A 115343-nucleotide genomic window follows, 5' to 3' on the forward strand; every position below is an offset into this window, starting at 1 on the left:
GCTGCTGGCATCCAGCACGCCGATGTCGGCCATGTACTCTTCCTTGGTCGGGATGCGACCCAGACGCGAGCAGATCGCGGCCAGTTCGGCCGAACCCAGGTACACGTTGGAATTGCGGCCCAGACGGTTCGGGAAGTTGCGGGTCGAGGTCGAGAACACCGTCGCGCCCTCACGCACCTGCGCCTGGTTGCCCATGCACAGCGAGCAGCCCGGCATTTCCATGCGTGCGCCGGCGGTGCCGAAGGTGCCGTAATGGCCTTCCTTGGTCAGCTCCGAAGCATCCATCTTGGTCGGCGGGGCCACCCACAGCTTGGTCGGGATGTCGCGCTTGCCTTCCAGCAGCTTGGCGGCCGCACGGAAGTGACCGATGTTGGTCATGCACGAACCGATGAACACTTCGTCGATCGCCGCACCGGCCACGTCGGACAGCGTCTTGACGTCATCCGGATCGTTCGGGCAGGCCACGATCGGCTCGTGGATGTCGGCCAGATCGATCTCGATGACGGCGGCATATTCGGCGTCGGCATCCGGGGCCAGCAGCTCCGGGTTGGCCAGCCAGGCTTCCATCTTCTCGATGCGGCGCGCCAGCGAACGGGCGTCCTGGTAACCCTCGGCGATCATCCACTTCAGCAGCGTGATGTTGCTGGTGAGGTACTCGATGATCGGCTCCTTGTTCAGGTGCACCGAGCAACCGGCGGCCGAACGTTCGGCCGAGGCATCGGACAGTTCGAACGCCTGCTCGACCTTCAGCTCCGGCAGACCTTCGATTTCCAGGATGCGGCCGGAGAAGATGTTCTTCTTGCCGGCCTTGGCCACGGTCAGCAGACCGGACTTGATCGCGTACAGCGGGATCGCGTTGACCAGGTCACGCAGGGTCACGCCCGGCTGCATCTTGCCCTTGAAGCGGACCAGCACCGATTCGGGCATGTCCAGCGGCATCACGCCGGTGGCCGCAGCGAAGGCCACCAGGCCCGAGCCGGCCGGGAACGAAATGCCCACCGGGAAACGGGTGTGCGAGTCGCCGCCGGTGCCGACGGTGTCGGGCAGCAGCATGCGGTTGAGCCAGCTGTGGATGACGCCGTCGCCCGGGCGCAGCGAGATGCCGCCACGGGTGGAGATGAACTCCGGCAGCGTGTGGTGGGTCTTGACGTCCACCGGCTTCGGGTACGCCGCGGTGTGGCAGAACGACTGCATCACCAGGTCAGCCGAGAAGCCCAGGCAGGCCAGATCCTTCAGCTCGTCACGGGTCATCGGGCCGGTGGTGTCCTGCGAGCCCACCGAGGTCATCTTCGGTTCGCAGTAGGTGCCCGGGCGCATGCCCTGGCCTTCCGGCAGGCCACAGGCGCGGCCGACCATCTTCTGCGCCAGCGAGAAGCCCTTGCCGGTATCCGGCGGGTCCATCGGCAGGCGGAACAGATCGGTCGGGGCCAGGCCCAGCGCTTCACGCGCCTTGGCGGTCAGGCCGCGGCCGATGATCAGCGGAATGCGGCCACCGGCGCGCACTTCGTCGAACAGTACGTCGGACTTGACCTTGAACTCGGCGATGACGGCGCCGTCCTTCAGGGCCTTGCCGTCGTACGGGCGCAGCTCGATCACATCACCCATGTTCATCTGCGACACGTCGAGTTCGATCGGCAGCGCGCCGGCGTCTTCCATCGTGTTGTAGAAGATCGGGGCGATCTTCGAACCCAGGCACACGCCGCCGAAGCGCTTGTTCGGGATGAAGGGAATATCTTCGCCGGTGAACCACAGCACCGAGTTGGTGGCCGACTTGCGGCTGGAACCGGTACCGACCACGTCACCCACATAGGCAACCAGGTGGCCCTTGTCCTTCAGCGATTCCAGGAACTTGACCGGGCCGCGCTTGCCATCTTCTTCCGGCTCGATGCCATCACGCTTGTTCTTCAGCATCGCCAGGGCGTGCAGCGGGATGTCCGGGCGGGTGGTGGCATCCGGGGCCGGCGACAGGTCGTCGGTGTTGGTTTCGCCGGTCACCTTGAGCACGGTGATGGTCAGGCTTTCCGGAACCTGCGGACGGCTCGTGAACCACTCGGCATCGGCCCAGCTCTGCAGCACGCCCTGGGCGTTGGCATTGCCGGCCTTGGCCTTTTCCTGCACGTCGTGGAAGGCATCGAACACCAGCAGGGTGTTCTTCAGCGCATTGGCGGCGATGGCACCCACGGCGCTGTCGTCCAGCAGCTGGACCAGCGGCGCGACGTTGTAACCGCCGAGCATGGTGCCCAGCAGTTCGGTGGCGCGCTCGCGCGTGATCAGCGGATTGACCTCGCTGCCCAGGGCGATCGCGGCCAGGTACGAGGCCTTGACCTTGGCAGCGTCATCGACGCCGGCCGGCACGCGGTGGGTCAGCAGTTCCAGCAGGAACTCGGCTTCGCCGGCGGGCGGATTCTTCAGCAGTTCGATGACGTCGGCCGTCTGCTGGGCGCTCAGCGGCAGCGGCGGGATGCCAAGCGCGGCGCGCTCGGCTACGTGGTGGCGGTAGGCTTCCAACATGACAACTCCCGGGTGATTCTTTGAAAGAATGCGGTTTAAAAGTATGGGCTCAGGCGTGCGGCACGATCAGCTTCAGGCCCTTGAAGTAGTCGCGGTAAAATTTGTCGTTCCAGGTGATCAGGCCGTCGCACTGCAGCAGTGCGTGCGAACCGACCATGAAGTCGCCCAGGCTGCGGCGGCCTTCGCCGCGCTGCCGGTGACGGCGCTGCATCTCGCCTGCACGCAGGGCCGATTTGGCTTCCAGCGCGTTGAAATGGACGCCCATTTCCTCCAGTGCCTCGAGCACTTCGGCACCGCCGCGCAGCGAGGCGCACAGTTCGGCCAGGGTCGCCCCGCAGACCACCACGCGGCCGCCGACCAGGTTCTGGCGCAGGCAGGCCTCCACGGCGTCAGCCTGCGGGCCGTTGCTGAGCAGTTCGATCAGCACCGGCGAATCGACGGCGATCATCGCAGGCTCAGTCTTCGTCACGGACGGCCTTCACCGCGGCCTCGGACGACTCGAAGCCGTCCAGCGCGAATTTGCCGCGGGCGCGTGAGATCGCATCGTCCACGCTCTTGCGCAGGATGATGCGGCCGCCTTCCAGTTCGACGGTGAGCTGGGTGCCCTTGGTCAGCCCCAACGCATCACGCACGGCCTTGGGCAGGGTGATCTGTCCGCGCTCTGCAACGGTGGCTTCCATGGGGTACGCCTCAAAAAGTATGTATGAATTGTACGTACTTTGGCATTCAGGGGCAAATCCAGGCGCCGCCTGCCTTGCGGGCCTCCCGGGACGCGCAACAAGGCTAGACTGATCGGGTAGCCACCGCTGCCGCCGGGACCTGGACGCTTCCCGCCACCCTGGCGACCCACACACCCATCGATAGACAAGGACATCCCACGATGCGCGCCACCACCCTCGCCTTTGCCCTGCTGATTGCTGCCCCGCTGGCCCTCGTGGCCCCGCCGGCGCATGCCAACCCGTTTGGCGCCTACACCACCGGCACCGAGATCACCCAACAGCAGCTGGATGCCGCCGAAGTGGGCAAAACCACCCAGGACGATGTCCGCGGCGCCTTCGGTGCCCCCAGCCGCCGCGAACAGCTCGGCGACACGCAGGTCTGGTACTACGACTTCGTCAAGATCAAGTCGTTCGGCAAGAACGTCCAGGAAGCCACCGTGTTCGAGTTCGGCAAGACCGGCGTGTTGTCGGCCAAGTCCAAGACCAATGCCGTGGGCAAGACCGGCAATCCGCTGATCGACGCCGCCAACGGCAAGTAAGCGGCCGCGCACCAGCCACTTCCCGACGGGGCGCTCATGGCGCCCCGTCTGCATTGGGGCGCCGGGCAATGACATCGGCACTACACATGCCTGTGTAACCTTCCGTACTGAGCCCAAGGGCTGGCACGCCCCTGCCGCTGTCGCATACTGCGACGCATCGGCGGGCGCAGCGAGCCCGACGGCAGCCGCAAGCAGGCGCGTTCCGGCGCAGCCCTTGCAAGCCATCCGCAAGAGGAGTTTCTGCAATGAGCGATTCGTTCTCCACCCGCAGCCAGCTGGACGTCGGCGGCACCACCTACGACTACTTCAGCCTGCCCAAGCTCGGACAGACGTTCGACATTTCCCATCTGCCCTACTCGATGAAGATCCTGCTGGAGAATCTGCTCCGGCACGAGGATGGCGGCGTGACCGTCGGCAAGGACCACATCCAGGCCGTAGCCCAGTGGGACCCCAAGGCCGAGCCGGACATCGAGATTGCCTTCATGCCCGCCCGCGTGGTGCTGCAGGATTTCACCGGCGTGCCGTGCGTGGTCGATCTGGCCGCGATGCGCGATGCGGTGGTCAAGCTCGGCGGACGCCCGGAGCAGATCAATCCGCAGATCCCCTCCGAGCTGGTGATCGATCACTCGGTGCAGGTCGATGTATTCGGCACGCCCGACGCGCTGGACCTCAACGGCAAGATCGAATTCCAGCGCAACCAGGAACGCTATGGCTTCCTGCGCTGGGGCCAGAAGGCCTTCGACAACTTCAAGGTAGTGCCGCCCAACACCGGCATCGTCCACCAGGTGAATCTGGAAAACCTGGCCCGCGTCGTCATGACTGCGGACAAGGACGGCAAGGCGGTGGCGTACCCGGACACCGTGTTCGGGACCGACAGCCACACCACCATGATCAATGGCATCGGCGTGCTGGGCTGGGGCGTCGGCGGTATCGAAGCTGAAGCGGCCATGCTCGGCCAGCCGTCGTCGATGCTGATCCCGCAGGTGGTCGGCTTCAAGCTGACCGGCCGCATGCCCGAAGGCGCCACCGCCACCGATCTGGTGCTGACCGTCACCCAGATGCTGCGCAAGCACGGCGTGGTCGGCAAGTTCGTGGAGTTCTTCGGCGAAGGGCTGCAGCATCTGCCGCTGGCCGACCGTGCCACGATCGGCAACATGGCACCGGAGTACGGCGCGACCTGCGGCATCTTCCCGATCGATGAGGAATCGCTGACCTACCTGCGCCTGTCCGGCCGCAGCGAGGAACAGATCGCGCTGGTGGAAGCCTATGCCAAGGCCCAGGGCCTGTGGCACGACGCCAACACCGCGCACGCCAGCTACAGCGCCACTCTGGAACTGGACATGGGCGAGGTCAAGCCGTCGCTGGCGGGTCCCAAGCGCCCGCAGGACCGCGTGCTGCTGGAAGACGTCAAGCAGAACTACCGCGAGAACCTGGTCGGCCTGACCACCAATCGCGACAAGCGCAACGATGACGTCTCCACGTTCGTCAACGAAGGTGGCGGCGCGGCGGTCGGCAACGAACAGCTGGCCAAGGGCTACAGCGATGTCGAGCTGGATGGCCAGAAATTCCGTCTGAAGGATGGCGCGGTGGTGATCGCCGCGATCACCTCGTGCACCAACACCTCCAATCCGGCGGTGATGATCGGTGCCGGCCTGCTCGCCCGCAACGCCGCAGCCAAGGGCCTGGACCGCAAGCCGTGGGTCAAGACCTCGCTCGGCCCGGGCTCGCGCGTCGTCACCGATTACCTGGAAAAAGCCGGTGTGCTCACCGAGCTGGAGAAGGTCGGGTTCTATGTGGTCGGCTATGGCTGCACCACCTGCATCGGCAACTCCGGCCCCCTGCCCACCGAAGTCAGTGCCGGCATCGCCGCCGGTGACCTGGTGGTGGCCTCGGTGTTGTCGGGCAACCGCAACTTCGAAGGCCGTGTGCACCCGGAAGTCAAAATGAACTACCTGGCCAGCCCGCCGCTGGTCGTCGCCTACGCCATCGCCGGCACCACCGACATTGACCTGACCACCGAGCCGCTGGGCACGGGCAGCGATGGCCAACCGGTGTACCTGCGCGATATCTGGCCGAGCAACAAGGAAATCGGCGACGTGATCGCCGCGACCATCGGGCCGGAGATGTTCAAGAAGAACTATGCCGACGTGTTCAAGGGCGACACCCGCTGGAACACCATCAAGTCGCCCGATGGCGATCTGTACGAGTGGGATGGCAGCTCGACCTACATCAAGAACCCGCCCTACTTCGAGGGCATGACGATGGACGTCGGCCACATCGACGACGTGCACGGCGCACGGGTGATGGGCCTGTTCGGCGACTCGATCACCACCGATCACATCTCCCCGGCCGGCAACATCAAGAAGGATTCCCCGGCAGGCCGCTTCCTGCAGGAGCGTGGCGTGCAACCGGCCGACTTCAACAGCTACGGCAGCCGCCGCGGCAACGATGACGTCATGGTGCGCGGCACCTTCGCCAACATCCGGATCAAGAACCTGATGTTCGGCGGCGAAGAAGGCGGCAACACGCTGTACTTCCCGAAGGACGGCGGCGAGCCGCAGAAGCTGGCGATCTATGATGCGGCCGTCAAGTACAAGGCCGAGGGCGTCCCGCTGGTGGTGTTCGCCGGCAAGGAATACGGCACGGGCTCCTCGCGCGACTGGGCGGCCAAGGGCACCAACCTGCTGGGCGTCAAGGCGGTGATCGCCGAGAGCTTCGAGCGTATCCATCGCTCCAACCTGGTCGGCATGGGCGTGCTGCCGCTGCAGTTCAAGAACGGCGAGAACGCGCAGAGCCTGGGCCTGGACGGCTCGGAAGTGGTGGACATCACCGGCCTGGAGGATGGCGCCAGCAAGTCGGCCACCCTCACCGCCACCAAGGCCGATGGTACCAAGAAGACCTTCGAGGCGCATGTGATGCTGCTGACCCCGAAGGAAGTGGAGTACTTCAAGCACGGCGGCCTGCTGCAGTACGTGCTGCGCCAGCTGGCGGGGAAGCGATAAAAAGCTGAGCAACGCAATCATGGCGTGGAAGCCCCCCTGAAACCTCAGGGGGGGATAGCAACTCGGCCGGATCCGCGACACGCTCAGTTTCACTTCCGACTAGCGCTACCGCGCCGACAGTGCAACTACGGCAGCCATGTCGAGGGCTGCCGTATTAGTTTTGGCCGTGTAACCAAAACAATCAGGGGTACAGGCGTTCACGGAGCACCGTAGTACAGCGCAAAGTCACCTGTCCGAAATGGAAAGTCGCCACGGCCAACCACACCAGCAGCGTTGTGAGCAGCCAGGCACTTACGCCCCAGTCAACAAAATGCACCGTATCCACTGCGCTCTTGTACGCCGGCCACGCTTGCTTTAGCACGTCGCCGTAGAAGAGCGCGCAGGGCGCAGATGCAGTCAACAGGAGGATGAGCAGCCACGTGGGCTTCTCACCATACGACTTATAAACCTTGCGCCCGCGCCACTTTTCGATCAGTCGCCTCAACATTTTCGCGCTCCGCTTGGATTGTGTTCTCAAACAGTGCCGAACCGAGCACCGCCTCTCAACACCTACTGACGAACTCCTAGACGGCCATCACATTCATAATTTGTATCGCTTTCATAAATCTCATATTTAGTACAATTTATCCAAGCTGAGGTATGCTTGACCCATCCGCCACGGAGCCACCGCCATGCTGCACGCGCTCAAGTTCGACCCGATCACCGAGCTGACCCGTACCACCGCTTCGACGGTGAAGGAGCACTGGCGAAAGGTCATGCAGGACGTCCGCGAACAACAGGCCGTGCTGGTGACCAATCACAACGAGCCCCAGGCCGTCATCCTCTCCGCCGAGCAGTACCAGGCCATGCAGGCCGAGATGGTATCGCTGCAGCGCGATCTGGCCTCTCTGCGCGAACGGACCCCAGCCCTTCAGGACCTGCGCCAGCGCTTCGATGATCGCCTTGCCGTGCTGGACATTGCCGCGGCGGGCAACAAGGCGCGCGCGCTGCTGCGCAAGCCGGCAAGGCTCAAGGGCAAGGTAGCCGCAGGCAGCGGGTACTGATGGCGGCGCGACCCTTCCTGTTCGTCCTGGCAGGGGTCAACGGCGCAGGCAAGAGTTCCATCGGGGGTCACCTGCTCCGCCAGGCCGGGCTGGACTGGTTCAATCCGGACGATTGGGCCCGGCAGCTGTGCCACGAACTGGGTATGAGCCAGCGCGAGGCCAATGGTCAGGCGTGGCAGGAAGGCTTCTCCCGATTGCAGGCCGCGATCGCCCAACGGCGAAACCACGCTTTCGAAACAACCCTGGGCGGGCAATCGATCGCCGCCACCCTGGCCGAGGCCTGCGCCACGCACGATGTGCTGATCTGGTACTGCGGCTTGGGCTCCCCCGAGCAGCACATCGCACGGGTGCGCGCACGCGTCGCGGCCGGTGGCCACGCCATCAGCGACGATGACATTCGCCGCCGTTACCCGGTGGCCCTGCAGAACCTGATCGGCCTGCTGCCGTCGCTGGCGCAGCTGCAGGTGTACGACAACAGTGCAGAGACCGGGCATGGAGAACCGGTTGCGGATCCGCTGCTTGTGCTGCAGATGGACGGAGGGCGGCTGACATGGCCGGCCGCCGATGACGCCGCACACCTTCGGCAGACGCCGGATTGGGCCGTCCCTGTGCTGGAAGCGGCGCTTCAATGCCACGACGCCCGCACCGGTGAGCCACCTCAATGAGCCATCCCGTGCAGTTGCAAACGTCATTTGCCGTCGGCTGGCACACTGCCCCGACCCGCATGGCGGCCTTTCTTCACGGGCTCTTCGCGTTTTCCATTCGGGACGGTATGCTGCCGAGGCATGAAACGACGGATACTCTCCGTCATCGCGTTACATCATCCACGTTTCCTGGAGGGGGAATATGAGTCTGGAACGACCCTGGCTGCAGAGTTATCCCAAAGGCGTACCCGCCGAGATCGACGTCAACGAGTTCCATTCGGTCTCGGCCGTCTTCGACACCTCGGTGGCCAAGTTCCGCGACCGCCCCGCCTACTCCAGTTTCGGCAAGGTTCTGACCTACGGGGAAACGGACGCACTGGTCGAACAGTTCGCCGCCTACCTGCTCGGTGAGCTGCAGCTCAAGAAGGGCGACCGCGTCGCCCTGATGATGCCCAACTGCCTGCAGTACCCGATCGCGACCTTCGGCGTGCTGCGTGCCGGCCTGACCGTAGTCAACGTCAACCCGCTGTACACCGCCCGCGAGCTCAAGCACCAGCTGGTGGATTCCGGCGCGGCCGTGCTGGTGGTGGTCGACAACTTCTGCGACACCGTGCAGCAGGTCATCGCCGATACCCCGATCAAGCAGGTGGTGACCACCGGCCTGGGCGACATGCTCGGCGCCAAGGGCATCGTGGTGAACTTCGTGCTGAAGTACATCAAGAAGATGGTGCCCAACTACAGCCTGCGCGGCGCGATCCGCTTCAACCAGGCACTCAAGCTGGGCAGCCGCCACACCCTGCCCAAGGTCGAGATCGATCACGACGATGTCGCCTTCCTGCAGTACACCGGCGGCACTACCGGCGTGGCCAAGGGCGCGATGCTGACCAACCGCAACCTGGTCGCCAACATGCAGCAGGCTTCGGCCTGGATCTCCGCCTCGGGGATCGAGATGGGCAAGGAGGTGATCATCACCGCCCTGCCGCTTTACCACATCTTCGCGTTGACGGCGAACGGCCTGGTCTTCATGAAGTTCGGTGGCTGCAACTATCTGATCACCAATCCGCGCGACATGAAGGGCTTCGTCAAGGAGCTCAAGGCGACCCGCTTCACCGCGATCACCGGCGTCAACACGCTGTTCAACGGCCTGCTCAACACCCCCGGCTTCGACGAGATCGACTTCTCCTCGCTGAAGGTCACCCTGGGTGGCGGCATGGCGGTGCAGCGCGCCGTCGCCGAGCGCTGGAAGAAGGTCACCGGCGTGACCCTGGTCGAGGCTTATGGCCTGACCGAGACCTCGCCCGCGGCCTGCATCAATCCGCTCAGCCTGGCCGAGTACAACGGCGCGATCGGCCTGCCGATTCCGTCCACCGACGCCTGCGTCAAGGATGACAACGGTCAGACCCTGCCCGCCGGCGACGTCGGCGAGCTGTGCATCAAGGGCCCGCAGGTGATGAAGGGCTACTGGCAGCGCCCGGAAGACACCGCCGCGGCGGTCGATGCCGAAGGCTGGCTGCACACCGGCGACATGGCGCGGATGGATGAGCAGGGCTTCTTCTACATCGTGGACCGCAAGAAGGACATGATCCTGGTGTCCGGCTTCAACGTGTATCCCAACGAGGTTGAAGACGTCATCGCGATGATGCCCGGCGTGCTCGAAGTCGCTGCGGTCGGCGTGCCCGACGAGAAGTCCGGCGAAGTGGTCAAGGTGGTCATCGTCAAGAAGGACCCCAACCTCACCGCCGAGATGGTCAAGGAACACGCGCGTGCCAACCTGACCGGCTACAAGCACCCGCGCATCGTGGAGTTCCGCAAGGAGCTGCCGAAGACCAACGTCGGCAAGATCCTGCGCCGCGAACTGCGCGATACGCCCGCGCCGTAACGGTTCCCCAACGGCTGCATCTTCACAGGGCCCCTGCCGGCAACGGCGGGGGCCTTTTGCATTGCGTGAGATGCCGGGGGTGTAGGATCGCGGCGTGTGGACCCGTCAGGCCCGCCGCCCACCGTCCTCCCAGCGGGCCAGCCTCCGAGGAAATCGCCATGAGCACCATTGAAAAGCTGCCCGTCAATCATCGCTACGCCACCATCCGCACCGCGACCACCGGCAACGACGATGCCCATTGGCTGTACATGCATGCCGATGCCGCCAGCGGCATCCGCCCGTGCTGCCGGAAGGACATGCTCGATGAGATGTGGAATTTCATGAGCGCCATCACCCGCACCCCGGCCGAACGCAACAGCGGCAAGCTGCGCCACTTCGTGCTGGCCTCCGATGCGACCGCCTACAACCTCGGCGGCGATCTGGACCTGTTCACCCGGCTGATCCGCGAGGGCAACCGCGACCGGCTGCTGACCTACGCGCAGCGCTGCGTGGAAGGTGTGCATCACCTGCACACCGGCTTCGGTGGTGACGTGCGCTCGATCGCGCTGATCCAGGGTGACGCGCTCGGCGGTGGCCTGGAAATGGCGCTGGCCTGCCACACCATCGTGGCCGAGGAAGGCTGCGGCATGGGCCTGCCGGAAGTACTGTTCGGCCTGTTCCCGGGCATGGGCGCCTACTCGTTCCTGTGCAAGCGTGTGGCCCCACAGCTGGCCGAGAAGATCATCCTGGACGGCCGCGTGTATTCCTCCGAAGAGATGTATGCGATGGGCGTGGTCGACGTGCTGGTGCCCAAGGGCCACGGCGTCAAGGCGGTCGAGGATCTGATCCGCCAGCATCAGCGCATTCCGCACTCGTACCTGGCGATGAATGCCGCGCGCAACCTGGCCCAGGCCGTGCGCTATGACGAACTGCTGGAGATCACCAAGGTCTGGGTGGACTCCGCCCTCGCGCTGGGCGACAAGTCGCTGCGCACCATGGACCGCCTGATCAAGGCCCAGACCCGCCGCGCCACCCTCGACGTCGCCTGAGTCCTCCCCTCCCCTGTGTTGTTCAAGCCCGGCTGCCGCCGGGCTTTTTTTATGCCCCCCCTCAGCGCATGTCGCCGCCGTCGTCGGCCTGCCCCTGCGCCTTGCGCTGGGCACGTGCATCCAGTGCCTGGCGACCTTCCTTGATGCCGGTCTGGAGCAGGGTCATGCGCTGACGCCACTCGCTCTTGAGCTGCCAGTCAGCCATGCGCATCAGATCGCCCGCACGGTTCGCCACGCGGACCAGGCCCAGGTTGCTGGCCACGCCCTTGATCGCATGTGCCTGTTCTCGGAAGTGCACCCAGTCGCCGCGCTCGCCATCGGCCAGCGCGACACCGATGCACTGCTCGGCATCGGCCAGACATTGGCGGATGAACTCGCGCTCGAAACCATCGCCCATGCCCAGCGAGGCGAGCTCGTCCAGCACGCCCGGATCGAGCACGCCATCCAGGGCGGTGGCGGTACGGACGATCGGTGCGCTGGCTTTGAGCTGGCCATTGGAGGCGATGTCGGCCAGCACGTCCAGCAGCCGCACCGCGACCACCGGCTTGGCCAGGAAGGTGTGCGCACCGGCCTGGGTGCAGCGCTGGATCGCTTCGGGCGTCACGTCGGCGCTGAGGACCAGCACCGGCGTGCGTGGCCCACCGCCAGCCTGCATCACCCGCAGTTCCTTGAGCATGTCCAGGCCGCTCATGCCGGGCATGTGCAGGTCGACAATGGCTGCATCGAAGTCGCTCTCGGCCATCGCATCGAGCACCGCTTCGCCGCCATTGACGCACAACACCTTGTGGCCGGCCTTCTGCAGCAGCCGCTGCAGCACCATGCGGTTGGCCTCATGATCGTCGGCCACCAGAATGTGCATGCTGCGCACGCGGGCACGATGACGCAGGAACGGATCGGCAAAGGCGATCACGTTGCCATTGCTGTCCGGCAGCCCATCGCCCACCAGCGCCGGGGTGACCGTGCCCAGCGGCACACGTGGCGGCGCGAACGGCACCTCGAACCAGAAATGGCTGCCCTGCGGTGGATGGTCCTCGTAGCCGATCTCTCCACCCATGGCCTCGACCAGTCCCTTGGCGATGGTCGTGCCTAGGCCGGTGCCTTCGTGGCGACGGGCCATGCTGACATCGGCCTGCTCGAACGCCTCGAACAGACGCGGGCGCATTTCAGGGGCGACGCCGATGCCGGTGTCCAGGATATCGAAGCGCAGCCGCACGCCGCCGTTGGATTCGGCGTTGAGCACGCTCACCCGGATTTCGACCCGACCATGGTCGGTGAACTTGACCGCGTTGCCGGCCAGGTTGAGCAGGACCTGGCGCAGGTGCCCGACGTCACCGCGCAGCAGCGGCGGTACGGTCTCGGCTACCTTGACCCGGTAGTCCAGCCGCTTGCCCTTCGCCTGTGGCAGCAGGATCAGGCCGATGGCCTGGATCACATCGGCCAGCGCGAAATCCTCGGCGTTGACGCGCAGCTTGCCGGCTTCGATGGCCGAGATGTCCAGCACCTCCTCCACCAGCGCCAACAGGCTGCGTGACGAGGCCTGGATGGTGTTGACGCACTCGCGCTGCTCTTCATCCAGCTTGGTGGTGGCCAACACTTCGGTCATGCCGGACAGGCCGTTGAGCGGCGTGCGGAACTCGTGGCTCATGTTGGCCAGGAAGCGGCTCTTGGCTTCGTTGGCGCGGCGTGCCTCGGCCATGGTCCGGGTCAGCTGGCGCAGCAGCGTGGAGAAATACAGTGGCACCGCGGCCAGGCCCAGCCACAGACCGAACGCCAGGCGTGCGTTCTGCCCCCAGTACGGCGTCAGTAGCGCGGTACTGCCGAAACTCACCATGGCCATCGCCACGGCCACGTAGAGATAGTTGTTGCCGAACCGCATGCCGTTGCCGACGGTCACCCACATCACCACGATGTAGACCCAGGCCAGCGGCTCGCCCATCTGCACCATGCCGGCCGCGATCAAACCGTAGTCGGCGAGCATGCCGGCCACGCGCCGCGGGTCCGAGCGCCCCGGCCGCCACAGCAGCCAACCAAACAGACCCAGCGACAGGGTCAGCCCGGTCAATACGATCGCCAGCACGCCGTGGTACTGCGCCGGCGGCAGGTCATGGCGCGGGCCGGGCATGAGGACGTACAGCAGGATCACCGTGATCAGCGCGATCCGGACGATCGCCTGGCCATGTTCGGAATCCGGACGTTGCGCCAGACGTTGCTTCAGGCGCGGGTACAGACGGCGCATATCACATCCCCGGGCGGGATGACGCAGTGGAGTGCTGTGCGCAGATGTCCTCAAGCTGGAGACGGCCGCGCATCAGGGCATCGACGCAGCGCGGATCGAACAACCGTCCACGCTGGGCGTACAGATAAGCCAGCGTGGCTTCCATGGTCCATGCTTCCTTGTACGGACGCGGTGAGATCAGGGCATCGAACACGTCGGCCACAGCGACGATACGCGCCTCCAGCGGAATGGCGTCACCGATCAGCCCATCCGGGTAGCCGCTGCCGTCGTAGCGCTCGTGGTGGCGCAGCGCGATCAGCGCGCCGACCTGGATGAAACGGTTCTGGCTGCCGCTCAGCAGTTCATAGCCGATGCGCGGGTGCCGGCGCATGATCGCCTGCTCCTCATCGCTCAACTTGCCCTGCTTGAGCAGCACGGCATCGGGAATGGCGATCTTGCCCATGTCGTGCAGGGGCGCGGCCATCTCGATCAGCTTGACCTCTTCCTCCGGCAGCCCGAGCTGCTCGGCGATCAGCCCCGCCACGTGCGCCATGCGCTCCAGGTAGGCGCTGGTGCCGGCATCACGGAACTCGATCGCACGCGCCAGGCGCGAAAGCGTCTCGCGCTCGCGCTCTTCCACCTCGTGCATGCTGGCCAGCAGCCGCTGCTCCAGCGACAGCGCGCGTTGCTTGACGTTCTCCGACTGCTGGCGCAGCTGCAACAGGTTGTAGCAGCGCGCGCGCAGTTCGCGCGGGCGGATCGGCTTGACCAGGAAATCGATCACGCCGGCTTCCAGCGCGGCCTGGCGGATCGGCTCGTCGCCGACCACGGTAATCAGGATCACCGGGATGTCACGGTGCTTGGGCAGGCGACGGAAACGGCGGGCGAACTCCAGCCCATCCATCTCCGGCATGCGGTAATCGAGCAACAGCAGATCCACGGCATGCGACTCGCACCACGCGAGCGCCGTCAGTGGATCGCCGAAGTCGTGCACGGACAATTCCGGCGCGATGTCCTCGATGACATGGCGCAGCATGGTACGCGCGGACGTCTGATCGTCAACGATGACAATATTCAAGGCTGCTTCTGCCTTCTTCCTTGACCACACTGGAACATGCTGCGGAGAGGATACTCCGCCGCTCTGGACACTGGCACCTTGCATGGGTCCGCCTCCCGTCATGAACACCCCAGTTCATGATCGTCGTCACAGTGTGATGCCGGTGTAGGCACCTCCTGCAACCCGTCATGGTCCGTGGCCATCACGCCATAGCAACACTAGCTAAGGCCACGCAGAAACCATACTCGCGCGGCCACGGGAGCGGAACCCCCATCCGGACGTGCCCCAAGCACGCCCGGACGTACGTCTCAGTTTTCGGGACGCATATACGGGAACAGCAACACGTCACGGATCGAGCTGCTGCCGGTGAGCAGCATCACCAGCCGGTCGATACCGATACCCAGGCCGCCGGTCGGCGCCATGCCGTACTCCAGCGCGCGGATGTAGTCGGCGTCGTAATGCATGGCCTCGTCATCACCGCCCTCCTTCGCCGTGACCTGGGCCTGGAAACGGGCCGCCTGGTCTTCCGGGTCATTCAGCTCGGAGAAGCCGTTGGCCAGCTCCTTGCCGTTGATGAACAGCTCGAAGCGGTCGGTATAGCCCGGCTGGTCATCGTTGGCACGGGCCAGCGGCGAGACTTCCACCGGGTGGTCGGTAATGAAGGTCGGCTGGATCAAGGTGTGTTCGACCGTGGCTTCAAAGATCTCCAGCAGCAGCTTGCCCCAGCCGTAGGACGGCTTGAGGCGGATCTTCAGGCGCTCGCAGTGGGCCACCAGCGCATCGCGATCGGTGCAGTCGGCCGCACTGATCTCCGGGTTGTGGTGACGCACCGCCTCGTCCATGCGCCAACGGCGGAAGGCCGGGGCCAGATCGATCGTGGCGCCGTCCCATTCCACCGTGGTGGTGCCCAGCACCTTGCTGGCCACGTCACGGATCACGCCTTCGGTCAGGTCCATCACTTCGGTGTACGTGGCATAGGCCTCGTACAGCTCCATCATGGTGAATTCCGGGTTGTGGCGGGTGCTGACGCCTTCATTGCGGAAGTTGCGGTTGATCTCGTACACGCGCTCCAGCCCACCCACGACCAGGCGCTTGAGGTACAGCTCCGGGGCCACGCGCAGGTACAGGTCCAGGTCCAGCGCGTTGTGGTGGGTGGTGAACGGCTTGGCCGTGGCGCCGCCGGGGATGTAATGCATCATCGGCGTTTCGACTTCCAGGAAGTCGCGGTTGTCCAGCCAGGCGCGCATGGCGCGGATGATCCGCGAGCGCTTGATGAACACCTCACGCGACTCCGGGGTCACGATCAGGTCGACATAGCGCTGGCGGTAGCGCTGCTCCACGTCGGCCAGGCCGTGCCACTTGTCCGGCAACGGGCGCAGCGACTTGGTCAGCAGGCGGATGCTGGTGGCCTTGACCGACAGCTCACCGGTCTTGGTACGGGCCAGCCCACCCTCCACGGCGATGATGTCACCCACGTCCCAGCCCTTGAAGGCGGTGTAGGCGTCACCCAGGGTGCTGCCCTGCAGGAACAGCTGGATGCGGCCGGACTCGTCCTGGATCTGGGCGAAGCTGGCCTTGCCCATCACGCGCTTGGCCATCAGGCGGCCGGCCATCTTGACCTGGCGGTCACTGGCTTCCAGCGCTTCGGCGGTCCACTGTTCGGCGTCGGCGAACTCGGCCTGCAGGGTGCCGGCGAAGTGCTCCCGGCGGAAATCGTTCGGGTAGGCGATGCCCTGCCCGCGCAGGGCGGTCAGTTTCGCGCGGCGCTCGGCGATGAGGCTGTTCTCGTCGACGGGGGGCTGCGGCGCGGCGGTCTGATCGTTCATGGCGTGGGTCTATGTATGTCGGGGGGAGGTACGGTCCCCGCCATCATGCCGATGGTCGGGGCGGAATGCGAAACCGGGCGTGGCCCGGGCACAACGGATCGGGGCCGCGCGTGGCGGCCCCGACGGTCAGGCGTCGGTGCGTTTGGCACCCACGGCCAGGCCGGACTTCAGGCTGGCTTCGACGAACTCGTCGAGGTCGCCATCCAGCACCTTCTGCGTATCGGAGCGTTCGATGCCGGTGCGCAGGTCCTTGATACGGCTCTGGTCGAGCACGTAGTTGCGGATCTGGCTGCCCCAGCCGATGTCGGACTTGGTGGCTTCCACCGCGTCGCGCTCGGCGTTGCGCTTCTGGATTTCCAGCTCGTAGAGCTTGGCGGCCAGCATCTTCATCGCGTTGTCGCGGTTCTGGTGCTGGCTGCGGCCGGTCTGGCAGGCCACGACCGTGTTGGTCGGGATGTGCGTGATACGCACCGCCGATTCGGTCTTGTTGACGTGCTGACCACCCGCGCCGGAGGAGCGGTACACATCGGTACGCAGGTCGGCCGGATTGATGTCGATCTCGATGTTGTCGTCGACTTCCGGCGACACGAACACCGAGGTGAAGCTGGTGTGGCGGCGGTTGTCCGAATCGAACGGCGACTTGCGCACCAAGCGGTGCACGCCGGTTTCGGTCTTCAGCCAGCCATAGGCGTAATCGCCTTCCACACGCAGCGTGGCCGACTTGATGCCTGCGACATCGCCGCCGGAGACTTCCATCAGCTCGGTCTTCCAGCCACGCGATTCGCACCAGCGCAGGTACATGCGCAGCAGGATTTCGGCCCAGTCCTGGGCTTCAGTACCGCCGGCACCGGCCTGGATGTCGACGAAGGCCGCCGCGGTATCCATCTGCCCGGAGAACATGCGCTGGAATTCCAGCTGTTCGACGTGCTTCTGGTACTTGTCCAGATCGCTGACCACGGCCAGGGCGGTTTCTTCGTCCTGTTCGCTTTCGGCCAGTTCCAGCAGTTCGCCCGACTCGGTCAGGCCGTCGAGGATCGTGGCGATGCCGCCGACGGTCTTCTCCAGATTGGCGCGTTCGCGGCCAAGGTTCTGGGCGTACTCGGCGTTGTTCCAGATATCAGGATTTTCCAGTTCCCGGGTTACTTCTTCCAGACGCTCTTTCTTGGCGTCGTAGTCAAAGATACCCCCTGAGCGAGAGCACGCGATCGGTGAGATCGGTGATGCGCTGGCGGACAGGATTGAGCTCGATCATGTCGGCGATTAATGCGTGCGAAAAGACTGTCCATCATAGCCTATCCGGGGCTTTCCGGCGGCGGCCGGGACGGGAGGCGCCTTCTCCCGGCCGGGAAAACGACATCACTGAACACGGGCGGCCGGCCAGGCGGTAGACTTCGGCCCCGCCGCGCGGCCCCCAGCCCGCGGCGTCCCCCAACGCACGATATGGAGCACCACCCCGATGAGGACGTCATCCTCCGCCCTGTTGCTGGCTCTGGCCTGCCTGACCGCTTCCACCACCGCTTCGGCGCTCGACCTCAAGCAGCTGACCAGCACCGGCCTGAAGGCCGGCCAGGCGCTCACCCTGTCCGACCAGGACGTGGCCAAGGCCGCCGACGAAGCCTGCGTCTACATGGACCAGCAGAACAAGGTCGCCCCCGCCAACAATCCGTATGCCCAGCGTCTGGCCAAGATCACCCAGGGCCTGGCCAATGAAGACGGGATGAGCCTGAGCTTCAAGGTCTACCTGACCGAAGACGTCAACGCCTGGGCCATGGCCAACGGCTGCGTGCGCGTGTACTCCGGACTGATGGACATGGCCTCGGACGATGAGGTGCGCGGCGTGATCGGCCACGAGATCGGCCACGTCAAACTTGGCCATTCCAAGACCAAGATGCGCACCGCCCTGCTGGCCTCGGCCGGTCGCGACACGCTGGCCGCCTCGGGCAATGCCAATGTCGCCGCCCTGACCCAGGGCCAACTGGGCGAACTGGCTGAAGGCTTCGTCAACGCGCAGTTCTCGCAGAAGGAAGAAAGCGCGGCCGACGAATACGGCTACCGCTTCATGAAGCGCCACCAGTACAACCCGGCCGCATTGGCCAGCATGTTCCGCAAGCTGTCCAGCGATGGCGGCCTGATGTCCTCGCACCCGGGCTCGGAAGCCCGCGCCGGGCGCATCGACGCGATGATCAAGAAAGACAGCAAGCGCTGAGTTCCCTGCCGGCACTCTGGTCCGCCAGGGTGCCGGTCAGCCCGGCAGGGTCAGGCCGGTGCCTGCACGGCCAGCGCCTGCCGGAACGAGGGCAGCTGCCGGCGGCTGCACGGCACGCGCCCACCATCGTCCATGTGCAGCAGGGCCTCGCCCCCGTCCAGCGGCTCGATCGAGACCAGGTGCCGCACGTTCACCAGCCAGCTGCGGTGGGCACGCACGAACAGCGCCGGATCCAATCGTTCTTCCAGCGCCGCCATGGTGCTGCGCAGCGGGTAATCGTGCCCGCGCACCCGGAGATTGACGTAGTTGCCGGCCGCCTGGGCATATTCGATATCACCGGTAGCGACCAGGAAGTCGCGGCCCAGCTTGCGCACCAGGAACCGCTCCGGGCGCTCCACCGCGTCCACCGGCGGAGCATCGTCCGGCGCGGCCAGCAGATGCGCCTCGCCCTGCCGGCGCCGCCCGAACCAGCTGAAGAAGTGCTCGATCGCCACGAAGGTGAAGAACGCACGCACATCCTTGAGGTACTCGTACATCAGGCGTACCGGCCAGGTGGCATCGTCCTGGTAGTGGTAGCCGAGCGCGGCATACGCGAGATGGCGCAGCCCCATCATCCCGGTGACATGCACCAGCGACCACGCCACGCTGGCCAGCAGATACAGCGGCAGCCGCCGCTTCCAGGTATCGGCGTGCAGCGGCCAACGCTGGCAGCCCCACCAAAGCACCGGCAAGGTCAGCAGGATCATCGCGACGCTGCTCAGCTCCCAGATCATCGGCTGCCACAGGCCCAGGTCTTCGCCACGGCGGGCCGCATCCATCACTTCCACCACCGCATTGGTCACCGCGGTGGTCAGCAGGATCACCGACCACACCAGCATCCGCGCACCCGGCCGCCACCGCGCGGCACGTCCGTTCACCATTGAATCGTCCATTTGCAAAGGGTCGTCAGCCTGACTCATCACGCCATGGTAGTGCGCCCCGCCCGTCCCTTGGCGACCGCCATTCGTCACTTGGCGCGGCGTCGCCTGGTTGCGCCCTCTTTTCGGACTGCGCCGGCAGACGCTATCGTTGCCGGTGACGCGGGCGGTGGCCCGGCACTGAGTAATACGGATGTTCCAGACCCATTGGCATGTGTGGCTGCAGTCGTTCTTCGATGCAGCATGGATGTTGCCGCTCATGCGCTTTGTCAGCACGCTGGGCTACGAGTGGGCCTACGTCCTGCTGATCGTGGTGTGCGGCTTCGGGATACGCCTGCGTGCCGGGCTGGGCGTGATGCTCGCGGTGCTGCTGATGTCGATAGCCACGCACGCGATCAAGCAGGGTGCTGCCCTGCCCCGCCCCAGCGATGTCGACATCCACGTGCTGGACAAGGGCCGCCCTGGCCATGCGCTGGTGGCCGATGGCGCTGCCGGATCGTTCTGGTCGCTGCCGACCGATGAAGCAATTGCAGCGTTGCGTGCGCAGCCGGATCCGGACTACGGGTTCATCAGTGGTCATGTGGGCGTGGCCACGGCGGCGATGACGGCGCTGGTGCTGTGCTTCGGCATCCGCAGCCGCGGCTGGCGGCTCGCACTGCTGATCGGCTGGCCGCTGTTGATGGCGCTGTCACGCATGTATCTGGGCCGGCACTTCCTGTCCGATGTGCTGGGCGGCTGGCTGGTCGGGATGGCCTTGGGCTGGTTTGCCTGGCAGTGCCTGCCCACCCCCGCACATCACAATAGAACGCGTTACCTGCTCCTTGCCACGCTGGGCGTTGGGGTGACGGCAGCGGCGTTGACCGGCGACCTCGTCCCGGCAGACAGCGCGGGGCGTTACCTGGGTCTGATGCTGGTCTTTGCCTTCCTGCACTGGCGCGCCTGGCCGCTGGATCCGCACGCGCCGTGGCAGCGGATCGGGCGGGTGCTCGCCGTGATCGGGTTGTATCTCATCATCAGCCCGGTGCTGGAGGCGGTTGCCACTGCACTGGCACTGCCTGACACGGCGGTGGTGGAGGTAGTGTTCAACGCCATCGGCAACGCGGCGATCTTCATCGGCGGCATCGCCTTGGCGGGGTATTGGCCGCTCACTTCACCTCGAACTCCCCGACCAGCACCGTCTCCGCCTGGTCCTTCAACCGAAGCGTGACCTGCTGGTCGCGCTGGTCGCGGCTGCCCCACTTGGTGCTCAGGCGCAGCATCAAGGTGGTGGCGCCGGTGACCAGCTGCTCGCGGCTGCCGAAGTAGTTCGCTTCGATCTTGTAGGTGCCGGGCTTGGCATCACGCAACGAGAACTGCTCCGGTCCATAGCCGCCGGTGAAGTCCTGCGACATCTGCCCGCCCTGGTAGGTCAGTCGGTTGCCATAGTAGGCGCGCTCACCGTTGGGATCGGTGACCCACAGGTCCATGTCGCTGTTGTCGCTGTCCCAGCTCAGCACCACGCGCAGGTCCAGCGGCATCGCACGGCGCAGACGCGGGTCGATGGCCGAGGCGTCGACGCGCTCGCGTGCAATCAACCGGGTCAGCTCATCCAGCGCGATCAGCGAGATGCCGACGAAGCGGCCATCCCACGGCCGCACCACCACTTCATACAGCGATGCCACCGCCGCCTGGTACTCCCCGGCTGCTTCCAGCGCCAGGCCGAGATCACGGAAACTCTGCGGCTCCTCCTCGCCCATCACCAACACCTGGCGGAATACCGGCACGGCCAGCGCCGGTGCCTTGGCCTGCATCAGGCGATAGCCGAGCACGCGCAGCACGTGGCGATTTTCCAGTTCCATCTCGGCCAGGTTGGACAGCACCCGCAGTGCGAGGTCACGCTGTCCGCTGGCCAGCAGCAGATCGGCCACGTCCAGATAGAACGCGCTGCTGCCAGCGTGCTGTTCGCGCTCCTGCAGATACAGCGGATACAGCTGCGCGGGCGTGGCGTCGCGCAGGCGCCGTGCGTAGGCCGAATCCGGCGCCCACGGCGCCAGGGTCAGGGTGATCTGACCGCTGTTGGCTTTGGGGGCCGATTTGGCGAGGCGCTCAGTTGTAGCCTCTGCCTGATCAGCGGCCGCCGATCCGGTCACCTCAACCCTATCCAGCGCCATCTGCGCCGCAGGTGCCGGTGGTGGCGCGGCCATCGCCATGGCGACTGGCGCGGCGACGGATCGGGATTCCGGCTTGGGTCGCGGCGGCGCATCCTTGGGCCAGCGGGTATTCCACCACTGTTCGCGCTCGGCGAACTGGCGGGCGATGCCATCCAGGCGGCGCTTCCGCTCGCTTGCCACATCCGCCACCGTCAACGCATGGCGCTGGTCGTAGGCGGCGCGCAGCGGTGCCGGCGGCCGGATGCCGTAACGCAGGTAGTCGTCCAACGTTTCAAGAACCAGCAGCGACGTATCGGCCGTCACCATCCCGAACTGCTGCGCCAGCGCCTTGGCGGCCTGCGCCCCGGCCGGGTCAGCGGCGAGCGCGGCCAATCGGGCATTCGCCCACGCGTGGGCGACCATTCCGCCTTCCACCCCACGTGCGTTCGCGACGTTGAGGCTAATCGGCCGCGGATCGCTGCCACCCCCGCGCAGAGACAGCAGCACCGTCGCATCGGGACGCAGCACGCGGCCGGTGACACGGATCCACCCCTGTGTGGCGCTGGAGGCATCCACGTTCACGTCCTCCACGCCACGTGCCACGACATCGGCCACGTCGACCGGCTGCTGGAGCAGCAGCGACATCACGCCCGGCACCTCTGCCTCACTGCTCACCTGCAGCAGCTGCCCATGATGGGCGCCGGTCCAGGCGCGCAGGCGCGGGGTGTCGGTCTTCGCACCGGCGCTGCTCAGCGCATACAGGCGTTGATCGGGCGACAGGGTGGGCAAGGTCTGGCTGCCGTAGTTGGCCAGACCATCGCTGACCAGCAGGTACTCGCCGATGGCGGGGTTCGGCGTCCAGTCACCCAGCGCACTGGCGCCATCGTTGGGCAGTGCCCGCAGGTACTCGCGCAGTGCTGACCAGTCGCCCTGGGTCACCGGGAACTGCTGCGGCGTTTCGCTGCGGTCACGCAGCACGGTCAACTGGACCTGACCGGTGCCGAGGGCGTTGAAGTAGCGATCCAGCACCGCCAGTTCGGCCGCGCGGTCGCGTGAACCTGCCGAGCCCGACGCGTCCCAGAGCAGGCCGATGCGCCGAGGCAGGACACGCGGCGCGGTGGACGCACGCACCGGCACGCTGGCCAGCAGATAGCGCTGCCCCGCATGCTGACCGGTGACCACGTCAGTGCTGCGCGCGAGCGGAAGGCTCCACTGCAGCTGTGCAGGCAGATCCGCGCCCCGCCCCTGCCACTGCGCCGCATAAGCGCCGGTCTTCACTGTGAATCCCAGTGGATTGGCGCCCACGGCGACCGGCTTGCCCGTCCCACTGGCCTCCAGCTTCACCGTTACCTGCTCGGCTTGCCCTGCAAAGAACCCGGGCAATGACCACTGCAGGCCCTGCGGAACGGTCGGCAGGCTGTCGCGCAGCACCAGACGGACGCGACGCTCACCACGCGCCGGGATGGGATAGAGCCGCAGCCGGAACTGATTGCCGGCGGTCTGTTCCAGCAGCCCCGGATCAACCTGGCGGCGCTCGATCGCCTCGAACACCTCGCGGCCCTGCGCCTTGGGGACCGGCACCGCGTCGCGCAGCTCACCGTCGATATCCAGTGCGAACCCGGCCACCTGTTGGCCCGCGGCCAGCGGGAACGCCAGCTGCCCTTCCAGCACCCGCGCGTTGGGATTGTGGAAGGTCAACTCGATCGTGGTCTCACCCAGCCCCGCCATGACACGACTGTCGATACGGGCCTCGGTCAGCCGCACCGGCACCTCGGCGCCAGCGACCTGCAGGATCGGCGGGCGTGGCGGCGGGAAACGCCGCGCCTGTGCGTGGGCGCTGGGCAGCTGCCAGCACAGCAGCGCGAGCAGACCGATACTGCGCAGTGCGATTCCCATGTGACGCTCCTGATCCGATGACACCTCATTGAACGCACGGCGCACGAGAACGGGGTTGAGCGGCGGCAATCGCCTGTTCCGGTCATGGACGCCTCATCCGTGCTGGGCCAAGATCGCCCTCCACGGATTGATGTACCAAGGATGCCGCATGCGCCTGTTGTTGACCGCCCCGCTGTTGATGGGGCTCACCCTGCCCGGTCACGCCGCCGCCCCCATCGAGGGCGTGACGTTCACCCACCACGACTGGACGCTGGCCTGCGACAACACCCGTACCTGCCGCGCCGCCGGTTATCAGGCCGACGACAATGGCGGCGACCCGGTCTCGATCCTGCTCACCCGCGCGGGCGGGCCGGACCAGCCGGTGCAGGCTGAACTGATGCTCGGCCAATACGACGACAACACCGCCACCCAGCGGCTCAACCTGCAGATCAACGGCACCTCGCTGGGCCCGATGCAGTTCGACGCCGCCGATGGAACCGCCACTTTTTCCGCGAAGCAGCTGGCTGCCCTGCTTACCTCCCTGACACGCAACAGCCGCATCGAGCTGATCGGCGACGATGGCGCGCGCTGGACGGTCTCCGATCAGGGCGCCTCGGCCGTGCTGTTGAAGATGGATGCGTTCCAAGGTCGCCTTGGCACACCCGGCGCGTTGATGCGCAAAGGCACCCTCGCCGAATCCTCGGTGCCGCCCGCACTGCCGGTGCCGGTCGTGCAGCTGGGCACGCCGGTGGCAACCCGTCCGGCGGACACCGCGCTGGCCGCATCGCCGGCGCTGCGTGCCGCCCTCACAGCAGTGACTTCAGCCGACGATTGCGAAGCGCTGGGACCCAGCGGCAGCCTGTCGCCCGACGAGGAGCCCGAAGCGCTGACGGTGCAGCGGCTCAGCGCCGACAAGCTGCTGGTCTCGCTGAGCTGCTGGCGCGGCGCGTACAACAGCGGTGACGGCTATTGGGTGATCAACGACCGCGCGCCGTACCAGCCGCGGCTGGTCACCACGGCAGCGGTCGGTGATGAGGTTCGCACCATCCAGGAGGCGCACAAGGGCCGCGGGCTGGGCGATTGCTGGTACTCCACCACCTGGGGCTGGACCGGCACGCAGTTCGTCAGGACCGCCGACAGCAGCACCGGCTTGTGCCGCCTGGTGTCCGCCGGTGGCGCCTGGGAAATGCCGACGCTGGTGACCAAGGTGCAGGAATAAACCACTCGATCGACGCGATCACCGTTGGCCCGGCGATGCTCAGTCGTCGCCGTCTTCCCAGCCGTCGAACGGAAACAGCGCGGGCAGGATCGTCTCCATGACCGCCATGCTCTGCATCACGGCGTGGTCGGCCGAGTACGGGCGCGAGAATACGGCGTGATGTGCGTGCACAGGCCTGTCCGGTGCGCTGGACAGGTGTTCGACGTAAGCGGCAAGCAGTCGTTGCGCGGCCTGATGCCGATCCGGACCGTCCTGGGCCGCGTGCAGCGCTGCATGCACGGGACGCAACGCGGCGGGATCGGGCAGCTGGCAGGTATACGCCAGCGCCCCGGTCTGATCGTCGGCATCCCGGTAATCGTCCGGGTCGTCCGAGGGCTGGTAGGCCGTGGCCACGCAGCGGGTCCTTCTCAGCCGCGCCATCACCGCGGCAACCGCGTCGGCTACTGTGATCGGACCGGTGGACGCGCCGGCTCCGCCCTCGATCCGTGCGGCCAGTTCCTGCCGCAACAACCATGCCACGCTCTGGCGCGAGCCTTCCAGGTCCGGGAATTCGAACCCTTCGCGGGCGGAGAGTCCGGTGCGTGCGGTCTCGTCACCCTGCAGCACGATGCGGCTCTGCAGATCGAAACGTTCGGTGGGCGATAGGCGCAGGTCAGGCATCCGCGCAGTGCTCCACGATCAGCTGGATCGCGCCGCCTCCCCGATAGTCATCGCTGACCAGCCGGTAGGCGATATGCACCTGATTGGCCGGCGCATTGCCGGTCCAGCCGCTGAAGTGGATGGCGCTGACCGGTTCGGCACGGCCCGGCACGCGCAGGCTCAGCTTCAGGTGCTTCTCTTTGAGCACCTGCCAGCGCGCGACCTGGAAGTGACCATCGAACAGCGGCTCGGGGAAGCCCTGCCCCCACGGCCCGGCCAGGCGCAGCGCCTCGGCATGGGCGAAATCCAGTTCCTGCGGCAACAGCTCGCCGTCGGTGAGCAGCAGCTGCTGCAGCGACAGTGGATCCAGCGTGCGCTCCACCACGTCCACGAAGGCCTGCTCGAACGCGGCCAGCTGCGCGTGCGGCAGGCTCAGGCCGGCGGCCATGGCGTGGCCTCCGAACTTGTCGATCAGGCCCGGGTGCGCCGCGTTGACCAAGGCCAGCGCGTCACGGATATGGAAGCCGGGAATCGAGCGCGCCGAGCCACGCAGCGAATCGCCGCCGGGCTCTGAAGGCGCGAACGCGATCACCGGCCGGTGCAGGCGATCCTTCATCTTGGAGGCGACCAGACCGACCACGCCCGGGTGCCACTCGGCATCGAACAGGCAGGCCGCGACCGGGCGTACGCCCTCGGCGCTGAGTACCGCACGGGACACTGCCAGCTCCGCGTCGTCGGTCATCAACTGCTGGACCGCACGGCGCTCGGTATTGATCGACTCCAGCGTCGTGGCGATTTCACGCGCGTGGGCGCGGTCTTCGGTGAGCAGCAGCTCGATGCCCAGTGCCATGTCTTCCAGCCGGCCAGCGGCGTTCAACCGTGGGCCGAGCGCGAAACCAATGTCACTGCCGGTCAGCCGCGAGGCATCACGCCCGCTGGCCTCGATCAGCGCCTGCAGGCCAACGCAGCCCTTGCCGCTGCGCAGCCGGCGCAGGCCGGCCGAGACCAGGGCGCGGTTGTTGTCATCCAGCGCGACCAGATCGGCGACGGTGCCCACCGCGACCAGGTCCAGCAGGGTCAGCAGATCCGGCTCTGGTGCCGTGGCATACGCCCCCTGCTCGCGCAGGTGGCGGCGCAGCGCCATCAATACATAGAAGATCACCCCGACGCCGGCCAGTGCCTTGCTGGGGAACGCATCACCGCTGATGTTGGGGTCGACGATGGCATCGGCCGGCGGCAGATGCTCGCCCGGCAGATGGTGATCGGTGACCAGTACTTTCCAGCCCAGTGCCTTGGCCGCGTTGACGCCGGCATGGCAGGCGATGCCATGGTCGACCGTGACCAGCAGGCCAGGGTTGAGCGGGGCCAGCTCGGCCACCAGCGATGGCGACAGCCCATAGCCATGCAGCATGCGGTTGGGCACCGCGTGCACCACATCGCGCGCGCCGAGCATGCGCAGGCCGCGCACGCCGACCGCACAGGCGGTGGCGCCATCGCAGTCGAAATCGCCGACGATCAGGATGCGTTCGTTGGTGGCGATCGCATCGGCCAGCAGCGTTACCGCAGCCTGCATGCTGCCCAGCAGATCCGGCGCATGCAGCTGGGCCAGCTTCGGCTGGGCCTGCGCGGCATCGGTTACCCCGCGCGCGGCGTACAAACGCTGCAGCAACGGCAACATGGAGGACGGCCACTCGCTGACGGCGGCGGCAGGACGGCGCTGGATACGGGGTGCTTCAGACTGGGTCAAAACGGGCTCGATCGATGACGTGCGCGACCATGATACTGCCCGGTGAACGCATCCACGCATGGCGTGGATCTACCCTGGAATACCGGCAGGACAACGGTAGATCCACGCCATGCGTGGATGGCGCAGCCTGCCCGCTGGAGCCAGCCACTGCCGGCGGTCATTGCGACGCACTCAGAGGTCGTGCAGTTGCACCGGCTTCTTCCAGAACCGCCAGCGCTGGGTCTTGTCGATCTCCACGCGGGCGCCGTCCTCGAAATCCAGCACCAGCCGCTTCAATTCCCCGCGGGCAATCGCCGCCAGCAACGGGCGGATCGCCTCATTGCCCAACTGTTCCAGCGAACGCAGCTGACGCAGGTCCACCAGGGCATCCACGGTCTGCTCGCCATCGGCCTGCAGACCCGCGGCCTTGGCCAGCGCCTGCAGCAGCGCATCGCGGCTGCGGACCTGGGCATGCGCGGTGGTCACACGCTCCGGCAGCTCGCCGCCGCCCCAGAACCACAGCGAGTTGATCGCACGTTTGCCGTCGGCCACGCGCTGCTGGTTCCACTCGTGCTGGTGCAACACCACCTGTGCTTCGGTCAGCAGGGCGCGCCAACGGCGGCCCGCATCGCCTTCGGGCAGATGGGCAAACAGATCATCGCCGAGCACTTCATCGGGTTCGGCGAAGACGGGCAGCGTGGTGCCTGGCGGCAGGCGCAGATACCAGCGCGACGGCACCGGTGCATCCAGCACGAAGCCGTAGCCGGCAAACAACGGCTGCAACGCCGGCAGCAGATGCATCACATCGGCCAGATCGGGGCGCAGGGTATCCCCGTGCCCCATCAGGCGTGCACCATGCATGTCCGGCACCACATTGGCCGGATCCGCCCGCAGCCACACGGATTGATCGGCATCGCCGACATCCAGCTCACGGGTCAGGGCTGCCGCGGACCACGCGTCCGGCTGCGTCCGGAAATGCCGACGCAGCTGGGCGCGTTCGCCCGCCTCGGCGCTGCGGCGCTGCGCACGTCCCAGCGCCTTGGCGACGTCATCGGGCAACGGCGCCGCCGGAAACCGGCTGCGCGCCGGCAGCAACAACGTCGCCGTGGCCATCGCCGTCAGTCCAGGTACTGGACGCTGACGATTTCGTACTCGCGCTGGCCGGCCGGTGCGTCGATGGTGACCGCATCGCCTTCCAGCTTGCCGATCAAGGCACGGGCCAGCGGCGAGGAGATCGCGATCAGGCCCAGCTTGATGTCCGCTTCCAGGTCGCCAACGATCTGGTAGCGCTTCTCTTCATCATTCTCCACGTCCGACAGCTCGACCGTGGCGCCGAACACCACCTTGCTGCCGGCGTTGAGCTTGGTGATGTCGATGATCTCGGCATGCGAAAGCTCACCTTCCAGCTGCTTGATGCGGCCTTCGATGAAGCCCTGCTCTTCGCGCGCAGCGTGGTACTCGGCGTTCTCTTTCAGATCGCCGTGTTCGCGTGCCTCGGCGATCGCCGCGATGACCTTCGGGCGCTTGACCGACTTCAAGTGGTCAAGCTCTTCGCGCAGACGCTGCGCGCCCTTCAGGGTGATCGGTGCTCTCATGCGTTCAACTCCTTGTGCAGTTCCTGCAGCGACCAGACGGGGCCGGTGCCGCGGAATTCCAGTGATTGCACCAGCGCCATGGCGCCGGCGATGGTGGTCGAATAGGTCACGCGATGCTGCAGCGCTTCGCGACGGATCGAGAACGAGTCATTGATCGCCGCACGACCTTCGGTCGTGTTGACGATGTAGACGATCTCGCCGTTCTTGATCGAATCGACGATGTGCGGACGGCCTTCGACCACCTTGTTGACGATTTCGCAGGTCATGCCGTGCTCCTGCAGCCACGCGCCGGTGCCACGGGTCGCCACCAGGGTGTAGCCGCGCTCGACCAGTGCCTTGGCGACCGGCAGCACGCGCTTCTTGTCCGGGTCACGGACCGACACGAACGCCTTGCCCAGCGGCGGCGCCTTGATGCCACCGGCTTCCTGCGCACGTGCGAAGGCGGCGCTGAAGCTGCGGCCCACGCCCATCACCTCACCGGTGGAGCGCATCTCCGGCCCGAGGATCGGATCGACGCCCTGGAACTTGGCGAACGGGAAGATCGCTTCCTTGACCGAGTAGTAGCCCGGCACGATTTCCTTGGTCGCGCCCTGCTCGGCCAGCGTCTTGCCGGCCATGCAGCGCGCGGCGATCTTGGCCAGCGGCATGCCGGTGGCCTTGGAGACGAACGGCACGGTGCGCGAGGCACGCGGGTTCACTTCCAGCAGGTAGACGATGTCTTCGCCGTTCTCACCGGTCTGGATCGCGAACTGGGTGTTCATCAGGCCGACCACATTCAGGGCCTTGGCCAGCTCGACCACCTGGCGACGCAGCTCGGCCTGGGTTTCAGCCGACAGCGAGTACGGCGGCAGCGAGCAGGACGAATCGCCCGAATGCACGCCGGCTTCTTCGATGTGCTCCATCACGCCGCCGATCAGCACGTTGCCGTCCTTGTCGGCAATGATGTCCACGTCCACTTCCACGGCGTTGTCCAGGAAGCGGTCCAGCAGCACCGGCGAATCGTTGGAGACCTTCACCGCGTCGCGGACGTAGCGGGCCAGATCGGATTCACCGTAGACGATTTCCATCGCACGGCCGCCCAGCACGTAGCTCGGGCGCACCACCAGCGGGTAGCCGATCTCGCGGGCCAGCAGCAGCGCTTCCTGGTCGTTGCGGGCAATGCGGTTCGGCGGCTGCTTCAGGCCGAGCTTGTCGACCAGCTGCTGGAACCGCTCGCGGTCTTCAGCCAGATCGATGGAGTCCGGCGAGGTGCCGATCACCGGGACGCCGTTGGCTTCCAGCGCGCGCGCCAGCTTCAGCGGGGTCTGGCCACCGTACTGCACGATTACGCCCTTCGGCTGTTCCAGCTCGACGATTTCCAGCACGTCTTCCAGCGTCAGCGGCTCGAAGTACAGGCGGTCGGAGGTGTCGTAATCGGTGGAGACGGTTTCCGGGTTGCAGTTGACCATGATGGTTTCAAAGCCATCATCGCGCAGCGCCAGCGCGGCGTGCACGCAGCAGTAGTCGAACTCGATGCCCTGGCCGATGCGGTTCGGACCGCCGCCCAGGATCATGATCTTGTCGCGGTTGCTCGGCGCCGCTTCGCACTCGTCCTCGTAGGTCGAGTACAGGTACGCGGTGCTGGTGGCGAACTCGGCGGCGCAGGAATCCACGCGCTTGTACACCGGGCGCACCTTGTGGGCACGACGCAGCGCGCGCACGGCCGCTTCGTTGGTGCCGGTCAGTTCGGCCAGACGGGCGTCGGAGAAACCGGCGCGCTTGAGCTTGCGCAGGCGCACGGCGTCCAGCGCGTCGATGCCGTCGGCGGCCACTTCGGCTTCGGCCTGGATGATTTCTTCGATCTGGTCCAGGAACCACGGGTCGATGTGCGACAGCGCGAAGACGTCTTCCACGCTGAAACCGGCGCGGAACGCATCACCCACGAAGAACAGGCGCTCCGGGCCCGGGGCCTTGAGCTCGCGCTTGATGGTGGTGATGTCGTCTTCGTTGGACAGGTCCAGACCGGTCGGGTCCAGCCCGATCTTGCCGGTTTCCAGGCCACGCAGCGCCTTCTGCAGCGATTCCTGGAAGGTGCGACCCATGGCCATCACCTCGCCCACCGACTTCATCTGGGTGGTCAGGCGCGCATCGGCCGCCGGGAACTTCTCGAAGGCGAAGCGCGGGATCTTGGTGACCACGTAATCGATCGACGGCTCGAACGAGGCCGGGGTCAGGCCGCCGGTGATTTCGTTCTTCAATTCGTCCAGGGTGTAACCCACGGCCAGCTTGGCCGCGACCTTGGCGATCGGGAAGCCGGTGGCCTTGGAGGCCAGCGCCGAGGAACGCGACACGCGCGGGTTCATTTCGATCACAACCACACGGCCGGTGGTCGGGCTGATGCCGAACTGCACGTTCGAACCGCCGGTATCCACGCCGATCTTGCGCAGCACGGCGATGGAGGCATCGCGCAGGCGCTGGTATTCCTTGTCGGTCAGGGTCTGGGCCGGGGCGACGGTGATCGAGTCACCGGTGTGCACGCCCATCGGGTCCAGGTTCTCGATCGAGCAGACGATGATGCAGTTGTCGGCGGTGTCGCGCACCACCTCCATCTCGAATTCCTTCCAGCCCAGCACCGACTCTTCCACCAGTACTTCGGTGGTGGGCGACAGTTCCAGGCCGCGGGTCACGATGTCGACCAGCTCTTCGCGGTTGTAGGCGATGCCGCCACCGCTGCCGCCCAACGTGAAGCTGGGGCGGATGATGGTCGGGTAGCCGACGCGGGTCTGGATGTCGATCGCTTCTTCCAGCGTGTGCGCCACCGCAGCAGACGGGCACTCCAGGCCGATCTCACCCATGGCCACGCGGAACAGCTCGCGGTCTTCGGCCATGCGGATCGCATCGCGCTTGGCGCCGATCAGCTCGACGTTGTACTTCTCCAGCACGCCGTTGTCGGCCAGGTCCAGCGCGCAGTTCAGCGCGGTCTGGCCACCCATGGTCGGCAGCAGCGCATCGGGCTTTTCCTTGGCGATGATCTTCTCGACCGTCTGCCAGTTGATCGGCTCGATGTAGACGGCGTCGGCCATCTCCGGGTCGGTCATGATGGTGGCCGGATTGCTGTTGACCAGCACCACGCGGTAACCCTCGTCGCGCAGTGCCTTGCAGGCCTGCGCGCCAGAGTAGTCGAACTCACAGGCCTGGCCGATGACGATCGGGCCAGCACCGATGATGAGGATGGTTTTAAGGTCAGTGCGCTTGGGCATTGTCTTCTCTAAGTCTGGACAGCGAGGCAGATGGGGGTGATCGCACGCTGTCGATCAGGAAATATCGTCGGGGTTCAGCGCGATCCGGCACTGGTCCTGCAGTCCTTTCGCCAACTGCACGCCGATGTCGTCAGGCAGCTCCGACTCGATGTCGAGCGTGGCGATGAAGCGGGTGTAGGCCGGGCTGCCCAGGAACGCAGCCACCTCGGCGCGCTCCTTTTCACTCAGGTCCACGTTGGCCTTTTCGGCGATGGTCGATGGATTCGCACCGGCGAAGGCCGAGGACAGACCCTTGCCCGCCGGGGTGGCCAGGAAGCGGGACCACTCGGCCATCACCTGGTCGCCCTCATTGCCGAGACCGGCGATCACCGAACGGCGGAACTGCGCGTCGAGCAGCGTCTGGATCGGGGCATGCGCACACTGGCGATCGGCCTCGGGCAGCGCATTGAGCGCGGGCACGTTATCGACCATCAGTTTGGCCATATCCGTGCCCAGCGTGCCCAGGCTCAGCTTCTGCACGACCGCCTGCACCTGCGCATCGGTCGCCGGCGCGGCCTGGGCCACGCCGGCAAGGCACAACAGCGGGAGCAGCAGCGCGGGGCTGCGCATCACGCCTTGGCCTCGGCCATCAGGGTCACGAAACGGTCGAACAGCGGACCGACATCGTGCGGGCCCGGCGAGGCTTCCGGGTGACCCTGGAACGAGAACGCCGGCACGTCGGTGCGGGCGATGCCCTGGTTGGTGCCATCGAACAGCGAACGGTGGGTCACGCGCAGGTTGGCCGGCAGCGAGGCCTCATCGACCGCAAAACCATGGTTCTGCGAGGTGATCATCACGCGGCCACCGTCCAGGTCCTGGACCGGGTGGTTGGCGCCGTGGTGGCCATGGCCCATCTTGACCGTCTTCGCACCGGAGGCCAGCGCCAGCAGCTGGTGGCCCAGGCAGATGCCGAAGACCGGCACCTTCTTCTCAAGGAAGGTCTTGATCGCGGCGATGGCGTAGTCGCACGGTTCCGGATCGCCCGGGCCGTTGGACAGGAACACGCCATCCGGGTTCATCGCCAGCACTTCGGCGGCCGGGGTCTGCGCCGGCACCACGGTCAGCTCGCAGCCGCGCTCGGCCAGCATGCGCAGGATGTTCAGCTTCGCGCCGAAGTCATAGGCCACCACCTTGAAGCGCGGTGCGGCGTTGACGAAGGCGTTGCTGTCCAGATCCAGCTGGCCCTCGCTCCAGGTGTAACGCTTGTCGGTGCTGACCACCTTGGCCAGATCCATGCCCTTCAGGCCCGGGAATTTGCGCGCCGCTTCCAGCGCCGTCTCCACGTTCAGCCCTTCGCCGGCCATCAGCGCACCGTTCTGGGCGCCGCGCTCGCGCAGGATGCGGGTCAGCTTGCGGGTATCGATGCCGGAGATGGCCACCACGCCGCGCTGGATCAGCCAATCCTGCAGCGACACCTGGCTGCGCCAGTTGCTCGGGCGGCGCGGCACATCGCGCACGATCAGGCCGGCCGACCACACCTTGGCCGCTTCATCGTCCTGGTCGGTCATGCCGGTGTTGCCGATATGCGGGTAGGTCAGCGTGACCATCTGCCGGGCGTAGGAAGGATCGGTCAACACTTCCTGATAGCCGGTCATGGCGGTGTTGAACACCACCTCACCGACGGACAGGCCGGGCGCGCCTACGGATTCGCCCTCGAATACGGTGCCGTCTTCGAGGACGAGGATTGCGGCTTGGGTCACGGAAATCTCACTTTGGCTACCGAGGGGTCACCGAAGTCACGCCTGCGCTTCACGAAAAAGCGGCTGCAAAAAAGCGCGGACTGCGGTTCTGGACCGGTCCGGCTGTCGTGATTCGGCGAGCGGGAATTGTAAAGGGAAGCCGGGTGCGACGCCAGTATCCGCGTGCAATTGCCCTGTTCAGCCTGACAGAAGGCGCAGCGCCGGTTCAGGCGCGCGCCTTCCCGCCCATTCAGACGGCGGGCGGCGGCGTAGCCCCGTCCAGCAGATCACGGACCCGGTAGCTGCCCGGCGCGCGGCCCGGCAGCTGGCTGGCAGCGAACAGGGCGCCACGGGCGAAGATATCGCGGTTGGTGGCCCGGTGGGTCAGCTCGATGCGCTCCCCCAGCCCGGTGAACTGGACCAGATGCTCGCCGACGATGTCGCCGGCACGAAGACTGGCGTACTGCGGCTGCGCGCCCCCCTTCTCCGCCGCCGCACCCAGGGTCAGGGCCGTGCCGGAGGGCGCGTCCTTCTTCTGGGTGTGGTGGGATTCGACGATGTCGCAGTCCCAGCCGGCCAGTGCGGCGGCGGCCCGCTCGACCAGCTCATCCAGCACCGCCACGCCCAGGCTGAAGTTCGAGGCCCAGACCAATGGAATCCGGCCCGCCGCCTGGATCAGTGCCTGGCGCTGCGCCTCGCTGATGCCGGTGGTACCGGACACGAAGCCCGCGCCCCGCTCCACGCACAGCGCCAGCACCGGGTCAAAGCCCTCGGGCAGGCTGAAATCGATGGCGACATCGAACTGGGGGGCACCGGCCAGCTCGCTGCTGGCGAAATGCGGCACGCCCTCGACCACGCGCTGGGCCGGTGAGCGGCGGTTCACTGCGGCGACAACCTGCAGAGCGGGGTTGTCAGCAGCAAGGCGGAGCAGTGTCTGGCCCATGCGGCCGGAGGCACCGTGGATGAGCAAACGTAGGGGAGTGGTAGTCATGCCCGCAGGCTAGCGGGTGGCGGCGAGGATGTACAAGGGGTTTTTGGCGCGGCTCAGTGCTGCTTCGGCGGCGACGGCCCGCAGCTGTCACAACCACCGCACGCGCCACCGCTACCGGTCGCCGGTGGCGCGATCTTACGGCCCAGCGCCTGCAGCCAAGCGGCGCGCTGCGGCTTGACCAGCCCGAGCGCGATCGCCCCGCGTGCCTTGCGCACGGTGCCCGGGAACTGCTTCTTCATCACCACCCACGCGCTGACCACCACGGCCAGCGCGATCACGATGTACTGCAGCAGCAGCCCGGCCTCCATCAACCGCCACCCAGTGCCACGGTCACCTGGTAGGTGATCAGCGAGGCGATGTAGGCGGCAGCGAACAGGTAGAACGTGGCAAAGCCCATCTGCCTCCACGAGTTGGTCTCACGCTTGATCGTGGCCAACGTGGAAATGCACATCGGGGCATAGATGTACCAGACCAGCAGCGACAGCGCGGTGGCCAGCGACCAGCCATCGCTGATCAGCGGGGTCAGCGCCTGGCTGGCAGCGTCATCATCGGCGGCCGACAGCGCGTACACCGTGGCCAGCGAGGCCACCGCCACTTCACGCGCGGCCAGGCCCGGGATCAGCGCGATGCAGATCTGCCAGTTGAAGCCCAGCGGCGCGAAGAACACCGCCATCGCATGGCCGATCTGCCCGGCAAAGCTGTAGTCGATCGCCGGCATGGTCGCGTTCTCCGGCGCGCCCGGGAACGACAGCAGTACCCACAGCAGGATGGTCAGCGCCAGGATGATGCCGCCCACGCGCTTGAGGAAGATCATGCCGCGCTCGTACAGACCGACCGCCAGATCACGCAGATGCGGAATGCGGTAGGACGGCAGTTCCAGCATCAGCGGGTGCTCGCTCTTGTCGCGGCGCCACTTCTTCATGGTCCACGACATCAGCAGCGCGCTGAGGATGCCGGCGGCATACAGCCCGAACAACACCAGGCCCTGCTGGTTGAACACGCCCCAGATCTGCTTCTGCGGGATGAAGGCGCCGATCAGCAGCGCGTACACCGGCAGGCGCGCCGAACAGGTCATCAGTGGCGCGACCAGAATGGTGGCAAGCCGGTCGCGCGGATCCTGGATGCTGCGGGTGGACATGATGCCCGGCACCGCGCAGGCGAAGCTGGACAGCAACGGGATGAACGAGCGCCCGGACAGACCGGCCGCAGCCATCATGCGGTCCAGCAGGAACGCCGCGCGCGGCAGGTAGCCGGACTCCTCCAGCGCCAGGATGAAGGCGAACAGGATCAGGATCTGCGGCAGGAAGATGATCACCCCGCCCACGCCGGCGATGATGCCGTCGGTCAGCAGGCTGTTGAGCGGGCCTTCCGGCAACGCCCCACCCACCCACTCGCCGAGTGCACCGGTACCGGCCTCGATCAAATCCATCACCGGGGTCGCCCAGGCGTACACGGCCTGGAAGATCAGGAACATCACCACGGCCAGGGTCAGCAGCCCGAACACCGGGTGCAGCAGCCAGCGGTCCAGCGCGTCATCGATCTTGGCCGTGCGCGTGGGCATGCTCACCGCGCTGCCAAGAATGTCGCGCACCTGGGCGTGGTAGTCGGTCTCGGCGGCGGGCACGGCCACCGGGGCCTGCAGGTGCGGCACCATCGCATCCAGGCGCTCGACCAGCTTGGCCGCGCCGTTGCGGCGCACCGCCACGGTTTCCACCACGGGCACGCCCAGCGCCTGCTCCAGCGCGGGCACATCGATCTTGATGCCGCGGCGCTCGGCCGCATCCACCATGTTCAGCGCCACGATAATCGGCTTGCCCAGCTCGCGCAGTTCCAGCGCGAAGCGCAGGTGCAGGCGCAGGTTGGTCGCATCGATCACGCACAACAGCACGTCCGGCGCGGCCTCGCCCGGGTAGAAGCCCCGGCACAGGTCGCGGGTGATCGCCTCATCCAGGCTGGCCGGCTGCAGGCTGTAGGCGCCCGGCAGATCCAGCACGGCGAACTCGCGGCCCGACGGCGCACGCAGGCGACCCTCTTTACGCTCGACGGTCACGCCGGTGTAGTTGGCCACCTTCTGGCGGCTGCCGGTGAGCTGGTTGAACAGCGCCGTCTTGCCGCTGTTGGGATTGCCCACCAGGGCGATGCGCAGCGCGTTGGCCACAGCGCTCATGCGTGGGCCTCCCGGGCCTTCAACGCGGTCACCACGATGCGGGCCGCCTCACTACGGCGCAGCGCGAAGCGCGTGAACCCGACCTGCACCAGCAGCGGCTCGGCGCCGACGGGACCACGGGCTACCAGACGCACCTCTTCCCCTTTGACGAAGCCAAGCTCCTTCAGTCGGCGGGCGATCGCATCGTTTGCGTGTAGTTCCTGTACGGACTCCACCAGGGCGGAGTCGTACAGCGCCAGATCGGACAACGTCACGGAGCGCCTTCTCGATGATAGGAATGGTTATCAATTCTACCATCGCCGCGCCGCGTCATTGCCCGTGACCGATGGCCCGCTATGATCTGTACATGTTATGGAGCAAGCCGACCCATGAGTGATGCACTACGGATTGAACGCAGCGCCTCGGTGCTGACCCTGTGGTTGAACCGCCCCGCCCTGCACAACGCCTTCGACGCCTCGTTGATCGCCCAGCTCACCGCCGCCCTGGAGGCCGCCGGGCGCGACGACCGCGTCCGCGCGGTGGTGCTGGCCGGCGAAGGCGCCTCGTTCTCGGCGGGTGCGGACATGCAGTGGATGCGCGGCATGGCAGCCGCCAGCGAGGAGGACAACCGCCAGGACTCGCTCGCCCTGGCCCGCCTGATGCGGACCCTGGACGAGCTGCCCAAGCCGACCATCGCCCGCGTCCAGGGCGCCGCCTTCGGTGGCGGGGTCGGCCTGGTGGCCTGCTGCGATATCGCCATCGCCAGCACCAGCGCCCGCTTCGGCCTGACCGAGAGCCGCCTGGGCCTGCTCCCGGCGGTCATTTCGCCGTATGTGATCGACGCGATCGGCCCGCGCCAAGCCCGCCGCTGGTTTGCCACCGGCGAGCATTTCGACGCGGAGACCGCCCTGCGCATCGGGCTGGTCCACCAGCTGATCGAGCCCGAACGCATCGATGAGGCCGTGCAGCGCCAGCTGGGCCTGCTCGACAAGGCCGGCCCGGTGGCCTCGTCTTCGGCCAAGGATCTGGTCCGGCGCGTGGCGCTGGGCCGCGACCGCGACGCCACCGACCGTGACAATGCAGCCCTGATCGCCCGGCTGCGGGTCTCGGCCGAAGGCCAGGAGGGCCTGGGCGCCTTCCTCGACAAGCGTTCCCCCCATTGGGTCACCCAGGACTGAGGAGAGAAGTCATGCTCGATCATGTGGGCATCCGCTGCGCCGATTTTCCGCGCAGCCTGGCGTTCTTCCAGCAGGCCCTTGCCCCGCTGGGCATCTCGGTGGTGATGCAGGTATCGGCCGCCCAGACCGGCGACCATGACCATGCTGGCTTCGGCCGTACCGGCAAACCGGATTTCTGGATCGGCAGTGCCCCCGGCGCGCATGGCGGCGTGCATCTGGCCTTCAGTGCAACCAGCCGCGCCGACGTGGACGCCTTCCACCGCGCCGCCCTGGCGGCCGGCGGTACCGACAACGGCGCCCCGGGCATCCGCGAGCATTACCACCCCGACTATTACGGGGCGTTCGTGCTCGACCCGGACGGCAACAACATCGAGGCGGTCTGCCACCGCCCCGGCTGATCCCACACCACCGGGATGGCCGCTTTGCCGCCCATCCCGCGTATCCCCTTTTCGTGGCCCGCCGGGGACCGTGGGCCGCCTTTCGTCTGACAGGACTCTCCGTGATCTCTACCCCACCCCGCCCCCCGCTGGTCGTCCGCCGCTCCGTTCGTGGAGCGCTGGCACATGGATGATTTCGTCCGCATCGTCGAGGTCGGCCCGCGCGACGGGCTGCAGAACGAGGCCCAGCCGGTCGCCACCGCCGACAAGATCGAGCTGATCCGCCAGCTCTCGCTCACCGGCCTGCGTACCATCGAAGCCACCAGTTTCGTCAGCCCGCGCTGGGTGCCGCAGCTGGCCGATGCCGCCGAGGTCTACACCGGCATCACCCGTGTGCCGGGCATCGCCTACCCGGTACTGGTGCCGAACGAACAGGGTTACGACCGCGCCCTGGCGGTGGGAGTGCAGGAAGTGGCGGTGTTCACCGCTGCTTCGGAAACCTTCAACCGCACCAACACCAACGCCGGCATCGATGAGTCGCTGGCGCGCTTCGCGCCGATCCTGGAACGTGCCAAGGCCGACGGGGTCAAGGTGCGTGGCTATGTGTCCACCGTGCTCGGCTGCCCCTACCAGGGCGAGGTCGCGGTGAGCGAGGTGGTCCGCGTCGCCCGCGCGCTGCATGAGATGGGCTGTTACGAAATCTCGCTCGGCGACACCATCGGCGTCGGCACGCCGCGCAAAGCGCGCGCGATGCTCAAGGCCGTCGCCAGCGAGCTGCCGATGGACGCGTTGGCCGTGCATTTCCACGACACCTACGGCCAGGCACTGGCCAACATCGATGCCTGCCTGGAAGAAGGTGTGCGCGTGGTCGACTCGGCCGTCTCCGGTGCCGGCGGCTGCCCGTACGCCAAGGGTGCCAGCGGCAATGTCGCCAGCGAAGATGTGGTCTACATGCTGCACGGCATCGGCATGCGTACCGGCATCGACCTGCCCGCGCTCGCCAGCACCGGGCGCTGGCTGGCCGCACGCCTGGGGCGCGAGACCGGCAGCAAGACCGGCAAGGCTCTGGCGGCGACATGAAACAGGGCGGCCCGCGCAAGGACGCTGCGGTCGGTGATCACCTCACCGCCCACGTCCACGCGCTGGCCGCCCTGGATCGCGCACTGGCACGCTCGCCCGGCGAGCTGCATGGCCTGCTGGAAGAGGTCCAGCAGGCGCTGCAGGAAGCCATGGATGAGCGCCAACTGGCGCTGCGGCGGTACGCCGCCCTGTTCGACGCCGTGCCCGATCCGGTCAGCATCCTGAGCGAAGATGGCGTGGTGCTGGATCTCAACAAGGCGGGGGTGCGCGCGTATGGCCGCCCGCGCGAAGAGATCATCGGCCAACCGATCGAGCTGTTGAACCCGGACCTGCCCAGCGATCATCTGGATCCGGTCTGGGAGGCGTTGCGCCAGGGCGAAACCTACGTCATCGAAGTCACCAACATGCGCGGCGACGGCAGCCGCTTTCCGGTGGAGGTGCATTCGGCCGGGTTCGAGCATCAGGGCGACCACTGCATCGTGGCCGTGGCGCGCGACCTGAGCAGCCGCTGGCAGGCCGAGTCGCGCTATCGACTGCTGATGGAGTCCATCGACAAGGGCGTGATCCTGTTCGACCGCCAGCTGCGGGTGGTTTCCGCCAACCCGGCCGCCCACCGCATCCTCGGTATCGCCGGCAACGGCGGCAGCCTGCAGGCGATGCTGGCGCCGGAGGACTGGATCAGCGTGGACGAGCACGGCCACCCGCTCACCCGCGAACAATGGCCGGCCAGCGTCTCGCTGCAGACCGGGCGCATCGTGCGCAGCACCATCGTCGGCCTGTACCACCGCCCGCGCGGCCGGATGATCTGGATCTCCACCACCAACGTGCCGGTGTACGGCAATGGGCGCGATGCGCCGGACCACGTGTTCGGCCTGTTCAGCGACATCACCGAACTCAAGCGCAACAACACGCTGTTCGACCGCGCGCAGTCGCTGGCGCACATCGGTGGCTGGGAATGGGACCGGGGCCTGCAGCGCCTGTACCTGACCGACGAGGCGACCCGCATCCTGGGCCAGGCGTTGCCGATGCGCGACATGGCCGAGCTGCTGGAATGCCTGCGCGTGGATGACCGCGCGCAGCTGCAGCAGGCACTGCTGGATGTGATCGACAAGCAGGTCTCCTTCGAGCTGGAGCTGCAGGGCCAGCGCAGCGACGGCCACTCGTTCTGGGTGCGGATGATCGGCGAGGCCGAGGCCGGCGATGTCGATGCCGCGCGCATCGCCGGCACCGTGCAGGACATCACCGCGCGCAAACAGGCCGAAGAGACGCTGCGGATCCAGGCGCGCACCGATCCGCTCACCGGGATCATGAACCGCGACGCGGTACTCAACGATCTGGCCACGCGCATGGCCAACCCGACGCACTGCCGGGTTGCGGTGCTGTACATCGATCTGGACCGGTTCAAGATCGTCAACGACCTGCTCGGCCACAATGCCGGCGACGAACTGCTGATCGATGCCACCCGCCGCATCGCCACCGCGATCGGCACCGAAGGATTGCTGGCCCGGTTCGGCGGTGACGAGTTCCTGGTGGTCTGCGATACCCGCGACCAGGCCGACCAGCCCGAGCGGCTCGCCGAAGCGATCACCCGTGCGTTCAGCACCCCGTTCCGCTTCGGCGCCGACGAGTTTCCGGTGACCACCAGCATCGGCATCGCGCGGGCGCCACAGGACGGGTTGCGCCCGCAGCAGCTGATCCAGAACGCCGACATCGCCATGTACGACTGCAAGCGACGCACCCGCAACGGCTGGCAGGTGTTCTCGCCCGAACTGGCCCAGCGCCAGCATGACCGCCTGCAGATCGAAAGCCGCCTGCACCGCGCCCTGGACGATGACGAGTTTCATCTGGTCTACCAGCCGCAGGTCAACCTGCACAGCGGCCAGCTGGTGGCGGCCGAGGCCCTGATCCGCTGGCGCAACACCCAGCTCGGCGAGCTGCGCCCGGACATTTTCATCGCCCATGCCGAAAGCACGGGCGACATCGTCCGGATCGGCCTGTGGGTCCTGCGCGAAGCCTGCCGGCAGGTACGCCAATGGCAGGACGACGGGCTGGGTATCGTGCGGGTGGCGGTCAATGTGTCTTACCGGCAATTCGTCGGCGAAGACCTGGCCCGGCATGTGCGCGCCGTGCTGGATGAATTCCACCTGCCCGGCAGCGCACTGGAACTGGAGTTCACCGAGCGGGTGTTGATCGAGGATGCCCCGGACACCCTGCAGACCTTCGCCCGCCTGCGCGAGATGGGCGTACTGCTCACCATAGACGACTTCGGCGAAGGCTACAGCGCCCTGAACTACCTGCGTCGGCTGCCGATCCATGGGCTCAAACTGAGCCAGCTGTTCGTGGAGGGGGTACCGGGCAACCGCTCGGACGTGGCGGTCTGCGAGGCCGTCTGCGGGATCGCCCGCAGCCTCGGGCTGGGGCTGGTCGCCGAGGGCGTGGAATCGGAAGCGCAGCGCCAGTTCCTGCAGACGTTGGGGGTCTCGGTCGGCCAGGGCTTTCTGTTCGCGCCGGGGCTGGCACCGGATGAGTTCGCCCGCCGCCTGGCCCTGCGCGCAAAGGTCGCGGTGGGCAGTGCACAACGGTGATCGCGGCCGCTTCCGTTAGAATCGGCGGTTCTTGAACCAGCGGGATCGTGCAATGCAGCTGTCTTCTGTCCGCGCCGTCATCACCGGCGGTGTCTCCGGCCTCGGCCTGTCCGTGGCCCAGCACCTGGTCGCCAACGGCGCCAAGGTGGCCCTGTTCGATCTCAATGACGACAAGGGCGCGGCCGCCGTGGCCGAGCTTGGGGAGGCCAACGCGCGCTACTACAGCACCAACGTCAGCGACGAAGCCGCCGTCGCCGCGCAGATCGATGCCGCCTGCGACTTCCTCGGCGGGCTGAACACCGCGATCAACTGCGCCGGCATTCTGGGCGCCGGCCGCGTACTCGGCAAAGAAGCGCCGATGCCGCTGGCCAACTTCCAGGGCACGGTGATGGTCAACCTGGTCGGCAGCTTCAACGTCGCCAAGGCCGCCGCCAACCGCATGCAGCACAACACCCCGGGCGAGGACGGCGAGCGCGGCGTGATCATCAACACCGCCAGCGTGGCGGCCTACGAAGGCCAGATCGGCCAGGCTGCCTATGCCGCCTCCAAGGGCGGCGTGGTCAGCATGACCCTGCCGATGGCCCGCGAGCTGTCGCGCTTCGGCATCCGCGTGATGACCATCGCCCCGGGCATCTTCTGGACCCCGATGGTCGATGGCATGCCGCCGGCCGTGCAGGAATCGCTGGCCGCCTCGATCCCGTTCCCGCCCCGCCTGGGCAAGCCGGAGGATTTCGCCGGCCTGGTCGCCTATATCCTGGGCAACACCTATCTCAACGGCGAGACCATCCGCCTTGACGGCGCCGTGCGTCTGGCGCCGAAGTAAGCGAGCACGCAACCCGCTGGGTGCCCGGTTCCGGCACCCGCCACCTCCACGAACCGACCTTCATTCCCATGAAAGCCAGCGACATCAAGAAAGGCAACGTCGTCGAATTCAACAACGGCGTCTACCAGATCCGCGACATCGAACGCAGCTCCCCGCAGGGCCGCGGCGGCAATGTCCGCTTCCGTTTCATCATGTACAGCGTGCCCGGCGGCAACAAGCTCGATTCCAGCTTCGATGCCGACGACAACCTGCCCGAAGTCGAGCTGCTGCGCCGCCAGGCGACCTACTCGTACATGGACGGCGACGCCTTCGTCTTCCTCGATGACGAGGACTACACCCCGTACATGGTCGATGCGGACGTGCTCGGCGACGACGCCGGCTACATCACCGACGGCCTGACCGGCATCTATGTGCAGGTGATCGACGAGACCCCGGTGGGCGTGCAGCTGCCGACCAGCGTGGTGCTGGAAGTGGTCGAAACCCCGCCGGAACTCAAGGGCGGCACCGCCACCAAGCGCCCGAAGCCGGCCAAGCTCAGCACCGGCATCGAGATCATGGTGCCGGAGTACATCGCCAACGGCGAACGCGTGCTGGTCAACACCACCACCGGTGAATTCGCCGGCCGTGCCGACTAAGCGGTCCGTACTGATCGTCCTGCTCCTGCTGCTCGCGGCGTGCTCGCCGCGGGCAGTGGAGAGTGAGACGCTGGATGCGCCGGCTCCGGACGCGATCTCCGACAGCAGCAACGGCAATGCCCGCTGCGAAGTGCCAGCGCAGGTGTTCGTGGCCGAGGACATCCGCATGTACTGCGCGATGCCCGGCGACGTGCAGGCCTTCCTGACGCGCGAAAGCGCCTGCCAGCACTTCGCTGGCGAAGAAGCGTACGACGAGGACCGCGCCCGCGAATTGGCCTACGCGATCCACGAGAGCTGCGACGACCGTGCCCGCCTCTTCAATCAACTCCTGCAGCGCCATGCCGACAACTGCCTGGTGCACACTGAGCTGATGCTGCTGGGCACCCGCAATGAACTCGTGCTTGATGTCGACAGCCGGGCGCTGCCCAACCCCTGCCCGCGCGGCATGTAACGGTTCACCGGACGCGCACGCGCGCATCCGGTGTCTTCAACTGGATCAGGGCTTGGCCGCCAACGATGGCGCGCCGGCGAAATCACCACAGCCGTGGTACTGGCGCGCGCCGACCGTGAGCATGGCCGTGGCACCGAAGGCCTGCCCACTCATGTCGTCCTGGCACACCGTGCGCTGGAAGGTCAGTTTGACCGGCGTGCCGTCGGCAGCCGTACCGGACCAGCCGTCACGGCCCTGCGTGGGGCTGGCAATCTCGAGCTTGCGCTCGCCGTAGTCCATCTCGATGTGCAGCGCCGGCGTAGCGCCCGCCGCCACCTGGGCCAGCCAGCCCGGCTCATTGCCGGTCGCGCGGAACCCGCCCGCCGCATCGGCATCCGCTGCGTCAGCCGTGGCGTTGGCCGGCGGTGCTTGGCCGCCCTGCTCGCCGGTGCCGGTGCAGGTACGGTCCGGCTCGCCACTGAGGATCAGGCTGCCTTCGGTGGTGCCCTTGGTCCAGAATTCGTTGCCCTGCCCATCGCCATACTTGGCGCCGGACGCTGCAGGCTGCGAGGACATCGGGAAGGTGCGGTCACCCACCACCACCGTTGCCGAATCCTGACCACGATAGGTGGCATGCACTTCCAGCTCGCCACAGCGGAACGCATACGCGCGCTCTTCAGCAGTGGAAGCATCGATCGGCGGGGGGGCTTCACTGCCATCGGCGGCGGGGCTGCTCTGACTGGCCGGCTGGCAGGCGGCGAGTGCGCCGGTAATGGCCAGGCTCAACAACCAGGGAGATGCGCGCATGAGGGACTCCTTGCGATAACGTCAACAACACTTGATCGTACCTGCCGCGACGTGAGAGCAGGTGAAGCAACGCTGACCTTCCGGGCATCGCTGAACACGCGGTTCAGTGCGGTGCGACCCGTCCTTCGTCCTCTCGCGCCAGCGCACGCATGCGCGCACCCAGCCGTGCCAGGTTGCTGTCGATCAGGGCCAGTTCGCGTTGCTGTGCCTGTGGCAGGCGGTGTTTGAGCTGCTGCTGCAGCGCCTTCCAGGCCGGTACGCCCTGGGCACTGAGCCGCGCCGCCGCCGCGCGGGCCTGCACCCGCTCGTCCGCCGAAGGCAGCCCGTAGCCGTCCCCCTGCACAAGCGCGGCCGGACTGATCAGCTGGCCGGTGTCTTCCAGCAATGCGCGCAGCGCGTCGCGCGCCCTGCCATCGGCGTTGCCCGGATCGCCCAGCAGCCGTTTCAGCACGTCGCGCGCGCGCAGTTCCTCGCGACGCAGGGCAGCCTGTTCCAGCAACAGCAGGGCGGCCGTGGCGCGCAGATCCCCCTGCTCTACCCAGCGTGCACGCTCGCTGGCCGGCTGCCGCAACCAGTGGCCGACGTCTGCCGTGCCCAGCGGCAGCTGCTGGCGCGCCGCATCGAACAACTGCTGGTAGTGATCTTCGGCGGAGGCGAAGTAGTAACCCTGCCGCGTTGCCTGCTCACGATCCGCCAGCACGCTGGCGTCGGCCACGCCCTGGCGCTCCAGGCGGGTCAGCAGCCCGCGCGGCGTGATCCGGTTCAACCCGGGCGATGCCAGACGTGGCACGCCTTCCTGCAGCAGCTTGCCGGTCTCTACCGCGCAGTTGTTGCTGACGAACAGATAGCGGCCGTCATAGCTCCAGTGCACCTGCGCGACACGCTCCAGCAGGCTGGCGATGTCCTGCGCATCCAACGCCAGCGGGACCGACGAGAGCCCCCGCAGTTCCACCTGGGTGTATTCGTTGATGACCTGGTTGAGCGGCAGCACGAACAGGCGCGAAGGATAGGCGCCGGTCAGCCCGCGCCAGCTGGAGATCTGTACATCGCCGACGAAGGCGCGATAGGACAGCACGCGGTGATGGGAAAGATCCATCCGGCACGCCGGCCCACGCGGCCGGCCCGGCGCGCAGATCACCAGGCGCAGCATGCTGTGGCCCCAGCGGCTCATCAGCTGGTCATTGCCTTCGGCGAGCAGGTAGTCCACCGCGTAGATCCGGGCCGGATCCAGTTCGAGCAGGGTCGCGGCGCCCGCGTCTTCTTCAGCCTGCATCAACGGCAGACGGCTGTCGCATCTCACGGCCTGGTCGTTCGGCCCGAGGTGCGCGGCAAACCACGCGGCGACGGCCGGACGGCGGCAGGCGTAATCCGGATCGAGCAGCAGGTGCTCGGCGTTGACGGCCAGGAACTCGGCCGGACGCGTGCGTTCGTAATCGTCCGGACTGCGCCCGCTGAAGGCGTTCGCCGTGCGGCCGAGCTTCCACGGGCGTCGCTGCCAGCCGGCCAGATCGCGCAGACGCGCATCGCGCGACCAGCCACCCTGCGGCGAACGGTCCAGCACGTGGGTCAGCTCATGGATCAGCGCCGCTTCGAGCGGGCGCGGCAGCGGCTCATCATCCTGCACGGTGTCCAGCAACGCGCGCTGCAGGGTGATGCTGCCGTTGCGGGCACGGCCATGCACGTGCGCGGGCAACGTGTCCGACCAGCGCACCTGCACCGGCTGCTGGAAGCGTGCCTGCCACTGCGGCGGCATGCGCATCCGCACCTGCTGAAGCGCACGCTCGGCGGCCACGATCTGCGCGGCGCTCAATCCCTGCGGCTGCAGCTCCAGCTGCAGCGCCGCCTGTGCGAACGGCGCGGCGAGCCACGCGATCAGGACCGCCCAACGCCAGCGGCGGACCTGACCACGCGTTCGCATCAGCGGGCCAGCAGGGTCCTGGCCAGCACCATGTCGCTGGCCTGCTGCTGCGCAACGCTCTGCTCGCGCAGGTGCAGCAGCGCTGCCTCCAGGCGTGCACCGCGGATCGCACCGTCGCTGGCCACGAAGGCCGCGGCGTCATCGCGCGCATCGAGCACGATCTTGTCATCGCCCGAGCTGGACGAGCCGGCCGAGGACGCACCGGACGCGGAGCCGGCAGAGCTGCCGGCGAAACTGGAGGCCATCGCCGACAACGGCAGGGCGAGCACGGCAAGAAGCAGGATCGGACGCATCATCGGGGTGTCGTTCGCGGTGGAAAGCACAGAGCGTATAGGCTGCGTGAAATCCTGTCTTGCCTCAGAGGTCAAAGACCTTGCCGGGATTCAGCAGCGCTTGGGGATCAAACGCACGTTTGACCGCCTTCATCAGTGCGATTTCCGGCGCGCTGCGGGTGCTGCCCAGGTAGCCCTTTTTGACCAGGCCGATCCCGTGTTCGGCCGAGATGCTGCCGTCAAAGCGGGCCAGCACTCCGGCGAGCAGCTTGGTGACGTGCTCGCATTGGGTCAGGAACTCCGCATCGGCGGTCTCGTCCGGCTTGAGCACGTTGATGTGCAGGTTGCCATCGCCGATGTGCCCGAACCAGACCACCTCGAACTGCGGGTACGCCTGCCCGATCAGCGCCTGGGTTTCGGCGAGGAAGGCCGGCATCGCCGAGATCCGCACCGAGACATCGTTCTTGTAGGGCGTGTAGCGCGCCACCGCTTCGGTGATGCCCTCGCGCAGCCGCCACAGCTGCGCGGCCTGGGCATCGCTCTGGCTGACCACGCCATCGCTGACCCAGCCGTGCTCCATGCAGTGTTCGAACGCGGCCATCGCGGCGGCTTCCTGCGCCTCGTCGCCGGCAGCGAATTCAGTGACCACGTAATACGGATGGACCTCGTCGAATGGTGCCTGCGCGCCATGCGCCAGCACGTGCTCGAGCGCGCGGTCGGTGAAGAACTCGAAGGCCTGGAGCTGCAGCCGCTCACGGAAGGCCGCAAACACCTGCATCAACACCTCGAACGAGGGCAGCGCCAGCAGCATCACATTGCTGGCCGGCGGCGGATCGGTGAGCTTCAAGGTGGCTTCGACGATCACGCCGAGCGTGCCTTCCGAGCCGATCAGCAGCTGGCGGAAGTCATAGCCGCTGGAATTCTTGATCAGGCCCTTGTTGAGCTCGACCAGCTCACCGGCCATCGTGACCACCTTCAGGCCGGCGATCCACTCGCGGGTATTGCCGTACCGGATCACGCGGATGCCACCGGCATTGGTGGCGATGTTGCCGCCGATCGAGCACGAACCGCGCGCGGCGAAATCCACCGGATAGATCAGGCCGTGTTCGAGTGCAGTGTTGTGCACCGCTTCCAGCGCCATACCGGCCTGTACGGTCAGCGTGCGGTCCACCGCATCGAAGGCCAGCGGCTTGTTCATCCGCTCCAGGCTGAGCACCAGTTCGCCGTGTGCTGCCACCGCGCCACCGGACAGGCCGGTGCGGCCGCCGGAGGGCACCACGGCCACGTGCTGGGCACTGGCCCAGCACAGGATCGCCTGCACCTCCTCCACTGTGCCCGGCAGGGCGATCGCCAGCGGCGCCGGGGTCCAGCGCCGGGTCCAATCGCGGCCGTAGTGCTCCAGATCGGCCGGATCGGTCTTCAGGCGCAGGCCGGGGCAAGCGTGCAACAGCGAATCAAGGCGCGGATCGGTCATGGGACGTCTGGCGGTGCCGGGGGAGCCCGCAAGCCTGCCAGCCGCTACCGGCCGCGTCCAGTAGCAGGCGCGCCTGTGACGGCCACACGCACCCACGAAAATAGGTGCATCTGAAACCGTTCGGACGTTGATTGGCGCACCGCACCATCGCCGCCCGCTTCTGGCATAGTTGGGGGCTCCACCGCCACACGTCGCACGCCGCCCATGTCGCCGAAAAAGACCTCGTTCCCGAAGCAGGATATCCGCGTACTGTTGCTCGAGGGGGTCAGCCAGACCGCGATCGACGTGTTCACCGCAGCCGGCTATTCGCAGATCGAACTGCACAGCAAGGCGCTGCCCGAAGACGAACTGAAGGCCCGCATCGCCGAGGCCCACATCGTCGGCATCCGCTCGCGCACGCAGCTCAGCGCGGAGGTGCTGGCCAACGCCAAGCGCCTGATGGCGGTCGGCTGCTTCTGCATCGGCACCAACCAGGTCGACCTGGAGGCAGCGGAACTGGCCGGCATCCCGGTGTTCAACGCGCCCTACTCCAACACCCGCAGCGTGGCCGAGCTGGTGATCGCCGAAGCGATCATGCTGACCCGCGGCATCCCGCAGAAGAACGCCGAATGCCATCGCGGCGGCTGGTCCAAGTCGGCCGCCGGCAGCCATGAGGTGCGCGGCAAGACGCTGGGCATCATCGGTTATGGCCACATCGGCACCCAGGTCGGCGTGATGGCCGAAGCGATGGGCATGCAGGTGATCTTCCACGATGTGGAAACCAAGCTGTCACTGGGCAATGCCCGCGCGGCGATCAGCCTGGATGACCTGCTGGCGCGCGCCGACATCGTGACCGTGCATGTGCCGGAAACCCCGGCCACGCAGTGGATGATCGGTGCCGATGAACTGGCGCGGATGCGCCCCGGCGCGCACCTGATCAACGCCGCGCGCGGCACCGTGGTCGACATCGACGCACTGGATGCGGCGCTGCGCTCGGGCCACCTCGGTGGTGCGGCGCTGGATGTGTTCCCGGTCGAGCCCAAGGGCAACGGCGATGCGTTCGTGTCACCGCTGACCACGCACGACAACGTGATCCTGACCCCGCACGTGGGCGGCAGCACACTGGAAGCACAGGACAACATCGGTGTGGAAGTGGCGGCCAAACTGGTGCGCTACAGCGACAACGGCAGCACCCTGTCGGCGGTCAACTTCCCGGAAGTGACGCTGCCCGAGCACGCCGAGAGCCTGCGCCTGCTGCACATCCACCAGAACGTGCCGGGCGTACTCTCCAAGGTCAACGAGATCTTCTCGCGCCACAACGTCAACATCGACGGCCAGTTCCTGCGTACCGACGCCAAGGTCGGCTACGTGGTGATCGACATCACCGCCAGCGAAGCCCAGGCCGGCGCCGTGCGCGACGAACTGGCCGCCATCCCGGGCACGCTGCGCACCCGCGTTCTTTATTAACAGGGACGGGGGTGATTAATAACTACCCCCGTCCCTGTTAAATCAGTCCCTGTTAAATCACCGCGCCATCCAGCGCTTGGCCATGCGCGGCAGCGAATCATCCCCATCGGGGGTCTCGATCGCCGCATTGGCCACGTCACGGATATCGCGCCAGGCCAACGCCAGTGACTCTTCGCTGATCGCGAACTGCTCACTGCCCAGCGCCCGCACCACGTAGCGGGCGTCGTAGTGCCAATGGCCTGGCACGTCCGTGCGTTCGGGGATCCAGTGCTTGTCGATGTCGAACAGTTCGCCATCTTCCAGCACCAGTGCGGTCAGCCCGGATTCCTCCTCGGCCTCCTTCAGCGCCACCTGGGCCAGATCGCGCTCGCCATCAGCGTGCCCGCCCAGCTGCAGCCAGCGGTCCAGCTTGCGGTGGTGGGTCAGCAGCACGCGCTGCCCATCGGCACTGACCAGCCACGCGCTGCCGGTGAAGTGCCCGGCCAGGCGCTCGCGCAGGAACGGGTTCTCAGGATCGTCCAGCACTGTGCTGAATTCGTCAGCCAATGCCGCGTGCTCCGGATGTCGGCGGGCGTAATTGTCAAGCTGACTGCGCAGGGCGGCGTCAGGAATGGCAACGGATTCGGGGTTCAGCGACATGGCAGGTGCAGGCATCGTGCGGATTTGGCCGATTATCGCTCGGCCATGCTGCATTTGTGCTTGTACAGCGGCTTCAGCTTTGGCTAAGGTACAGCGGGCCCCGCAACGCTGGGGCGCCCAGTCGCCATCAGGGCGTGCGGCAATGTACCGCGCGCCTCACCTTTGTTCATTTTAGGGAAGCACTGCATGCTGAAGTCTCTGTTGAGGGTCAAGCCGGTCGAACCGGCCGGCCACGTCGATGCCGGCGAACCCATCGAAGGCAGCCTGGACGGCGAAGTCACGCTGAAACGGACCCTCACCGCCAAACATCTCATCCTGCTCGGCATTGGTGCGGTGATTGGTGCAGGCATCTTCGTGCTGACCGGCCAGGCGGCGGCCAACCATGCCGGTCCGGCCGTCATGCTCTCGTTCGTGTTCGCCGGCTTCGCCTGCGCACTGGCGGGCCTGTGCTACGCAGAATTCGCGGCGATGATGCCGGTCTCCGGCAGCGCCTACTCCTACTCCTACGCCACCCTCGGCGAAGGCATGGCCTGGTTCATCGGCTGGTGCCTGGTGCTGGAGTACCTGTTCGCCTCGGCCTCGGTCGCGGTCGGTTGGTCGGCGTACCTGATCAGCTTCATCACCACGACACTGAACATGCCATTCCCCGATGCGCTCAGCGCTGCGCCCATCGCCTGGACCGGCCATGAGTTCATCTCCTCCGGCAAGCTGTTCAACCTGCCGGCGGTACTGATCGTGGCGGCCGTCTCCGGCCTGCTGTACGTCGGCGTGACCCAGTCGGCCTTCGTCAACGCGATCATCGTCGCGATCAAGGTCACCGTGATCTGCCTGTTCATCGGTTTCGGCGCGGCGCACCTGGATACGGCCAACTGGACCCCCTTCATTCCGGAGAACACCGGCGTGCCGGGTGAGTTCGGCTGGAGCGGCGTGTTCCGTGCGGCAACCATCGTGTTCTTCGCCTATATCGGCTTCGATGCGGTCTCCACCGCCGCCGGCGAAACCAAGGACCCGCAGCGCAACATGCCGATCGGCCTGCTCGGCTCGCTGGCCGTGTGCACCATCGTCTACATCATCGTCTGCGCCGTGCTGACCGGCATGATGCCGTATCACCTGCTGGGCACGGACAAGCCCGTCGCGACCGCGCTGGAGCCCTACCCGACCCTGTCCTGGCTGAAGACCGCCGTGGAAATCGGTGCGATCGCCGGCCTCTCCTCGGTGGTCCTGGTGATGATGATGGGCCAGACCCGCATCGCCTACACGATCTCCCGTGACGGCCTGCTGCCGAAGATCTTCGGCAAGGTGCACAAGCGCTTCCGTACCCCGTACTGGAGCACCATCGTTGTCGGCGCCATTGCCGCCACCCTGGCCGGTACCGTGCCGCTGAACGTGCTCGGCGAGCTGGTCTCGATGGGCACCCTGCTGGCCTTCGCCACCGTCTGCATCGGCGTGCTGATCCTGCGCTACACACGGCCGGAGCTGGAACGCCCGTTCCGCGTACCGATGGTATGGGTCATCTGCCCGCTGGGCGCCCTGGCCTGCCTGTTCCTGTTCTACCAGGCGTTCGTGGTGCATTGGCACCTGTTCGTGGCCTGGACCCTGCTGGGTCTGTGCATCTACTTCGGCTACGGCATCCGCCACAGCAAGCTGAACAAGAAGAACGCCTGAGTGCTGCCGGGCCGGCCCAGTGCCGGCCCGGTCGTTTGATACGTCGCGCCTGAGAAGACATCCAAACCATGTTCAAGCAACTGTGGGCCACCAAGCATCCGCACGCCGCCCATGAAGACGCCAACGGCCTGAGCCTGCGCCGTACCCTCGGCCCCTGGGGCCTGACCGCACTGGGCATCGGCGCGGTGATCGGCGGCGGCATCTTCGTGATCACCGGCCAGGCCGCCGCCAACCACGCCGGCCCGGCGATCATGCTGTCCTTCGTGCTGGCCGCGATCTGCTGCGCGTTCTGCGCGATGGCCTACGCCGAATTCGCGGCGATGGTGCCGGTCTCCGGCAGTGCCTACACCTATACCTATGCCACCTTCGGCGAGCTCTCGGCCTGGTTCATCGGCTGGATGCTGGTGCTGGAATATGGCGTCTCCGCCTCGGCCGTGGCGGTCAGCTGGACCGGCTATTTCCTGAGCCTGCTCAGCCATTTCGACATCCATCTCCCGGCCGCGCTGGTCAGTGCGCCACTGGATGGCCAACTGCGCCCGACCGGCGCCATCGCCAACATCCCCGCCGCGGTGCTGGTGCTGCTGCTGACCTGGCTGTGCTACGTGGGCATCAGCAAGTCCTCGGCCATGAACATGGCGATGGTGGTGCTCAAGACCGCGTTGATCGTGCTGGTGATCGTGGTGGGCTGGAAGTACGTGGATCCGGCCAATTGGACCCCGTTCATTCCGGAAAACGAAGGCCCGGGCAAGTACGGCTTCGATGGCGTGCTGCGCGGCGCGGCGATGGTGTTCTTCGCCTATATCGGTTTCGAGGCGGTGTCGGTGGCCGCGCAGGAATCGCACAAACCGCAGCGCGACATGCCGATCGGCATGCTGCTCTCGCTGGTGATCTGCACCGTGCTGTACATCGCCATGGCGGCGGTGATGACCGGGCTGGTGCCGTACCAGCTGCTGGGCACGGATGAGCCGGTGGTGACCGCCGTGGCGGCGCATCCGCAGCTGGGCTGGTTGCGCGTGGTCGTGGAGATCGGCGCGCTGATCGGGCTGTCCTCGGTGGTGCTGGTGATGGTGATCGCGCAGCCGCGCATCTTCATGATCATGGGCCGCGACGGGCTGCTGCCGCCGCTGTTCACCAAGATCCATCCCAAGTACCGCACCCCGCACATCAATACCGTGATCACCGGCATCGGCATCGCGCTGCTGGCGGCGGTGTTCCCGCTCGATGTCCTCGGTGAGCTGACCTCGATGGGCACGCTGATCGCGTTTGCGGCAGTCTGCGCGGGCGTGCTGATCCTGCGCCGTACCCAACCGGACCTGCCGCGTCCATTCCGGATGCCGATGGCGTGGCTGATCTGCAGCCTGGGTGTGCTCAGCTGTATCGCGCTGCTGACGGCGATGACGGCCCACAACTGGATGCTGATGGGCTTCTGGACGCTGGGCGGTTTCGCGATCTACTTCTGTTATGGGTATCGCCATAGCCGCTTGCGCGGGAAGTAAGGTCTGCGTCTCAGATCAAGAGCAGAAGACTCGGCTCTGCTGTTGCGGTCGGTTTGGCGGGGTGATGTGGGTTCGCGGGGGGCGCCGTGAACCCCACCCCGTCCGGCCCAGTCGACAAACCTGCTTTTAGCGTTTGACCTAGCTAAAATGACCGGCATGAGCACCCCCACCTTCCCGTACGACACCGCGCGCCTGAGCGAGCTGGCCCAGCTGCTGATCGACAACGTCCGCGAGCTGGCCCACGCCGGCTGGACCCCGGCCACCAGCAGCAACTTCTCCCACCGCCTGGATGACCGCCACGCGGCGATCACCGTGTCCGGCAAGGACAAGGGCCGGCTGGTGGAGGACGACATCATGGTGGTGGATTTCGACGGCCAGGCCGTCGGCCGCCCGCTGCGCCCGTCCGCCGAGACGCTGCTGCACACCCAGCTGTACCGCCGGTTCCCGGAGATCGGCTGCGTGCTGCACACCCATTCGCCGGTGCAGACCATCGCCTCGCGCCTGTATGCGCCGCAGGGCCACATCCGCCTGGAGGGCTACGAGCTGCTCAAGGCCTTCCACGGCAACAGCACGCACGAGATGGCGGTCGACGTGCCGGTGTTCGCCAATACCCAGGACATGGACGTGCTCTCGGCACAGGTCGATGCCCTGCTCGACACCCAGCCGCTGTGGGGCTATCTGATCGACGGCCACGGCCTGTACGCCTGGGGCCGCACCATGGCCGAGGCGCGCCGCCACATGGAAGCCTTCGAGTTCCTGCTCCACTGTGAGCTGGAACTGCGCAAGCTGCGCGGTTGATCGCGCTCAGATTCCTGAAGAGAATCTGTATTCCGCGCATCGGCATCAGTGCGTCGCCCCCACCCCGACGCCGCACTGGTACCCTTTCCTTCCCCTCTTCGCCTCGATGCCGCCGCCATGAGCCGACTCCGTATCTTTGATGACACCGCCCCGGATGTCCCGCTGTTCGACAGCCGGGATGGCGAGGCAATCGCCGCCGAGCTGAAGCCGATCGGCGTCACGTTCGAGCGCTGGCAGGCGGCCCACGAGGTCGCGCCGGGCGCCAGCCAGGACGAGGTCTTCGCCGCCTACAAGGTCGATATCGACCGTCTGGTCGCCACGCACGGCTTCAAAAGCGTGGACGTCGCCTCGATCGCGCCGGACAACCCGAACCGCGCCGAGCTGCGCAGGAAGTTCCTGGACGAGCACTTCCACAAGGAAGACGAGGTCCGCTTCTTCGTCGCCGGGTCGGGCCTGTTCACCCTGCATGTGGACGGCAAGGTCTACGAGATCGAGTGCGTCAAGAACGATCTGATCGCCGTGCCCGATGGCATCACCCATTGGTTCGACATGGGCGAGGAACCGAGTTTCGTGGCGATCCGCTTCTTCACCGAGCCGGACGGCTGGGTCGGCCATTTCACCGGCAGCGACATCGCCCAGACCTTCCCGCGTTACCACCCCGCACAGCACCAGGCCGACTGATCCATGCCGCAACCGACCGTCATCCTCACCGATATCGAGGGCACCACCAGCAGCATTTCGTTCGTCAAGAACGTGCTGTTCCCGTATGCGCGCAAGGCGCTGCCGGCGTTCGTCGCCGCCCATGGCCAGGAGCCGCAGGTGCGCCGCTGGCTGGACGCGGTGGCGGTGGAGATCGGTGGCGCCTGCCAGGACAGCCTGATCGTGGAGACGCTGCAGGGCTGGATCGACCAGGACCGCAAGCACACCGCGCTCAAGGCGCTGCAGGGCATGATCTGGGAAGCCGGCTACCGCAACGGCGATTACAAGGCGCACTTCTATCCGGAAGTGGCCGCCGTACTGAAGGGCTGGCATGCCGAGGGCAAGCCGCTGTACGTGTATTCCTCCGGCTCGGTGCCGTCGCAGAAGCTGTTCTTCGGCTTCAGCGAAGCCGGTGACCTGACCGGGCTGATCTCGGGCTGGTTCGACACCGAAGTCGGCGGCAAGCGTGAGGCCGACAGCTACCGCCATATCGTTGAGGCGATCGGCGTGCCGGCCGCGCAGATTCTGTTCCTGTCGGATGTGGTCGAAGAGCTGGACGCGGCCCGCGAGGCCGGCCTGCAGACCCGTCTGCTGGATCGTCTTGAAGATTACCCGCTGCCGCGCAGCGGTGAGGCCACCCACGGCCACGACCGCGTCGAGAACTTCCAGCAGATCACGCTGTAACCGGTGGATCCACGCCACGCGTGGATCCTTTCCGCTCGTGATTCAAGGTAGATCCACACCATGCGTGGATGCCTTTCGCGCGATTCCGGTACCACGCCAGCCACGCATGGCGTGGCCCTACCTCCGGATATCTGCCAAGGACTGCAGGCGCATCGCGCTGCGCAGCGTCGCCAGATCCGCGGCCGACGTGAGCCGGATCGTCACCGTTTCACCCGGCACCAGGTCCAGCGCATTGTCTTCCAACGCGACGTCCCGCCCATCGAAGTCGATCCACAGCGCCCGCACCAGCGTCGGCGAGCGCAGCGTCAGCAGGTAGCCGTCGCCGTCGGTGCGCAGCTCACTTTCGATCTTCGCCGCTGACAGCGCCAGCGCTTTGGCCGGTACGAAGTACACCACCTGCTGCGACAACAGCGTCGCACCATCGAACAACTCCACCACCGCCACGGTCCGCGCAGGATCAGCGCCTTTTAACAGGTCGGCATCGGCAAATCGCCCTACCTCCAACGCTGACAGCGGTGGCACTGCCACGGTGTGCCGTTGCTCGCTGCGCTGGGTGCCATCGAGGTCGATCACCCGCACCCGCCACGTGGCCTGCAGGCCCTGCTGACGATCATTGAGCAGGCTCACCCGGGTCACCCCTTCATCGCGCAGTGCCGCCACCGCGTGGTCGGCGAAGAAGCGCTTGGCGTGGAAATGCAGCGCTTTCCAGCGCCCGGCGTAATCAATGCTCGACCACGACGCCCCCGGCCATACATCGTTGAGCTGCCAGTACAACGAGCCCATCGTGTACGGCCGCGAGGCCCGGTGATGCAGGGCAGCGAGCTGGATGCCATCGGCCTGCATCACCTGGCTCAGGTAGACGAACGTGGGGAAGTCACGCGGCGTGCCGTACTCCTCCTCGATGTACTTGAGCAGGCGCTGGTTGCCCTCGCCCGCCATGAACTTCTGGTGCGCGCGCACCGTCGGGCTGTCCACGTGCTGCTCGGCGGCGGGAATGATGCCGCCCAGCGTGCGCAGCACCGGCCAGGCCTGCAGGCCGTATTCGGACATGAAGCGCGGCGTCTCGCGCAGGTAGGCGGTCACCGGCAGCGCTGGATTACCCCACACCTGCCAGTAGTGCTTGTCGCCGCGGGTGGAATCGTTGGCCTTCTCATCGAGGTCATTGCTCGGCGAGCTCGACCAGTACGGCACGCCCAGCCCTTCCTCGGCCACCACCTGGCGCAGGTCGTTGCCGAACAGGTCCACATACCCCTGCCAGACCTTCGCCGCGAAGGCAGGATCGGCAGCGGTCAGGTCACGCCCGTGGCCCCAGTCCTTCCACGCGGTCTCTTCCTCGTTGTTGCCACACCACAGCACCACGCTGGGGTGATGGCGCAGGCGGCGCACATTGTCCCGCGCCTCTTCGACCACGTTCCCGCGGAATACCGGATCGTACCCGGGCTGCATGCCGCCACCGAACATGAAGTCCTGCCAGACCAGCAGCCCGAGTTCGTCGGCAATATCGAAGAACACATCGTCTTCGTAATAGCCACCGCCCCAGTTGCGCAGCATGTTCATGTTGGCATCGCGCGCTGCGGTCAGCTCGCGACGGATCCGCGCCGCGTCCACACGCGCCGGGAACATGTCGAACGGAATGACGTTGGCACCCTTGGCGAAGATCGGCACGCCGTTGATCACGAACGCGAAGCCCTGCCCGCCATTGCGGTCCACTTCGCGGCGCAGCTCGACGGTGCGCAGGCCGGTGCGTTGCTCGATCTTCGTCGCACCAGACGTATCAGGGGCCAACGTGGCGCGCACGGTATAGCGCGCCTGCTCGCCCTGCCCGGCCGGCCACCAGCGGCGCGGCTGGTGCAGCGCCACCGGCACCACGATGCGGTTGTCACCGGCCTGGAGCATCGCCTTGCGGTCGATGCGCGCCACGCGCCTGCCGTCCGGGTCCAGCACCTCGATCCGCACCGCAGCGCTGCCGACCGCCGCACTCTCGATCTCAACGGCAATCTCCAGATCCGCCCGGGTCGCATCCAGCGCACGGGTCTGCACCACCAGCGCGGTCAGCCGCTGTGCGTCCCAGCTCTCCAGCCTTACCGGCCGCCAGATGCCGGCCGTCACGTACCGCGGGCCCCAATCCCAGCCGAAGTGATAGCCCGGCTTGCGCACGAAATTGCCGACCATCGCGTCGTTGGGCTCATCGCCATAGGGCGAGGGGTAGTTGCCGGCGATCTTGTGCGGCATCGCCTGCACGTCCGGCAGCAGGGTGCGGATCGGCGAACGCAGCACGATCCGGAGTTCATTGCCGTGGGGCCGCAACCGGCCGTCCACCCGCGCACGCCAGGTGCGGTGGCTGTTGTCGGCCTGCAGCAGGGACTGGCCGTTGAGCGTGACGGTGGCGAACGTGTCCAGCCCTTCGAACACCAGCTCGGCATGCGCGCGCGCCAGCGTGGCCGCGTCCACATCGAACCGTGCGCGGTATTCCCAGTCAGCCAGGCCGATCCACTGCAGACCGGCTTCTGGTGCGCCCACGTAGGGATCGGCAATCAGCCCCTGCGTCAGCAGATCGGTATGCACCGCGCCGGGCACCTGTGCGGCACGCCACTGCGCCAGCTGCGGGTGGGCAGGAAGCTGGGCATCGCCAGGCATCAGGCGGAATGACCACTCGCCCGCCAGCGGGGCGGCTGCCACGGGCAGTGCCCATGCTGCCAGCAGGACCAGCAACAGCCAGCAGGCCGGTGCAACGACATGGAGACGGCTGTGCGCGCGCATGGGGACCTGCCTGGCTGCGGGAGCAGCCGACCAACGGTCGGCTCCACCGGGATATTGGGGCAGCCGACCGACGGTCGGCTCTACCGGATTCAACGCACGACGTTGAGCACTTCGTAGCAGGCGCCCATGGTGTGGTAATCGGTCTTGCCGGCCGGGCTCTTTTCATCGCTGTACTTGCGGTTGTCCGCATCCAGGATGCGGAACCACGCGCCGTACTGGTGATCGACCATATGCGCCCACGCATACGCCCACAGGCGGTCGTACCAGTCCCAGTACACGGCATCGCCGGTGCGCTTGGCCAGCAGTGCGGCGGTCGCCAGTGACTCGGCCTGCACCCAGAAATACTTGTCGTCATCGCAGACGCTGCCATCCGGCGCGAAGCCGTAGTACAGCCCGCCACGGTCGGCGTCCCAGCTGCGCGCAACGGCCACATCGAACAGATGCCGCGCGGTCGGCACCAGCCAGTCGGCCTGCACGTGGCGGTCCAGGATCAGCAGCAGCTTGGCCCACTCGGTCTGATGCCCTGGCTGGAAGCCCCAAGGGCGGAACAGGTGCTTGGGGTTGTCGCGGTTGTAGTCCCAGTCGATCTGCCAGTGGGTGTCGTAGTGCTCCCACACCAGGCCATCGCCCTGCGCGGCCTGGCGGCGGGTCATGTGGTCGGCCAGCAGCAGCGCACGATCAAGATAGCGCTGCTCGCCACTGGCCTCGAACGCGGCCAGCATCGCCTCGCACATGTGCATGTTGGCGTTCTGGCCGCGGTAGTCGCTGAAGGTCCAGTCGGCATCGGCTTCGTCCTTGTACAGGCCGAACGCCGGTTCCCAGAAGCGCGTTTCCAGCAGCTGCCAGGTCTCGTCCATCCACGAACGCGCCTCGGCAATGCCAGCTTTCAGCGCGCAGCTGTAGGCCAGCAGCACGAACGCGACGCCATAGCAGTGGTTGGTTGCATCTTCGACCACACCGTCACGCAGGGTCCAGGCGTAGCCGCCGGTGGCCGGGTTGCGATGCACGTCGCGCAGGTAACGCACGCCGTGTTCGACCGCCGCCAGATCCTCGGACTTGCCGAACTCGCGGTAGGCCATCGCGTGGTTGAACACGAAACGCGTGCTGCTGACCAGATGACGGTGGCTGGCGTCGTACACGCTGCCATCGTCACGGTAGTAATGGAAGAAGCCGCCCTTGAGGTCGATTTCATGCGGCTGATAGAACGCCATCGTCCGCGCGATATGGGCGCGCAGGAAATCCGGCGAACGGAAATCGGGCTGGGATGCAGTGGTGGTGCTCATGCGGCGGTTTCCTGTTGTTGCTGCAGCAGTTGCTGGACTTCCCCAAGAGTGGGCATCGCGGCGAACGCCCCCTTGCGGGTGACCGCCAGGGCACCGACAGCCGCGCCGAAGTGGATCGCCTCGAGCAGACCGGTCTGTTCGGCGCAGAACGCGGGGAACGCCGTGCCGTCACCGTCGCGTTCGCCGATGCCGAACAGCAGGCCGCCCACGAACGCATCGCCGGCCGCGGTGGAATCCACCGTCGTCACCTGGAAGCCCGTGAGTACGCCGTTGCCGTGGCGGGTGTGCCAGCGGATCGGCGCGGCGCCATCGGTGATCACCACCGCCTGCGCCTGCGCGCCGAGCAGGCGCTCGACCACCGCGGCGTCGCCACCGGGCATCGAGGCCGCCAGATACTCCAGTTCCTCGCGCGACAGCTTGACCAGGTCGGCCAGCGACAGCGCTTCCCACAGGCGCGGCAGCGGGTCGACACCGGTCGGCCACAGCGCGGGGCGCAGGTTGAGGTCAATGCTAACCATCGCGCCGGCCTGCCGGGCGCGGCGCATGCCCTCCAGCGTGGCCTGCGCGATCTCGGCCTCGGTCAGGCTGTTGGAGCACACATGGAAGCTGCGCGTGCCCTGGAAGCAGTTCGGGTGGAAATGCGTGCTACGGAACAGCAGATCCGCCGCCGGCGGGCGGTAGAAGCTGAAGCTGCGCTCGCCACTGGCATCGAGTGCGACGAACGCCAGCGCGGTCTTGGCTTCATCCGTGCGCACGATGCAATCGGTCGCCACGCCGGCACTGGCCAGGCTCTCGGCGAGGAAGTCACCGAACATGTCCTTGCCGAGCATGCCGGCGAAATGCGTGTCCGCGCCCAGCCGTGCGGCCGCGACGGCCACGTTGGCAGGCGCGCCGCCGGCGTACTGAAGGAACGCACGCGGCGTATCGGGAGAAGCCGGGGGTTGGGCAAGTAGATCGATCAAAATCTCGCCGAAACAGACAATCTTTGACATCTTGGCCTCAATTTCCCTGGCGGATTCCAGCGGCCGGGCGCGAACCCCACAGGCCGTAGAAGATGATGTAGCCGTAGCACAGCAGCGGCAGGATGAAGGACGGCTGCAGGCCGATATGGTCGGCCAGCTTGCCCTGCAGGACCGGGATCAGCGCCCCGCCGACAATCGCCATGATCAGCAGGCTCGAGGCCTTGGTGGTCAGCGTGCCCAGACGTTCGATGCTCAGCGCGAAGATCGTCGGGAACATGATCGAGTTGAACAGGCCGATCGCCACCACCGAGTACAGCGCCACCTGGCCCTGGGTCAGCATGGTCAGGGTCAGCAGCGCCACGTTCATGCTCGCGAACAGGGTCAGCAGCAGGCGCGGCGAGAAGCGGGTCATGATCGCCGAACCGGCAAAGCGGCCGATCATCGCCATCGTCCAGTACGCCGAGACGTAATGCGTGGCCTGCTGTTCGCTGAAGCCGCCGATGTTCGGCAGCGACAGGTAGTTCACCAGCACGCTGCCTACCGCCACTTCCGCACCCACGTAGAAGAAGATGCCGAGCACGCCGAACCGGACGTGGCGATGACGCAGCGCCTCCATCAAGGTGTGCTTGTCGCCACCGTTCTGCTCGGTCGTCTCATTCAGTGCCGGCAGGCGGAACAGATACACGAACACGGCAAGCAGGACCAGCGCGATCGCCAGCCCGACATACGGGCCCTGCACCGACTGGGCTTCCTGGGTGCGATAGGCCAGCTGTTCGGCCATCGGCAGCACATTGATTTCGTCCGCACTCTTGACGGTGTTGCCCAGGATGAGCAGCCCGCCGAAGATCGGCGCAATCGCCGTGCCCAGCGAGTTCAACGCCTGCGCCAGCGTCAGGCGGCTGGAGGCCGTCTGCTCCGGGCCCAGCAGCGCGACATACGGATTGGCCGCCACCTGCAGCACGGTAATGCCCGTGGCCAGCACGAACAGCGCGCCCAGGAAGGCTTCATACACCCGCAGCTCGGCCGCCGGCCAGAAGCCGAGCGCGCCCACTGCGGCGATGGCAAGACCGGCCACGATGCCGTTCTTGTACCCCAGCCGTGCAACCAGCCGACTGGCCGGCACCGACATCAGGAAGTACGCGCCGAAGAAGGTGAACTGCACCAGCATCGCGCGGGCGTAGGTCAGGTCGAACACCGCCTTCAGATGCGGGATCAGGATGTCATTGAGGCAGGTGAGGAAGCCCCACATGAAGAAGATCGTGGTCGCCACGGCCAGCGCGACACGCGTGTTCACCACGGGCGCAGCGGAGGATGAGGACGGGAGACGGGGCGTTGGGGAAATGGGCATTCAAGTACGCGCCTCATTGCGCGAGCAGGTGAAAAGGGGCGGAATCAGGCGACAGTGCTGCCGCTGCTTTCGCGGATACGAAGTTGGACCGGTGCAACAGTACGCTGTGCCGCCGCCTCCGGGTGATCGAGTCGCTGCAGAAGCAGCTCCGCGGCCTGCCGCCCGCGCTCGCGCGGGTTGACGGTCAGCGTGGTCAGCGGCGGCGATGCCACGGAGGCCTCGGAAATATCATCGAAACCGGTCACCGCGAAGTCGCGGCCCGGCTGCACCCCGCGCGAGGCCAGGCCCAGCATCAGGCCCAGCGCGACGCTGTCGTTGTAGCAGACCGCTGCGGTCGGCACTGCACCCAGCGCGAACAGCTCACCGGTGCGTGCGGCCGCATCCAGGCGGCTGGGCGAGGTCTCGATCAGCCACTCCGGCTGCACCGGCATGCCCGCCTCCACCAGCGCCTGCGCATAACCGGTACGGCGCTGATGGCACGAGCTGGACACGGCATGACCCCCATAGAACGCGATACGGCGGTGACCCTGCTCGATCAGATGGCGCGTCGCCAGGTAGGCACCCTGCTGGTTGTCCAGCGTCAGAAAATCCCATTCGGCGCCGGGCAGTTCGCGATTGAACAGCAGCACGTTGGCATGACCAAGCACCTGGCGCAGCTGCCCCGCGTCGCTGCCTTCGGCCGGCGACAGGATCAGCCCGGCCGGCATGTGCTCCATCAGCGTGGCCAGCACGGCCTGCTGCCGCTCCGGCGATTCGCCGGTGCTGCCGAGCAGGGTCACGAAGCCCTTGCCGCCCAGCGCTTCATCCACCCCGGAGGCGAATTCGGCGAAGAACGGGTTGGACAGATCGTTGATCACCAGCGCCACGCTGGAGGACGTCCGCCGGCGCAGGTTGGCCGCGCCGCGGTTGTACACATACCGCTGGCGCCGCAGTTCGGCTTCCACCTTGGCCCGGGTGTCGACGTTGACCAAGGGGCTGCCGCGCAGCACCAGCGACACGGTCGCGCGCGACACGCCGATCGCTTCGGCGATGTCGGTCACGGTGACCGCGCGCGTACCTTTGCCGGCAGGGGTGGCCTTGTCGTTCATCGGGTCGTCGGGTTCCTCAAGCAAGGTGCAAGCCTAAACGATCGCGCTGACCTGCTGCTCATTCCAGTACCGCGCCCGGGGTGGCGCAGAACGAGGCCGGCAGCGCCTCGGCCTGGGTGCCCCAGCCGTTCTCCGGCGCGGTGCCGCCCAAGGCGAAGGCGATGGTGCCACCGCGCTGCAGCTGGGCCCAGTCCAGCCACACCGGCGCATGCGCGCGGCCATCGACCTGGACATTCTGGACATACTGCAGCTGGCGGCCATCCGCGCCCGGCGCCTTCAAGGTCAACGTTTTACCCTGGCCCAGATCGATCTCGGCACGGGCGAAGCGCGGCGTGTGCAGCAGGAACTCGCCGCTGCCCGGCACCGCCGGGTACAGGCCCAGTGCACTGAACAGGTACCAGGCCGACATCGTGCCCAGGTCATCGTTGCCGGTGACGCCATTGGGTGCGTTGGTGAACAGCTGCTGCGCGGCGCGCACCACGGTGGCGGTCTTCCACGGCTGGCCGATCAGCGTATACATCCACGGTGCGTGCAGGTCCGGCTCGTTGTTGGGGTTGTAGCGGAACTGGTTGTAATAGCTGTACGGCCCGACCACCCATTCCTTGCGGGCGGCGGTCAGCGGCGATGTCACGAGGGCGTCGTAAGCGAAGAAGGTATCCAGGCGGCGCGCGGTCTGTTCGCGGCCGTGCATGGCCTGGACCAGGCCCGGCACGTCCTGCTGCGCCAGCCACTGGTACTGCCATGCGGTGCCTTCATGGAACCCGTGGTGCGAGCGCGGGCTGTATCTGCCATCGGCCGGCAGGTACCACGCGCCATCCTCCATGCGCGGCCGCGGGAAACCGTTGAAGTCGCCCTCCTCGTCACGCACCGACGGATCCCACACCTTGTGCCAGTTGCGGCCACGCTCGCGCAGCACGCCGGCATCGGCAGCATGGCCGAGGCCGTCGGCCATCTGCGCCAGCGCGCAGTCGGCCAAGGCGTATTCGAGCGTTGCCGAGCCCCCGTGGTGCGGATCCACATCCATGCCCTTGGAGGGGAAGGCGCGGTCGTACTGCACGTAGCCGTTGGCCAGGTAGTTCGGGTTGCCCGAACGGCCGGCATGACGCGAGTTCATCGGCGGCACCTCGAACGCGTTCTTGCGCAGCGCGGTGTAGGCCTCGCCTTCGCGGCCGTCCAGCGCGCCGAAGCGCCACAGGTCCACCAGGAACGGCGTGACCGGATCACCCGTCATGATGTTGGTTTCGAAGTTGGCATAGCCCCAGCGCGGCAACCAGCCGCCCTGCGCTTCAATGGCCAGCAGGGTCCGGCCGATGTCGCGCGCGACCTCCGGCTTGGTCAGCGCCAGCCACTGGTTCTGCGCACGGTAGGTATCCCACAGCGAGAAGTACTCGTAATAGGTCCAGCCATCGGCGCGATGGATGTTGTCGTCATAACCACGGTAACGACCGTCGGCATCGCTGCCGGTCAGCGGCTGCAGCAGCGCGTGGTACAGCGCGGTGTACAGCACGGTGCGGTCGTCGCTGTTGCCGCCCTGCACACGCACGGCCGCCAGTTCCTTGCGCCACTGCTGCTGCGCCATCTGGCGCATCTGATCGAAGCCGAGCAGGCGATCACCCTGCATGCCATCGCTGCGCAGGTTGGCGCGCGCGCCTTCGGCATCCACGTGCGAAATCGCGCTGACCGCGGTCACCGCGCGGCCCTTGGACAGATCGAAGCTGAGCCAGGCACCGCTGGGCTTGAGCTCGCCTTCCATGCCGTGGCGTGCGCCGGGCAGGCCACCGCCCTCGCCCCAGGTCCCGAACGCCTTGAACGGGCGGTCGAACTCGATGCGGAACCAGGTGGTGTACTGATGCCCACCGCAGAAACTCTTGGTGACCAGCTTGCCCTCGACGGCACGGTCGCCGACCACGTCGACCACGCTGCCGATCACCGAATGGCGCTCGTTGGCCTGGCCAAGGTTGACCAGCACGTGGCCGGTGCCGGCATCGGCGGCAAAGGTGTAGCGCTCGGCGGCCGCGCGGGTCCGCGCGGTGGCCTCGGCATCGATGCCGCCGTAGTTGGTCAGGCGCACCTTGTAGTACCCGGCCTGCCCCACTTCGCCGTCGTGGGTGTAACTGGAGGCGTAGCGTTTATGGTCGAAGCTCTTGGCATCGTCGGTATTGAAATCGCCACCCGGGCCGATGCTGCCGGTCACCGGCAGGACCGAGACCTGGCCGCCCTGCTCCCAGCAGCCGGCACCGGACAGGAACGAATGCCCGAAACCGCGGATCTTGGGGTCGTCATAGCGCCAGCCGGCGTAGTGCTCGCCGATCGGGCTGACCTGGATCAGACCAAACGGGGCCGAGGCGCCCGGGAACGTATTGCCATCATCCTTGCTGCCGATGAAGGTGTTGACCTCGCGCTCCAGCGCGGCGGGCGCAGCCTGCAGCACCAGCGGTGCACAGCTCAGCGCCAGCAGGCAGGCCAGACCAGCGAGCGGGCGGCGGCGGACCGGACGAGCGCCGGCAATAGCAACAACAGCAACATGGTGGGAAAAACGGGTCACGGACACGGGCTCCTTGTCGGACGTGGCGGCAGCGAGAACCAACGGCGACGGGGACCGGCGGCTCCTTGTACTGGGCGACCCAATCCACACCCCGGTGAATTTAGATCGATTTAAGTAAAGCACGGAGATTTCGCGGGATGCATTCTGCGCTGCAACATGCACGCGGCTTCCGCCCCCGCGCGCCGCGCGCCGCGCAGCGCAGAACCCCTATCGCCCGCCAAGCTGCGCAGGAAACGGCCGCAGCAGGTGCTTGCCTGCGTGGCTGAGAGGGAATCCCCCGATTCGCTGGGTCGGCGCGCACGCCCTGCGGACGGTCGCTCCTGGTCCATATTGCGGAGCAGCATGCTTCCCGGCCCCGGTCGTGTTAAAAATTCGCCGCCAATCGTTTAGATCGATCCAACTTAAAACGGTCACGATTGCCGGAAGTGGGGAGCCGGGGGACTGCCCCACGCGATGCATGCGGGACGCGCCAGGCAACTCGACGCCCGAGATGATTCGCCTTCAACATTAGATCGATTCAAAGAATTCGTATCGCCACCGTGTCAATCCAGGAGAGGGAGAGAGTGGAATGAAGATGTCACGCATGCACCGCCGCGTCAGGTTGTCCGCGGCCATTGCCAGTGCCTTGGCCACCGCTGTTGTGCCGGCCAGCGCCTTCGCGCAGCAGGCCAGCCCGGCGACCGGCACCCCTGATGCAACCACGCTCGACAGCGTGACCGTCACCGGCTACCGCTACGCCATCGAAAAGAGCCTTCAGCAGAAGCGCGATGCGAACGCCGTGGTCGAAGTGATCACCGCCGAGGACGTGGGCAAGTTCCCCGACAAGAACGTCGCCGATGCGCTGCAGCGCGTGCCCGGCGTGGTGATCACGCGCAGCGGCGGCGAAGGCAAGAGCGTCAGCGTGCGTGGTCTTGCGCCCGACCTCACCCTCACCCAGTTGAACGGCAATTACGTTGCCACCTCGGAAACCAACAACGAGGCGTCGCGTTCGTTCAATTACACCCTGCTGCCGTCGAACATGCTGTCCAGTGCGGAGCTGTTCAAATCTCCCGAAGCACGCATCGACGAAGGCGGCATCGGCGGCACGGTGATCCTGCATACCCGTCGTCCGCTCGACATGGAAGCCAACTCGGGTTACGTGAACCTGGAAGGCACCTCGTCGGATACCAGCCACGACATCGACCCGCAGGCCTCGGCGCTGTACTCCTGGCACAGCAAGGATGAGCGCTTTGGCGTCCTGGTGGGCGTGACGCAGCAGAAGCGCACCAGCCGCACCATGGAAGCCAGTACCGAGGATTACCAGTGGTATGGCGCCGGCGACGCGCGCGATGCCAACGGCAACGTCCTGGCGCAGGATGGCATCCACTACTGGTGGGGGCAGTCCGGTTTCAACAACCAGACCGGCGGCAACTACAGCGACTTCTTCATGCCGACCTCGGTCAACTTCGCGGTGAAGGAAGAAAAGCGCGAACGCAAGGGTGGGCAGCTGACCTTCCAGTTCAAGCCGCTGGACAACCTGACCCTGACCGCCAACTACTTCCGCTTCGAGCTGCAGGGTGATTACACCCAGAACATGCTCAAGGTGCCGGAGTGGAGCATGGCGCGCTTCAACGGCGACGGTAACTGGGCCGGCGGCCGACTCCTCAACGGGCTCGATTTCGATCCCAGCGGCACCATCGTGACCGGCGCGCAGTTCGAGAAGCTGCCGGGCAAGGCCTACATCTGCAGTGAAGAACAGGCCGCAGCGGCCGGCCTTGCGCCGGGCGGCTGGGGTCCGGACGACTGCACCCTGCCCACCCCGCAGCTGACCGGCGGCTACAGCAAGGAAAAAGCGCTTTCGCAGACCGCCGACCTGGCCGTCGAGTGGGACATCAGCCCGCTGTGGAAGGCCTCGTTCACCGGTGGACGTACGTGGTCCGAAGGTGGTCCGTCGATGAACTTCCGGATGTCGGCCAAGCCGCGCCGCAAGGTCGGCCCGGACTATCTGTCGGGTAACCAGTACACCGCGTGGGACCTGACCGGCACGCCGTCGGTGCAGTTCTCCCCGGACCTGCAGGACCAGTTGATGGCCGGCATTGCCGAAGTCGACACCGGCTCGACCGACTCGTCGTGGATGCAGACCGAGGTTGAACAGAACTACTTCCAGGCCGACTTCACCAAGCTGTTCGAAGCCGGCTGGCTGGACTCGATCCAGTTCGGCACCAAGTACCGCGACGGCAAGGTCCACCGCAACACCGGCAACACCTACTGGGTCTGCCAGGGCCTGGATCCGGCCGACTACGATAACAACCGTTACCAGGCCGGCTGCGATTCCACCGCCGGTGATGCCCAGCCGGGCTTCTTCCTGTCCAGCCCGATCAGCAACATCGCCGGCGGCTTCAATGCCAACGTGTTCCCGGGCGTGAACTACCCGGCCTACATCAATTACCTCAACCAGACCTACGGTGGCTCGCACAACCGGACCGAAGAAGACTTCGTCTACGACGTCAACGAGAAGATCTACTCCGGGTACTTCCAGGCCAACTTCCGTACCGAACGCGTCCGCGGCAACGTCGGCGTCCGTGTGGTGCGCACGCAGCAGTTCGCCCAGTCCAGCGATTCGGTCGAGCGCTTCAACGACTACTTCGTGGACAACGCCAACGGCTCGCCGATGAGCTGCGATGATCCGGCGGCCGATCCGACCCTGCGCTGCCAGGGCGGCTTCGTGCGCCTGCCGGACAACCAGGTCCGCGACAAGGTGTATACCCTCAGCTCGCTGGACAAGACCTATACCGACGTCCTGCCCAGCTTCAACATTGCCTGGGACATCACCGACAGCCTGGTGCTGCGTGGCGCGGCGTCGAAGGTGATCGCACGTCCGGGCTACACCAGCATCGCCTACCCCGGTGGCCTGAGCTACATCAGCGAGGAGTACAGCAACGACCGCCGTGTCGCTGGCGGTACCGACACCCCCGGCTGGTACGGCTCGGGCAGCAACAAGAACCTGGAACCGTTCGAAGCCGTCCAGTTCGACCTCGGGCTGGAGTGGTACTTCAAGCCGGGCTCCGCCGCGGGCGTGGCCCTGTTCCGCAAGAACGTGGACAACTTCACGGTGCCGGTGGTGCGCGATCAGCAGATGACGGTCGGCGGCCAGACGGTCACCGTGCAGAAGTACGCCACGGAAGCCAACGGTCGCGATGGCGTTTCGCAGGGCGTGGAGGTGTACGGTCAGTACACGTTCGACATGGGCTTTGGTGTCCAGGCCAACTACACCTACAACGACACCAACCTCGCCTCGATCGTGCTGGATGGCGAAGAGATCGGTGCCTCGCCGCTGGTCGGCAGCGCCAAGAACCAGGCCAACGTCACGATCTTCTACGAGAACGACAAGCTCCTGGCCCGTGCCTCGTACAACCGCCGTGGCGAAGTGGTCGGTGGCCTGAACAACGGCCTGACCACCTACACCAAGCCGTACGACCAGCTCGACCTCAACGTGGCCTACAACATCACCCCGGACTGGACGGTGACCGCCTCGGTGCTGAACGCCACCAAGTCCGAACTGCAGAGCTACATCGGCAATGACAGCCAGGCCCGCCTGCTGTCCAACATCTATGCCGGCCGCCAGCTGTACTTCGGCGTGAACTGGAAGTTCTAAGCACGGTCCTCCACGGCAGCTGCGCTCGTACAGGCGGCTGCCGTTTCTTTTAACGGGGACGGGGGTAGTTAATCGTGGTTGTGCGTCGCGGATTAACTACCCCCGTCCCCGTTATCCCAGCGCCGCGCGCAGTGCGTTGACCTGCGCCACGTCGGTGGCGGTCCAGTCCGGTGACAGTCCCATCAGGGCGGGATTGTGGTGGCGCATTGCCGACCGCTGCGTCGCCTTTGCCGAGGCGTGCAGTTCGACGCACCCACTGCGTTCGGCGATCTCCACGACGTTCGCCGGGGTGATTCCCGCACCGGCCATCATCGAGATCCGATCGCCTGCCTGGGCAACCAGGGCGGCCAGAACATCGGCACCGGCCAGCGCACTGGCCTGCCCGCCCGAACTCAGGATGCGCTGGCACCCCAGCGTCACGATCTGCTCCAGCGCCGCCGGCAGATCAAGCGCCGCATCGAAGGCGCGGTGGAACGTGATGCCGAGCAGGCCTGCTGCGGACACCAGTTCGCGGCACAGCGGCATGTCGATGCCACCGTCGGCATCCAGAGCGCCGATCACCACGCCGTCGCAGCCGAGCGCACGGCAGTGCGCGATGTCGCGCAGCATGATCTCGGCCTCGAGTCCGGTGTAAAGGAAATCGCCCGGTCGCGGCCGGATCAGCACGAACAACGGAATCTGCACGCGATCACGGGCCACCGCAATGCTGCCCTGCGACGGGGTGGTGCCGCCCTCGGCCAGGTTGTCGAACAGTTCGATCCGGTCCGCGCCCCCTTGCTGGGCGGCCAACGCAGAGGCCACCGAATTGGACGCGATCTCCAGCACCCGCCGCCGCACGCTCACGTCTGCTCGCTCGTATAGACCGAGGCGGAATCACGCAGATCATCCTGCCGGTCGGTGTCGCAGACCGCGTAGACGAAGCCGCGATGCAGCGCGTAGGCGCCGACCTCACCGTGCTTGTTCAACGCGAGGAAACACACCTGCAGGGTCTTGCTTGCTTCCGGACGCTTGCGCACCACCCGGGCGATCGCCTCGCGGCAGGCGTCGGCAGGTGAGCGGCCCTGCCGCATCAGTTCGACCACCAGGAAGGAAGCCGCGTTGCGGATCATTTCCTCGCCGACGCCCGAGGCGGTGGCCGCCCCGACCTCGTTGTCGACGTACAGGCCGGCTCCGATGATCGGGCTGTCGCCAACGCGGCCGTGCATCTTCCAGGCCATGCCACTGGTAGTGCAGGCACCGGCCAGGCGCCCCTGCACATCGATGGCGAGCATGCCCAGTGTGTCGTGGTTACTGCTGTCGCCGGGGCGGCTGCGCCGTTCGGCATTGATCTCGGGCGTGTACTGCGCGGTCTTGAGCCACTCGCGCCAGGCTTTTTCGGCTTCCGGGGTAAGCAGCTTGCTGCGTTCGAAGCCCTGCTGCACCGCGAACTGCTGCGCGCCCTCGCCCACCAGCATCACGTGCGGGGTCTTTTCCATCACCCGTCGCGCCACCGAAACCGGATGCGCGATATCGCTCAGTGCGGCCACCGACCCACAGCGGCCATCGCCGTCCATGATGCTGGCATCCAGGCTCAGCACGCCATCACGGTCCGGATTGCCGCAGCGCCCGACCGTGGGATTGCATAGATCACTCTCGGCCCAGCGCGCACCGGCCTCGACCGCGTCAAGCGCGGAGCCACCGGCCGACAGGGTCTTCCACGCGACCTGGTTGGCACCCACGCCGAAATCCCAGGTGGACACGACCCGTGCACCGGATGCGCTCCGTGCCTGCAGCGTTGGCAATGCCAGCGCACCGGCGGCCAACGCGCTCGCCTGAAGAAATCGTCTGCGGTCATTCATCGGTGCACCTCCAGAGAATCAACAACGAAGGAACTACGCAGCGGACCGGCGCTGCTCCACATGCCAGACCGCTGCACCAAGCACGCCGAGCTCACCATGGTCCACGCGCCAGATCGGCACCTGGCGCAGCACGTCGCGCATCACCCCCTTGGCCAGGAAGCGCTCGCGGAAGCGGCCGTCGCGCAGGAAGCGGTCCACGCGCGTGGAGATGCCGCCGGCCAGATAGACCGAGCGCGCGCCGAAGGTCGTGGCCAGATCGCCGGCCAGACTGCCAAGCCAGGCACAGAACACGTCCAGCGTCTCGACCGCCACCGGATCGCCGCCCTCATGCGCGGCCGCGATCAAGGCTTCGGTGCTGGTCCAGCGCGGCGTGACGCCACGGATGTCGCACAGGCAGGGATAGAGGTTCATCAGGCCGCCGCCGGACAGCACGCGCTCGTTGTCCACGTGCTCCCAGCGCTGCAGCAGGCGTGACAGCACGTCCAGCTCCAAGGGGTTGCAGGCGGTCAACGCCGCATGGCCGGCTTCGCTGGCCAGCACCGGCCGCTCGCCACCTTCAAAGCGCAGGGCCGCTCCCAGGCCGGTGCCCGGGCCCAGCACCAGCGCCGGCCAGCGCGGGGTAGCATCGGCGTCCCCGTTGAGGGCCACCAGCGTGTCCGGCGCAACATGCGGAATCGCATAGGCGACCGCTTCGAAATCGTTGATCAGCGCCAGCGACGCCAGACCAGAATCATGACGGGTCCGCGCCACCGACACCGGCCACGGCAGGTTGGTGTTCACCAGATGATCGCCATCCAGCAGGCCGGCGATCGCGACCACCGCCGTGACCGGCGGCGCAGGCAGCGTGCTCACGAAATCGGCCACAATCGCGGCAAGGCTGACATGGTCGGCGCAGGCGTAACGGCGCAGGCCATGCAACGTCGGCGCGGTGCCGGCGCGCACGGTGGCCAGGGCAACGCGGGCGAAGGTACCGCCCACATCCGCCACGATCAGCGTTTCTTTCTCAGTATCCCGGTGGGCCGCAATGGGCGACATCTCAGGTTGGGCCGGAACCGGTACCGCTGCGCTCACTCGCTTGCCTTGATTGAATCAATTGAATCCCGGCGATTCTCAGGCATCACCGGGGGATTGCAAAGCCGCGCCCGCCATACAGTGGCGTACTGAAGGGCGCGCAGGCAGATCAGGGCTTGGCGGTCTGCAGGCGGTAGCTGGTGCTGGCCGTGGCGGTCGGGCCATCGCCCTGCACGGCACGCACCTCCACCTTGTGCTCGCCTACCGGCAGGTTGGTCGGCAGCGCGCCGCGCCACAGGTGCGGCGACGGCGTGGCTTCCGGCGAGCGGTCGAAACCGCGCAGGCGCTCGGCAGTGTCATCGGCGACGTTCTCCTGCAGCAGGCGCGGATCGGGTTGTTCGACGCGCTTCATCGGCTGCCAGGCGCCATCGTCCACGCGGTACTCCACCAACGAATCGGCCTGGCCCATGAACACGTTGGCGTATACGCCCCAGGCCGGATACGCGCCCTGGCGAAGCACCTTCGGCGCATGCAGGGCGATCTGGTAGTCGTCCGGCGCGCGCGCCACATAGTAGCGCAGGCCGTAGTCACCACCGGGCTTGACCGACAGCACCGCATAGCCGTTCGGGGTGCCATCGCTCATGGTCGCATCGGGAATGCCGTTGCTGTCCTTCACCCCCGACCAGAACGCCCCGCACGCCGCGCCCACGTTGTACTCGTGCAGCGGCTTGCTGCCCTGCCAGCCTTCGGCCGCACCGTGGTAGTAGTGCTGCTGGGTGTGGCTGTGGCCGCTGAGCACCAGCACGTTCGGGAACTCCTTGAGCAGCGCGAACAGGCGCGCGCGATCCGCATGACGGAACGTCTCCCGGCCCGGTGCAGCATCGAACAGCGGAATGTGCATGCCGAGCACGATCAAGCGATCACGCTGCAGGCCCTTCAGGTAGTTGGCCAGGAAGGTGAACTGGTCCGCGCGCAGGCCGCCGACGTAGCTCGGCTTGGCCTTGGGATCGTAGACCACGTCATCGAGGAACACGAAGCTCGCCCCGCCCTCTTCCACCGCATAGGTATCCGGGCCGTACACGGCGCGCCAGCTGTCCAGCGAGTGCGCGTCGTTGCCGGCGTCCATGTCCAGATCGTGGTTGCCCGGCACATGGAACCATGGCACCTGCAGCTGCGCGGTGACCTTGTTGATGTCCGGGTACAGGCTCAGGTCGTCGTTGACGATATCGCCCAGGGTAGTGCCCAGCCGCGCCGGGTGCTTGCCGATGATCGGCTCGACGATGGCGCGCTGGTAATAACCGATGTCCTGGCGGCTGGCGGTCTGCGAGTCACTGAACACCAGCATCTCGAAACCGTTGCGTGCCGCATCGGTGCCCTTGGCCGGTTCCAGCGCGAAATCCCAGTTGCGGGTGGCGCCGCCGGTGGCGCGGATGCCGTCGTACTTCAGCTTGGGCGAACCCTGCGGCGCGTAGTGGCGCCAGTAGGAAGGCAGCCCGTTGGCGGCGGCCGGGAAGCGGTACTCGTCCGGCTTGATCACGAACACGGTCTGGCCCTCGCGCACCGGCAGGCTGTAGCTGCCATCGGCGGCGGTGCGCACGATCGTTTCCCCGTTGGAGACCTGCACACCGGCCAGGCCGGGATCGGTCGGGCCGCGCCCGGGCTTGCCGTCGCGCTCCTGATACACCTTGCCGGTGACGGTCGTTTCAGCAGCCCAGGCAGGCGAAGTCATCAACAGCAGGCAAGCCAGCCAGGCGGCAGTACGGGTCATCGGGGGCGGTCCGGTCGAGGGTGGGGAAGTGTAGAGCCGCACATCATCGCCTGCACCGCGTTTCACCGACGTTAAACGATGTGCGGCCCGCGCTTACCCCGTGTGGCGAGCCGCCAGCACCGCGACCGCATCATCCAGCGACAGCCCACGCGCACGCAGCAGCACGGTCAGATGAAACAGCAGATCGGCCGACTCGCCCAGGAGCGCGTCATCGTCCTGCACCACCCCTGCCAGCGCGGTCTCCACGCCCTCCTCGCCCACTTTCTGCGCGATGCGGCGGATGTCGCCGTCGAACAGCGACGTGGTGTAGCTGCCGGCCGGGCGCTGCTGTTCGCGCTCGCGCACCACGGTATCCAGCCGGCCCAGGAAGTTGCCCGGTGCCAGCGGGAAGCAGCTCTCGCTGCCGGTGTGGCAGGTCGGCCCGGCCGGGCGCGCACTCACCAGCAGCGTGTCGTTGTCGCAGTCGATCCGCACGGCGGTCACCGCCAGCACGTTGCCGGAGGATTCGCCCTTGGTCCACAGCCGCTGCTTGCTGCGGCTGAAGAAGGTCATGTGGCCCGTGGCCAGCGTCTGCTCCAGCGACGCCGCATTGGCATAGCCGAGCATCAGCACGCGCAACGTGTCGGTGTCCTGCACCACCGCCGGCAACAGGCCATCGCCCTTGCCCCAGTCCAGCTGCGCCAGCGCCTCGCGCGACGGCTGCACGTCAATGGAATTCACCTCAATAGACATCTCGAACCTCGATCTGCTGCTCGCGCAGGAACTGCTTGAGCGCGGGAATGGCAATGGCGCCACTGTGGAACACGCTGGCGGCCAGCGCACCGTCAACATCGGCCTGGTCGAACACATCGGCGAAGTGCTGCATCTCGCCAGCGCCGCCGGAGGCGATCAGTGGCACCTGGCACAGCGCACGCGCCTGGCGCAGCTGCGCCACATCGTAGCCGCGGCGCACGCCATCGCTGTCCATGCAGTTGAGCACGATCTCCCCGGCACCCCGGCGCTGTGCCTCCACCACCCAGTCCAAGGTACGGACCGCCACCGCCTGGGTCTTGTCCGGATCGCCGCTGAAGCGGCGCACCCGCCATTGTCCGTCCGCCTCGCGCACCGAGTCGATACCGACCACCACGCACTGGACGCCGAAGGCATCGGCCAGTTCCTCGATCAGTTCGGGCCGTCCGAGAGCCGGCGAGTTGATCGAGATCTTGTCGGCGCCGGCATGCAGCACGCGCCGTGCGGTCTCCACATCGCTGATCCCGCCGGCCACGCAGAACGGAATGTCGATCAGGCGCGCAATGCGCTCGATCCAGGCCACGTCCACCGCGCGCCCTTCCGGGCTGGCGCCGATGTCGTAGAACACGAGTTCATCCGCGCCCTGGTCGCGGTAGCGCATCGCCAGTTCGGCGATATCGCCCATGTCCACGTGATCGCGGAAGCGCACGCCCTTGACCACGCGACCATCGCGCACATCCAGGCACGGAATCAGGCGGCGGCTCAACATGCCAGCGCTCCTTCCAGGGTCATGCGCCCTTCCAGCAATGCCTTGCCGAGGATCGCGCCACCACAGCCAACGGCCTTGGCCTGCGCGACATCGTCGGCATCGCGCACGCCACCGGAGGCCTGCACCGCCACGCCTGGAAGCAGCGCGGCCAAGTGCTGGTAGAGAGCGATGTTCGGCCCGGAGAGCATGCCGTCGCGCGCGATATCCGTGCACAGCAGGTGCTGCATGCCGGCCTCGGCGTAGCGCTGGGCCAGCACATCCAAGGTGTCCTCGGCGGTCTCGGTCCAGCCATGCACCGGCAACAGCCAGCGGCCATCCTCGGCCTGGCGCGCGTCCAGCGCGATGGTCAGCCGGTCCGGACCGAACTCGCGCAGCCAGCCGATCACGGTGTCGGGCTCACGGACCGAAACCGAGCCCACCACCACGCGGGTGGCACCGGCATCGAGGATGCGCGCGACGTCATCGCGCGAGCGCACACCGCCGCCGGTCTGCACCTTCAGGCCGGTCTGCGATGCGATCGAGGACAGCAGCGGTGCCAGCGTGTAGCCACCGGCGCGGGCCGCATCCAGATCCACCAAGTGCATCCAGCTCGCGCCCGCCGCGGCAAAGGCCTGCGCGCGCGGCAGTGGGTCATCGCCGTAGGTGGTCTGCTGCGCGTAGTCCCCCTGCAGCAGCCGCACCACGCGGCCTTCGCGGATATCCAGGGCGGGATAGACGATGAAACTCATGTCGGTTCGTTCTCGATGAAATTGCGCAGGATGCGCGCGCCGGTATCGGCCGAGCGCTCCGGGTGGAACTGGGCGCCACTGTGCCGGCCGCGCTGCACGACGGCCGCGAACAGCCCGCCGTGATCGCAGGCCGCGACCGTGTCTTCGCCCAGGGGCGCGGCGTAGCTGTGGACGAAATACGCGCTGGCCCGCGCCGGCACGCCGGCCAGCAGCGCTGACTCGCGCAGGGGCAACAGCCGGTTCCAGCCCATGTGCGGCACACGGATGCCGGTGGCAGGACGCAGGTGGCGCACGACCCCGGGCAACAGGCCCAGGCATTCGACGTGGCCTTCCTCGGAGCCGTCGAACAGCAGCTGCATGCCCAGGCAGATCCCGAGCAGCGGCACCTGCAGCTCGCGCAGCGGCTGCACCAGACCCTGCGCATGCAGACGCGCCATGCCGTGCGGGGCCGCACCAACGCCGGGCAGGATCACCCGCGAGACACCTTCCAGGCCCTGCGCATCGCGCACCAGCCGCACCTGCACGCCCAGCCGTTCCAGCGCATAGCGGACCGAGCCGAGGTTGGCCCCACCCGCATCGATCAGCGCAACCTCGGTCACAGCGCCCCCTTGGTGCTCGGCAACGCCGTGCCTTGGCGTGGCAAGGCCTGGCGCAGCGCGCGCGCCAGCGCCTTGAAGCAGGCCTCGACCTTGTGGTGGTCGTTGTCGCCGCGCACGCTCAGGTGCAGGTTCAACCCGGCCGCATCGCACAGCGAACGGAAGAAGTGCGGCACCAGCTCGGTCGGCATGTCGCCAACCCGCTCGCGCTTGAACTCGCCTTCAAAGACGAAATACGGGCGGCCACTGAAATCCAGCGCGGCACTGGCCAGGGTTTCATCCATCGGCAGGGTGAAGCCGTAGCGACCGATGCCGCGCTTGTCGCCGAGCGCCTCGCGCAGCGCCTGGCCCAGCGCCAGACCGGTATCTTCAATGGTGTGGTGCTCGTCGATGTGCAGGTCGCCCTCGGCCTGCACGCTCAGCGCGAAGCCGCCGTGCTTGCCGATCTGCTCCAGCATGTGATCGAAGAACGGCAGCCCGGTGTGGGTCTGCGGCTCGGCGGTGCGATCCAGATCGACCTCGACCCGGATCTTCGTTTCCTTGGTGTTGCGCTGCACGGTGGCGCGGCGCGGCGCATCGGCCAGCTCATGCGCGATCGAGGTCCAGTCCCAGTCGCCGCCGAACTGCTCGGTGCGCAGCTGGAAGCCACGGATCTTCATGTTCTCGGCGAACTGGATATCGGTCAGGCGGTCACCCACCATCGCCGAGCGCGACCAGTCGATGCTGCGGTCCTGCAGATACGGCAGCATCAGGCCGATACCCGGCTTGCGGGTCGGTGCGTTGTCCTGCGGCCAGGTGCCGTCGATCAGGACGTCACGGAAGGTGATGCCCTGGCTGGCGAAGATCTGCAGCATCAGGTCGTTGGGGCCATCGAAGCTGGCCTGCGGATAGCCTTCGGTGCCCAGGCCATCCTGGTTGCTGACGATCACGAACTGATAGCCCGCATCGCGCAGCGTGAGCATCGCCGGGATCACATCGCGCACGAAGCGCAGCTTCTCGTAGGCGTCGATCTGAAAATCGGCGGGCTCTTCGATGAGGGTGCCGTCGCGGTCGACGAACAGAATCGGGGTCATGCGGCAGCCCTCCGGGCCATCAGGGCGGCGAGTACGCGGTCGTTCTGGTCCGGGCTGCCGATGGTGATGCGCAGTGCATCGCCCAGTTGCGGCGCGGCACGCTGGTCACGCACCACCACACCGGCGGCGAGCAACGCATCGAACGCGCCCTGCGCGTCGGCAAAGCGGGCCAGCAGGTAGTTGCCCTGCGAGGGATAGACACGCACCACGCCGGGAAGCGCGACCAGGCCGGACTGCAGGCGGGTACGTTCGGCCTTGATCTTCGCGATGCGCTGGGTGGTGATGGCCAGGCTCTCGGCGCCGAGACCGGCCAACGCCAGCTCGGCACAGGGCGCGGGTACCGGGTACGGCGCCTGGCAGCGGCGCAGCACCTGGATCAGGGCAGCATCGGCGATCAGGCTGCCAATGCGCGCGGCCGCCAGCGCATGTGCCTTGGACAGCGTGCGCAACACCGCGATGTTTTCGTAACGGCTCAACAGCGTGGTCGCGGACGGCTGCTCGGCATACTCCCCGTATGCCTCATCCACCACCACCAGCGCCCTGCCCTGCAACGCGATGGCCACCCGCTCGATCTCGGCCAACGGGATCACGCTGCCCGCCGGATTGGACGGCGAGCACAGGAACACCAGCTTGGTGTTACCACCCAGCGCCGCGGCGATCACCGCATCGATATCGGCGACCAGCGCATCGCCCTGATCGACCAGGGGCACCTCGATCAGCGGCGCGTTCTGCAGGCGAGCGCAGACGGCATACATGCCGAACACCGGTGGCGTGGTCACCACTGCATCGCGGCCCGGCTCGCACAGCGCGCGCACCAGCAGATCGATGGCCTCGTCGCTGCCACGGCCGATCAGCAGTTGTTCGGACGAGCAGCCGTACAGCTCGGCCAGCCGATCACGCAACGCCGCCGGCTGCGGGTCGGGATAGCGCCGCGCGCCGCCCGCGGCGTCGGCCGGATTGGCCCACGCCGACTCATTCGCGTTGAGCCAGACATCCCCGACCAGCGCACTGCTGCGCGCCGAGGAATACCCGGCAAACGCCTGCAGGTCGGCACGCACCAGGGACAGGAGGGAGCCAGTGCTCATGCGGCCGCCTCCATGCGCAGGGTCACCGCGTTCTCGTGGGCATCCAGGCCTTCGGCGCGTGCCAGCACACGGGCACACTCGCCGATCGCCGCGATGCCGGCGGCGGTGGCCGACTGCACGCTGATCAGGTTCTGGAAGCTGGCGACGCTGACGCCGCTGTAGGCACGCGCGGCACCGGCAGTAGGCAGCACATGGTTGGTGCCACTGCAGTAATCGCCCAGCGCTTCGGGGGTGTAATCCCCAAGGAACACCGAACCGGCGGCCTCAACGTTCTCCAACCAGGCGCGCGGCTCGCGCAGCGCCAGGATCAAGTGCTCCGGGGCATACCGGTTGCTGATCGCGAAGGCGTCGTCCAGCGACTCGACCAGGATCAAACGCGAGGACGCCAGCGCCTGCGCCGCGATTTCCGCGCGCGACAGCTGCGCCAGCTGCGCTTCCACCGCAGCCTCGACCCGGTCCACCATCGCCGCGTCGTCGGTCAGCAGCAGCACCTGCGAATCCGGGCCGTGCTCGGCCTGCGAGAGCAGATCGGCGGCGACGAATGCCGGAGTGGCACCGGCATCGGCAATCACCAGCACTTCGGACGGCCCGGCAGGCATGTCGATCGCTGCGGCACCGTCCTGGGCAACCTGTTGCTTGGCTTCGGTCACGTAACTATTGCCCGGGCCATAAAGCTTGTCGCAGGCGGGAACGCTGTCAGTGCCATAGGCCATCGCCGCGATCGCCTGCGCGCCGCCCAGCTTGAACACGCGGTGCACGCCGGTCAGGCGTGCGGCCACCAGCACCGCAGGATCGGCGCTGCCGTCCTTGCGTGGCGGCGTGCACAACACGACTTCCCGGCAGCCGGCCAGCTGTGCGGGCACGCCCAGCATCAGCGCGGTGGACGGCAACGGCGCGCTGCCGGCCGGCACATACAGACCCACCCGACCGATCGGCCGCACCACGCGCTCGCAACGCACGCCGGGCGCGGTCTCGACCGCATAGCCCTGGCTCATGCCGGCCTGGTGGAAGGTACGGATACGTGCGGCGGCATCGATCATCGCCTGGCGCAGTTCGGCCGAGACGGCCTGCTCGGCGGCGGCGAACTCCGCCTCGCTGACCTCGAAGGTCTCCGGTGCCACCCCGTCGAAACGCAGGGTGATCTCGCGCAGTGCGGCATCACCGCCCTCGCGCACCGCTGCGATCAGCGCGGCGACGGACTCACGGGTACGCGCCGCCACGGCCTGCACCGGGCGCTGCAGCGCCTGCGCCTGGGCGCCGGCATCCAATTGGGACCACGTCAAACGATTCATGCCAGCGACCGCTCCACACTCAGCACCATCAATCCCTGCGCACCCGCGCGCTCCAGGTCCTCCAACCGCTGCCAGGTCAACGCACCGTGGCACATGGTCTGCAAACGCAGGTGGCCGCCGTCATCGGGCAGCTGCACCAGCGGATCGGCATCGGGCAGCAGGCGGGTCAACTCGGAGACGCGGTCCAGCGTGGCGCGGAACATCAGCAGCTTGCTGTCCTGCACCTTCACCACGCCATCAAGACGACGCAGCAGCATGGCCATCAGACCGGCGCGGGCATCATCGGGTGTACGGACCGGGCCGGCCAGCACCGCTTCGCTTTCCAGCAGGGTTTCGACCGGCTTGAGCTGGTTGGCGGCCAGGGTGGCGCCGCTGGAGACCAGATCGCAGATCAGATCGGCCGTGCCCAGGCGGGGGGCGATTTCGACCGAGCCGGACAGCTCGACCACCTGGGCATCCACGCCGCGCTCGGCCAACCAGTCGGCCAGGATCGCGGGGTAGCTGGTGGCGATGCGCTTGCCGGCCAGCTGCTCCACGCCGGTCCATTCCCACTCCTCCGGCACCGCCAGCATCAGCCGGCACTGGCCGAAGTTGAGCCCGCGCAGCGCCTGGTAGGCATCCGGCAGGCCGATCCGGCGGCGGGCGGCACCCTGTTCGTCGAGCTCGTTGCGGCCGACGATGCCGAAGTCGCACACGCCATCGGCGATCAGGCCGGGGATATCGTCGTCGCGGACCAGCAGCAGATCCACCGGCAGCGATTCGCCGTAGCAGAACAGCTTGTCGCGGCTCTGCCGCCAGCTCAGCCCGCAGGCGGTCAACAGGCTGCGGGCGGGCTCGGCCAGCCGCCCGTTCTTCTGGATGGCGATACGCAGCCGGTCACGTGCCGGGGCGGTCTGGGTTGCACTCATGGGGGAGGTCTCTACTCGGATTCGGGGGAGGTCGGCGTGGCGGCGATGGCGGCGGCGTAACCGCCGTGGCCGTGGTCCAGCGAGCGCGCCACGCGCCCGGTGGTGGTCACGCTGACCCCGGTCAACTCATGGATCTCGCGATACGGAACGCTTTGCTGCAGCAGCGGCACGACCTTCCAGCGGTCGGACAGCGCTTCCAGCTCGGCGGGGGTGCACAGATCGCGCAGGAACGCGGTCACCGCGACCGGATCGGACAGGGCAGCAAAGGCACGCGCCAGCGAGGCCAGATCGGCCTGGGCGTCTTTCTCGCGGGGGACGGGACGTAGTTTCATCGTATCAATGTAATAGCGTGCTATTACATTAGCGCAACTGAAGGCCTACGGTCAAACCGCCGCCGCAGGCGGACTGGGCCTGTTCAGGGTCTGGAAACGCGCAACGCCCGCATTGGCGGGCGTTGTGATGCGTATCCACAAGGAGGCGTGCCAACCCACGGTCGGCACCTACCGGCAGCGGACCTCGGCACGCAGTGCGCCCCTGCGCAGGCATTCGCCGAGCAGGCTGCCCTGGCGACTGGGGAACGACTCCACGGCCTCCAGGGGTCCGGCACCGCCGGGACACTGGTTCCCGGCCAGCGCGCGCAGGTCGTGCTCAAGCTGTTCCCGATCAATCACATGGCAGCGATCGACCGAGAGCTGGTAGTGCCCCGGGCCGATCCGCTGGCTGCGCAGCGCCGGATCACTCTGGCAGGCGGCGAGCAGGAGCACCATCAGCGCTCCTGCCCCAAGCCGCTTCATGCCATGGCCTTGGCCTGCTCCAGCTCGACCTGCAGCGCGCTGGCCAGCTCGTCGCGGGCAACCTCGAACTGCTGCTCGCGCAGCAGATCCTTGACCGCCACCACGCCACGCGCCAGCTCATCTTCACCAGCCAGCACGACGAAACGGATGCCGGCCTTGGCCGCGTACTGGAACTGCTTGCCGATCTTCTTCGGCTCCATCTGCACTTCGGCGTTGATGCCGCCCACGCGCAGGCGACGGGCGATATCCAGCGACTCGGGCAGGCCGTTGTCATCCATCAGGGCCACCAGCGCATGCACGCTGCTGTCCTCGATACCGGCGATCAGGCCGGCTTCGCGCAGCTGCCAGAACAGGCGGGTCAGGCCGATGGAGATGCCCACGCCCGGCAGCTTGGACTTGCTGTAGTGGCTGGCCAGGTCTTCATAACGGCCGCCCGAGCAGATCGAGCCGATCTGCGGGTGGTCGGTCAGCGTGGTCTCGTAGACGGTGCCGGTGTAGTAATCCAGGCCGCGTGCGATCGAGAAGTTCAGGCAGTACGCGGTTTCCGGCACGCCCAGTGCCTTGACCAGCTGCAGCACTTCGCGCAGCTCGGCCACGCCCTGCTTGAGCGTCTCGCTGGCGGCGCCGTCGACCAGCAGCGCATCCAGCTGCGCCAGTGCATCGGCATGGCTGCTCGAACGCACCGCCACGAAGGCCAGGATGCGCTCGACCTGCTCGGCCGGAATGGCAAAGCCCTCGCCCACCAGCGTCTCGCGCACGTAATCGGCGCCACGCTTGTCCAGCTTGTCCACTTCGCGCAGCACGGCCAGCTGGCGCTCGCCATCGGCCACGCCCAGGCTTTCGAAGAACCCGCGCATCAGCTTGCGGTTGTTGAGCTGCACCGAGAAATCACCGATGCGCAGTTCGGCGAACACCGCGTGGATGACCGCCAGCACTTCGGCGTCATAGCGGGTGCTCAGCGCGTCCTTGCCGATCACATCGATGTCGCACTGGTAGAACTCGCGGAAACGGCCCCGCTGGGCACGCTCACCGCGGTACACACGCTGCATCTGGTAACGGCGGAACGGGAAGGTCAGGTCGTGTTCGTGCTCGGCGACGTAGCGCGCCAGCGGCACGGTCAGATCGAAGCGCAGCGCCAGCTCGGGCAGCGCTTTCTCTTCGGCTTCGGCGGCATTCGCCAGCGCGCCGGTGGACTGCACGAAATACACCTGGCGCTCGGTCTCGCCACCGGATTTGGTCAGCAGCACATCGGACAGCTCGAACACCGGGGTTTCCACCGGCAGGAACCCGAACCGCTCGTAGTTGCGGCGGATGACGTCCAGCATGCGCTGGAACGCGATCTGCTCACGCGGCAGCAATTCCATGATGCCGGGCGGCGTACGGGGCTTGATCACTTGCGGAACTCCTGCGGAAACGGGGGGATGAGCGAGCGGCATATTCTAGCCGCTGCCAGCGCAACGAGCCGCATCCGGGCAGCGGGACCGGGCCAATGGCGGCATGACGTATCATAGGCAGGTCCCGCTTGCTGACCTGACATGACCCGGCCCCACTCCGGTACCGCGCTTTCCGCTGTTGAAGACCCCGCCGCCCCCGGTTGCTCGCCCCTGCGCGACTGCCTGCATTGCTCGGTACGGCATCTGGCGGTCTGCTCGGCACTGTCGCCGGATGAAGTGCAGGCGCTGGAACGCGTCACCGTGTCCCAGGCACTGCCGCTGGGGTCCACCCTGGCCCGTGCCGGTGAGCCACGCCAACATGTCTATACGATTACCGCCGGTGCACTGCGCCTGGTCCGCACGCTGGCCGATGGCCGTCGCCAGATCAGCGGCTTCGTGCTGCCTGGCGACTTCATGGGCTTGAGCGGCAGCGATCACCACCGCTACGACATCGAGGCCATCGCCGACAGCCGGGTCTGCCGCGTGGCGCTGCCGCAGATGAAGGACCTGCGCTCGCGCTTCCCGCATCTGGAGCGCAAGCTGCTGCAGCGCGCCTGCCAGGAGCTGGATGCCGCACAGGATGCCGCGATGGCGCTGGGCCGGCTGCAGCCGGCCGAGAAGGTCGCCGATTTCCTGCTGCGGCTGGCCGCGCGTGAAGCGCTGCTCGGTGAGCCGGGGCTGCGCGTGACCCTGCCGATGGGCCGCGGTGACATCGCCGACCATCTCGGCCTGACCATGGAAACCGTCAGCCGCACCTTCACCAAGCTGCGCCAGCAGGGCCTGATCGCCCTGCCCCATCTGAATACCGTCGAGATCCTGGACGAAGCCGGCCTGCAGAAGCTCTCGGCCGACGAGTCGTACTGACCCCGCCTCACCCGCGCAACAGCACCTCACGCAGCGCCCCATACGCCGGTGCACAGGCTTCGGCCTGCGCGGGCCGCTCCAGCAGCGCGGCCAAGGCCGGCGGCACGTCCAGCGCCTGCCCGATCAGCGGTTCCACCACCGACTCGAACTTGGCCGGGTGCGCCGTCGCCGCGACTGCCCAGTGCCCCTGTGCACCCGCGGCGCGCAGGTGCTCCAGGCGCGCCACCGCCGTCGCCGTATGCGGACAGAACACCTCTCCATGCAGATCATGGCGCCGCTTGATCAGTTCGCGGATGGCCGCGTCATCGATCGCCTCCGCGCTGAACGCAGCGCGCAGTGCCACATCGTCGTCGTTGTAAAGCCAGCGCAGCCGCTCGAAGTTGCTCGGTGCGCCCACGTCCATCGCATTGGCGATGGTGGCGACGCTGGTCTGTGCCTGGTAGGCCTCGCCGTGGAAGTAGCGCGGCAGCACGTCGTTGGCATTGGTCGCCAGCGCAATCTGCCCCAATGGCAGGCCCATCGCCCGCGCCAGGATCGCCGCCATCGCATTGCCGAGGTTGCCGGTCGGGATCACCAGGTTGAGCACGTGCCCGGTCTGTGCCTGATGGACCAGCGCGGCGTGTGCGTAGTAGCTCATCTGCGGCAGCCAGCGGCCCAGGCTGATGCTGTTGGCCGAGCTCAGCGGCACCGCCTCCTGCAGCTCGCGATCGCCCAGCGCCCGCTTCACCATCGCCTGGCAATCATCGAACGACCCGGCGACGCGCAGTGTGTGGATGTTGTCGCCGAAGCACCCCAGCTGATGCGCCTGACGCGGCGAGACGCGGCCGTCCGGGTACAACACCACCACCCGGATTCCCGGCTGCCGGTGGAAGGCCGCGGCGACGGCCGCGCCGGTGTCGCCGGAGGTGGCGACCACGATCGTCAGCGGACGCTCCCGGCCTTCCTGAAGACGGGCCAGACACGCTGCGAGGAAGCGCGCACCGAAGTCCTTGAACGCAGCCGTCGGCCCATGGAACAGCTCCAGCACATGGTCATCGGCGGTCGCCAGGGGGCGCAGTGGCGCATCGACGTTGAAGGCCTGCTCGCAGAGTTCAGGTAGCACCTGCTCCAGGGCATCGTCATGGAAATACGGTGCCAGCACGGCTGCAGCCGTCTGCGCGAAAGAACCCTGCGCCGACCAGTGCTGAAGACGCGGGCGGTGTTCGGGAACATACAGGCCGCCATCCGGGGCAAGACCCGCGGCAAGCGCCTGGCTGAGCGAGGTGGCGGGAGCAGCGTGACGCGTGGAAACGAACTTCATCGGACATCCCAAAGTAGAAAGAGTGGACGCGTCACAGCAAGCGCGCGGCGGGGGCATTCAAGGGCGACACCCAAGCCTGGCTGTCGAAGCCGGCCTCGGCAAATGCCTGTTGCACGGCCGCCTGCGCGGCAAGGGCCGCATCACGCTGCTCGAACCAGGCAAACACGCTCGGCCCTGCGCCGGAAATACTGGCGCCCATCGCCCCGCCCGCCAGCGCCGCATCGCGCGCGGCGGCGAACCCGGTGATCAGACCGGCACGGCGCGGCTCGACCAGCACATCACGCAGCCCGGCACGGATCAGCGAGGCATCGCCGGTGTAGCAGCCACTGAGCACCAGCGCCAGATTCGCGCTCTGCGCGACGAACTCGCCCAACGCGTAATGCCCCTGCAGCGCGGCGCGCGCGCGGCGGGTCTCCAGCACCGCCTCGGGATGCACCAGCAAGCTGTGCCACGCGGCGGGCACCGGCACCGGCACCAAGCGATCCGCTGTGCTCAGTACGAGGCCGCCCAGCAGCATCGGCCCGAGGTTGTCGCCATGGCGGCCACCGCTGGCCACCGCCTCGCCGGTCAACGCGAACGGATACAGCGCCTCGCGCGACAATGGCTGCGGCAACAGCGCATTGGCCGCGACCAGCGCCGCCACGCACGACGCGGCCGAACCGCCCATGCCCGAGCCCAGCGCGATGCCCTTGTCGATCTCCACCTCAAAGCCGAACGGCAGATCCAGCGCGGTATGCAGCGCGATCAACGCCGCGCCGGCCGTGTTGTCCTCGGCCACCAACGGCAGGTCCACCGTGGTGCCTCGGATCGCCCGGATCTGCACCACGCGCGCTTCAATGCGCCGCACCGTCACGGTATCGCCAACGCCCTCGATGGCGTGCCCAAGGATGTCGAACCCGACCCCCACGTTGCCGACCGAGGCCGGTGCGAACGCGCGTGCCTCCGTCATGCTGCCCACACTCACAAACGTGCTCCTTCACCCACCGCCACGCGCAGCACATCGGCGAACACACCGGCGGCGGTCACCTCCGGCCCCGCGCCCGGTCCCTGCACCACCAGCGGGTTGTCGCAGTAGCGACGCGTAGTGAACTGCACGACGTTGTCGGTCAGGCGCAGGTTCGCGAAGGCATGCCCGACCGGCAGCGCAACCAGGCCGACTTCAGCACCGTCCGGCGTGAGGCGCGCCACATAGCGCAGCACGGCGCCGTCAGCTTTGGCGACTGCCAAACGCTCGGCGAACACCGCATCGATCTGCGGCAGGCCGGCCATGAAATCGTCCACGCTGGCCTGGCGCAGGGCTTCAGGCACCAGGCTCTCCACGCGCACCTGCTCCAGGCTGAGCTCCCGGCCCGCCTCACGCGCCAGGATCACCAGCTTGCGCGCGACATCCACGCCGGAGAGATCATCGCGCGGGTCCGGTTCGGTATAGCCCATGCCACGCGCCTGGCTGACCAGCTCGGAGAACGGCACCTGGCCGTCGTACTTGTTGAACAGCCACGCCAGCGTGCCGGAGAAGATGCCGTCGATCGCCAGCACCTCATCGCCGGTATCGACCAGGTCGCGCAGCGTGGTGATCACCGGCAAGCCGGCACCGACCGTGGCTTCATAGCGGAATCGCGCACCACTGCCAGCCGCTGCCTCGCGGATCGCGTGATAGCGCTCCAGCGGACCGGCACCGGCCTGTTTGTTCGGGGTGACCACATGGATGCCTGCGGCCAGCCAGCCGGCATAGCGGTCGGCCACGTCGGCACTGCCGCTGCAATCGATGATCAGCGCGTGCGGCAGATGGGCGGAGAGCAGATGTTCGGTGAACGCCTCCAGATCACTCGGCTGCGCCGGGCCGGACAGCGCCGCGCGCCAGTCACCCTTCAGGCCGCGCTCGTCCAGCACCATGCGCGTGCGCGAGGCGACCGCGCGCAGACGCAGATCCACATTGGCGCGGCCGAGCAGCTGCACCTGGGCCGCCTGAAGCTGATCGAGCAGCGCCGCACCCACATTGCCCGGGCCGATCACACCGACCGAGAACGTCTGCGGCGACAGCCAGAACCCGGCATGTGCCGCGCGCAGGGCCTTGGTCGCATGACGGCTGTCCACCGCCACCGAGATGTTGCGCTCCGACGAGCCCTGCGCGATCGCCAGGATGTTCACCTGCGCGCGGCCCAGCGACTCGAACAGGCGCGCGGCCACGCCGGGCTGGCCGGCCATGCCATCGCCCACGGCGGCCAGCACGCTCACGTTGTCGGTCAACTGCACACGCTGCACCTGGCCCAGGCTCAACTCATGCGCGAACGCCTGCAGCAGCGATTCACGCGCCCGCACGGCCTCGGCCTGCTTCACCACGCAGCAGATCGAGTGCTCGGACGAGCCCTGCGAGATCATCACCACCGACACATGCGCATTGCGCAGCGCCGCGAACACCCGCTCGGCCGTGCCGGGCACGCCGATCAGGCCGGTGCCTTCCAGGTTGATCACGGCCAGATCCGGGCTCAGGGTCAGGCCCTTGATCGGCCCCGAAACGGTGCGCTCGGCGGTGATGCGCGTACCCGGATGGTCCGGATGGAAGGTGTTGCGGATGATGATCGGCAGGCCGCGCTCGATCGCCGGCGACATCGTCTGCGGGTGCACCACTTTGGCGCCGAAATAGGCCAACTCGCAGGCTTCGTCGTAGCTCAGCGCTTCCAGCTGGACCGCCTCGGGCACCACCCGCGGGTCGGCCGAGAGTACGCCGTCCACGTCGGTCCAGATGTGCAGCTCATCGGCGTTGAACAACGCGGCGAAGATCGCGCCGGAGTAGTCGCTGCCGTTGCGGCCCAGCGTGGTGATGCGGTCCTGGCGATCGCGGGCGACAAAACCCGTTGCCACGATGCGCGATTGCGGATGCTGCAGGCGCCACTGGGCCAGACGCTCGGCGCTGCGCACCCAGTCCACGTCCACGCCCAGTTCGCCGCGCTCGATCACCAGCACATCGCGCGCGTCCAGCACCGCGCAGTCTTCGCCCAGCGTCTGCAGGTACTTGCCCAGCAACTGAGCCGAGTACACCTCCCCCATGCCCTGCACGCGATCCAGCACTTCGGTGGGCAGGCCGCCGATCACCGCCAGCGCACCCAGTACCTCGGCCAACTGGTCGAAGCGCTGGTCCAGCCACTCCACCGTTGCCCCGGCGTGTTCGCCCAACAAGGCAACCGCCGCACCGCGGTGGCGTGCCCGCAACGCGTGCCACTGCTCGCGCCAGGCCGAGCCATCTTCCGCCGCCAACGTGGCCACGCCGATCAGCGCATCGGTGACGCCCTTCATGGCCGAGACCACGGTGACCTGCATCGCTTCCTCGCGCGCCAGCAGCAACTGCGCGACATGGCGATAACGCTCGGCATCGGCCACCGAGGTGCCGCCGAACTTGTGGACCACGGTGGTCACGCCGGCCCGCGCGGCGACGGAGACGGCGGGCTGGGCGGAGGGTGGAGCGGAAGCGGCGACAGAAGACATGCTGACCTCGATGGGAGGCCCCGCGTCACATCAGGTTTGAGAGTTTCCCCCGCCACCTGATCTGGGTGCGGGGCCGTGGTTTTCGGAAATTACGCGAAGACGACGGGCCGCACCGGGCGAGTGGTGGCGGTGGTAATGATGGTGGTACCGGTCGACACGGCCTGGCCCCCCGCGGAGGCGGGAAGGAGCAGGCTGACGTGGGCGGCGGGGGTGACCATGGGCCAAGAAAACTACGCTACCGCCCTGCTTGTCAAGTGCTGCGCTGCAAAAGATGGCGGCACGTAAACCGCTGCGATCGTCGGTCAAAAAGTTGCGAATGACACCATCCAGACAGCACAACGCCTGCCCTACCCCACATGCTCGGCCACCGCCGCGGGCGGCCGATGCGCGTGCGCGCACATCAGCACGCCCGACACCAGGCAGACGATGGCAACCGTCTCCATCAGCGTCGGCCAGCGCTGCTGCCAGGCAAAGCCGTACAACAGCGCGAACAGCGTTTCGAAAACAATCATCTGGCCGGTCAGGGTCAGCGGCAGGTTGCGGCTGGCCCGGTTCCAGCACGCGTTGCCGAGCACCGAGGCGACCACCGCCACACCCGCACTGATCAGCCAGAAATTGAGCCACTCGCCCGGCGGATGCACGGTCGCACTGGTCAGGAACGCACTCGGCACCAGTACGAGGGCGAGCGCTCCGGTGGTGATGCCGGTCAGCAGCGACCAGTCATGGCCGGACAGATCCGGGCGGCGTGCCAGCCAGCGGCTGTTGCCGATGGAATACACCGCCCAGGACAACAGTGCACCGACCGCGCACAGCAGCCCGAGCAAGCGGCGCCCGGCCGAGCCCTGCGCGTGTTCGGCCATCAAGGCTTCATAGCCCACCAACGCCACGCCGAGCAGGCACAGCAGCAGCGCCGGGGCCAGGCGTCGCAGTGGCACCGCCCCTTCCTCGCGTACACCCGCCAGGGTCACCACGACCGGGATCAACCCCACGATCAGCGAGGCGGCCGCACCACCGGCCCACTGCACCGCATTGGCCAGCAGCAGGAAGTACACCAGGTTGCCGGCCAGGCTCAGCCACAACAGGCCACGCCACTCAGGCCAGCCGAGCCGATCCTTGAGCTGGCGCCAGCGCGGTGCCAGCAGCACGACAGCAATCAGGCCGTAGACCAGATAGCGCCCCGCCGAGAGCTGCACCGCAGTGAAGCTGTGCAGCATCGCCGGGGCCAGGAACACCACGCCCCATAGCGCGCCGGCGGCAACGCCGTTGGCGATGCCCACTCCCATCGATCGTTTCATTGCGGCTCACGCGGTATGCATTGGCCGCGCAGTGTAGAAGCCGCGCACCGCGACGTCTTGACCGAGGCTACTGCCTGCGGAAGGCCTGCGGGGTCAACCCGGTTTCCCGGCGCAGGGCTCGAGTCAGCGCACTGTGCTCGGAGTACCCTGCATCGAGGGCGATCGTGGCGATGCTGTCGGTGCTGGTGAGCAGCCGGTGCTTGGCCCAGCGCAACCGGCAGGCACTCAGCCAGGCCTGCGGTGGCACCCCGAATTCCTGGACGAAGGCCGCGTGCAGGCGACTGCCGCTGATGCCGACCAGTGCCGCCATGCGGGCCACGTTCCAGTCCGCCCCCGGATTGGCTGACAGCCGGGTGCACAGTGCATGCAGGCGTGCCGCGCTGCCGGCAGGTGCGTATTGCTGAAGCAGGGTCGCCAGCAGATCGTCACTGCCGCGCGCGGGCGCACCGGCCAGGCGCTGGCGCAACCCCTTCGGCAATGCCAGCCAGCGTTGGCGACGCAGATGTTCGAGGGTGAGGTCATCAATCACGCCCGCCGGGCAATCGACGATCAACATCAGATGATCGCCATCGCCGGTCTGGGCATGTCCTTCGCCGGGCGCGACGAAGGCACCCTGCAGCACATCCAGGCGGCCGCCCACTGCGTCGAGCTCGACATCCAGATCGCCGCGCAGCGGCAGGATCCATTGCGCAAAGTCATGCCGGTCCACATCGCTGGACGTTCCGTAACACCGCAGGTGGCAGGCGCTGGCGTGCATGCCGATAGTCTGCGCGCAGGGCGAAGGGCGCTGCAAGCTGCGCATCCGCGTACCATGGCAGCCGACCCGTACAACATGGAGCGTTCGCCGTGGCCTGCAGCATCGTCCCCTTGAGTGATCGCCCCGACCTGTTGCCGGTCATCGCCGCATGGTATTTCCAGGAATGGGGCAGCCATGTTGCTGGACTCACCCTGCTGGACGAGCAGCAACGGTTGGAGATCTTCCTCCAGGACGATGAGCTGCCCCTGCTGCTTGTGGCACTGGAGGGCGAGGTCCCCGTCGCTGCCGCGCAGCTCAAATTCCATGAGCGCACGGAGCGCCCCGAACGCCTGCATTGGCTGGGGGGCGTCTATGTCCACCCGGACCATCGCGGCCGCGGCTTGGCCGAGACGGTCATTGCGGAACTACTGGCGCGCGGCAAGGCCCTTGGCGTGCGGGACATCTACCTGCAGACCGAAGCCGATGATGGCGGCCTGTATCGCCGCCTGGGTTGGGCACCGCTGGAATCGCTGCAGCATGCCGCGGGCATGCCGGTCCGGATCATGGTCCGCAGCGTGGCCGCCGACCGCGTCGACTGAACACGCGGTCGCAGGGCGTTGGATCGAGAATGAATGCGATGCCGTTGAACGACGTCAGCGGAAGCGCACCGGCTGCGGCGCCGGGCGGTCGGCCAGCGATCCCAGCGTAAAGGTGTAGCCAGCCTCTTCCAGCAGCTTGCGCATGCGCAGTTCCGCACGCTTGGGATAGGCCAGCGAAGTCGGTGCGTGCAGCGCGTAGGAGGTGGACTTGCCGGGCAGCGTTTCGCGCGTCACCGAGGACTGATTGGTCTCGCACGCGTTGGCCCACAGGTCCATCAGCACCTTCGGGCCGATGGATTGATTGTTGCTGAGACGAAGCGTCAGCCAACGCATGTGTTCCATGTCAAATCCAAGCGGCTCTTTGTCCCGAGTATGCACCAAATCCCCGGTGACCGTTCGCTGCCGTCTGGATGCGATTCCGCCTAGCGCTTGCCCCGTACAAACGAACAGCCCCGGCGGGGCCGGGGCTGTTCTGTGTACCGCTTCAGGGAGCAAGGCGGTGGCGACCGTGGGGAATCGCCGCCGCCTCGCAGGTCTGAAACTCAGTGCTTCATGGCGTGCTTGCGGTCGCGCATCACGGCATGGCATTCCTGCACCTGCGGCAGCAGACGCTGGACTTCCTGGCGCGCGGCCGGCGAGGTGTCGGCGTCGGTCAGGGTGTCCTTGAACGCCTTCAGCAGGCGATCTTCGGATTCTTCCAGCTCGGCCACGTAGCCGTACTGCTTGTCGCCCAGGGTGGCGCGCACTTTGCCGTAGAACTGCTGCATGGAACCGACGAAGGTGCCATGGTCGGCCGGCTTGCCACCGGCGGCGACAACGGTGGCGCTCAGCGAGCGGACGATCTCATTCTTGACACCGGCGATACGGGTGAAGAGCGCCGCCAACTCGGCATCTTCGACCTTGCCTGCGGCCTCGGTGTAGAACTCCTGGCCATCGCGGGCGATTTCGATCAGGTCGTTCAAGTTATGCGCGGTCTTCGATTCGGTATTCACTGCGATGTACTCCTGTTGGTCCGGTTTGACCCGTGTGTTGTTGTCGGGGTGAGTCGACTTTTCCGCATCGGCCATGAAGTCGGCGTGACACTCAAATCCCAGTGTTCAGCGACCTCAACGCGCTGCGCGATAGATGTGTACGGCGCGTCGTCGAGGTGCGAAATGCGTGTTACTTCCTTCAGCGCGCCAGCAACGAATTGGGGACGATGTCGCTCACCACATCGTCCGCCACGAAGCCCACACGCTGTTCCAGGCGGCGCAGGAAGTCACTGAAACCATGCGGTGCACGCGCGTGCCGGCGTGCGCTGGTCATCACGCGTGGACTGGCGAGCCGGGCCACCTGCATGCCGGCCCCGTGCATCGCCTGGATGAGCGCGACGTCCTCACCCGTGACCAGCGGCGCGAAGCCGCCGGACTGCCGATACGCCACCGCGCTGAAGCCCATGTTCGCACCGTGTACGTGCGGGTGCCCGTCCACCGCATGCTCGCCCTGCAGGAACTGCTCGCGCACGGCCTGCGGGTAGTCCAACCAGTCGCCCACCGCCACCACGCCACAAAAAGCGCTCGCACCACACTGCAGCTGGCGCGCAAGCCAATCCGGCGGGACCACGCTGTCTGCGTCGGTGCAGCCGATCCAGCGCGCACCCAGCGCCAACGCGCGCTCACTCGCTGCCGCACGCGCGACACCCACACACCCGGCGTCAACGCTGACCATCTCTACGCCCATGCGCTGGCAGATCCAGGCCGTCGCATCACTGCAGCGATCCAGCGCCACCACGATCACCACGGGCTCATCGCGCAGGGCCGGATGCAGCGCCGCCACCTGCAGCGACTGAAGGCAGGCCGCGATCAGCTGTTCTTCGTTGTGCGCGGGAAGGGTCACGGCGATCATCGCAGGCCCTCGCGCTCGGCCACCGAGGTGGTCTCGGCCGACCAACCTTCCAGCAGCATGTCCTCGTCGCGGTACGAGAACAGGCGTGGCAGGCTGTCATCAAACTGCGCGTGTACGAACGCGGCGCTGCAGCGCGCCTGCTCGAACGGCACGCGCCAATGGCAGGCGATCACTACGCCCTGCGGCGTGAGCGATTGGACCACCTGCGCCGCCAGCTGACGCATATCGTCTTGTGAGAGGTAGTAACCCATTTCTCCGAGCACGATCAGATCGAACGCGCCTGCTGGCCAGTCCTGTGGATGACGGGCCTGCTCGATGGAGACGTGCGCGTGGCGTCGGGTGATCGCGCGCGCCGCGGCGACGGCGCCTTCGCTCAGATCAGTGGCGAGCAAGTGATCGCAGCGCTCGGCCAAGGCCGCTGTCAGCACACCGTTGGAACAGCCCAACTCCCAGCCACGGGCAACGCGCTCGCGCGGCAGACTGGCCAGGGTGAGCGCACGCTTGCGCTGCTCATACCAGCGGGTGCGGTACTGGAAGGGATCCTCTTCCTCGTACAGCGCATTGAAATAGGCGACATCGCTCATCCGATCACTACCTCGTAGTTGCGTTCGAACCGCTGCAGCACATCGGCAGGCAGGATGGGCTCGCACTCCAAGCCCTCCACCGCACCGGTCTGGGTCACGAATCGCTGGATCGCATCGCGCTTGCTGCCCACCAGCTCGTCATCCAGCGCATAGCGTGTGGCCGACGCCCAGACCGTCGCTGCCGCCGCGGGATCCAGCCAATGCCAGCCCCACACGGGGTATTCCTTCACTGCGGCGCCGCGTGCGGTGCAGGCCTGCACGCAGGCACGCGCGACCGCTTCATGGTCCGGATGCCCGTCTAAGCGCCACGGTGCCAACACCAGATCATCTGGCTGCAGCAGGCTCACCAACTGCTCGCCAATCCATGCCTCGCTGGCTGTCACCGCGCCATCGCCGATGTGCCAGGCGATCCGCGCTGCACTCGCCAAGCCCAGGCAACGCAGCGCCTCGTCCAGCTCAGCGGCACGGGCCACGCGCAGCCGCTCGGGCAACCACGCAGGGTGATCGGGATAGCAGGCCTCGCCGTCCGTCACCGAGATCACCGTGACGGGCAGCCCCGCCTGGTGCGCAAGCGCCATCAGGCCACCGCAGGCCAGCACTTCATCGTCGGGATGCGGCGACACCACCACCAGCCGTCGTGCATCGCCGAACAGCGTTGCAGGGGACGCGAGCGGCAGTGTCTGCAACCACGGCGATGCCGCCCACTGCGCTTCGGTCACGCCGCCGCCTTCAATCTGACGATTCACAGTGTCCACGTACGCCCCTCGCGGTGCATCAGGTTGCCAAGATGCTGCCAATCGCGGTCCGCGTGGCTCTGGCGGATGAAGACCGTCAGGTCGGCCCAGCGCAGCGCGTGTGCCGGGTCCATGCACATGGGGCCTGGCCCAAGCGCCCTGCCCACCCGATCCAGCGTCAGGGTGGCGGCGCGCTCCACGGCGCTGCGCGCCCGCACGATCTCGCGCTGATGGGGTTCGTCGGGCTGCGCATCGATCAGCGCGGCCAACTCGCGCAGCAGGGATGCGCACGGCGACAGCGCCAGGTCAATCTCACCGAGCAGGCCGGATGCCGGCCCCGGCTCATCGGCACGCGCGCTGCGCAGCAGCGGCTCGGCCAAGGCACTGGCCCCGCCAAACCAACAGGCCGCGATGCCCGCGCCGCCATGCCAGAAACCGGGGCGCTGCAGATAGGCGTCGCCCGCACCGATTTCGACGGCCGGCACCTGATCGAAGCGTGCCGTGCCACTCGGAACCCGCCCCATGCCCGTCGCCTGCCACGTCTGCGGCAGGAAACTCACGCTGGCGCGGCGCACCGGCACCAGGAACAGCCGCGAGCGGTCGTCGTCGCGCACCGTCACCAGCGCATGGTCAACCCAGCTGGCGCCGGAGCACCACGGCTTGTCACCGGAGAGCGTGCCGCTGGCCCGATCGAAGCGCAGAGTTGCTGCCGGCCCTTCGGCTGCCCATACCGCACCCAGCCGATCACTGTCCGGCATCGCGGCGCCAAGTTCTTCCAGGATTGCCTGCGCGTCGTAATGTGCTTCCAGCACCTTGGCCAGGCACAGATCGCGCGCGGCCATGTGCGCCAGCGCCTGCCAGCGCAGCAACGTATCCCCGCTGCCGGGGCTCGGCAACGAGGGTTGGTGTTCGATCCACGCGCGGGCCTGCGCCTGCAGGTCGTCACCATTGGTCACCGGATGTTGATGTGCAACCGGGGGTGCAGCAGGAGCCACAGCGTTCATATCAGGGCGTCAGGATCACCTTGCGGCAATCCTCCTCTTTGCGGTCGAAGATCTCGTAGCCACGCACCGCGTCTTCCAGCGACAGCCGGTGGGTCACGATCACACCCGGATCCAGCCGGCCTTCGCCGATATGGTCGAGTAGCTCGGGCATCAGCTTCTGCACATGGGTCTGGCCCATCTTGAAGGTCAGGCCCTTGTCGAATGCATCGCCGAGCAGGAAACCGTGAATGAAGCCGGCATACACACCGGGGATGCTCACCGTGCCACCACGACGGGTGGCCGCGATGCACTGGCGGATCGCCACGCCGCTGCTGCCTTCCACCTTGAGCGTGGTCAGCGCCGACTCCAGCGCACTGCCCTCCGCTTCGAAACCGACCGCCTCGATCGTCGCATCCACACCACGACCGTTGGTCTGGGTGATGATGTACTCCGCTGGATCTTCCACCTTGGTGAAATCGATCGGCGTCACGCCGTAGGTCTGCTGCGCGAATGCCAGGCGATACGGCAGGTGATCGACCATGAAGATCGTCTCCGCACCGAGCAGGCGGCAGCACGCGGCACTCATCAGCCCGACTGGACCGGCACCGAAGATCGCCACCGTGGAGCCCGGTTTGACGCCTGCATTGAGCGCGGCCTGGTAGCCGGTCGGCAGAATGTCGGACAGGAACAGCACCTGCTCATCAGCCAGCGCATCCGGAACACGCAGCGGCCCGACATTGGCCTTCGGCACGCGCACGAACTCTGCCTGCCCACCCGATACACCGCCATACAGATGGCTGTAACCGAACAGTGCCGCTGGCGGGCGGATGCCTTTTTGATTCACTGCCGCGCCCTTGCCGGTATTGGTGGTCTCGCAGGCCGCGAACTCAGTGAGCCGGCAATGGAAGCACTCACCGCACGCGATCACGAACGGAATCACCACGCGATCGCCCGGGCGCAGATCCATCACGCCTGCACCCACCTCTTCCACCACGCCCATGAATTCGTGGCCCAGCACGTCGCCCGTGTGCAGATCCGGGATCTTGCCGCGGTACAGATGCAGATCCGAGCCACAGATCGCCGTGGCGGTGACGCGCAGAAGGATGTCGTCCGGGGCGGCAAGCGCTGGGTCCGGCACGGTATCGACCCGTACGTCCTTGCTGCCGTGGTAAGTCAGTGCGCGCATAGCAAACTCCGTGTCCAAGTACCTCTGTGGTACGTGGTACGGCGTGGCAGCGTCGTGACCGCACCGTGTGCGGGGCGTTCACCCCGCCACTTTGCAGGCTGATACTCCCGCCACGCGGAGCGCTTGCCCTCGCGTGAGGCATGAATCATTCATTCTGCCGGTGCGCTGTCGGCCGGCAGCGTGTTACTCCACTGAAGGCGCCGAAGGCGTCTCCGGATCCGGCGGCAGCTCCTGCGGCGGCGATGCAGGCGCGGGATCACCCTCCGGCGGTACCTCCTGCGGCGGCTCCTGCGCCGGTGGATCGCCTCGGCCGGGCTCTTCCACCGGCGGCGGGGGCGGCATGGGGTCCGGGGTCGGGTCCGGCACCTGGGCGATCGCATCATCGCGTGGGGTCATCGCTTCACTGTCCAGTGGCATGTACATCGCACGTTTTCCTGTTGTGGGGCGGCTTCGACGCTACGCGGCATCCCGTCAACATCCAGCGAGGGCGACGCCGCCGGGCGCGTACGCCGGATCAGTCATCGCCTTCGGAACGGCCTTTGTGCACCGTGATCTCGCCCGAGGTTTCCAGCACGGCCAGCTCGACCTGCGCGAAGCCCTCACAGCCGTTCGCGCGCATCGCTACTTCCAGATCCGCCGGGCTGACGTTGCAGCGTTTCACCTGCTCCCAGTAGATCGTGCCGTGCCTCGCCAGCACCACGGGCACGCCCTCCACGATCTCGTTGAGGCGCTTGCTGCGCGCCCCCAGAAAGCCGACGAACCAGTTCAGGCCGATCAGGGTGGCCGCCAGAATGAGCCCGCCGGGCAGCGAAGTGTCCTCACCGATCAGCGAGTTCTGCACGGCCGTACCCAGCAGCACGATCACCAGGATGTCGAACGGCGTGGATTGGCCCATGGACCGCTTGCCGCTCATCCGGGTCAGCACCAGGACCACCACATACACCGCGACCGCGCGGAACACGAACTCCCACCATTCCATCCCCAACTCGAACATCTCATGCATCGCGGCAGCCTCTGTATGGCGAGGTCTGGACGATAGGAATTACCAGGTGAAGCCGGTGGGAGCACCCGCCCTTCACGGCGCCCCCGCCCCTTCGTAACAGCGGCAGGGCTAGCGTCGAGTCATTACCGCCCTACCCGTTCGCGCAGGAGACACGCCATGCAGCACGACAAGACCCCGCCCACCTCCGCCGACGACGCCCATGCCATGCACAACTGCCCGCCAGCGGAAGGCGCCGTCGACAAGAAGCGCACGTCGGAAAACCACGATGAGGCGTTGGAAGAGACGTTTCCGGCCAGTGACCCGATCTCTCCTTTTGTTGCGGCCAAGCCGCCTGACGATGACAAGGACGCAAAAGACCCGGATGCAGCGCGGCTGAAGACGGAGAACGAGGGCTATAACCAGCACGGCCACGGTAAGGGTGGCAAGGCGGGTGAAGGTGAGCCGGATGGCGTCCGTGAGGACGACGGCATCACCCAGCCGAACTTTGGCCAGGGTGATACGTCTGGCAAGCAGACCCCGGAGCGTTGATCAAACAAGGAGATGTCATGACGACTGCGCCGCGAGCACCTGCTACCAAAGAAGATGACCAGCAGAAGAGCCATACCCCGGACAAGCTGAGGAACGATGACGCCCGGTGGAAAGACAAGGACATGCCGGAGGCGGAGCATGGGGCGACCCCTGAGGATTATGAGCGGCCGCAAGCAACGTAGTTTGCGCGGCGCCCTCCGGTTGAGCGGGCAATCTGCTTTGGAGGGATGCACGGCTGCAGAGCCAACCTGTTTGCCTGTATCCTTGCAGGCCCTGTTGGCCCCGTAGCTCAGCTGGATAGAGCGTCCCCCTCCTAAGGGGAAGGTCGCCCGTTCGAATCGGGCCGGGGTCACCAACGACCGTTGCTTTCGCGCCAGTGCCGACCGGGCGGCTTCCGCCATGGTCTTGTGCCGATCGGCGCGCTGCACCGCCAGATGAGGCACTACGCCCCTCTGTTACCATTCGGGGTTCAGCTTGCCGCCCCCCACCCTGCCAGCGGCCAGCGCCTTACAAACGCAACGCAACAGGAGTTTGCATGTCCTCTGACCTGCTCAAGGCCCTCGGCCTCGACGCGACCAACGCTGGCACCTACCTTGGCAACGGCGAGTGGTCCACGGCCACCGATGCCGGTGTGATCACCCCGGTGAACCCGACCACCGGCGAAGCCATCGCCCAGGTCTACGCGACCACCGACGCCGACTACGAAACCATCGTGGCCCGCGCCCAGGAGGCCTTCAAGGTCTGGCGCACCACCCCGGCCCCGCGCCGTGGCGAAGCCGTGCGCCTGTGCGGTAACGCCCTGCGCGCCAACAAGGATGCCCTGGGCTCGCTGGTCGCGCTGGAAATGGGCAAGAGCAAGCCCGAAGGCGATGGCGAAGTGCAGGAGATGATCGACATCGCCGACTTCGCCGTGGGCCAGAGCCGCATGCTCTATGGCTACACCATGCATTCCGAGCGCCCGGGCCACCGGATGTACGAGCAGTACCAGCCGCTGGGCCTGGTCGGCATCATCAGCGCGTTCAACTTCCCGGTCGCGGTATGGGCATGGAACTCCTTCCTGGCCACGATCTGCGGCGACATCTGCCTGTGGAAGCCGTCCAACAAGACCCCGCTGACCGCGATCGCTTCGATGCGCATCTGCAATGAGGCGCTGCGCGAGGGCGGATTCCCGGACCTGTTCTTCCTGATCAACGATGCCGGCACCGAACTGTCGCAAAAGATGGTGGCCGACAAGCGCGTGCCGCTGATCAGCTTCACCGGCTCGACCCAGGTCGGCCGCCAGGTCGCCGAGAAGGTCGCGCATCGCCTGGGCCGCTGCCTGCTGGAGCTGGGTGGCAACAACGCGATCATCCTGGATGAAACCGCCGACCTGAAGCTGGCGGTCCCGGGCATCGTGTTCGGCGCCGTCGGTACCGCCGGCCAGCGCTGCACCACCACGCGCCGCCTGATCGTGCACGAATCCATCCATGACGACGTGCTGGCCACGCTGATCAAGGCGTACAAGCAGGTCGAAGGCAAGATCGGCGATCCGACCGACCCGGCCAACCTGATGGGCCCGCTCAACAGCGAAGGCGCAGTGGAGCAGTTCCTGGCCTCGATCGAGAAGGCCAAGGCCAGCGGCGGCACCGTGCAGACCGGCGGCACCCGCATCGATCGCGCGGGCAACTTCGTGCTGCCGGCCATCGTTACCGGCCTGAAGAACAGCGACGAGGTCGTCCAGCACGAGACCTTCGCCCCGATCCTGTATGTGATGAAGTACAGCACGCTGGACGAAGCGATCGACATGCAGAACGGTGTGCCGCAGGGCCTGTCCTCCTCGATCTTCACCACCAACCTGAAGACCGCCGAGCGCTTCCTCTCGGCAGCGGGTTCGGACTGCGGCATCGCCAACGTCAACATCGGCACCTCGGGCGCGGAGATCGGCGGTGCGTTCGGTGGCGAGAAGGACACCGGCGGTGGCCGTGAGTCCGGCTCGGACGCCTGGAAGGTCTACATGCGCCGCCAGACCAACACCATCAACTACTCCGACTCGCTGCCGCTGGCCCAGGGCATCAAGTTCGACCTGTGATGGACGCAGCGCCCCACCTGCCGGCCGGCCCGCGCCTGGAGTTCACCGGGCGCCGGGTGCTGATCGCCGGGGGCAGCAAGGGCATCGGGCGCGCGATGGCGCTGGCGTTTGCTTCGGCAGGCGCCCGCGTCTCGGTCTGCGCACGCGGTGAGGCCGGTCTGGCCGCGCTGCGTGCGGATGCCGGGGCGCTCGGCTTGGCCGTGCACACGGCCAGTGCCGACCTCTCCCAGCTGGACGACATCGGCCGCTGGCTGGCCGACGCCGCGCAGAAGCTGGGCGGCATCGACGTGCTGGTCAACAACGCGACCGGCTACGGCATGGCCGACGACGAGGCGGGCTGGGAAGCCAGTTTGAACGTCGACCTGATGGCCGCGGTGCGGGCTTCGCGGCTGGCCCTGCCTTGGCTGCAGCAGTCCAGTGATGCCTGCATTCTCCATCTGGCCTCGATCGCTGCCCAGCAGCCGCGCCCGGGTGGCGCGCCGTATGCGGCCGCCAAGGCTGCGCTGATGCACTACACCACCTCGCAGGCCCTGGCCCTGGCGCCGCAGCGGATCCGCGTCAATGCCATTGCCCCGGGCTCGATCGAGTTCGAGGATGGCTTGTGGGCGCGCCGGCGCGAGCAGGACCCGGAGCTGTATCGAAACACCCTGGCGAAGATCCCGTTCGGCCGCTTCGGCGAGCCGGCCGCCATCGCCAACGCCGCGCTGTTCCTGTGCTCGCCGCTGGCGGGCTGGATCACCGGGCATACCTTGAATGTGGATGGTGGCCAGGTCCTGATGGGATAAACCCGCCGCTGGCCCTATCATCGAACCACCCCACCGCGACCAGGACCTGCATGAGCCTTCCGCCCCGACAAACCAGTGCCATGGCCGTGGTCAGCCTGATCATGGGCATCCTCGGCTGGACCGCCCTGCCCTTCATCGGCAGCATCGCGGCGATCGTCACCGGCCACCTGGCCCGCGCCGAGATCCGCCGCCGCCCGCTGGAGCTGGAAGGCGACGGCATGGCCCTGGCCGGCCTGATCCTAGGCTGGATCATCGTGATCGGCAGCCTGCTCGCGCTGGTGGTGATTCTGTTGTTCTTCGGCGGACTGGCCTGGTTTGCCGCTACCCAATCGTGAGGTGCACATGAGCCGCTCGGATTCGACCGAACGCTTCAGCAGTCGGGTTGCCGACTACGTCCGCTACCGTCCCGACTATCCCCCGGCGCTGCTGGACTGGCTGCACCAGGACATCGGTGTTCCCACCGAGACCCTGGTCGCCGACATCGGCGCCGGCACCGGCATTTCCACCCGGCTGTTCCTGGCCGCTGGCCACCCGGTCATCGCGGTGGAGCCAAATGCCGCGATGCGCGAGGCCGCCGAGCAGTTGCTCGCGCCGGACTATCTGCGTCTGAAGGTTGCCGACGGCACCGCCGAAGCGACCGGTCTGGCCGACAACAGCGTGGGCCTGGTCGCCGCCGCACAGGCCTTCCACTGGTTCGACACCGCTGCGGTGCGCCACGAATGGGCGCGGATCCTGCAGCCCGAGGGCATGGCCCTGGTGTTCTGGAACTCGCGTCTGCTCGATGCCTCCCCGTTCCTGATCGGCTACGAACAGTTGCTGCTGGAGTTCGGCACCGACTACACCGAGGTGGCCGAGCGCTACCAGGACGATGACACCATGCGCGCGTGGTTCGGCGACGGCCTGCGCGGCATGGCCCGGTTGCCGAACGTGCAGCGCATGGACCTGGATGGCCTGCGTGGCCGCCTGCTCTCCTCCTCGTATGCCCCGCAGGCCGGTCACCCGCGCCACGCGCCGATGCTGGCCGCGCTGCAACAGCTGTTCGACGCCCATGCGGTGGACGGCCAGATCGCTTTTGAATACCAAACCCGTGCCTTTGTCGGCACGCTGGACTGATTGAACGCCATGTACTCGCTTGCCCGCCCCTTCCTGTTCGCCCTTGATGCAGAACGCGCCCACGGCCTTGGCCTGAGCGCGCTGGACCTGGCCTATCGCACCGGCACCACGCCGCTGATGGGCCGCCGCATCGACCCGCTGCCGACCAACGCGTTCGGAGTGAATTTCCCGAATCCGGTGGGCCTGGCCGCCGGCCTGGACAAGAACGGCGAGCACATCGATGCGCTGCTGGCGCTGGGCTTTGGCTTCGTGGAGATCGGCACGATCACCCCGCGCCCGCAGGCGGGCAACCCGAAGCCGCGTCTGTTCCGGCTGCCGGACCACCAGGCCATCATCAACCGCATGGGCTTCAACAACCTGGGCGTGGATGCGCTGGTGCGCAATGTCGAGCGTGCCAAGCGCCGCACCGGCCTGCTCGGCATCAACATCGGCAAGAACAAGGACACCCCCAACGAGCAGGCGTTCGACGATTACCAGCACTGCCTGCAGAAGGTGTATCCGCTGGCCGACTACATCACCGTCAACATCTCCTCGCCGAACACCGCCGGCCTGCGCGAACTGCAGGAAGAGACCGCGCTGCGCCAGCTGATTTCGCAGCTGCGCGAGAGCCAGGAAAGCCTGGCCGCCAAGCACGGCAAGCGGGTGCCGATGCTGGTCAAGGTCGCTCCGGACCTGAGCGACCGCGATATCGACGCCGCCGCGCGCGTGCTCGGTGAGCTCAAGGTGGACGGCGTGATCGCCACCAATACCACCATCGACCGCAGTGCGGTGGCCGGTGACCCACGTGCTAATGAAGCTGGCGGCTTGTCCGGCGCGCCGTTGCTGGGCCAGTCGACCCTGGTGCTGCGCCGCCTGCGTGCGCGTCTGCCCGAGTCGATGCCGCTCATTGGCGTCGGCGGTATTCAATCCGGCGCGGATGCGGTGGCCAAAATGGCGGCCGGCGCCGCGCTGGTGCAATGCTACAGCGGCCTGATCTTCCGTGGCCCGGAGCTGGTGCACGAGTGCGTGGAGGCGATCCGCCGCCGCAGGGAGGCGCCCAGCCGCGGCGCGGTGGCACCGCTGTGAACGACGCCATGACTGCCTGGGCCATCACTGAAAGCGCCTCGCTGAAGGCGCTCAACACCTTCCACGTCGACGCCACCGCTGCGCAGCTGCTGGAGGTGTTCGATCCTTCCGTGCTGCCGGAGGTGCTGGCGTTGCCGCGCGTCGCCGACCAACCGCTGCTGGTGCTCGGCAGCGGCAGCAACGTGCTGATCGCCGACAACGTGGAAGGCACCGTACTGGTGTTCGCCAACCGCGGCATCGAGATTCTGGAGCACCGCGCCGACCACACCATCGTGCGTGCCGGTGCCGGCGTGAACTGGCATGGCCTGGTGATGTGGTCGCTGCAGAACGGCTTGTCCGGGCTGGAAAACCTGGCCTTGATCCCCGGCACCGCCGGCGCCTCGCCGATCCAGAACATCGGCGCCTATGGCGCACAGGTCGGTGAGTTCATCCAGGCCGTGGATGCCTGGGACCGACACGAAAGCGACTGGGTGCGCTTCGATGCGGAAGGCTGCCAGTTCGCCTACCGCGACAGCATCTTCAAGCACGATCCGGACCGTTACCTGATCACTGCGATCGAGCTGCGTCTGCCGCTGCTGCATGGCCTGCGCCTGGGCTATGCCGGGATCGCCGAGGAAATGGAGGCGATGGGTGTGGAGCTGCCGGTGGCCGCCGATGTGGCCAACGCGGTGATCAACATCCGCCGCCGCAAGCTGCCCGATCCGGACGTGCTCGGCAACGCGGGCAGTTTCTTCAAGAATCCGATCCTGCCGCTGGAGCAGGTGGAGGTGCTGCTGCAGCACTTCCCCGAGCTGCCGGTGTTCCCGGCCGACGACGACAGCCGCCGCAAGATCTCCGCGGCCTGGATGATCGAAAGCTGCGGCTGGAGGGGCTACCGCGATGGCGATGCTGGCGTGGCGCCGAGCCATGCGCTGGTGCTGGTCAACCACGGTCAGGCCACCGGCGAAGAACTGCTCGCGCTGGCGCGGCGGATCTCCGCCTCGGTCCTGGAGAAGTTTGGCGTGCCGATTGAACCGGAGCCCAGGCTGATCGGCGCACAGTGGTGAACCCTGCCCGCGCGTTACCGGTGGCCACGCCGTTGCGGGCCGCCCTGCTGATGCTCGGCAGTACCTTGGCGTTCGGATTGATGGCGATCGCGATCCGCTACGCCACCCGCTACGTGCCGACCCAGGAAGTGGCGTTCTTCCGCAACGCCTTCGGCCTGCTGGCGCTGCTGCCGATGCTGATCCGCCCGGGCAGCGCACCGCTGAAGACACAGCAGCTGCCGCGCTACTTCCTGCGCAGTGCGATCGGGCTGGCCTCGATGCTGTGCGCGTTCTGGGCGATCGGGCATCTGCCGATCTCCCAGGCGATCTCGCTCTCCTACTCCACGCCGCTGTTCGTCACCATCGCCGCCGTGCTGTGGCTGGGCGAAACGGTGCGCATGCGCCGCTGGGCGGCGGTGATCATCGGCTTCATCGGCGTGCTGATCATCGTGCGCCCGGGCTCGACCAGCTTCACCCCCGGCACTCTGGTCGCCGTGGGCGCTGCGGTGCTGAGCTCGTTGGTGGCGATCCAGATCAAGCAGCTCACCCGCGTGGACAGCGCCGATACCGTGGTGTTCTACACCTATGTGTTCTGGGTGCCGCTGTCGCTGGTGCCGGCGCTGTTCGTGTGGGTCTGGCCGACCGGCCTTGCGTGGGTCTGGCTGGTGGCCACCGGTGTGCTCGGCACGCTGGGCCAGCTGCTGTGGACGCGCGCCCTGCGCCTGGGCGAGGTCTCGGCGTTGACCCCGATCAGCTTCATGCAGCTGCCGCTGGTGAGCGTGCTGGGCTGGCTGCTGTTCAATGAGGCGCTGGACCGCTGGACCGTGATCGGCGCCGGCATCATCCTCGGCGCCAATGCCTACATCGCCCACCGCGAAGCGGTACTGGCACGGCGGGCGAAGTCGCAGGCCGTCACCGCGGCCGCCAAGCCGGGGGAATAGACCCCGCAGGGGGTGGTGCGTGGATGCTCTCCAGGCTCAATCCGAGCCGAACAGATCCCGCGTGTACACCTTGTTCGCCACGCCCTCCAGCTCCGGCGTCAGCCGGTTGGCGACGATGATGTCGGCCTCGGCAAGGAACGCCGCGAAATCGTTGACCACGCGGGAGCGGTAGAAGGTCGGCTCGGTCAGCACCGGCTCGTACACGATGACCTCGATGCCCTTGGCCTTGATCCGCTTCATCACGCCCTGCACCGCCGAGGCGCGGAAATTGTCCGAGCCGGCCTTCATCACCAGCCGGTAGATGCCCACCACCTTCGGGTTGCGGGCCACGATGTCATCGGCGATGAAATCCTTGCGCGTGCGGTTGGACTCGACGATGGCGTGGATCAGGTTCTGCGGCACCTTGCTGTAATTGGCCAGCAACTGCTTCGTATCCTTCGGCAGGCAGTAACCGCCGTAACCGAAGGACGGGTTGTTGTAATGGCCGCCGATGCGCGGATCCAGGCTGACGCCTTCGATCATCTGGCGCGTATCCAGCCCGTGCGAACTGGCGTAGGTATCCAGTTCGTTGAAGTACGCCACCCGCATTGCCAGGTAGGTGTTGGAGAACAGCTTGATCGCCTCCGCCTCGGTCGCGTCGGTGAACAGCACCGGCACGTCCTTTTTGATCGCGCCTTCCTTCAGCAGCTCGGCAAACACCGCCGCGCGTTCCGAACGCTCGCCCACGATGATCCGGCTCGGGTGCAGGTTGTCATGCAGCGCGCGGCCTTCGCGGAGGAACTCCGGCGAGAACAGAATGGCGTCGGCGTTGAACTTGGCCCGCAACGCGGCCGTGCAGCCGACCGGCACGGTCGACTTGATCACGATGACGGCCGAGGGATGGATCCGCACCACATCGGCGATCACTGCCTCGACCGAGCCGGTGTTGAAGTAGTTCGACGTAGGGTCGTAATCGGTCGGCGTGGCGACGATGACGAAGTCCGCACCTTCATAGGCCTGCGCAGGATCCAGCGTGGCGGTGAGGTTCAGCGCGCGATGGGCGAGGAAGTCCTCGATCTCGGCATCCTCGATGGGCGACTGGCGGGCATTGATCATCGCCACCTTGGCCGGATCGATGTCCAGCGCGACCACCTCGTGATGCTGCGCGAGCAGGACCGCGTTGGAGAGGCCTACGTAGCCGGTACCGGCGACGGCAATCTTCATTGGAGGTCCTTCTTCTGCAGCGCCCGGAGTTAACCGCGGATTTTAGCAAACGCGGCGGGGCGGGCGCCTGGGCGGCAGTGCTGCGTCGCGGCAGCGTTCTGGCACACACCGCGACCTGGGCAGTGGTCTGCCGTCGCGTCTGGGATTCGTGCGGCTACCCCCGCCCGCCCTGAAAAGCCTCGCCGCGTTACGCGTCATATTTGGCGCTTTATCGCAAACAAACATCAGTAAAGCGTCATATATGTCGCTTTACTGAAATTCAGCTTAAATGTCGTAAACCGCCATTCTTGACGCTTTATCGCAATAGTGCGATACAAAGCGTCAGGAGGGTCACCTTATGACGATCACACATCTGATGACGGACGAGGCTGTCCTGGCTGAGCTGGGGCAACGTCTCGCCCGCGTGCGGCTTTCGCAGGGCATCACCCAGGAGCAGCTGGCCGATGCTGCGGGCGTCTCCAAGCGCACCGTGCAGCGGCTGGAAGACGGCACGCCCGCCCAGCTGGCCAATCTGATCCGTTGCCTGCGCGCCCTCGGCAGGCTGGATGCGCTGGACGTGATGCTGCCCAGCGACGGCCCCAATCCGATCGATCTGCTGAAGCGCCGCGGCCACCAGCGCCAGCGCGCGCGACCCGGGGTGGCCGAGCCGGCACCCGCCAAGCCCTGGACCTGGGGCGATGAGCAATGAGCACCACGGCCGAGGTGCGCCTGTGGGGCAGCCGGATCGGCGCGGTGACGCTGGCCGACGGCGAGCGGACCGCGCAATTCGCCTACGACCCGGCCTTCGCACGCTCCGGCATTGAGGTCGCCCCGCTGACCATGCCGCTCGCGGCGGATCCGATCTACGGTTTCCCTTCCCTCAACCCGGCCAGCTTCCATGGTTTGCCCGGCCTGCTCGCCGACGCCCTGCCGGACAAGTACGGCAATACCCTGATCAATGCGTGGCTGGCCACGCAGGGCCGCACGCCGGACAGCTTCAATGCGGTGGAGCGGCTCTGCTACACCGGCACGCGCGGCATGGGGGCGTTGGAGTTCTCGCCTGTGCATGGACCGCGCGTGCGCACGGCACACAAGATTCAGATCGATGCCCTGGTCGCGCTGGCCACCGAGGTCCTGAGCAACCGCGACAACCTGCGTGCCTCGTTCGGCGATGAAGACCGTGCGGATGCGCTGCGCGACATTCTGCGCGTGGGTACCTCGGCCGGTGGCGCTCGGGCCAAAGCCGTGATCGCCTGGAACGAAAGCACCGGCGAGGTCCGATCGGGCCAGGCCGCGGCGGCGCCAGGCTTCAGCTACTGGCTGCTCAAGTTCGATGGCGTGCAGAACAACCGCGACAAGGAACTGGCGGACCCCAAGGGCTACGGCGTGGTCGAGTATGCGTACGCGCTGATGGCACGCGAGGCGGGCATCCAGATCAGCGAGTGCCGGCTGCTGGAGGAAGGCGGCCGCCGCCACTTCATGACCCAGCGCTTCGATCGCACCGATGCCGGGGGCAAGCGCCATATGCAGTCGTTGGCGGCGATGGCCCACTTCGACTTCAATGATCCCACGGCGTACTCCTACGAACAGGCCCTGCTGGTCATGCGCCAGTTGCGCCTGCCCATGGCGCAGCTGGAGGAACAGTTCCGGCGGATGGTGTTCAACGTGCTCGCGCGCAACCAGGACGACCACGTCAAGAACATCGCCTACCTGATGGACCGCCAGGGCCAATGGTCGCTGTCACCTGCGTTCGATATCACCTGGGCGTACAACCCGGACGGCGACTGGACGGCCCGGCACCAGATGTCGATCAACGGCAAGCGCGAGGGATTCGATCTTGCCGACCTGGCCGCCTGTGCCGCGACGGCCTCGATCAATGCCCGCCGCGCCCGGGACATCATCGAGCAGGTCCGGCAAAGCGTGCTGCGCTGGCCGCACTTTGCCGACGAGGCCGGCGTCGCCGAGGTCTGGCGCGATCAGATCCGTGGCAGCCTGCGCACGGACATCCGGTGAAGCGAGCGCCTCAGCTCTGATCAGACACTCCCCTCGTGCTCATGCAGGGTGATCAACGACTCCATCAGGTCCTCGTCCGCACTCGCGCACACGGCCAGCAGCACCGCTTCCTCGCAGCCGGTATCGACGATGTAGCCATGGCCCATCTGACTGTCGATATAAATGCCCTGCCCCGTCTCCAGCACCACCGGATCGTAGAACTCGGTGTGGACCTGGATGCGGCCTTCCAGCACGTGCACGTATTCCTCGCCCGGGTGGCGGACCAGTTCACCGAATTCGGCGGTGGTCTTGGCGCGCACCTTGGTCAGGATCGGAATCATCCGCTTGCGCCGCAATTCGGTGCACAGATAGTAGTAGTCGTAGTTGTCAGTCTGGACCCGCAGCGCCTTGTCCAGCGAGCCGAGGCTGCGCCGGGCGGTGACCGGCTTGGGCGCGCTGTCGCTGTCCGGCTCGGAAAACAGCTCGGACATGCGCAGGTTCAAGCGCTGCGCCAGGTGCTGGAGCTTGTCGTAGGTCAAGGTCAAGCGGTCGTGCTCGATCTTGGACAGCGTGGACAGGGGAATTTCCGTGTGCTCGCTCATTTCCTTGAGCGTCCAACCCTGGCGCGTGCGCAGACCGCGCAGCAGGGTTCCGAGCGTCGGGCTTTTGGGGCTCATCGACAGGACCTTTGGGCTATTGCTGGTGAAGTAGTGGATACGATACTACGTAGAGATGAATGCAATCCTGATCAGGATCGTTTCTTGTCGCGTTCGTCTCTCATTTCGCCTTTCAAGGCACTGAAAACGTTCCCAATGGCGGGGGAACGCCGCCTGTAGGCCTCGCACCCCCCCCCGATGTGCGCACAAGGCGACGGCCCCGGAGGGATCACGCACATTTGACATTTCTCTGATCAGGAATATTGTTGTCTGATTGAGATGGTTTTGGGCCCTCTGACGCAATTGCCTCGGGTGCCCCGTCTTCCAGTTCGCAAGGGGATCGTCACATGCGTGCGTTGTCAGGCTTTGTCGCGTTGTGTTGTGGGCTGTTGTTGACCTTCCAGGCGGATGCCCAGCAGCAGCCGCCCTCCCCGCCGGCCGCGCCGGTACCGCAGGCCGATTCCGTTGCCCGGCTGACCGCCGACGATGCGACCACCTGGCTGGATGGCTTCATGCCGTACGCGATCGTACGTGGCGATATCGCCGGTGCGGTGGTCACCGTGGTCAAGGACGGCCAGATCCTGGTCCGTCGCGGCTACGGTGTCTCCGATGTGGCCAAGCAGACGCCGGTGGACCCGGACCGCACCCTGTTCCGGATGGCCTCGGTCTCCAAGTTGATGACCTGGACTGCGGTGATGCAGCTGGTGGAAGCGGGCAAGCTGGATCTGGACGCGGACATCAACCAGTACCTGGATTTCAAGGTGCCCGAACGCGGCCTGCCGATCACGCTGCGCCAGCTGATGACGCATACCGGTGGCTTCGAGGCCAACATCAAGTACATGTGGACCAGCGAGGCGGTCGCCGAAGCCGGTGGCATCGAACTGGGGCCGTACCTCAAGCGCCGCGTGCCGGCGCAGATCTTCCCGCCGGGCACCGTGCCGGCGTATTCGAACTACGGCACCAGCCTGGCCGGCTACATCGTCGAGCGCGTGTCGGGCCAGCCGTTCGCCGAGTATGTCGAGCAGCACATCTTCGTGCCGCTGCAGATGCAGCACGCCAGCTTCCGCCAGCCGCTGCCGCCGGCGTTGCGCGCCCTGGTCACCCAGGGCTATGCACTGGGCTCGGGCAAGCCGCGTGCGTTCGAAGTCACCCCGTCCGCCCCGGCGGGTGCGCTGTCGGCCACCGGCAGCGACATGGCGCGCTTCATGATCGCGCACCTGAGCGCGGCGGGCGGTCATGACACGGCCATCCTGAAGGCGGCGACCAGCCAGCTCATGCTGACGCCGCAGACGCGCTTCGCGCCGCCGCTCAACACCATGGCGCTCGGGTTCTATGAGATCGACGTCAACGGCCAGCGCGTGGTGTCCCACGCCGGTGACACCTACTCCTTCCACTCGCAGCTGTTCCTGTTCCGCGACCACGATGTCGGCCTGTTCGTCTCGCTCAACAGCGCCGGCGCCAACGGCATCACGGGCCCGATCCGGCGTGAGCTGCTGGAGAACTTTGCCGATCGCTATTTCCCGGCCGCCGCCCCGGCCCCGTCCGTGGCCGCCGACGCCGCGCTGGCCAAGCAGCAGGCGCGCCTGCTGGCCGCGCCGAGCTATCTCGATTCGCGCCGTGCCGAAACCGGCATCGGCCGCACCGGCATCCTCACCCAGACGCGCCTGGAAGCCCTCGACGATGGCAGTCTGCGTCTGCCGCGCCTGAAGCAGCCCAACGGGCAGCCCACCACCTTCAAGCCGGTCGCTCCGTGGCTGTGGCAGGCGACCAACAGCGAGCTGCGCCTGGCCGCCATCCTCAAGGACGGCAAGCCGGTCGGCTTCGCGGTGGATTCGTCCTCCCCGTTCAACGTGTTCCTGGCCGCGGAAGGCTACCGCTCGGCGCTGTGGCTCAAGCCGTTGCTGACGGCTGCCGTGAGCGTGCTGGCGCTGTCCGCACTGGCCTGGCCCATCGCGGCGTTCGTGCGGCGTCGTCATGGCCGCGTGCTCGGCTGGCCGCGCAGCACCCTGCTGGCCTATCGCCTGAGCCGCGCCGCCTGCTGGTTCATGCTGCTGGTGCCGGCCGTGGCCATCGCCGTGATGGCCTGGGCGTCGGCGGATTTCGCCCGCCTCGACGATCGTCTGGATCCGGCGGTGATCGGGCTGGGCATCGGCTCGGTGATCGCCATCGTCGGCGGCATCGGCGCGACGGCCTGGAATCTGGTGCAGACCTTCCGTGCCGGGCGCAGCTGGCTGGCGCGCGTGTGGGCGGTGCTGCTGCTGATCGCCGCCTGCCTACTCGCTTACGCCCTGGTCCTGATGGGCCTGGCCGACTTCGCACTCAACTACTGACCCGTAGCCCCACCACGGGGCTGGAGACATCCTGTGAAACTGACCCTGCAGATCGACTCGCTTGCGTTGCTGGCCCCGTTCCGGATCAGCGGCTACGTGTTCGAACACGCCCCGGTACTGCGCGTGGAACTGGAAGACGGCGGCCATCGCGGCCGTGGCGAAGCCAGCGGCGTGTACTACTTCGATGACACGCCCGAGCAGATGCTGGCCACGCTGGAACTGCTGCGTGCGCGGATCGAAGCCGGCATCACCCGCGCCGAGCTGCAGCAGCTGCTCCCGCGCGGTGGCGCGCGCAACGCGCTGGACTGCGCCCTGTGGGACTTGGAAGCAAGCCGCACCGGCAAGCACGCCTGGGCACTGGCCGGCCTGTCGCAGACCCGTCCCCTGCTGACCACCTGGACGCTGGGCGCCGATGACCCGGGGACCATGCAATCGATCGCGACGGGGCGCTATGCGCCGGCCAAGGCACTCAAGCTCAAGCTCAGTGGCGATCTGGATATCGACATCGAACGTGTGCGCGCCGTGCGCAAGGTGCGCCCGGATGTGTGGATGGGCGTGGATGCCAACCAGGGCTACAGCGTGGATGTGCTCGATGCGCTGATTCCGGTGCTGCTGGAGAACGACATCAAGCTGCTGGAGCAGCCGCTGCCGCGCGGCCGCGAGGCCGAGCTCAAGGGCTTCGCGCGGCCGCTGCCGTTCGCCGCCGACGAGAGCGTGCAGGACGTCTCAGAGATCGAAGCGCTGGCAGGCCTGTTCGACGTCATCAACATCAAGCTCGACAAGGCCGGCGGCCTCACCGAAAGCCTGGCGATGGTCGGCAAGGCCCGCTCGCTGGGCATGCAGGTGATGGTCGGCAACATGATCGGCAGCAGCTGGGCGATGGGCCCGGCGTTCATCGTGGGCCAGCACTGCGACGTGGTGGATCTGGATGGCCCGCTGTTCCTGAGCGATGACCGGGTGCCGGGCCTGCGCTACGACGGCGGACTGGTGCACTGCGACGATGCCGTATGGGGCAAGGGAGTGCACGCATGAGCATGTTGCGCACCTTTGCTTCCGGCCTGTTGCTGGCATCAACCGCGGCGTTCTCGCCGCTGCATGCGCAAGCGCCGACGCCGGCTGCTGCACCAGTGCCCGCGACCACCGAATCGCCTGACGGCATCACGCCCGCGTCGGCGCCGGCCGGCACGCTGGATGCGGCCCGGGTCGACACCTTCCTCGATGGCCTGGTGCCCTACCTGATGGCGCAGGGCGATCTTGCTGGCGCCGTAGTCACGGTGGTCGAGAATGGCAAGGTCGTCACCGAGCGCGGCTTCGGCTTCTCCGATGTCGAGAAGCGCACGCCGGTGGATCCCAAGACCACCCTGTTCCGTCCCGGCTCGATCTCCAAGCTGTTCGTCTGGACCGCGGTGATGCAGCTGGTCGAACAGGGCAAGCTGGACCTGGACACCGACATCAACACCTACCTGGACATCAAGGTCCCGGCCAAGGGTGAGCCGGTCACGCTGCGTCAGATCATGACCCACACCAGCGGTCTGGAAGAGCGCATGCGCTACCTGATCGTGCTGGGTCCGGACCATCCGGCCAACCGCGACAACTACCTCAAGGACTGGGTGCCGAACCAGATCTCCGCACCCGGCACCAAGCCGGCGTACTCCAACTACGCCACCGGCATCGCCTCGTATATCGTCGAGCGCGTCAGCGGCCAGCGCTTCGAGGATTACGCTCGCCAGCACATCCTGCAGCCGCTGGACATGCAGTACGCCAGCTTCGAACAGAAGCTGCCGGCCGAACTGCTGCCGCACGCCGCCAAGGGCTACCTGCTGGGCTCGGGCAAGAGCTACCCGGCCGAGAAGAACACCGCGCCAGGCGTGGGTGGGCTGTATGCCTCCGGCGCGGCAATGTCACGTTTCATGATGGCCGCGCTCAATCATGGTGAGCTTGATGGGCAGCGCATCATGCGTGCCGAGACCAACGCGCAGATGCTGACCCCGCAGGCCGCGATCCTGCCGCATCTGCCGCGCATGACGCTGGGCTGGATGGCCTCGGACACCGGCGGCTACGAGACCCGCTCGCACGGCGGCACGATGCTGTTCTTCTATTCGTGGCTGTGGATGATCCCCGAACGCAACATCGGCGTGTTCGTGTCGACCAACAGCGTCGGCCGTGATGCGGCCGGCTCGGCCCTGCGTGCGCAGGTCTGGGAACGCTTCGTGGAGAACTTCCTGCCGACGTTGCCGATCGAAGCGGCGGGTCCGGGCGTGGATGCCGCTGTCGCGCGCGAACATGCCGCAGCGCTGGCCGGCGTGACCTGGCAGAGCACGCGTCGCTCGGACAGTTCGTACCTGCGCATGCTCTCGCTGTTCGCGCCGACGCGCGTGCACCCGCAGGACGACGGCACGATCACCGTCGATGGCCAGAAGGGCCTGAACGGTCAACTGCTGCGCTGGCGCGAGGTGTCGCCCTGGTTGTGGCAGCAGGAAAACGGCCGCGGCCTGTTGGAAGTGAAGGTCGAGGATGGCCGGCCGGTGTACTTCTCCGGCGGCCCGTTCGCCTCGGTGTTCGGCTTTGAACCGATTCCGGGCTGGCGTTCACCGGCGTGGCTGCGCCCTGCGCTGTTTGTCGCACTGGGGTTGCTGACGCTGTCGGCCGTGCTGCGCATCGGTGGCGTGTTCGTACGTCGTTACTACCGGGTCAGCGCACCGGCAGAAGGCCGCGGCCTGCGCTGGCTGCAGACGTTGTCGATCACCACGCAGCTGGGCACCGTGGTCGCCTGGGTGCTGTACGTGAAGTCGATCGCTGCACCAGGCGGGATTTCCGGTTACAGCAATGGTCCGCTGATCCTGATGCAGGCGCTGTCCTGGCTGAGCGTGTTCGCAGCCGTGGCCCTGGTGTGGGTGGCGGTCCGTGCGCCGGCCAGCTGGCCCCGCGTGCGCCGCTACGGTGCCTGGGTGGTCGCACTGGCCGGCGTGGTGGTGGCGTTCGTCGCCATCACCCAGCGCCTGATCAGTACCGGCCTGCAGCTCTGACCGACGGACGCCCCGCCCGATGATGATCGATGCACCGCGCAAGGCCTGCTTCGGGCAACCGCCAGGCCTGACCATCCTGTTCCTCACCGAGATGTGGGAGAAGTTCTCCTACTACGGCATGCGGGCACTGCTGGTCTATTACATGACCAAGCAGCTGCTGTTCTCGCAGGAACAGGCCTCGATGGTCTATGGCCTGTACACGGCGCTGGCCTACCTCAGCCCGGTGTTCGGCGGCATGCTCGCCGACCGCTGGCTGGGCAAGCGACGTGCGGTGATCCTGGGCGGGGCGATCATGGCGTTCGGCCATTTCCTGATGGCCTTCGATGCGCTGCTGTATCCGGCCCTGCTGGCGATCGTGCTCGGCAACGGCCTGTTCCTGCCGACCCTGCCCGGCCAGGTCGGCGATCTGTACCAGCGCGATGATCCGCGTCGTGGCTCGGCGTTCAACGTGTACTACGTGGGCATCAA

At 66.8% G+C, this 115343-nt stretch carries 102 protein-coding genes and 1 tRNA gene (2 of these 103 cut by a window edge); 40 read left to right on the plus strand and 63 right to left on the minus strand.

What is annotated here, in order from left to right; translation table 11 throughout:
* The 3 genes in view from acnB to ABE463_RS12355 are tightly spaced (at most 49 nt apart) and all read right to left on the minus strand, a layout consistent with a single transcriptional unit that may run on beyond the window.
* Positions 1–2511, minus strand: partial view of a bifunctional aconitate hydratase 2/2-methylisocitrate dehydratase gene (gene acnB, locus ABE463_RS12345; protein WP_346468365.1) — the 5' portion only. It extends 75 nt beyond the left edge of the window; the window shows 2511 of its 2586 coding nt (coding positions 1–2511); it begins with the start codon at positions 2509–2511; the stop codon falls past the left edge of the window.
* Between the two features lie 49 nt (positions 2512–2560).
* A complete protein-coding gene (locus ABE463_RS12350; RefSeq protein WP_346468447.1) occupies positions 2561–2959 on the minus strand; it encodes a type II toxin-antitoxin system VapC family toxin in 399 nt (132 codons plus the stop codon).
* A gap of 7 nt (positions 2960–2966) precedes the next feature.
* Positions 2967–3191 (minus strand): AbrB/MazE/SpoVT family DNA-binding domain-containing protein, encoded by a 225-nt coding sequence (locus ABE463_RS12355; RefSeq protein WP_123729167.1) that lies wholly within the window; start codon positions 3189–3191, stop codon positions 2967–2969.
* A gap of 200 nt (positions 3192–3391) precedes the next feature.
* On the opposite strand from ABE463_RS12355, the gene bamE reads away from it, so the two are divergent.
* Complete coding sequence (bamE, locus tag ABE463_RS12360) at positions 3392–3769, plus strand: outer membrane protein assembly factor BamE (protein ID WP_346468366.1); 378 nt, start codon at positions 3392–3394, stop codon at positions 3767–3769.
* A gap of 245 nt (positions 3770–4014) precedes the next feature.
* Positions 4015–6771, plus strand: coding sequence for an aconitate hydratase AcnA (gene acnA / locus ABE463_RS12365; protein WP_346468367.1), 2757 nt, complete (start codon positions 4015–4017; stop codon positions 6769–6771).
* A 181-nt stretch (positions 6772–6952) separates the two neighbouring features.
* Here the strand turns inward: acnA and ABE463_RS12370 are convergent, their stop codons facing one another.
* Positions 6953–7258 carry a hypothetical protein gene (locus ABE463_RS12370; RefSeq protein WP_346468368.1) on the minus strand — a complete coding sequence of 102 codons (306 nt, stop codon included), beginning with the start codon at positions 7256–7258 and terminating at the stop codon, positions 6953–6955.
* Between the two features lie 184 nt (positions 7259–7442).
* On the opposite strand from ABE463_RS12370, the gene ABE463_RS12375 reads away from it, so the two are divergent.
* From ABE463_RS12375 to ABE463_RS12390, 4 genes are all read left to right on the plus strand, one after another.
* A complete protein-coding gene (locus ABE463_RS12375; RefSeq protein WP_346468369.1) occupies positions 7443–7814 on the plus strand; it encodes a type II toxin-antitoxin system prevent-host-death family antitoxin in 372 nt (123 codons plus the stop codon).
* Complete coding sequence (locus ABE463_RS12380) at positions 7814–8479, plus strand: AAA family ATPase (protein WP_346468370.1); 666 nt, start codon at positions 7814–7816, stop codon at positions 8477–8479. The genes ABE463_RS12375 and ABE463_RS12380 overlap by 1 nt, the downstream gene beginning before the upstream one ends.
* A gap of 181 nt (positions 8480–8660) precedes the next feature.
* Positions 8661–10337, plus strand: a complete 1677-nt coding sequence (locus tag ABE463_RS12385; RefSeq protein WP_259260961.1) for a long-chain fatty acid--CoA ligase — start codon at positions 8661–8663, stop codon at positions 10335–10337.
* A 158-nt stretch (positions 10338–10495) separates the two neighbouring features.
* Positions 10496–11365 carry a crotonase/enoyl-CoA hydratase family protein gene (locus ABE463_RS12390; RefSeq protein ID WP_346468371.1) on the plus strand — a complete coding sequence of 290 codons (870 nt, stop codon included), beginning with the start codon at positions 10496–10498 and terminating at the stop codon, positions 11363–11365.
* A gap of 61 nt (positions 11366–11426) precedes the next feature.
* Here the strand turns inward: ABE463_RS12390 and ABE463_RS12395 are convergent, their stop codons facing one another.
* From ABE463_RS12395 to prfB, 4 genes are all read right to left on the minus strand, one after another.
* Complete coding sequence (locus ABE463_RS12395) at positions 11427–13601, minus strand: ATP-binding protein (RefSeq protein WP_346468372.1); 2175 nt, start codon at positions 13599–13601, stop codon at positions 11427–11429.
* A 1-nt stretch (position 13602) separates the two neighbouring features.
* Positions 13603–14742: a two-component system response regulator gene (locus tag ABE463_RS12400; RefSeq protein WP_346468373.1), complete on the minus strand. Its 1140-nt coding sequence runs from the start codon at positions 14740–14742 to the stop codon at positions 13603–13605.
* A gap of 203 nt (positions 14743–14945) precedes the next feature.
* Complete coding sequence (gene lysS, locus ABE463_RS12405) at positions 14946–16463, minus strand: lysine--tRNA ligase (protein WP_346468374.1); 1518 nt, start codon at positions 16461–16463, stop codon at positions 14946–14948.
* Positions 16464–16589: 126 nt separating this feature from the next.
* A protein-coding gene (prfB, locus tag ABE463_RS12410) for a peptide chain release factor 2 (protein ID WP_123729159.1) occupies positions 16590–17715 on the minus strand; the annotation gives its coding sequence in 2 pieces (ribosomal slippage) (positions 16590–17639 and positions 17641–17715; 1125 coding nt in all).
* Positions 17716–17919: 204 nt separating this feature from the next.
* Here prfB and ABE463_RS12415 point away from each other — a divergent pair.
* On the plus strand, positions 17920–18669 hold the full coding sequence (locus tag ABE463_RS12415) for a M48 family metallopeptidase (RefSeq protein WP_346468375.1): 750 nt from the start codon (positions 17920–17922) through the stop codon (positions 18667–18669).
* 50 nt (positions 18670–18719) lie between these two features.
* Here ABE463_RS12415 and ABE463_RS12420 read toward each other — a convergent pair whose 3' ends face one another.
* Positions 18720–19589, minus strand: coding sequence for a LytTR family DNA-binding domain-containing protein (locus tag ABE463_RS12420; protein ID WP_346468448.1), 870 nt, complete (start codon positions 19587–19589; stop codon positions 18720–18722).
* A gap of 190 nt (positions 19590–19779) precedes the next feature.
* On the opposite strand from ABE463_RS12420, the gene ABE463_RS12425 reads away from it, so the two are divergent.
* A complete protein-coding gene (locus ABE463_RS12425; protein WP_346468376.1) occupies positions 19780–20793 on the plus strand; it encodes a phosphatase PAP2 family protein in 1014 nt (337 codons plus the stop codon).
* On the opposite strand, the gene ABE463_RS12430 is transcribed toward ABE463_RS12425, so the two are convergent.
* The gene (locus tag ABE463_RS12430) at positions 20732–23611 is read right to left on the minus strand and encodes a VIT domain-containing protein (protein ID WP_346468377.1); all 2880 of its coding nucleotides are present in this window, start codon (positions 23609–23611) and stop codon (positions 20732–20734) included. The two genes, ABE463_RS12425 and ABE463_RS12430, sit on opposite strands and share 62 nt — an antisense overlap.
* 148 nt (positions 23612–23759) lie before the next feature.
* Here ABE463_RS12430 and ABE463_RS12435 point away from each other — a divergent pair, with 148 nt between their 5' ends.
* Positions 23760–24809 carry a DUF1176 domain-containing protein gene (locus tag ABE463_RS12435; RefSeq protein WP_346468378.1) on the plus strand — a complete coding sequence of 350 codons (1050 nt, stop codon included), beginning with the start codon at positions 23760–23762 and terminating at the stop codon, positions 24807–24809.
* A 39-nt stretch (positions 24810–24848) separates the two neighbouring features.
* Here the strand turns inward: ABE463_RS12435 and ABE463_RS12440 are convergent, their stop codons facing one another.
* The 11 genes from ABE463_RS12440 to ABE463_RS12490 form a co-directional block, all read right to left on the minus strand.
* The gene (locus tag ABE463_RS12440; RefSeq protein WP_346468379.1) at positions 24849–25469 is read right to left on the minus strand and encodes a hypothetical protein; all 621 of its coding nucleotides are present in this window, start codon (positions 25467–25469) and stop codon (positions 24849–24851) included.
* On the minus strand, positions 25462–27126 hold the full coding sequence (gene recJ / locus ABE463_RS12445) for a single-stranded-DNA-specific exonuclease RecJ (RefSeq protein WP_346468449.1): 1665 nt from the start codon (positions 27124–27126) through the stop codon (positions 25462–25464). The genes ABE463_RS12440 and recJ overlap by 8 nt, the downstream gene beginning before the upstream one ends.
* Positions 27127–27366: 240 nt before the next feature.
* Complete coding sequence (locus ABE463_RS12450) at positions 27367–28287, minus strand: phosphoglycerate mutase (protein WP_346468380.1); 921 nt, start codon at positions 28285–28287, stop codon at positions 27367–27369.
* A 5-nt stretch (positions 28288–28292) separates the two neighbouring features.
* Entirely contained in the window at positions 28293–28757 is a 465-nt protein-coding gene (greA, locus tag ABE463_RS12455; protein ID WP_183073734.1) for a transcription elongation factor GreA, read from the minus strand.
* 8 nt (positions 28758–28765) lie between these two features.
* Positions 28766–32008, minus strand: a complete 3243-nt coding sequence (gene carB / locus ABE463_RS12460) for a carbamoyl-phosphate synthase large subunit (RefSeq protein WP_346468381.1) — start codon at positions 32006–32008, stop codon at positions 28766–28768.
* 54 nt (positions 32009–32062) lie between these two features.
* Complete coding sequence (locus tag ABE463_RS12465) at positions 32063–32617, minus strand: hypothetical protein (RefSeq protein ID WP_346468450.1); 555 nt, start codon at positions 32615–32617, stop codon at positions 32063–32065.
* Entirely contained in the window at positions 32617–33747 is a 1131-nt protein-coding gene (gene carA / locus ABE463_RS12470) for a glutamine-hydrolyzing carbamoyl-phosphate synthase small subunit (RefSeq protein WP_123729149.1), read from the minus strand. The genes ABE463_RS12465 and carA overlap by 1 nt, the downstream gene beginning before the upstream one ends.
* 229 nt (positions 33748–33976) lie before the next feature.
* A complete protein-coding gene (gene dapB, locus ABE463_RS12475) occupies positions 33977–34717 on the minus strand; it encodes a 4-hydroxy-tetrahydrodipicolinate reductase (protein ID WP_346468382.1) in 741 nt (246 codons plus the stop codon).
* A 53-nt stretch (positions 34718–34770) separates the two neighbouring features.
* Complete coding sequence (locus ABE463_RS12480) at positions 34771–35025, minus strand: DUF6587 family protein (RefSeq protein ID WP_346468383.1); 255 nt, start codon at positions 35023–35025, stop codon at positions 34771–34773.
* Positions 35025–36884 (minus strand): ferrous iron transporter B, encoded by a 1860-nt coding sequence (locus tag ABE463_RS12485; RefSeq protein WP_346468384.1) that lies wholly within the window; start codon positions 36882–36884, stop codon positions 35025–35027. Before ABE463_RS12485 ends, ABE463_RS12480 begins: the two co-directional genes overlap by 1 nt.
* Entirely contained in the window at positions 36881–37138 is a 258-nt protein-coding gene (locus ABE463_RS12490) for a FeoA family protein (protein ID WP_123729145.1), read from the minus strand. Before ABE463_RS12490 ends, ABE463_RS12485 begins: the two co-directional genes overlap by 4 nt.
* A 114-nt stretch (positions 37139–37252) precedes the next feature.
* Here ABE463_RS12490 and ABE463_RS12495 point away from each other — a divergent pair, with 114 nt between their 5' ends.
* From ABE463_RS12495 to ABE463_RS12525, 7 genes are all read left to right on the plus strand, one after another.
* A complete protein-coding gene (locus tag ABE463_RS12495) occupies positions 37253–38041 on the plus strand; it encodes an enoyl-CoA hydratase-related protein (protein WP_346468385.1) in 789 nt (262 codons plus the stop codon).
* 11 nt (positions 38042–38052) lie between these two features.
* Positions 38053–38439, plus strand: coding sequence for a VOC family protein (locus tag ABE463_RS12500; RefSeq protein WP_346468386.1), 387 nt, complete (start codon positions 38053–38055; stop codon positions 38437–38439).
* A 165-nt stretch (positions 38440–38604) separates the two neighbouring features.
* The gene (locus tag ABE463_RS12505) at positions 38605–39498 is read left to right on the plus strand and encodes a hydroxymethylglutaryl-CoA lyase (RefSeq protein ID WP_346468387.1); all 894 of its coding nucleotides are present in this window, start codon (positions 38605–38607) and stop codon (positions 39496–39498) included.
* Positions 39495–42083, plus strand: coding sequence for an EAL domain-containing protein (locus ABE463_RS12510; RefSeq protein WP_346468388.1), 2589 nt, complete (start codon positions 39495–39497; stop codon positions 42081–42083). The genes ABE463_RS12505 and ABE463_RS12510 overlap by 4 nt, the downstream gene beginning before the upstream one ends.
* Before the next feature lie 52 nt (positions 42084–42135).
* On the plus strand, positions 42136–42906 hold the full coding sequence (locus ABE463_RS12515) for an SDR family NAD(P)-dependent oxidoreductase (RefSeq protein ID WP_259260985.1): 771 nt from the start codon (positions 42136–42138) through the stop codon (positions 42904–42906).
* Between the two features lie 68 nt (positions 42907–42974).
* On the plus strand, positions 42975–43541 hold the full coding sequence (gene yeiP / locus ABE463_RS12520; RefSeq protein ID WP_121036675.1) for an elongation factor P-like protein YeiP: 567 nt from the start codon (positions 42975–42977) through the stop codon (positions 43539–43541).
* On the plus strand, positions 43531–43992 hold the full coding sequence (locus ABE463_RS12525) for a hypothetical protein (RefSeq protein ID WP_346468389.1): 462 nt from the start codon (positions 43531–43533) through the stop codon (positions 43990–43992). The genes yeiP and ABE463_RS12525 overlap by 11 nt, the downstream gene beginning before the upstream one ends.
* 45 nt (positions 43993–44037) lie before the next feature.
* Here the strand turns inward: ABE463_RS12525 and ABE463_RS12530 are convergent, their stop codons facing one another.
* The 4 genes from ABE463_RS12530 to ABE463_RS12545 all read right to left on the minus strand — a co-directional run bounded on the left by ABE463_RS12530 (position 44038) and on the right by ABE463_RS12545 (position 48442).
* Positions 44038–44778 carry an MliC family protein gene (locus ABE463_RS12530; RefSeq protein WP_259260987.1) on the minus strand — a complete coding sequence of 247 codons (741 nt, stop codon included), beginning with the start codon at positions 44776–44778 and terminating at the stop codon, positions 44038–44040.
* Positions 44779–44881: 103 nt separating this feature from the next.
* On the minus strand, positions 44882–46696 hold the full coding sequence (locus ABE463_RS12535) for a DUF4105 domain-containing protein (RefSeq protein WP_346468390.1): 1815 nt from the start codon (positions 46694–46696) through the stop codon (positions 44882–44884).
* Positions 46696–46992, minus strand: a complete 297-nt coding sequence (locus tag ABE463_RS12540) for a DUF2388 domain-containing protein (RefSeq protein WP_123729721.1) — start codon at positions 46990–46992, stop codon at positions 46696–46698. The genes ABE463_RS12535 and ABE463_RS12540 overlap by 1 nt, the downstream gene beginning before the upstream one ends.
* Positions 46993–47053: 61 nt before the next feature.
* Complete coding sequence (locus ABE463_RS12545) at positions 47054–48442, minus strand: FAD-binding oxidoreductase (protein ID WP_346468391.1); 1389 nt, start codon at positions 48440–48442, stop codon at positions 47054–47056.
* Positions 48443–48646: 204 nt separating this feature from the next.
* Between ABE463_RS12545 and serA the strand changes: the two genes are divergently transcribed.
* Positions 48647–49888: a phosphoglycerate dehydrogenase gene (serA, locus tag ABE463_RS12550; RefSeq protein WP_346468392.1), complete on the plus strand. Its 1242-nt coding sequence runs from the start codon at positions 48647–48649 to the stop codon at positions 49886–49888.
* A 57-nt stretch (positions 49889–49945) separates the two neighbouring features.
* Here the strand turns inward: serA and ABE463_RS12555 are convergent, their stop codons facing one another.
* Positions 49946–50527 carry an NUDIX hydrolase gene (locus tag ABE463_RS12555; RefSeq protein WP_346468393.1) on the minus strand — a complete coding sequence of 194 codons (582 nt, stop codon included), beginning with the start codon at positions 50525–50527 and terminating at the stop codon, positions 49946–49948.
* Between the two features lie 186 nt (positions 50528–50713).
* On the opposite strand from ABE463_RS12555, the gene ABE463_RS12560 reads away from it, so the two are divergent.
* The 5 genes from ABE463_RS12560 (at position 50714) to mtnC (ending at position 55869) form a co-directional block, all read left to right on the plus strand.
* Positions 50714–52192, plus strand: coding sequence for an amino acid permease (locus tag ABE463_RS12560; RefSeq protein WP_123729134.1), 1479 nt, complete (start codon positions 50714–50716; stop codon positions 52190–52192).
* Between the two features lie 68 nt (positions 52193–52260).
* Positions 52261–53688, plus strand: a complete 1428-nt coding sequence (locus tag ABE463_RS12565) for an amino acid permease (RefSeq protein WP_346468394.1) — start codon at positions 52261–52263, stop codon at positions 53686–53688.
* A 156-nt stretch (positions 53689–53844) separates the two neighbouring features.
* Positions 53845–54486 carry a methylthioribulose 1-phosphate dehydratase gene (locus ABE463_RS12570; protein WP_346468395.1) on the plus strand — a complete coding sequence of 214 codons (642 nt, stop codon included), beginning with the start codon at positions 53845–53847 and terminating at the stop codon, positions 54484–54486.
* A 117-nt stretch (positions 54487–54603) separates the two neighbouring features.
* Entirely contained in the window at positions 54604–55167 is a 564-nt protein-coding gene (locus tag ABE463_RS12575) for an acireductone dioxygenase (protein WP_259260997.1), read from the plus strand.
* Positions 55168–55170: 3 nt separating this feature from the next.
* Positions 55171–55869 (plus strand): acireductone synthase, encoded by a 699-nt coding sequence (gene mtnC, locus ABE463_RS12580; protein ID WP_346468396.1) that lies wholly within the window; start codon positions 55171–55173, stop codon positions 55867–55869.
* A gap of 117 nt (positions 55870–55986) precedes the next feature.
* Here mtnC and ABE463_RS12585 read toward each other — a convergent pair whose 3' ends face one another.
* The 6 genes from ABE463_RS12585 to ABE463_RS12610 all read right to left on the minus strand — a co-directional run bounded on the left by ABE463_RS12585 (position 55987) and on the right by ABE463_RS12610 (position 65768).
* Entirely contained in the window at positions 55987–58629 is a 2643-nt protein-coding gene (locus tag ABE463_RS12585) for a glycoside hydrolase family 2 protein (protein WP_346468397.1), read from the minus strand.
* A gap of 89 nt (positions 58630–58718) precedes the next feature.
* Entirely contained in the window at positions 58719–59912 is a 1194-nt protein-coding gene (locus tag ABE463_RS12590) for an AGE family epimerase/isomerase (protein ID WP_346468398.1), read from the minus strand.
* The gene (locus tag ABE463_RS12595; RefSeq protein ID WP_346468399.1) at positions 59909–60904 is read right to left on the minus strand and encodes a carbohydrate kinase; all 996 of its coding nucleotides are present in this window, start codon (positions 60902–60904) and stop codon (positions 59909–59911) included. Before ABE463_RS12595 ends, ABE463_RS12590 begins: the two co-directional genes overlap by 4 nt.
* Positions 60905–60911: 7 nt before the next feature.
* A complete protein-coding gene (fucP, locus tag ABE463_RS12600) occupies positions 60912–62222 on the minus strand; it encodes an L-fucose:H+ symporter permease (protein WP_346468400.1) in 1311 nt (436 codons plus the stop codon).
* A 44-nt stretch (positions 62223–62266) separates the two neighbouring features.
* The gene (locus tag ABE463_RS12605; protein WP_123729126.1) at positions 62267–63310 is read right to left on the minus strand and encodes a LacI family DNA-binding transcriptional regulator; all 1044 of its coding nucleotides are present in this window, start codon (positions 63308–63310) and stop codon (positions 62267–62269) included.
* A gap of 58 nt (positions 63311–63368) precedes the next feature.
* Positions 63369–65768 (minus strand): GH92 family glycosyl hydrolase, encoded by a 2400-nt coding sequence (locus ABE463_RS12610; protein WP_346468451.1) that lies wholly within the window; start codon positions 65766–65768, stop codon positions 63369–63371.
* Between the two features lie 655 nt (positions 65769–66423).
* Between ABE463_RS12610 and ABE463_RS12615 the strand changes: the two genes are divergently transcribed.
* Positions 66424–69489, plus strand: coding sequence for a TonB-dependent receptor (locus ABE463_RS12615; protein WP_346468401.1), 3066 nt, complete (start codon positions 66424–66426; stop codon positions 69487–69489).
* Between the two features lie 111 nt (positions 69490–69600).
* Here the strand turns inward: ABE463_RS12615 and ABE463_RS12620 are convergent, their stop codons facing one another.
* From ABE463_RS12620 to hisS, 15 genes are all read right to left on the minus strand, one after another.
* Complete coding sequence (locus tag ABE463_RS12620) at positions 69601–70332, minus strand: copper homeostasis protein CutC (protein WP_346468402.1); 732 nt, start codon at positions 70330–70332, stop codon at positions 69601–69603.
* A complete protein-coding gene (locus tag ABE463_RS12625) occupies positions 70329–71327 on the minus strand; it encodes a N(4)-(beta-N-acetylglucosaminyl)-L-asparaginase (RefSeq protein ID WP_346468403.1) in 999 nt (332 codons plus the stop codon). The genes ABE463_RS12620 and ABE463_RS12625 overlap by 4 nt, the downstream gene beginning before the upstream one ends.
* 33 nt (positions 71328–71360) lie before the next feature.
* The gene (locus tag ABE463_RS12630) at positions 71361–72362 is read right to left on the minus strand and encodes a glucokinase (RefSeq protein WP_346468404.1); all 1002 of its coding nucleotides are present in this window, start codon (positions 72360–72362) and stop codon (positions 71361–71363) included.
* Between the two features lie 145 nt (positions 72363–72507).
* Entirely contained in the window at positions 72508–74106 is a 1599-nt protein-coding gene (locus ABE463_RS12635) for a calcineurin-like phosphoesterase family protein (protein ID WP_259261011.1), read from the minus strand.
* A 93-nt stretch (positions 74107–74199) separates the two neighbouring features.
* Positions 74200–74826, minus strand: a complete 627-nt coding sequence (gene hisIE / locus ABE463_RS12640; protein WP_346468452.1) for a bifunctional phosphoribosyl-AMP cyclohydrolase/phosphoribosyl-ATP diphosphatase HisIE — start codon at positions 74824–74826, stop codon at positions 74200–74202.
* 1 nt (position 74827) lies between these two features.
* Entirely contained in the window at positions 74828–75604 is a 777-nt protein-coding gene (gene hisF, locus ABE463_RS12645) for an imidazole glycerol phosphate synthase subunit HisF (RefSeq protein WP_121036649.1), read from the minus strand.
* Positions 75598–76332, minus strand: coding sequence for a 1-(5-phosphoribosyl)-5-[(5-phosphoribosylamino)methylideneamino]imidazole-4-carboxamide isomerase (gene hisA / locus ABE463_RS12650; protein ID WP_259261012.1), 735 nt, complete (start codon positions 76330–76332; stop codon positions 75598–75600). The genes hisF and hisA overlap by 7 nt, the downstream gene beginning before the upstream one ends.
* Complete coding sequence (hisH, locus tag ABE463_RS12655) at positions 76329–76931, minus strand: imidazole glycerol phosphate synthase subunit HisH (RefSeq protein WP_123729116.1); 603 nt, start codon at positions 76929–76931, stop codon at positions 76329–76331. The genes hisA and hisH overlap by 4 nt, the downstream gene beginning before the upstream one ends.
* On the minus strand, positions 76928–78001 hold the full coding sequence (gene hisB / locus ABE463_RS12660) for a bifunctional histidinol-phosphatase/imidazoleglycerol-phosphate dehydratase HisB (RefSeq protein WP_346468405.1): 1074 nt from the start codon (positions 77999–78001) through the stop codon (positions 76928–76930). Before hisB ends, hisH begins: the two co-directional genes overlap by 4 nt.
* On the minus strand, positions 77998–79086 hold the full coding sequence (hisC, locus tag ABE463_RS12665) for a histidinol-phosphate transaminase (protein ID WP_346468406.1): 1089 nt from the start codon (positions 79084–79086) through the stop codon (positions 77998–78000). Before hisC ends, hisB begins: the two co-directional genes overlap by 4 nt.
* Positions 79083–80378: a histidinol dehydrogenase gene (gene hisD, locus ABE463_RS12670; protein ID WP_346468407.1), complete on the minus strand. Its 1296-nt coding sequence runs from the start codon at positions 80376–80378 to the stop codon at positions 79083–79085. The genes hisC and hisD overlap by 4 nt, the downstream gene beginning before the upstream one ends.
* Entirely contained in the window at positions 80375–81286 is a 912-nt protein-coding gene (gene hisG / locus ABE463_RS12675; RefSeq protein WP_346468408.1) for an ATP phosphoribosyltransferase, read from the minus strand. Before hisG ends, hisD begins: the two co-directional genes overlap by 4 nt.
* Positions 81287–81297: 11 nt before the next feature.
* The gene (locus ABE463_RS12680) at positions 81298–81618 is read right to left on the minus strand and encodes a YerC/YecD family TrpR-related protein (RefSeq protein ID WP_259261016.1); all 321 of its coding nucleotides are present in this window, start codon (positions 81616–81618) and stop codon (positions 81298–81300) included.
* Positions 81619–81786: 168 nt separating this feature from the next.
* Positions 81787–82053 (minus strand): hypothetical protein, encoded by a 267-nt coding sequence (locus tag ABE463_RS12685; protein ID WP_346468409.1) that lies wholly within the window; start codon positions 82051–82053, stop codon positions 81787–81789.
* A 23-nt stretch (positions 82054–82076) separates the two neighbouring features.
* Positions 82077–83474 (minus strand): histidine--tRNA ligase, encoded by a 1398-nt coding sequence (gene hisS, locus ABE463_RS12690; RefSeq protein WP_259261018.1) that lies wholly within the window; start codon positions 83472–83474, stop codon positions 82077–82079.
* Between the two features lie 141 nt (positions 83475–83615).
* On the opposite strand from hisS, the gene ABE463_RS12695 reads away from it, so the two are divergent.
* On the plus strand, positions 83616–84377 hold the full coding sequence (locus ABE463_RS12695) for a helix-turn-helix domain-containing protein (RefSeq protein ID WP_346468410.1): 762 nt from the start codon (positions 83616–83618) through the stop codon (positions 84375–84377).
* A gap of 7 nt (positions 84378–84384) precedes the next feature.
* On the opposite strand, the gene thrC is transcribed toward ABE463_RS12695, so the two are convergent.
* From thrC to ABE463_RS12720, 5 genes are all read right to left on the minus strand, one after another.
* Positions 84385–85677, minus strand: a complete 1293-nt coding sequence (gene thrC, locus ABE463_RS12700) for a threonine synthase (RefSeq protein ID WP_346468411.1) — start codon at positions 85675–85677, stop codon at positions 84385–84387.
* A 31-nt stretch (positions 85678–85708) separates the two neighbouring features.
* A complete protein-coding gene (locus tag ABE463_RS12705; RefSeq protein WP_346468412.1) occupies positions 85709–86626 on the minus strand; it encodes a homoserine kinase in 918 nt (305 codons plus the stop codon).
* An 11-nt stretch (positions 86627–86637) separates the two neighbouring features.
* Positions 86638–89160 carry a bifunctional aspartate kinase/homoserine dehydrogenase I gene (gene thrA / locus ABE463_RS12710; RefSeq protein ID WP_346468413.1) on the minus strand — a complete coding sequence of 841 codons (2523 nt, stop codon included), beginning with the start codon at positions 89158–89160 and terminating at the stop codon, positions 86638–86640.
* Positions 89161–89507: 347 nt separating this feature from the next.
* The gene (locus ABE463_RS12715) at positions 89508–90455 is read right to left on the minus strand and encodes a DMT family transporter (RefSeq protein WP_346468414.1); all 948 of its coding nucleotides are present in this window, start codon (positions 90453–90455) and stop codon (positions 89508–89510) included.
* Positions 90456–90522: 67 nt separating this feature from the next.
* Positions 90523–91212, minus strand: a complete 690-nt coding sequence (locus ABE463_RS12720) for an AraC family transcriptional regulator (RefSeq protein ID WP_346468415.1) — start codon at positions 91210–91212, stop codon at positions 90523–90525.
* A gap of 110 nt (positions 91213–91322) precedes the next feature.
* Here ABE463_RS12720 and ABE463_RS12725 point away from each other — a divergent pair, with 110 nt between their 5' ends.
* Complete coding sequence (locus ABE463_RS12725) at positions 91323–91790, plus strand: GNAT family N-acetyltransferase (RefSeq protein ID WP_346468416.1); 468 nt, start codon at positions 91323–91325, stop codon at positions 91788–91790.
* Positions 91791–91844: 54 nt separating this feature from the next.
* Here the strand turns inward: ABE463_RS12725 and ABE463_RS12730 are convergent, their stop codons facing one another.
* From ABE463_RS12730 to ABE463_RS12770, 9 genes are all read right to left on the minus strand, one after another.
* The gene (locus ABE463_RS12730; RefSeq protein WP_046272599.1) at positions 91845–92132 is read right to left on the minus strand and encodes a hypothetical protein; all 288 of its coding nucleotides are present in this window, start codon (positions 92130–92132) and stop codon (positions 91845–91847) included.
* Positions 92133–92332: 200 nt separating this feature from the next.
* On the minus strand, positions 92333–92782 hold the full coding sequence (locus ABE463_RS12735; RefSeq protein WP_019183020.1) for a PA2169 family four-helix-bundle protein: 450 nt from the start codon (positions 92780–92782) through the stop codon (positions 92333–92335).
* Positions 92783–92960: 178 nt separating this feature from the next.
* Positions 92961–93674, minus strand: coding sequence for a glycosyltransferase (locus tag ABE463_RS12740; RefSeq protein ID WP_346468417.1), 714 nt, complete (start codon positions 93672–93674; stop codon positions 92961–92963).
* Entirely contained in the window at positions 93671–94258 is a 588-nt protein-coding gene (locus ABE463_RS12745) for a class I SAM-dependent methyltransferase (RefSeq protein WP_346468418.1), read from the minus strand. The genes ABE463_RS12740 and ABE463_RS12745 overlap by 4 nt, the downstream gene beginning before the upstream one ends.
* Positions 94255–95004, minus strand: coding sequence for a PIG-L family deacetylase (locus ABE463_RS12750; protein ID WP_346468419.1), 750 nt, complete (start codon positions 95002–95004; stop codon positions 94255–94257). Before ABE463_RS12750 ends, ABE463_RS12745 begins: the two co-directional genes overlap by 4 nt.
* Complete coding sequence (locus ABE463_RS12755; RefSeq protein ID WP_346468420.1) at positions 95001–95948, minus strand: acyl-CoA dehydrogenase; 948 nt, start codon at positions 95946–95948, stop codon at positions 95001–95003. The genes ABE463_RS12750 and ABE463_RS12755 overlap by 4 nt, the downstream gene beginning before the upstream one ends.
* Positions 95949–95997: 49 nt before the next feature.
* Positions 95998–97161, minus strand: a complete 1164-nt coding sequence (locus tag ABE463_RS12760) for a zinc-dependent alcohol dehydrogenase (RefSeq protein ID WP_346468421.1) — start codon at positions 97159–97161, stop codon at positions 95998–96000.
* Positions 97162–97344: 183 nt separating this feature from the next.
* The gene (locus ABE463_RS12765; protein ID WP_184997070.1) at positions 97345–97584 is read right to left on the minus strand and encodes a hypothetical protein; all 240 of its coding nucleotides are present in this window, start codon (positions 97582–97584) and stop codon (positions 97345–97347) included.
* Between the two features lie 91 nt (positions 97585–97675).
* Complete coding sequence (locus tag ABE463_RS12770; RefSeq protein WP_346468423.1) at positions 97676–98164, minus strand: YetF domain-containing protein; 489 nt, start codon at positions 98162–98164, stop codon at positions 97676–97678.
* 156 nt (positions 98165–98320) lie between these two features.
* Here ABE463_RS12770 and ABE463_RS12775 point away from each other — a divergent pair, with 156 nt between their 5' ends.
* The 9 genes from ABE463_RS12775 (at position 98321) to ABE463_RS12815 (ending at position 105689) form a co-directional block, all read left to right on the plus strand.
* Positions 98321–98692, plus strand: a complete 372-nt coding sequence (locus ABE463_RS12775; RefSeq protein WP_346468424.1) for a hypothetical protein — start codon at positions 98321–98323, stop codon at positions 98690–98692.
* 278 nt (positions 98693–98970) lie between these two features.
* Positions 98971–99047: transfer RNA gene (locus tag ABE463_RS12780), tRNA-Arg, on the plus strand.
* A gap of 180 nt (positions 99048–99227) precedes the next feature.
* Entirely contained in the window at positions 99228–100760 is a 1533-nt protein-coding gene (locus ABE463_RS12785) for an aldehyde dehydrogenase family protein (RefSeq protein ID WP_179459102.1), read from the plus strand.
* On the plus strand, positions 100760–101545 hold the full coding sequence (locus tag ABE463_RS12790) for an SDR family oxidoreductase (RefSeq protein ID WP_346468425.1): 786 nt from the start codon (positions 100760–100762) through the stop codon (positions 101543–101545). The genes ABE463_RS12785 and ABE463_RS12790 overlap by 1 nt, the downstream gene beginning before the upstream one ends.
* A 50-nt stretch (positions 101546–101595) precedes the next feature.
* Entirely contained in the window at positions 101596–101880 is a 285-nt protein-coding gene (locus ABE463_RS12795) for a DUF4190 domain-containing protein (protein ID WP_088434394.1), read from the plus strand.
* Between the two features lie 7 nt (positions 101881–101887).
* The gene (locus ABE463_RS12800; protein WP_346468426.1) at positions 101888–102658 is read left to right on the plus strand and encodes a class I SAM-dependent methyltransferase; all 771 of its coding nucleotides are present in this window, start codon (positions 101888–101890) and stop codon (positions 102656–102658) included.
* Between the two features lie 9 nt (positions 102659–102667).
* The gene (locus tag ABE463_RS12805; RefSeq protein WP_259261040.1) at positions 102668–103723 is read left to right on the plus strand and encodes a quinone-dependent dihydroorotate dehydrogenase; all 1056 of its coding nucleotides are present in this window, start codon (positions 102668–102670) and stop codon (positions 103721–103723) included.
* Complete coding sequence (murB, locus tag ABE463_RS12810) at positions 103720–104769, plus strand: UDP-N-acetylmuramate dehydrogenase (RefSeq protein ID WP_346468427.1); 1050 nt, start codon at positions 103720–103722, stop codon at positions 104767–104769. The genes ABE463_RS12805 and murB overlap by 4 nt, the downstream gene beginning before the upstream one ends.
* A gap of 32 nt (positions 104770–104801) precedes the next feature.
* Positions 104802–105689 (plus strand): DMT family transporter, encoded by an 888-nt coding sequence (locus tag ABE463_RS12815; RefSeq protein WP_259261102.1) that lies wholly within the window; start codon positions 104802–104804, stop codon positions 105687–105689.
* A gap of 36 nt (positions 105690–105725) precedes the next feature.
* Here ABE463_RS12815 and ABE463_RS12820 read toward each other — a convergent pair whose 3' ends face one another.
* A complete protein-coding gene (locus ABE463_RS12820; protein ID WP_346468428.1) occupies positions 105726–106892 on the minus strand; it encodes a nucleotide sugar dehydrogenase in 1167 nt (388 codons plus the stop codon).
* A 337-nt stretch (positions 106893–107229) separates the two neighbouring features.
* Between ABE463_RS12820 and ABE463_RS12825 the strand changes: the two genes are divergently transcribed.
* Both ABE463_RS12825 and ABE463_RS12830 read left to right on the plus strand, forming a co-directional pair.
* Entirely contained in the window at positions 107230–107580 is a 351-nt protein-coding gene (locus ABE463_RS12825; protein ID WP_346468429.1) for a helix-turn-helix transcriptional regulator, read from the plus strand.
* Positions 107577–108884: a HipA domain-containing protein gene (locus tag ABE463_RS12830; protein ID WP_346468430.1), complete on the plus strand. Its 1308-nt coding sequence runs from the start codon at positions 107577–107579 to the stop codon at positions 108882–108884. Before ABE463_RS12825 ends, ABE463_RS12830 begins: the two co-directional genes overlap by 4 nt.
* A 20-nt stretch (positions 108885–108904) precedes the next feature.
* On the opposite strand, the gene ABE463_RS12835 is transcribed toward ABE463_RS12830, so the two are convergent.
* Positions 108905–109540, minus strand: coding sequence for a cupin domain-containing protein (locus ABE463_RS12835; RefSeq protein ID WP_123729087.1), 636 nt, complete (start codon positions 109538–109540; stop codon positions 108905–108907).
* Between the two features lie 326 nt (positions 109541–109866).
* Here ABE463_RS12835 and ABE463_RS12840 point away from each other — a divergent pair, with 326 nt between their 5' ends.
* The 4 genes in view from ABE463_RS12840 to ABE463_RS12855 are tightly spaced (at most 33 nt apart) and all read left to right on the plus strand, a layout consistent with a single transcriptional unit that may run on beyond the window.
* A complete protein-coding gene (locus ABE463_RS12840) occupies positions 109867–111849 on the plus strand; it encodes a serine hydrolase domain-containing protein (RefSeq protein ID WP_346468431.1) in 1983 nt (660 codons plus the stop codon).
* A gap of 33 nt (positions 111850–111882) precedes the next feature.
* Positions 111883–112881, plus strand: coding sequence for a dipeptide epimerase (locus ABE463_RS12845; RefSeq protein WP_346468432.1), 999 nt, complete (start codon positions 111883–111885; stop codon positions 112879–112881).
* On the plus strand, positions 112878–114875 hold the full coding sequence (locus tag ABE463_RS12850) for a serine hydrolase domain-containing protein (RefSeq protein WP_346468433.1): 1998 nt from the start codon (positions 112878–112880) through the stop codon (positions 114873–114875). Before ABE463_RS12845 ends, ABE463_RS12850 begins: the two co-directional genes overlap by 4 nt.
* A 19-nt stretch (positions 114876–114894) precedes the next feature.
* Positions 114895–115343, plus strand: partial view of a peptide MFS transporter gene (locus ABE463_RS12855; protein ID WP_346468434.1) — the 5' end (the start) only. Its footprint extends 850 nt past the window's final position; only the first 449 of its 1299 coding nucleotides appear in the window; it begins with the start codon at positions 114895–114897; its stop codon lies beyond the right edge, outside the window.

It is taken from the genome of Stenotrophomonas sp. TWI819, from assembly GCF_039673075.1.
Taxonomy (GTDB): domain Bacteria; phylum Pseudomonadota; class Gammaproteobacteria; order Xanthomonadales; family Xanthomonadaceae; genus Stenotrophomonas; species Stenotrophomonas rhizophila_B.

Bases quoted from the DNA above. Each gene is read 5' to 3' on its own strand.
- ABE463_RS12350 (WP_346468447.1), bottom strand. From the start codon at position 2,959: ATGATCGCCGTCGATTCGCCGGTGCTGATCGAACTGCTCAGCAACGGC.
- ABE463_RS12355 (WP_123729167.1), bottom strand. From the start codon at position 3,191: ATGGAAGCCACCGTTGCAGAGCGCGGACAGATCACCCTGCCCAAGGCC.
- bamE (WP_346468366.1), top strand. From the start codon at position 3,392: ATGCGCGCCACCACCCTCGCCTTTGCCCTGCTGATTGCTGCCCCGCTG.
- acnA (WP_346468367.1), top strand. From the start codon at position 4,015: ATGAGCGATTCGTTCTCCACCCGCAGCCAGCTGGACGTCGGCGGCACC.
- ABE463_RS12370 (WP_346468368.1), bottom strand. From the start codon at position 7,258: ATGTTGAGGCGACTGATCGAAAAGTGGCGCGGGCGCAAGGTTTATAAG.
- ABE463_RS12375 (WP_346468369.1), top strand. From the start codon at position 7,443: ATGCTGCACGCGCTCAAGTTCGACCCGATCACCGAGCTGACCCGTACC.
- ABE463_RS12380 (WP_346468370.1), top strand. From the start codon at position 7,814: ATGGCGGCGCGACCCTTCCTGTTCGTCCTGGCAGGGGTCAACGGCGCA.
- ABE463_RS12385 (WP_259260961.1), top strand. From the start codon at position 8,661: ATGAGTCTGGAACGACCCTGGCTGCAGAGTTATCCCAAAGGCGTACCC.
- ABE463_RS12390 (WP_346468371.1), top strand. From the start codon at position 10,496: ATGAGCACCATTGAAAAGCTGCCCGTCAATCATCGCTACGCCACCATC.
- ABE463_RS12395 (WP_346468372.1), bottom strand. From the start codon at position 13,601: ATGCGCCGTCTGTACCCGCGCCTGAAGCAACGTCTGGCGCAACGTCCG.
- ABE463_RS12400 (WP_346468373.1), bottom strand. From the start codon at position 14,742: ATGCAAGGTGCCAGTGTCCAGAGCGGCGGAGTATCCTCTCCGCAGCAT.
- lysS (WP_346468374.1), bottom strand. From the start codon at position 16,463: ATGAACGATCAGACCGCCGCGCCGCAGCCCCCCGTCGACGAGAACAGC.
- ABE463_RS12415 (WP_346468375.1), top strand. From the start codon at position 17,920: ATGAGGACGTCATCCTCCGCCCTGTTGCTGGCTCTGGCCTGCCTGACC.
- ABE463_RS12420 (WP_346468448.1), bottom strand. From the start codon at position 19,589: ATGGTGAACGGACGTGCCGCGCGGTGGCGGCCGGGTGCGCGGATGCTG.
- ABE463_RS12425 (WP_346468376.1), top strand. From the start codon at position 19,780: ATGTTCCAGACCCATTGGCATGTGTGGCTGCAGTCGTTCTTCGATGCA.
- ABE463_RS12430 (WP_346468377.1), bottom strand. From the start codon at position 23,611: ATGGGAATCGCACTGCGCAGTATCGGTCTGCTCGCGCTGCTGTGCTGG.
- ABE463_RS12435 (WP_346468378.1), top strand. From the start codon at position 23,760: ATGCGCCTGTTGTTGACCGCCCCGCTGTTGATGGGGCTCACCCTGCCC.
- ABE463_RS12440 (WP_346468379.1), bottom strand. From the start codon at position 25,469: ATGCCTGACCTGCGCCTATCGCCCACCGAACGTTTCGATCTGCAGAGC.
- recJ (WP_346468449.1), bottom strand. From the start codon at position 27,126: ATGTTGCCGTTGCTGCAGCGTTTGTACGCCGCGCGCGGGGTAACCGAT.
- ABE463_RS12450 (WP_346468380.1), bottom strand. From the start codon at position 28,287: ATGGCCACGGCGACGTTGTTGCTGCCGGCGCGCAGCCGGTTTCCGGCG.
- carB (WP_346468381.1), bottom strand. From the start codon at position 32,008: ATGCCCAAGCGCACTGACCTTAAAACCATCCTCATCATCGGTGCTGGC.
- ABE463_RS12465 (WP_346468450.1), bottom strand. From the start codon at position 32,617: ATGCGCAGCCCCGCGCTGCTGCTCCCGCTGTTGTGCCTTGCCGGCGTG.
- dapB (WP_346468382.1), bottom strand. From the start codon at position 34,717: ATGACTACCACTCCCCTACGTTTGCTCATCCACGGTGCCTCCGGCCGC.
- ABE463_RS12480 (WP_346468383.1), bottom strand. From the start codon at position 35,025: ATGGAGGCCGGGCTGCTGCTGCAGTACATCGTGATCGCGCTGGCCGTG.
- ABE463_RS12485 (WP_346468384.1), bottom strand. From the start codon at position 36,884: ATGAGCGCTGTGGCCAACGCGCTGCGCATCGCCCTGGTGGGCAATCCC.
- ABE463_RS12495 (WP_346468385.1), top strand. From the start codon at position 37,253: ATGAGTGATGCACTACGGATTGAACGCAGCGCCTCGGTGCTGACCCTG.
- ABE463_RS12500 (WP_346468386.1), top strand. From the start codon at position 38,053: ATGCTCGATCATGTGGGCATCCGCTGCGCCGATTTTCCGCGCAGCCTG.
- ABE463_RS12505 (WP_346468387.1), top strand. From the start codon at position 38,605: ATGGATGATTTCGTCCGCATCGTCGAGGTCGGCCCGCGCGACGGGCTG.
- ABE463_RS12510 (WP_346468388.1), top strand. From the start codon at position 39,495: ATGAAACAGGGCGGCCCGCGCAAGGACGCTGCGGTCGGTGATCACCTC.
- ABE463_RS12515 (WP_259260985.1), top strand. From the start codon at position 42,136: ATGCAGCTGTCTTCTGTCCGCGCCGTCATCACCGGCGGTGTCTCCGGC.
- yeiP (WP_121036675.1), top strand. From the start codon at position 42,975: ATGAAAGCCAGCGACATCAAGAAAGGCAACGTCGTCGAATTCAACAAC.
- ABE463_RS12530 (WP_259260987.1), bottom strand. From the start codon at position 44,778: ATGCGCGCATCTCCCTGGTTGTTGAGCCTGGCCATTACCGGCGCACTC.
- ABE463_RS12535 (WP_346468390.1), bottom strand. From the start codon at position 46,696: ATGCGAACGCGTGGTCAGGTCCGCCGCTGGCGTTGGGCGGTCCTGATC.
- ABE463_RS12540 (WP_123729721.1), bottom strand. From the start codon at position 46,992: ATGATGCGTCCGATCCTGCTTCTTGCCGTGCTCGCCCTGCCGTTGTCG.
- ABE463_RS12545 (WP_346468391.1), bottom strand. From the start codon at position 48,442: ATGACCGATCCGCGCCTTGATTCGCTGTTGCACGCTTGCCCCGGCCTG.
- serA (WP_346468392.1), top strand. From the start codon at position 48,647: ATGTCGCCGAAAAAGACCTCGTTCCCGAAGCAGGATATCCGCGTACTG.
- ABE463_RS12555 (WP_346468393.1), bottom strand. From the start codon at position 50,527: ATGTCGCTGAACCCCGAATCCGTTGCCATTCCTGACGCCGCCCTGCGC.
- ABE463_RS12560 (WP_123729134.1), top strand. From the start codon at position 50,714: ATGCTGAAGTCTCTGTTGAGGGTCAAGCCGGTCGAACCGGCCGGCCAC.
- ABE463_RS12565 (WP_346468394.1), top strand. From the start codon at position 52,261: ATGTTCAAGCAACTGTGGGCCACCAAGCATCCGCACGCCGCCCATGAA.
- ABE463_RS12570 (WP_346468395.1), top strand. From the start codon at position 53,845: ATGAGCACCCCCACCTTCCCGTACGACACCGCGCGCCTGAGCGAGCTG.
- ABE463_RS12575 (WP_259260997.1), top strand. From the start codon at position 54,604: ATGAGCCGACTCCGTATCTTTGATGACACCGCCCCGGATGTCCCGCTG.
- mtnC (WP_346468396.1), top strand. From the start codon at position 55,171: ATGCCGCAACCGACCGTCATCCTCACCGATATCGAGGGCACCACCAGC.
- ABE463_RS12585 (WP_346468397.1), bottom strand. From the start codon at position 58,629: ATGCGCGCGCACAGCCGTCTCCATGTCGTTGCACCGGCCTGCTGGCTG.
- ABE463_RS12590 (WP_346468398.1), bottom strand. From the start codon at position 59,912: ATGAGCACCACCACTGCATCCCAGCCCGATTTCCGTTCGCCGGATTTC.
- ABE463_RS12595 (WP_346468399.1), bottom strand. From the start codon at position 60,904: ATGTCAAAGATTGTCTGTTTCGGCGAGATTTTGATCGATCTACTTGCC.
- fucP (WP_346468400.1), bottom strand. From the start codon at position 62,222: ATGCCCATTTCCCCAACGCCCCGTCTCCCGTCCTCATCCTCCGCTGCG.
- ABE463_RS12605 (WP_123729126.1), bottom strand. From the start codon at position 63,310: ATGAACGACAAGGCCACCCCTGCCGGCAAAGGTACGCGCGCGGTCACC.
- ABE463_RS12615 (WP_346468401.1), top strand. From the start codon at position 66,424: ATGAAGATGTCACGCATGCACCGCCGCGTCAGGTTGTCCGCGGCCATT.
- ABE463_RS12625 (WP_346468403.1), bottom strand. From the start codon at position 71,327: ATGAATGACCGCAGACGATTTCTTCAGGCGAGCGCGTTGGCCGCCGGT.
- ABE463_RS12630 (WP_346468404.1), bottom strand. From the start codon at position 72,362: ATGTCGCCCATTGCGGCCCACCGGGATACTGAGAAAGAAACGCTGATC.
- ABE463_RS12635 (WP_259261011.1), bottom strand. From the start codon at position 74,106: ATGACCCGTACTGCCGCCTGGCTGGCTTGCCTGCTGTTGATGACTTCG.
- hisF (WP_121036649.1), bottom strand. From the start codon at position 75,604: ATGTTGAGCCGCCGCCTGATTCCGTGCCTGGATGTGCGCGATGGTCGC.
- hisA (WP_259261012.1), bottom strand. From the start codon at position 76,332: ATGAGTTTCATCGTCTATCCCGCCCTGGATATCCGCGAAGGCCGCGTG.
- hisB (WP_346468405.1), bottom strand. From the start codon at position 78,001: ATGACCCCGATTCTGTTCGTCGACCGCGACGGCACCCTCATCGAAGAG.
- hisC (WP_346468406.1), bottom strand. From the start codon at position 79,086: ATGAGCACTGGCTCCCTCCTGTCCCTGGTGCGTGCCGACCTGCAGGCG.
- hisD (WP_346468407.1), bottom strand. From the start codon at position 80,378: ATGAATCGTTTGACGTGGTCCCAATTGGATGCCGGCGCCCAGGCGCAG.
- hisG (WP_346468408.1), bottom strand. From the start codon at position 81,286: ATGAGTGCAACCCAGACCGCCCCGGCACGTGACCGGCTGCGTATCGCC.
- ABE463_RS12680 (WP_259261016.1), bottom strand. From the start codon at position 81,618: ATGAAACTACGTCCCGTCCCCCGCGAGAAAGACGCCCAGGCCGATCTG.
- ABE463_RS12685 (WP_346468409.1), bottom strand. From the start codon at position 82,053: ATGGTGCTCCTGCTCGCCGCCTGCCAGAGTGATCCGGCGCTGCGCAGC.
- ABE463_RS12695 (WP_346468410.1), top strand. From the start codon at position 83,616: ATGACCCGGCCCCACTCCGGTACCGCGCTTTCCGCTGTTGAAGACCCC.
- thrC (WP_346468411.1), bottom strand. From the start codon at position 85,677: ATGAAGTTCGTTTCCACGCGTCACGCTGCTCCCGCCACCTCGCTCAGC.
- ABE463_RS12705 (WP_346468412.1), bottom strand. From the start codon at position 86,626: ATGACGGAGGCACGCGCGTTCGCACCGGCCTCGGTCGGCAACGTGGGG.
- thrA (WP_346468413.1), bottom strand. From the start codon at position 89,160: ATGTCTTCTGTCGCCGCTTCCGCTCCACCCTCCGCCCAGCCCGCCGTC.
- ABE463_RS12715 (WP_346468414.1), bottom strand. From the start codon at position 90,455: ATGAAACGATCGATGGGAGTGGGCATCGCCAACGGCGTTGCCGCCGGC.
- ABE463_RS12720 (WP_346468415.1), bottom strand. From the start codon at position 91,212: ATGCACGCCAGCGCCTGCCACCTGCGGTGTTACGGAACGTCCAGCGAT.
- ABE463_RS12730 (WP_046272599.1), bottom strand. From the start codon at position 92,132: ATGGAACACATGCGTTGGCTGACGCTTCGTCTCAGCAACAATCAATCC.
- ABE463_RS12740 (WP_346468417.1), bottom strand. From the start codon at position 93,674: ATGATCGCCGTGACCCTTCCCGCGCACAACGAAGAACAGCTGATCGCG.
- ABE463_RS12745 (WP_346468418.1), bottom strand. From the start codon at position 94,258: ATGAGCGATGTCGCCTATTTCAATGCGCTGTACGAGGAAGAGGATCCC.
- ABE463_RS12760 (WP_346468421.1), bottom strand. From the start codon at position 97,161: ATGCGCGCACTGACTTACCACGGCAGCAAGGACGTACGGGTCGATACC.
- ABE463_RS12765 (WP_184997070.1), bottom strand. From the start codon at position 97,584: ATGTACATGCCACTGGACAGTGAAGCGATGACCCCACGCGATGATGCG.
- ABE463_RS12770 (WP_346468423.1), bottom strand. From the start codon at position 98,164: ATGCATGAGATGTTCGAGTTGGGGATGGAATGGTGGGAGTTCGTGTTC.
- ABE463_RS12775 (WP_346468424.1), top strand. From the start codon at position 98,321: ATGCAGCACGACAAGACCCCGCCCACCTCCGCCGACGACGCCCATGCC.
- ABE463_RS12785 (WP_179459102.1), top strand. From the start codon at position 99,228: ATGTCCTCTGACCTGCTCAAGGCCCTCGGCCTCGACGCGACCAACGCT.
- ABE463_RS12790 (WP_346468425.1), top strand. From the start codon at position 100,760: ATGGACGCAGCGCCCCACCTGCCGGCCGGCCCGCGCCTGGAGTTCACC.
- ABE463_RS12795 (WP_088434394.1), top strand. From the start codon at position 101,596: ATGAGCCTTCCGCCCCGACAAACCAGTGCCATGGCCGTGGTCAGCCTG.
- ABE463_RS12800 (WP_346468426.1), top strand. From the start codon at position 101,888: ATGAGCCGCTCGGATTCGACCGAACGCTTCAGCAGTCGGGTTGCCGAC.
- ABE463_RS12805 (WP_259261040.1), top strand. From the start codon at position 102,668: ATGTACTCGCTTGCCCGCCCCTTCCTGTTCGCCCTTGATGCAGAACGC.
- ABE463_RS12820 (WP_346468428.1), bottom strand. From the start codon at position 106,892: ATGAAGATTGCCGTCGCCGGTACCGGCTACGTAGGCCTCTCCAACGCG.
- ABE463_RS12825 (WP_346468429.1), top strand. From the start codon at position 107,230: ATGACGATCACACATCTGATGACGGACGAGGCTGTCCTGGCTGAGCTG.
- ABE463_RS12830 (WP_346468430.1), top strand. From the start codon at position 107,577: ATGAGCACCACGGCCGAGGTGCGCCTGTGGGGCAGCCGGATCGGCGCG.
- ABE463_RS12835 (WP_123729087.1), bottom strand. From the start codon at position 109,540: ATGAGCCCCAAAAGCCCGACGCTCGGAACCCTGCTGCGCGGTCTGCGC.
- ABE463_RS12840 (WP_346468431.1), top strand. From the start codon at position 109,867: ATGCGTGCGTTGTCAGGCTTTGTCGCGTTGTGTTGTGGGCTGTTGTTG.
- ABE463_RS12850 (WP_346468433.1), top strand. From the start codon at position 112,878: ATGAGCATGTTGCGCACCTTTGCTTCCGGCCTGTTGCTGGCATCAACC.